106 protein-coding genes, 3 tRNA genes, 2 rRNA genes and 1 pseudogene (2 of these 112 only partly in view) are annotated in these 114,885 nt (G+C 54.6%); 57 read left to right on the top strand and 55 right to left on the bottom strand.

Translation table 11 applies throughout. The features are described 5' to 3' along the window. From LEPIL_RS22200 to LEPIL_RS13230, 4 genes are all read right to left on the bottom strand, one after another. Positions 1-1,074, bottom strand: the 5' portion of a protein-coding gene (locus LEPIL_RS22200; protein WP_002773061.1) for a diaminopimelate decarboxylase family protein. The gene continues 468 nt to the left of window position 1, outside the view; 1,074 of the gene's 1,542 nt are visible here — the first part of the coding sequence; the start codon lies at positions 1,072-1,074; its stop codon lies off the left edge, out of view. Positions 1,075-1,190: 116 nt separating this feature from the next. After that, entirely contained in the window at positions 1,191-2,333 is a 1,143-nt protein-coding gene (locus LEPIL_RS22205; RefSeq protein WP_002773062.1) for a helix-turn-helix domain-containing protein, read from the bottom strand. A 63-nt stretch (positions 2,334-2,396) separates the two neighbouring features. After that, on the bottom strand, positions 2,397-2,690 hold the full coding sequence (locus tag LEPIL_RS13225; RefSeq protein ID WP_002773063.1) for a helix-turn-helix transcriptional regulator: 294 nt from the start codon (positions 2,688-2,690) through the stop codon (positions 2,397-2,399). Positions 2,691-2,822: 132 nt separating this feature from the next. Beyond that, complete coding sequence (locus LEPIL_RS13230; RefSeq protein ID WP_002773064.1) at positions 2,823-3,677, bottom strand: enoyl-ACP reductase FabI; 855 nt, start codon at positions 3,675-3,677, stop codon at positions 2,823-2,825. Positions 3,678-3,770: 93 nt separating this feature from the next. Here LEPIL_RS13230 and LEPIL_RS22210 point away from each other — a divergent pair, with 93 nt between their 5' ends. From LEPIL_RS22210 to LEPIL_RS24050, 3 genes are read left to right on the top strand one after another with little or no spacing between them, the layout of a single operon-like run. Continuing rightward, complete coding sequence (locus LEPIL_RS22210) at positions 3,771-5,261, top strand: proton-conducting transporter transmembrane domain-containing protein (RefSeq protein WP_169314818.1); 1,491 nt, start codon at positions 3,771-3,773, stop codon at positions 5,259-5,261. After that, on the top strand, positions 5,258-7,243 hold the full coding sequence (locus LEPIL_RS13240) for a putative inorganic carbon transporter subunit DabA (RefSeq protein ID WP_040918811.1): 1,986 nt from the start codon (positions 5,258-5,260) through the stop codon (positions 7,241-7,243). The genes LEPIL_RS22210 and LEPIL_RS13240 overlap by 4 nt, the downstream gene beginning before the upstream one ends. A gap of 10 nt (positions 7,244-7,253) precedes the next feature. Then, complete coding sequence (locus tag LEPIL_RS24050; protein ID WP_281492486.1) at positions 7,254-7,787, top strand: putative inorganic carbon transporter subunit DabA; 534 nt, start codon at positions 7,254-7,256, stop codon at positions 7,785-7,787. Here the strand turns inward: LEPIL_RS24050 and LEPIL_RS13250 are convergent. Together LEPIL_RS13250 and LEPIL_RS13255 are read right to left on the bottom strand one after the other, a co-directional pair. Beyond that, complete coding sequence (locus LEPIL_RS13250) at positions 7,741-8,721, bottom strand: hypothetical protein (RefSeq protein WP_002773067.1); 981 nt, start codon at positions 8,719-8,721, stop codon at positions 7,741-7,743. The genes LEPIL_RS24050 and LEPIL_RS13250 overlap by 47 nt on opposite strands. Before the next feature lie 108 nt (positions 8,722-8,829). After that, positions 8,830-8,902: transfer RNA gene (locus tag LEPIL_RS13255), tRNA-Asn, on the bottom strand. A 178-nt stretch (positions 8,903-9,080) separates the two neighbouring features. Here LEPIL_RS13255 and LEPIL_RS13260 point away from each other — a divergent pair. The 3 genes from LEPIL_RS13260 (at position 9,081) to LEPIL_RS13270 (ending at position 11,718) form a co-directional block, all read left to right on the top strand. Continuing rightward, entirely contained in the window at positions 9,081-9,845 is a 765-nt protein-coding gene (locus LEPIL_RS13260) for a hypothetical protein (protein WP_002773068.1), read from the top strand. Continuing rightward, positions 9,833-10,474, top strand: coding sequence for a TetR family transcriptional regulator (locus LEPIL_RS13265; protein WP_002773069.1), 642 nt, complete (start codon positions 9,833-9,835; stop codon positions 10,472-10,474). Before LEPIL_RS13260 ends, LEPIL_RS13265 begins: the two co-directional genes overlap by 13 nt. Positions 10,475-10,575: 101 nt before the next feature. After that, positions 10,576-11,718 (top strand): ATP-binding protein, encoded by a 1,143-nt coding sequence (locus tag LEPIL_RS13270; RefSeq protein ID WP_002773070.1) that lies wholly within the window; start codon positions 10,576-10,578, stop codon positions 11,716-11,718. Positions 11,719-11,749: 31 nt separating this feature from the next. Here the strand turns inward: LEPIL_RS13270 and hemB are convergent, their stop codons facing one another. After that, positions 11,750-12,745 (bottom strand): porphobilinogen synthase, encoded by a 996-nt coding sequence (hemB, locus tag LEPIL_RS13275; protein ID WP_002773072.1) that lies wholly within the window; start codon positions 12,743-12,745, stop codon positions 11,750-11,752. A 113-nt stretch (positions 12,746-12,858) separates the two neighbouring features. On the opposite strand from hemB, the gene LEPIL_RS13280 reads away from it, so the two are divergent. Beyond that, on the top strand, positions 12,859-13,467 hold the full coding sequence (locus tag LEPIL_RS13280; RefSeq protein ID WP_002773074.1) for a carbonic anhydrase: 609 nt from the start codon (positions 12,859-12,861) through the stop codon (positions 13,465-13,467). On the opposite strand, the gene LEPIL_RS13285 is transcribed toward LEPIL_RS13280, so the two are convergent. The 7 genes from LEPIL_RS13285 to LEPIL_RS13315 form a co-directional block, all read right to left on the bottom strand. Continuing rightward, positions 13,456-15,099 carry a bifunctional aminoglycoside phosphotransferase/ATP-binding protein gene (locus LEPIL_RS13285; RefSeq protein WP_040918820.1) on the bottom strand — a complete coding sequence of 548 codons (1,644 nt, stop codon included), beginning with the start codon at positions 15,097-15,099 and terminating at the stop codon, positions 13,456-13,458. The two genes, LEPIL_RS13280 and LEPIL_RS13285, sit on opposite strands and share 12 nt — an antisense overlap. Then, on the bottom strand, positions 15,056-15,856 hold the full coding sequence (locus LEPIL_RS13290; RefSeq protein ID WP_002773078.1) for an ABC transporter ATP-binding protein: 801 nt from the start codon (positions 15,854-15,856) through the stop codon (positions 15,056-15,058). Before LEPIL_RS13290 ends, LEPIL_RS13285 begins: the two co-directional genes overlap by 44 nt. Next, complete coding sequence (locus LEPIL_RS13295; RefSeq protein WP_002773080.1) at positions 15,856-16,668, bottom strand: MlaD family protein; 813 nt, start codon at positions 16,666-16,668, stop codon at positions 15,856-15,858. Before LEPIL_RS13295 ends, LEPIL_RS13290 begins: the two co-directional genes overlap by 1 nt. 4 nt (positions 16,669-16,672) lie before the next feature. After that, positions 16,673-17,458, bottom strand: coding sequence for an MlaE family ABC transporter permease (locus tag LEPIL_RS13300; protein WP_040920331.1), 786 nt, complete (start codon positions 17,456-17,458; stop codon positions 16,673-16,675). A gap of 84 nt (positions 17,459-17,542) precedes the next feature. After that, positions 17,543-18,025, bottom strand: a complete 483-nt coding sequence (locus LEPIL_RS13305; RefSeq protein ID WP_002773084.1) for a DUF1564 family protein — start codon at positions 18,023-18,025, stop codon at positions 17,543-17,545. A gap of 84 nt (positions 18,026-18,109) precedes the next feature. Further along, positions 18,110-19,081, bottom strand: coding sequence for an aldose 1-epimerase (locus LEPIL_RS13310; RefSeq protein WP_157135076.1), 972 nt, complete (start codon positions 19,079-19,081; stop codon positions 18,110-18,112). Between the two features lie 72 nt (positions 19,082-19,153). After that, positions 19,154-19,894: an SDR family NAD(P)-dependent oxidoreductase gene (locus LEPIL_RS13315; RefSeq protein WP_040920332.1), complete on the bottom strand. Its 741-nt coding sequence runs from the start codon at positions 19,892-19,894 to the stop codon at positions 19,154-19,156. Between the two features lie 228 nt (positions 19,895-20,122). Between LEPIL_RS13315 and rrf (LEPIL_RS13325) the strand changes: the two genes are divergently transcribed. The 4 genes from rrf (LEPIL_RS13325) to LEPIL_RS13340 all read left to right on the top strand — a co-directional run bounded on the left by rrf (LEPIL_RS13325) (position 20,123) and on the right by LEPIL_RS13340 (position 23,427). Further along, positions 20,123-20,239, top strand: a 5S ribosomal RNA gene (gene rrf, locus LEPIL_RS13325). Between the two features lie 188 nt (positions 20,240-20,427). Further along, on the top strand, positions 20,428-21,447 hold the full coding sequence (locus LEPIL_RS13330; RefSeq protein WP_002773090.1) for a hypothetical protein: 1,020 nt from the start codon (positions 20,428-20,430) through the stop codon (positions 21,445-21,447). Between the two features lie 177 nt (positions 21,448-21,624). Then, a 5S ribosomal RNA gene (gene rrf / locus LEPIL_RS13335) occupies positions 21,625-21,741 on the top strand. An 81-nt stretch (positions 21,742-21,822) separates the two neighbouring features. Next, positions 21,823-23,427, top strand: a complete 1,605-nt coding sequence (locus tag LEPIL_RS13340; protein ID WP_002773092.1) for an LA_3751/LA_3752 family putative glycosyltransferase — start codon at positions 21,823-21,825, stop codon at positions 23,425-23,427. Positions 23,428-23,489: 62 nt separating this feature from the next. On the opposite strand, the gene LEPIL_RS13345 is transcribed toward LEPIL_RS13340, so the two are convergent. Beyond that, the gene (locus LEPIL_RS13345; RefSeq protein ID WP_143464705.1) at positions 23,490-24,998 is read right to left on the bottom strand and encodes a hypothetical protein; all 1,509 of its coding nucleotides are present in this window, start codon (positions 24,996-24,998) and stop codon (positions 23,490-23,492) included. Between the two features lie 118 nt (positions 24,999-25,116). On the opposite strand from LEPIL_RS13345, the gene LEPIL_RS13350 reads away from it, so the two are divergent. Further along, on the top strand, positions 25,117-26,322 hold the full coding sequence (locus tag LEPIL_RS13350) for an acyltransferase family protein (protein WP_002773095.1): 1,206 nt from the start codon (positions 25,117-25,119) through the stop codon (positions 26,320-26,322). A gap of 195 nt (positions 26,323-26,517) precedes the next feature. Here LEPIL_RS13350 and LEPIL_RS23010 read toward each other — a convergent pair whose 3' ends face one another. Next, complete coding sequence (locus LEPIL_RS23010) at positions 26,518-27,150, bottom strand: LysM peptidoglycan-binding domain-containing protein (RefSeq protein WP_078123390.1); 633 nt, start codon at positions 27,148-27,150, stop codon at positions 26,518-26,520. Between the two features lie 204 nt (positions 27,151-27,354). Here LEPIL_RS23010 and LEPIL_RS13365 point away from each other — a divergent pair, with 204 nt between their 5' ends. The 5 genes and pseudogenes from LEPIL_RS13365 (at position 27,355) to LEPIL_RS13380 (ending at position 32,602) form a co-directional block, all read left to right on the top strand. After that, positions 27,355-27,810, top strand: coding sequence for a cytochrome c maturation protein CcmE domain-containing protein (locus LEPIL_RS13365; protein WP_052608328.1), 456 nt, complete (start codon positions 27,355-27,357; stop codon positions 27,808-27,810). An 11-nt stretch (positions 27,811-27,821) separates the two neighbouring features. Next, positions 27,822-29,591, top strand: a pseudogene (locus LEPIL_RS13370) (heme lyase CcmF/NrfE family subunit); the annotation flags it as partial. An 809-nt stretch (positions 29,592-30,400) separates the two neighbouring features. Further along, a complete protein-coding gene (locus LEPIL_RS23505; RefSeq protein WP_002773104.1) occupies positions 30,401-30,550 on the top strand; it encodes a hypothetical protein in 150 nt (49 codons plus the stop codon). Then, positions 30,547-31,878 (top strand): c-type cytochrome biogenesis protein CcmI, encoded by a 1,332-nt coding sequence (gene ccmI, locus LEPIL_RS13375; protein WP_002773105.1) that lies wholly within the window; start codon positions 30,547-30,549, stop codon positions 31,876-31,878. The genes LEPIL_RS23505 and ccmI overlap by 4 nt, the downstream gene beginning before the upstream one ends. 1 nt (position 31,879) lies before the next feature. After that, positions 31,880-32,602: an ABC transporter ATP-binding protein gene (locus tag LEPIL_RS13380; protein ID WP_002773107.1), complete on the top strand. Its 723-nt coding sequence runs from the start codon at positions 31,880-31,882 to the stop codon at positions 32,600-32,602. On the opposite strand, the gene LEPIL_RS13385 is transcribed toward LEPIL_RS13380, so the two are convergent. The 4 genes from LEPIL_RS13385 to LEPIL_RS22215 all read right to left on the bottom strand — a co-directional run bounded on the left by LEPIL_RS13385 (position 32,574) and on the right by LEPIL_RS22215 (position 36,851). After that, positions 32,574-33,788, bottom strand: a complete 1,215-nt coding sequence (locus LEPIL_RS13385) for a 6-phosphofructokinase (protein ID WP_002773109.1) — start codon at positions 33,786-33,788, stop codon at positions 32,574-32,576. The two genes, LEPIL_RS13380 and LEPIL_RS13385, sit on opposite strands and share 29 nt — an antisense overlap. Before the next feature lie 94 nt (positions 33,789-33,882). Beyond that, positions 33,883-33,967 (bottom strand) — tRNA-Tyr (locus LEPIL_RS13390). A 7-nt stretch (positions 33,968-33,974) separates the two neighbouring features. Next, positions 33,975-34,047: transfer RNA gene (locus LEPIL_RS13395), tRNA-Thr, on the bottom strand. A 65-nt stretch (positions 34,048-34,112) separates the two neighbouring features. Continuing rightward, the gene (locus LEPIL_RS22215; protein ID WP_002773111.1) at positions 34,113-36,851 is read right to left on the bottom strand and encodes a SpoIIE family protein phosphatase; all 2,739 of its coding nucleotides are present in this window, start codon (positions 36,849-36,851) and stop codon (positions 34,113-34,115) included. Positions 36,852-37,081: 230 nt separating this feature from the next. On the opposite strand from LEPIL_RS22215, the gene LEPIL_RS13405 reads away from it, so the two are divergent. After that, positions 37,082-37,876, top strand: a complete 795-nt coding sequence (locus LEPIL_RS13405; RefSeq protein WP_002773114.1) for an HAD family hydrolase — start codon at positions 37,082-37,084, stop codon at positions 37,874-37,876. Positions 37,877-37,928: 52 nt separating this feature from the next. After that, entirely contained in the window at positions 37,929-40,391 is a 2,463-nt protein-coding gene (locus LEPIL_RS13410) for a penicillin acylase family protein (RefSeq protein WP_002773116.1), read from the top strand. A gap of 7 nt (positions 40,392-40,398) precedes the next feature. On the opposite strand, the gene LEPIL_RS13415 is transcribed toward LEPIL_RS13410, so the two are convergent. Then, positions 40,399-41,691 carry a DUF1501 domain-containing protein gene (locus LEPIL_RS13415; protein ID WP_040918827.1) on the bottom strand — a complete coding sequence of 431 codons (1,293 nt, stop codon included), beginning with the start codon at positions 41,689-41,691 and terminating at the stop codon, positions 40,399-40,401. Between the two features lie 19 nt (positions 41,692-41,710). Next, complete coding sequence (locus tag LEPIL_RS13420; RefSeq protein WP_002773121.1) at positions 41,711-43,486, bottom strand: DUF1553 domain-containing protein; 1,776 nt, start codon at positions 43,484-43,486, stop codon at positions 41,711-41,713. Positions 43,487-43,688: 202 nt separating this feature from the next. On the opposite strand from LEPIL_RS13420, the gene LEPIL_RS13425 reads away from it, so the two are divergent. Then, on the top strand, positions 43,689-44,561 hold the full coding sequence (locus tag LEPIL_RS13425) for a hypothetical protein (protein ID WP_002773129.1): 873 nt from the start codon (positions 43,689-43,691) through the stop codon (positions 44,559-44,561). A gap of 81 nt (positions 44,562-44,642) precedes the next feature. Here the strand turns inward: LEPIL_RS13425 and LEPIL_RS13430 are convergent, their stop codons facing one another. Then, a complete protein-coding gene (locus LEPIL_RS13430; protein WP_002773130.1) occupies positions 44,643-45,479 on the bottom strand; it encodes an SDR family NAD(P)-dependent oxidoreductase in 837 nt (278 codons plus the stop codon). Positions 45,480-45,590: 111 nt separating this feature from the next. Here LEPIL_RS13430 and LEPIL_RS13435 point away from each other — a divergent pair, with 111 nt between their 5' ends. From LEPIL_RS13435 to LEPIL_RS13445, 3 genes are all read left to right on the top strand, one after another. Further along, positions 45,591-46,298: a TetR-like C-terminal domain-containing protein gene (locus LEPIL_RS13435; RefSeq protein ID WP_002773132.1), complete on the top strand. Its 708-nt coding sequence runs from the start codon at positions 45,591-45,593 to the stop codon at positions 46,296-46,298. Continuing rightward, entirely contained in the window at positions 46,295-47,554 is a 1,260-nt protein-coding gene (locus tag LEPIL_RS13440) for a glucan 1,4-alpha-maltotetraohydrolase domain-containing protein (RefSeq protein WP_002773133.1), read from the top strand. Before LEPIL_RS13435 ends, LEPIL_RS13440 begins: the two co-directional genes overlap by 4 nt. Before the next feature lie 137 nt (positions 47,555-47,691). Then, positions 47,692-48,093: a DoxX family membrane protein gene (locus tag LEPIL_RS13445; protein ID WP_002773135.1), complete on the top strand. Its 402-nt coding sequence runs from the start codon at positions 47,692-47,694 to the stop codon at positions 48,091-48,093. A gap of 39 nt (positions 48,094-48,132) precedes the next feature. Here the strand turns inward: LEPIL_RS13445 and LEPIL_RS13450 are convergent, their stop codons facing one another. Continuing rightward, complete coding sequence (locus LEPIL_RS13450) at positions 48,133-49,557, bottom strand: class I SAM-dependent methyltransferase (protein WP_002773137.1); 1,425 nt, start codon at positions 49,555-49,557, stop codon at positions 48,133-48,135. A 311-nt stretch (positions 49,558-49,868) separates the two neighbouring features. Between LEPIL_RS13450 and LEPIL_RS13455 the strand changes: the two genes are divergently transcribed. The 4 genes from LEPIL_RS13455 to LEPIL_RS13470 all read left to right on the top strand — a co-directional run bounded on the left by LEPIL_RS13455 (position 49,869) and on the right by LEPIL_RS13470 (position 52,792). Further along, positions 49,869-51,431 (top strand): methyl-accepting chemotaxis protein, encoded by a 1,563-nt coding sequence (locus LEPIL_RS13455; RefSeq protein WP_002773138.1) that lies wholly within the window; start codon positions 49,869-49,871, stop codon positions 51,429-51,431. A gap of 43 nt (positions 51,432-51,474) precedes the next feature. After that, entirely contained in the window at positions 51,475-51,687 is a 213-nt protein-coding gene (locus LEPIL_RS13460; RefSeq protein ID WP_002773140.1) for an FmdB family zinc ribbon protein, read from the top strand. Between the two features lie 68 nt (positions 51,688-51,755). Continuing rightward, positions 51,756-51,953 (top strand): YgaP-like transmembrane domain, encoded by a 198-nt coding sequence (locus LEPIL_RS23015; RefSeq protein WP_002773141.1) that lies wholly within the window; start codon positions 51,756-51,758, stop codon positions 51,951-51,953. After that, positions 51,950-52,792 (top strand): inositol monophosphatase family protein, encoded by an 843-nt coding sequence (locus tag LEPIL_RS13470; protein WP_002773142.1) that lies wholly within the window; start codon positions 51,950-51,952, stop codon positions 52,790-52,792. Before LEPIL_RS23015 ends, LEPIL_RS13470 begins: the two co-directional genes overlap by 4 nt. Here LEPIL_RS13470 and LEPIL_RS22220 read toward each other — a convergent pair. The 3 genes from LEPIL_RS22220 to LEPIL_RS13485 form a co-directional block, all read right to left on the bottom strand. Further along, the gene (locus LEPIL_RS22220; RefSeq protein WP_143464702.1) at positions 52,772-53,452 is read right to left on the bottom strand and encodes a hypothetical protein; all 681 of its coding nucleotides are present in this window, start codon (positions 53,450-53,452) and stop codon (positions 52,772-52,774) included. The genes LEPIL_RS13470 and LEPIL_RS22220 overlap by 21 nt on opposite strands. An 86-nt stretch (positions 53,453-53,538) precedes the next feature. Continuing rightward, positions 53,539-55,068: a FecR family protein gene (locus LEPIL_RS13480; protein WP_002773144.1), complete on the bottom strand. Its 1,530-nt coding sequence runs from the start codon at positions 55,066-55,068 to the stop codon at positions 53,539-53,541. Next, a complete protein-coding gene (locus LEPIL_RS13485) occupies positions 55,058-57,370 on the bottom strand; it encodes an adenylate/guanylate cyclase domain-containing protein (RefSeq protein ID WP_002773146.1) in 2,313 nt (770 codons plus the stop codon). The genes LEPIL_RS13480 and LEPIL_RS13485 overlap by 11 nt, the downstream gene beginning before the upstream one ends. Before the next feature lie 238 nt (positions 57,371-57,608). Between LEPIL_RS13485 and LEPIL_RS13490 the strand changes: the two genes are divergently transcribed. From LEPIL_RS13490 to LEPIL_RS13500, 3 genes are all read left to right on the top strand, one after another. Further along, positions 57,609-58,880 (top strand): LruC domain-containing protein, encoded by a 1,272-nt coding sequence (locus tag LEPIL_RS13490; protein WP_002773148.1) that lies wholly within the window; start codon positions 57,609-57,611, stop codon positions 58,878-58,880. A 95-nt stretch (positions 58,881-58,975) separates the two neighbouring features. Further along, entirely contained in the window at positions 58,976-59,959 is a 984-nt protein-coding gene (locus LEPIL_RS13495; RefSeq protein ID WP_052608331.1) for a sensor histidine kinase, read from the top strand. Beyond that, positions 59,956-60,603 (top strand): response regulator, encoded by a 648-nt coding sequence (locus LEPIL_RS13500; protein ID WP_002773153.1) that lies wholly within the window; start codon positions 59,956-59,958, stop codon positions 60,601-60,603. The genes LEPIL_RS13495 and LEPIL_RS13500 overlap by 4 nt, the downstream gene beginning before the upstream one ends. A 32-nt stretch (positions 60,604-60,635) precedes the next feature. Here LEPIL_RS13500 and LEPIL_RS22225 read toward each other — a convergent pair whose 3' ends face one another. The 5 genes from LEPIL_RS22225 to LEPIL_RS22230 all read right to left on the bottom strand — a co-directional run bounded on the left by LEPIL_RS22225 (position 60,636) and on the right by LEPIL_RS22230 (position 66,925). Then, on the bottom strand, positions 60,636-61,259 hold the full coding sequence (locus tag LEPIL_RS22225) for a DUF1554 domain-containing protein (RefSeq protein ID WP_157135079.1): 624 nt from the start codon (positions 61,257-61,259) through the stop codon (positions 60,636-60,638). A gap of 138 nt (positions 61,260-61,397) precedes the next feature. Further along, positions 61,398-63,485 carry an adenylate/guanylate cyclase domain-containing protein gene (locus LEPIL_RS13510; protein ID WP_002773157.1) on the bottom strand — a complete coding sequence of 696 codons (2,088 nt, stop codon included), beginning with the start codon at positions 63,483-63,485 and terminating at the stop codon, positions 61,398-61,400. Between the two features lie 66 nt (positions 63,486-63,551). Further along, positions 63,552-63,788, bottom strand: a complete 237-nt coding sequence (locus LEPIL_RS13515) for a hypothetical protein (protein ID WP_002773160.1) — start codon at positions 63,786-63,788, stop codon at positions 63,552-63,554. 90 nt (positions 63,789-63,878) lie between these two features. Continuing rightward, positions 63,879-65,231, bottom strand: coding sequence for a lysophospholipid acyltransferase family protein (locus tag LEPIL_RS13520; protein ID WP_143464701.1), 1,353 nt, complete (start codon positions 65,229-65,231; stop codon positions 63,879-63,881). Beyond that, positions 65,228-66,925, bottom strand: coding sequence for a sigma-54 interaction domain-containing protein (locus tag LEPIL_RS22230; RefSeq protein WP_002773163.1), 1,698 nt, complete (start codon positions 66,923-66,925; stop codon positions 65,228-65,230). Before LEPIL_RS22230 ends, LEPIL_RS13520 begins: the two co-directional genes overlap by 4 nt. A 231-nt stretch (positions 66,926-67,156) precedes the next feature. Here LEPIL_RS22230 and LEPIL_RS13530 point away from each other — a divergent pair, with 231 nt between their 5' ends. From LEPIL_RS13530 to LEPIL_RS13550, 5 genes are all read left to right on the top strand, one after another. After that, the gene (locus LEPIL_RS13530) at positions 67,157-67,900 is read left to right on the top strand and encodes a sulfite exporter TauE/SafE family protein (protein ID WP_078123386.1); all 744 of its coding nucleotides are present in this window, start codon (positions 67,157-67,159) and stop codon (positions 67,898-67,900) included. Between the two features lie 114 nt (positions 67,901-68,014). Beyond that, positions 68,015-69,775 carry a thiamine pyrophosphate-binding protein gene (locus LEPIL_RS13535; RefSeq protein ID WP_002773166.1) on the top strand — a complete coding sequence of 587 codons (1,761 nt, stop codon included), beginning with the start codon at positions 68,015-68,017 and terminating at the stop codon, positions 69,773-69,775. A gap of 1 nt (position 69,776) precedes the next feature. Then, positions 69,777-70,685, top strand: coding sequence for a bile acid:sodium symporter family protein (locus tag LEPIL_RS13540; protein WP_002773168.1), 909 nt, complete (start codon positions 69,777-69,779; stop codon positions 70,683-70,685). Continuing rightward, positions 70,682-71,713, top strand: a complete 1,032-nt coding sequence (locus tag LEPIL_RS13545; RefSeq protein ID WP_002773169.1) for an SDR family oxidoreductase — start codon at positions 70,682-70,684, stop codon at positions 71,711-71,713. Before LEPIL_RS13540 ends, LEPIL_RS13545 begins: the two co-directional genes overlap by 4 nt. 43 nt (positions 71,714-71,756) lie before the next feature. Beyond that, a complete protein-coding gene (locus tag LEPIL_RS13550) occupies positions 71,757-72,527 on the top strand; it encodes an SDR family NAD(P)-dependent oxidoreductase (RefSeq protein ID WP_002773176.1) in 771 nt (256 codons plus the stop codon). Here the strand turns inward: LEPIL_RS13550 and LEPIL_RS23510 are convergent. The 7 genes from LEPIL_RS23510 to LEPIL_RS13580 all read right to left on the bottom strand — a co-directional run bounded on the left by LEPIL_RS23510 (position 72,507) and on the right by LEPIL_RS13580 (position 78,814). Next, positions 72,507-72,809: an alpha/beta hydrolase family protein gene (locus LEPIL_RS23510; RefSeq protein WP_143464700.1), complete on the bottom strand. Its 303-nt coding sequence runs from the start codon at positions 72,807-72,809 to the stop codon at positions 72,507-72,509. The genes LEPIL_RS13550 and LEPIL_RS23510 overlap by 21 nt on opposite strands. 63 nt (positions 72,810-72,872) lie before the next feature. Then, positions 72,873-73,334, bottom strand: coding sequence for a hypothetical protein (locus tag LEPIL_RS23815; protein WP_040918831.1), 462 nt, complete (start codon positions 73,332-73,334; stop codon positions 72,873-72,875). Beyond that, a complete protein-coding gene (locus LEPIL_RS13560) occupies positions 73,331-73,756 on the bottom strand; it encodes a hypothetical protein (RefSeq protein WP_002773178.1) in 426 nt (141 codons plus the stop codon). The genes LEPIL_RS23815 and LEPIL_RS13560 overlap by 4 nt, the downstream gene beginning before the upstream one ends. 16 nt (positions 73,757-73,772) lie before the next feature. Beyond that, positions 73,773-74,603 carry an LIC_13076 family protein gene (locus tag LEPIL_RS13565; RefSeq protein ID WP_002773180.1) on the bottom strand — a complete coding sequence of 277 codons (831 nt, stop codon included), beginning with the start codon at positions 74,601-74,603 and terminating at the stop codon, positions 73,773-73,775. 159 nt (positions 74,604-74,762) lie between these two features. Beyond that, positions 74,763-76,145, bottom strand: a complete 1,383-nt coding sequence (locus LEPIL_RS13570; protein WP_040918836.1) for a sensor histidine kinase — start codon at positions 76,143-76,145, stop codon at positions 74,763-74,765. A 47-nt stretch (positions 76,146-76,192) separates the two neighbouring features. Beyond that, positions 76,193-76,981 carry a prohibitin family protein gene (locus LEPIL_RS13575; RefSeq protein ID WP_002773184.1) on the bottom strand — a complete coding sequence of 263 codons (789 nt, stop codon included), beginning with the start codon at positions 76,979-76,981 and terminating at the stop codon, positions 76,193-76,195. Between the two features lie 69 nt (positions 76,982-77,050). After that, positions 77,051-78,814 (bottom strand): sigma-54-dependent Fis family transcriptional regulator, encoded by a 1,764-nt coding sequence (locus tag LEPIL_RS13580; RefSeq protein ID WP_002773185.1) that lies wholly within the window; start codon positions 78,812-78,814, stop codon positions 77,051-77,053. 227 nt (positions 78,815-79,041) lie between these two features. Between LEPIL_RS13580 and adh the strand changes: the two genes are divergently transcribed. Together adh and LEPIL_RS13590 are read left to right on the top strand one after the other, a co-directional pair. Next, on the top strand, positions 79,042-80,562 hold the full coding sequence (gene adh, locus LEPIL_RS13585) for an aldehyde dehydrogenase (RefSeq protein ID WP_002773199.1): 1,521 nt from the start codon (positions 79,042-79,044) through the stop codon (positions 80,560-80,562). A 48-nt stretch (positions 80,563-80,610) separates the two neighbouring features. Next, on the top strand, positions 80,611-80,946 hold the full coding sequence (locus LEPIL_RS13590; protein WP_002773201.1) for a DUF779 domain-containing protein: 336 nt from the start codon (positions 80,611-80,613) through the stop codon (positions 80,944-80,946). A gap of 34 nt (positions 80,947-80,980) precedes the next feature. On the opposite strand, the gene LEPIL_RS13595 is transcribed toward LEPIL_RS13590, so the two are convergent. Then, complete coding sequence (locus LEPIL_RS13595; RefSeq protein WP_211208647.1) at positions 80,981-81,667, bottom strand: fumarylacetoacetate hydrolase family protein; 687 nt, start codon at positions 81,665-81,667, stop codon at positions 80,981-80,983. A gap of 126 nt (positions 81,668-81,793) precedes the next feature. On the opposite strand from LEPIL_RS13595, the gene LEPIL_RS13600 reads away from it, so the two are divergent. Then, on the top strand, positions 81,794-82,969 hold the full coding sequence (locus tag LEPIL_RS13600) for a 7TM-DISM domain-containing protein (RefSeq protein WP_040918840.1): 1,176 nt from the start codon (positions 81,794-81,796) through the stop codon (positions 82,967-82,969). Then, a complete protein-coding gene (locus LEPIL_RS13605) occupies positions 82,965-84,128 on the top strand; it encodes an ATP-binding protein (RefSeq protein WP_281492487.1) in 1,164 nt (387 codons plus the stop codon). The genes LEPIL_RS13600 and LEPIL_RS13605 overlap by 5 nt, the downstream gene beginning before the upstream one ends. 1 nt (position 84,129) lies before the next feature. Here the strand turns inward: LEPIL_RS13605 and LEPIL_RS13610 are convergent, their stop codons facing one another. Beyond that, positions 84,130-85,131: an aspartate-semialdehyde dehydrogenase gene (locus LEPIL_RS13610; RefSeq protein WP_002773206.1), complete on the bottom strand. Its 1,002-nt coding sequence runs from the start codon at positions 85,129-85,131 to the stop codon at positions 84,130-84,132. A gap of 256 nt (positions 85,132-85,387) precedes the next feature. On the opposite strand from LEPIL_RS13610, the gene LEPIL_RS13615 reads away from it, so the two are divergent. After that, positions 85,388-86,152, top strand: a complete 765-nt coding sequence (locus LEPIL_RS13615) for a CPBP family intramembrane glutamic endopeptidase (RefSeq protein WP_157135080.1) — start codon at positions 85,388-85,390, stop codon at positions 86,150-86,152. A 56-nt stretch (positions 86,153-86,208) separates the two neighbouring features. Here the strand turns inward: LEPIL_RS13615 and LEPIL_RS13620 are convergent, their stop codons facing one another. Next, positions 86,209-86,943: a hypothetical protein gene (locus tag LEPIL_RS13620; RefSeq protein ID WP_002773215.1), complete on the bottom strand. Its 735-nt coding sequence runs from the start codon at positions 86,941-86,943 to the stop codon at positions 86,209-86,211. Positions 86,944-87,127: 184 nt separating this feature from the next. Between LEPIL_RS13620 and LEPIL_RS13625 the strand changes: the two genes are divergently transcribed. Next, the gene (locus LEPIL_RS13625; protein WP_002773217.1) at positions 87,128-88,783 is read left to right on the top strand and encodes a GMC oxidoreductase; all 1,656 of its coding nucleotides are present in this window, start codon (positions 87,128-87,130) and stop codon (positions 88,781-88,783) included. A 100-nt stretch (positions 88,784-88,883) separates the two neighbouring features. Here the strand turns inward: LEPIL_RS13625 and LEPIL_RS22235 are convergent, their stop codons facing one another. Beyond that, the gene (locus LEPIL_RS22235; protein ID WP_052608338.1) at positions 88,884-89,606 is read right to left on the bottom strand and encodes an LA_3696 family protein; all 723 of its coding nucleotides are present in this window, start codon (positions 89,604-89,606) and stop codon (positions 88,884-88,886) included. Between LEPIL_RS22235 and ygiD the strand changes: the two genes are divergently transcribed. Then, positions 89,605-90,363: a 4,5-DOPA-extradiol-dioxygenase gene (gene ygiD / locus LEPIL_RS13635; RefSeq protein ID WP_002773228.1), complete on the top strand. Its 759-nt coding sequence runs from the start codon at positions 89,605-89,607 to the stop codon at positions 90,361-90,363. The two genes, LEPIL_RS22235 and ygiD, sit on opposite strands and share 2 nt — an antisense overlap. Here the strand turns inward: ygiD and LEPIL_RS13640 are convergent. Both LEPIL_RS13640 and LEPIL_RS13645 read right to left on the bottom strand, forming a co-directional pair. Next, positions 90,360-91,385 carry an endonuclease/exonuclease/phosphatase family protein gene (locus tag LEPIL_RS13640; protein ID WP_002773230.1) on the bottom strand — a complete coding sequence of 342 codons (1,026 nt, stop codon included), beginning with the start codon at positions 91,383-91,385 and terminating at the stop codon, positions 90,360-90,362. The two genes, ygiD and LEPIL_RS13640, sit on opposite strands and share 4 nt — an antisense overlap. A gap of 30 nt (positions 91,386-91,415) precedes the next feature. Continuing rightward, entirely contained in the window at positions 91,416-91,889 is a 474-nt protein-coding gene (locus tag LEPIL_RS13645) for a CsgG/HfaB family protein (protein ID WP_342742372.1), read from the bottom strand. A gap of 116 nt (positions 91,890-92,005) precedes the next feature. On the opposite strand from LEPIL_RS13645, the gene LEPIL_RS13650 reads away from it, so the two are divergent. Both LEPIL_RS13650 and LEPIL_RS13655 read left to right on the top strand, forming a co-directional pair. Next, on the top strand, positions 92,006-92,398 hold the full coding sequence (locus tag LEPIL_RS13650) for a DoxX family membrane protein (RefSeq protein WP_002773234.1): 393 nt from the start codon (positions 92,006-92,008) through the stop codon (positions 92,396-92,398). Then, positions 92,395-92,721, top strand: a complete 327-nt coding sequence (locus LEPIL_RS13655; RefSeq protein WP_002773235.1) for a c-type cytochrome — start codon at positions 92,395-92,397, stop codon at positions 92,719-92,721. The genes LEPIL_RS13650 and LEPIL_RS13655 overlap by 4 nt, the downstream gene beginning before the upstream one ends. A 38-nt stretch (positions 92,722-92,759) precedes the next feature. On the opposite strand, the gene LEPIL_RS13660 is transcribed toward LEPIL_RS13655, so the two are convergent. Further along, the gene (locus tag LEPIL_RS13660) at positions 92,760-93,233 is read right to left on the bottom strand and encodes a DUF327 family protein (RefSeq protein WP_002773237.1); all 474 of its coding nucleotides are present in this window, start codon (positions 93,231-93,233) and stop codon (positions 92,760-92,762) included. A 125-nt stretch (positions 93,234-93,358) separates the two neighbouring features. On the opposite strand from LEPIL_RS13660, the gene LEPIL_RS13665 reads away from it, so the two are divergent. Further along, positions 93,359-95,545, top strand: coding sequence for a penicillin acylase family protein (locus LEPIL_RS13665; protein ID WP_002773239.1), 2,187 nt, complete (start codon positions 93,359-93,361; stop codon positions 95,543-95,545). Between the two features lie 71 nt (positions 95,546-95,616). Here the strand turns inward: LEPIL_RS13665 and LEPIL_RS13670 are convergent, their stop codons facing one another. The 4 genes from LEPIL_RS13670 to LEPIL_RS13685 form a co-directional block, all read right to left on the bottom strand. Continuing rightward, entirely contained in the window at positions 95,617-96,963 is a 1,347-nt protein-coding gene (locus tag LEPIL_RS13670; protein WP_002773240.1) for a hypothetical protein, read from the bottom strand. A gap of 38 nt (positions 96,964-97,001) precedes the next feature. Continuing rightward, positions 97,002-97,601, bottom strand: a complete 600-nt coding sequence (locus tag LEPIL_RS13675; RefSeq protein WP_002773241.1) for an SDR family NAD(P)-dependent oxidoreductase — start codon at positions 97,599-97,601, stop codon at positions 97,002-97,004. A gap of 364 nt (positions 97,602-97,965) precedes the next feature. Beyond that, on the bottom strand, positions 97,966-98,529 hold the full coding sequence (locus LEPIL_RS13680; RefSeq protein ID WP_002773242.1) for an OmpA family protein: 564 nt from the start codon (positions 98,527-98,529) through the stop codon (positions 97,966-97,968). A gap of 28 nt (positions 98,530-98,557) precedes the next feature. Continuing rightward, positions 98,558-99,415, bottom strand: a complete 858-nt coding sequence (locus tag LEPIL_RS13685; protein WP_040918848.1) for a TatD family hydrolase — start codon at positions 99,413-99,415, stop codon at positions 98,558-98,560. Between the two features lie 115 nt (positions 99,416-99,530). On the opposite strand from LEPIL_RS13685, the gene lpxA reads away from it, so the two are divergent. The 6 genes from lpxA (at position 99,531) to LEPIL_RS22240 (ending at position 104,141) form a co-directional block, all read left to right on the top strand. Then, entirely contained in the window at positions 99,531-100,310 is a 780-nt protein-coding gene (gene lpxA / locus LEPIL_RS13690; RefSeq protein WP_002773244.1) for an acyl-ACP--UDP-N-acetylglucosamine O-acyltransferase, read from the top strand. Positions 100,311-100,481: 171 nt separating this feature from the next. Beyond that, complete coding sequence (locus LEPIL_RS13695; RefSeq protein WP_002773245.1) at positions 100,482-100,736, top strand: hypothetical protein; 255 nt, start codon at positions 100,482-100,484, stop codon at positions 100,734-100,736. Positions 100,737-100,739: 3 nt separating this feature from the next. After that, positions 100,740-101,114: a hypothetical protein gene (locus LEPIL_RS13700; RefSeq protein ID WP_002773246.1), complete on the top strand. Its 375-nt coding sequence runs from the start codon at positions 100,740-100,742 to the stop codon at positions 101,112-101,114. Between the two features lie 56 nt (positions 101,115-101,170). Then, positions 101,171-101,803 (top strand): J domain-containing protein, encoded by a 633-nt coding sequence (locus LEPIL_RS13705; protein WP_002773247.1) that lies wholly within the window; start codon positions 101,171-101,173, stop codon positions 101,801-101,803. Between the two features lie 40 nt (positions 101,804-101,843). Next, positions 101,844-102,776, top strand: coding sequence for a cation diffusion facilitator family transporter (locus LEPIL_RS13710; protein ID WP_002773248.1), 933 nt, complete (start codon positions 101,844-101,846; stop codon positions 102,774-102,776). A gap of 258 nt (positions 102,777-103,034) precedes the next feature. Then, positions 103,035-104,141, top strand: a complete 1,107-nt coding sequence (locus LEPIL_RS22240) for a GGDEF domain-containing protein (RefSeq protein WP_002773249.1) — start codon at positions 103,035-103,037, stop codon at positions 104,139-104,141. 64 nt (positions 104,142-104,205) lie between these two features. On the opposite strand, the gene LEPIL_RS13720 is transcribed toward LEPIL_RS22240, so the two are convergent. From LEPIL_RS13720 to LEPIL_RS13730, 3 genes are read right to left on the bottom strand one after another with little or no spacing between them, the layout of a single operon-like run. Further along, positions 104,206-104,643, bottom strand: coding sequence for a thioredoxin family protein (locus tag LEPIL_RS13720; protein ID WP_002773250.1), 438 nt, complete (start codon positions 104,641-104,643; stop codon positions 104,206-104,208). A 26-nt stretch (positions 104,644-104,669) separates the two neighbouring features. After that, positions 104,670-105,941 carry an adenylate/guanylate cyclase domain-containing protein gene (locus LEPIL_RS13725; protein ID WP_002773251.1) on the bottom strand — a complete coding sequence of 424 codons (1,272 nt, stop codon included), beginning with the start codon at positions 105,939-105,941 and terminating at the stop codon, positions 104,670-104,672. Beyond that, a complete protein-coding gene (locus LEPIL_RS13730; RefSeq protein ID WP_002773253.1) occupies positions 105,938-106,321 on the bottom strand; it encodes a DoxX family membrane protein in 384 nt (127 codons plus the stop codon). The genes LEPIL_RS13725 and LEPIL_RS13730 overlap by 4 nt, the downstream gene beginning before the upstream one ends. 204 nt (positions 106,322-106,525) lie before the next feature. Here LEPIL_RS13730 and LEPIL_RS13735 point away from each other — a divergent pair, with 204 nt between their 5' ends. The 4 genes from LEPIL_RS13735 to LEPIL_RS13750 are packed head-to-tail and all read left to right on the top strand — an operon-like array spanning position 106,526 to position 110,153. Beyond that, the gene (locus LEPIL_RS13735; RefSeq protein ID WP_157135081.1) at positions 106,526-107,038 is read left to right on the top strand and encodes a DinB family protein; all 513 of its coding nucleotides are present in this window, start codon (positions 106,526-106,528) and stop codon (positions 107,036-107,038) included. A 9-nt stretch (positions 107,039-107,047) separates the two neighbouring features. After that, positions 107,048-107,776 (top strand): NRDE family protein, encoded by a 729-nt coding sequence (locus tag LEPIL_RS13740; RefSeq protein WP_002773257.1) that lies wholly within the window; start codon positions 107,048-107,050, stop codon positions 107,774-107,776. Next, the gene (locus LEPIL_RS22245; protein WP_002773260.1) at positions 107,766-109,352 is read left to right on the top strand and encodes a DedA family protein; all 1,587 of its coding nucleotides are present in this window, start codon (positions 107,766-107,768) and stop codon (positions 109,350-109,352) included. Before LEPIL_RS13740 ends, LEPIL_RS22245 begins: the two co-directional genes overlap by 11 nt. Positions 109,353-109,406: 54 nt before the next feature. After that, positions 109,407-110,153: a GNAT family N-acetyltransferase gene (locus LEPIL_RS13750; protein WP_002773262.1), complete on the top strand. Its 747-nt coding sequence runs from the start codon at positions 109,407-109,409 to the stop codon at positions 110,151-110,153. A gap of 7 nt (positions 110,154-110,160) precedes the next feature. On the opposite strand, the gene LEPIL_RS13755 is transcribed toward LEPIL_RS13750, so the two are convergent. Next, positions 110,161-111,471, bottom strand: coding sequence for an adenylate/guanylate cyclase domain-containing protein (locus tag LEPIL_RS13755; protein ID WP_002773264.1), 1,311 nt, complete (start codon positions 111,469-111,471; stop codon positions 110,161-110,163). A 224-nt stretch (positions 111,472-111,695) separates the two neighbouring features. Between LEPIL_RS13755 and LEPIL_RS13760 the strand changes: the two genes are divergently transcribed. After that, entirely contained in the window at positions 111,696-113,504 is a 1,809-nt protein-coding gene (locus tag LEPIL_RS13760; RefSeq protein ID WP_002773266.1) for a methyl-accepting chemotaxis protein, read from the top strand. Positions 113,505-113,533: 29 nt separating this feature from the next. Further along, complete coding sequence (gene purT, locus LEPIL_RS13765; RefSeq protein WP_002773268.1) at positions 113,534-114,715, top strand: formate-dependent phosphoribosylglycinamide formyltransferase; 1,182 nt, start codon at positions 113,534-113,536, stop codon at positions 114,713-114,715. A 71-nt stretch (positions 114,716-114,786) separates the two neighbouring features. Here purT and LEPIL_RS13770 read toward each other — a convergent pair whose 3' ends face one another. Continuing rightward, a protein-coding gene (locus tag LEPIL_RS13770; RefSeq protein WP_002773270.1) for an MBL fold metallo-hydrolase crosses the window boundary here: on the bottom strand, positions 114,787-114,885 show its final stretch. 540 nt of this gene lie beyond the right edge of the window; only the last 99 of its 639 coding nucleotides appear in the window; its start codon lies beyond the right edge, outside the window; the stop codon is at positions 114,787-114,789.

Below are 114,885 nucleotides of genomic sequence, written 5' to 3' on the forward strand. Positions count from 1 at the left end.
TCGGCGGCCGGGTTCGAGCTGCAATGTGACGTCGCTCAGATCGAGACGCTTTTCAAGCACCGATCGCAGGGCCGTTAACGACGCCTCGGCGTACTCTTCCGTCGTCGGAGCATATCCGCGATACGGAATGCGAGCCATCGTCTTTACGATGAGATCGAACAATCTGTAGCGCAGACCGGCGTTCATCAGCCGCATGAGCTGGACGAAGGGCCATGTGAGCCAAGTGAAGATGATCTCGGCGGAATACTCGAGCTTGTTATGAGGATCACGATGGCTGGCAAAGCCGCCGCCGATATCGATCTGCTGAAGCTTGAAGGGCCGACCGGGCTCGCCCCAGTACTCGCAGAGATCGACGATAAGAAGTCCGAAGCGCTTCATCATGCCTTTCCAGTACCAGAGGCTCTGATGATGACGTCCTCCGTGAAAATGGAGTCCTGTTAACTCCACGTTTTTCATCGTAAGAACCTTGCGCCCCAGTTCGCGCAGATACTGCGCCGGTATTCCCGATTTATATACCTGAATGCCGAGGTCGATACTCGCATACTCCTGCGCAAAGTCCGTGCGCTTATGCAGATTCGGGAAATCGGGTTTCACGCGAAAGCGGATCTTCGCCTTCTTCCCGAGTTCGCCGGCGATGCGATCGATAAGCTCGGGCTCATCGAGATCTTCGACGGTAATCAATACTCCGGTTTCGATACAGCGACGAATCGTCTCTTCGCTTTTTCCGCCGCCGTTCACCGAGATGCGCTGTGGCGCCGTGCCGCCCATCAAAGCGCCTTCAAGTTCGCCGCGCGAATAGATGTCGGCGCCGGCTCCCTCTTCACTGAGAATCTTACGAGTGGCAAGATTCCAGTTCGCCTTGAAAGCAGGAAGCACCTCCACCCGGCCATGCGGCCAGTGCTTCTGAAAGGCCCTCTGAAACTCGCGCACGTTCTCGCGCAGCTGCTTCTCTGACATAACAAAAAGCGGCGATCCGAATTTCTTCGCAAGATCGACCGTATCACACTCTTCTATATAAAGACGTCCGCCTCTTGATGAGAGACAATCCGTCCACTGGCGTTTTTTCTCTGACATGAACTCCTCCTTTTTCTAACTCCGGTTTGTAACTCCGGGATGCCTGCCACAGAAACTGCAATCAGACATATGCCGACGATCTGAGGAAAATAGCACAGAGAGAAAGAGAGGGCCTCTCAGGTCGTGACCTGAGAATCGTTTTCTTCACGAAAAGTGAGCGGATTCGTCCGCTCTTCCTTTTTGAAGACTCTATAGAACGATGCAAGAGAGTTGAACCCGGATTCAAAGGCGATGCGCGTCACGTTCAGATCGGGCCTTGTTTTTAGAAGATGCTTTGCGTGAGACAGACGGTATCCCTGAACGTACGCCTGAAAGGATTGCCGTTTGCTCGTATTCAAATACTCGGATAGCTGGCGGTAGCTGACGCCCGCATGCACAGCAAGCGAACGCAGACTCAGATCTTCGTCGCAGTAGAGACGGCGCCTTTCCATCAGGTCGGTCAGCACGCTCTCCAGCCTTTCCGTATCGACGTTCTGTAGCCGATCACGAATATAACTGCGGCGGGCCGCCTCGGGCGAGATCTCATAAACGGCAAAACGATGTGCAAGCAGACGGGGCAGGAACTGAAGCAGAACCATGCCTGCCGTAAAGGCCGTCATTTCGAGAACAAGCATCAGGCTGGCAAAAAGCCTGTACCCGCCTTCCTGACTGATCTGCAATCCGGCGAAGATCAGCGCATAAAGCAGCACGAGCAAGAAGGCCGCCGAGGCGATGTCGCGCACGGCTCCCTTTTGAAAAACCTCTTTCATGATGAGCAGCCACTTCAAACGACGGGAGGCCAGATAGAGAAGCGCCAGCAGGGTTATGCCCACGTAGACGATGAAGGCAAGGCGCACCCATCCGTCTTCATAATAATCGGGAACAAACCGGTCCAGGCTGTGCTGCATTACAAGACGCCTGAAATCCGAGGACTGCAGCTGATAGGCCATAAAAGGAACGGTAAAAAAGAAAGGAAGATGAACGAGCAGACTGCGCCGTGGAAAGCTATCGTCGGGATAAAGCAGATAGCGAATCATATAATAGCTCGAGAAAATATTTGCGAATTGCATCATCAACGATGTACCCGATAGGATCTCGAAGTCAGGTAGGAATCCGGCGTAGAACAATCCGTAGTAAAAATAGATGTAACAGTTCCCGAGCTGCATCAGCGAAAAAAAAAACGAAAGCCGCCGTCGCGTTTTCCAGAACAGCCAGCCCTGGATCAAAGCGTTCCCGAGATAGAGCACCGAGAAGTAAAGGTATAGCGAGGCCGGGTTCATACTCTTATACAGCCAGCCTCGTTATCGACCGTTATGGCAAGATCTTTTTGGGGAAGCCAGCCCTCACTCCAGCAGTCGCAGAAGATCGCCGACGCGTCGGTGATTCTCAAGAGCATGTCGCAGCTGAGCCTCATGACGGATTCGATAGGCGTTGCGCCGACCGAGTTTCTCGACCTCAATAATCTCTTCCTGGACGAGTTCCTGCACGATGGCCTGCACGGCGCGTTCCGTGATGCCCACCTGATCGGCCACGTCGCGCAGGCGGATCTCGGGATCACGGTGCAAACAGAGCAGCACGTGAGAATGATTCGTCAGGAATGTCCAGCGACTGCGATTACTGTCGTTCTTTAAGGCCATAGCTCTCAGACGTGAAAGATACGATTCACTTCGTTCACCGTCAACTGATTTGATTCAATGCTCTCTCAAAAACCGACTGCCATGTTGGTTTTTGAGAGGCCACGCCCAGATAAGCCATTTTCCCCTTACTTCTCATCCGCGAATGGAATACCCTCCATCGACGTGCAGAATCTGTCCGGTAATGCCGTGACCGGCGGCAAACAGAAAAGCGCATAGCTCCGCAAGATCAGAGGCCTTCGCGTTCCCCAGCGGGCTTTCGCGTTCGCATCGCTCGACGGCCTCCTGTAGACCTGGAATGGCTCCTCCGGCCTTGCTGCCGGTGTAAGGGGAAAAGCGCACGGCGTTTACGCGAATGTTATCCGAAACGCCGAGCTCCTGGGCGAGTTCGCGCGCCATGCGTTCGAGAGCGGCCTTGGCCACTCCGATGTTTCTGTACGGATGATGCATCACCCTTTCTGCTCCGAGGTAGCTGAGCGCAATGATGCTCGCCCCTTTATTCAAAAGGCCGGCAGAAAGCATGCTGCGCGTTAAGGCCAGCAGCGAGTAGGCCGACACGTCCATAGCGCTCAGGAATTCTTCGCGCGTCGTCTCAAGCAGCGGAACGGCCGTGCCGCCGCGAATCGTCTTATCCATCGCAACCGAATGCAAAACGCCGTCGAATCGAACGCCGCTGTGAGCAAGGGCCTTGCACATATCGTCGATCGACGCATCCAGACTGAGATCGACCGCGTAAGAAGTCACATCAGAAGAAAGTCCGGCCTGCACGGCCTCCTGCATGCCCTGAAAGGTGCGATCAAGAAAGGCCGTCGATTTTTCGCTGAGATTTCGATGATGTTCCGTGCGACCGAGTCCGGCAACGACAAGACGGGCTCCGGCGATTTCGAGCGTCTGCGCCACCGACATGGCAAGCGATGCCTGATCGGCGATCCCTGTTATCAAAAACGTGCGACCGGCCATATTCAGGACCGGGGATTCTTTTTGCATCATAAGTGATAAAAAACAATAGACGCTCTACATTGCACGAAAAATTTTTCCTAAATTGTTATGGCCGAATATTTTTTCATGTTTTTAACTGCGCATATGGCACTCTCTTTCTCTCTGCGTTTTCTCTGGGTGGCTCTGAGCGGCATTGCCGTCGGGGCCACCGCCCTTCTTTTTATCACGATCGCAGAGGGAGGCAGTATATGGCGCATGCCAGAAACGCCCCTTCTCAGTCAGGCAATGACGCCGTCGCTCCGGTTCGACGGATTATCGGCCATGCTCTTTGCGATGATCTCCATTCTCGGAGCGGCCATTGCACGCTACGCGCGACGTTACCTCGACGGAGATTCACGCCAGCTGCGTTTTTACGGATGGTTGCTTTTCACGCTCTTCGCCATTTCGATTTTTGTTCTTTCTAATAACCTCGCTCAACTCTTTCTTGCCTGGCTGATGAGCAGCGCCGGGCTCCACCGGTTGCTCCTTCACTTTCCAGACAGGCCGGCGGCCGTCCTTGCCGCGCAGAAGAAGTTCTGGATCAGCCGGATCGGCGACGTCTTGCTTTTTGCAGCGATTCTGTGGATCTACTTTTTATTCCAGACGCTGCAACTGGATGAACTCTTTTCTGCGTTACAGGCGCCATTGACGCGCGATCAGGAAAGCGGATTGATCGGCATCGGCCTGCTTCTCGTTACAGGGGCGTTGATCAAGTCAGCGCTGATCCCCTTTCACTTCTGGTTACCCGAAACGATGGAAGCGCCGACTCCCGTTTCGGCGCTGATGCATGCCGGCATTATCAACGCCGGCGGATTTCTTTTGATTCGCATGAGCCCGCTTCTTGTTGAAACGCCCGATGCCCTTGCGACGGCCGCTCTTGCCGGGGCCCTGACCGCCGTTGCCGGAGCCATCGTCATGTCGGTACAGAACGACATTAAAGGCAAGCTTGCATGGTCGACGATCTCGCAGATGGGCATGATGATCCTTGCTTGCGGGCTCGGTCTTTTCAGCGTCGCTCTTTTTCATATCTTCGCTCATAGCTTCTATAAAGCTCATGCGTTTATGAGCACCGGTGAGCTGATCCACGAATCGAAGAAGACCGGTTTCAAGCTGCTTCCGCCCTCCTCGAATATGGTTCTCGTCTCCACTGTCGGAACGCTCTTATTGCTGGGAATCGGATTCTTCAACACTCCTTATCTAATGATAGCGGCCTATCTCTCGCCTCTCTTTGTGGGCTTTGTTCAGAGCCGGCCGAAATCGAAGGAGCCTTTAAGTATGCAGGTCCACTTCCGCATTCTTGCCATACTTACGGCGGGAATCGCTCTGTATTCTGCAATTGAGTTCGTCGTCTGGCATTCATTGAAAGGTGATGTTACTACGACGTCCATGATCCAGTTCCAGACGTCTAACTACGTCGCGGCTATCGTTGCTGGACTTCTCTTTCCTCTCGGATACTGGACCACCGGACAGTTGATCCGCACACCGAACGACTTCTGGCATCGCATCTACGTGCATGCAAAAAACGGAGGTTATCTCGGATACTGGAGCACGGCACTTCTCACAAAAAGAATCCCGGTCCGGAGGGCACAGGCATGATTGATGATGCATTGCACGATGAAGTCGAAGAGGCGCTTAAGTGCGTCGCCCCGTCATGGCCGCTACAGAACACGGTCGCCGTGAATCCTTTCTGGTTTATGAAAGACCGGTCATTCATTGAAGCGCTATCGTCCCTGGAATCGGCGACGCACGCCTCGCTTGTATGGCCGCTTGATCATTATCTTAAAGATCTGGAAGGCGGTCGCATTTCGGAAGCAGCGCTCGAACGGGCCCTTGCCGATGAATCAAAGGTTAGCAGTGCCCCTATTCCTGAAACGATAGACGAACTGATCGAAGCAAGCCGTAACGAAATCCACGCAGAAGCAGGCCATCCGACAACTCTTATACTCAGTTGCGCAGAGGCCTTTCTGCCCGAGAGTCGATGGAATGTAACCATCATCAACGAATGCGGTAAGCATGCAGCGGCTTACTTTGACCGGCGTCAGGCGATCGCAGGCCTTCCTTCTGCCCGGAATAAAGAAGGCTTTTTTGAATCATGGAAGCAGGAAATCAGGTTTGATCGCTCTATGGACTTTTTCGGCCTTAAGGGCCTTCGTGATTGCGCCAGAGAGTTTGCAGAAGCCAGTTCGCGTGAGGCCATAGCTGTCATGCTGCATGAGCTCGCAATTCACAGTCACACCGAGCGTGTTCTATACATGCAAAGGCTCATCACCACCGTAATCGGATGGGCGACACATTTTCGATTTCATGAATGGCAGGCAGAGCTGACGAATACGGCGACCCACATTCAGACCGAAGACCTTCTCGCCGTGCGCATGATCTATGACCTCGCCTGCTTTCGTGCCGCAAATGAGATGAAACAGAGAAGGCCTGAGATTGACATGGCGATTGCCCACTGGAAGAAGAGTCTCCAGGCTGAACTGCATACATTATCATTGCGTCGCATCTGGCTGCGGGCCGCCGAATACAGCTTTCAGGACACGGCAGCCGTACTTTTGCAGGGATTTACGTCATCTCAGGCATCATTACCGGCATCAGGCTCGCCTTCATTCCCGGAGTTAACCACGAACGCATCTGGAGAGGAAAATCCCTGGATGCATGTCGTCTTCTGTATTGACGTGCGCTCCGAGCTGCTGCGCCGGCATCTGGAGTTGAGCGATTCCGGCATCGAGACGTCGGGATTCGCCGGATTCTTCGGTATGCCCGTCGCCTACCAGAAGTCAACGGAGGCCCGGGAGACATCACGGCTACCCGCACTGCTTGCGCCTGCCTTTCATCTTGAAGAGTCCGCTGCCTGCAGGCAAAACTATGACCTGCGGGCTCGCACATTTACAGAAAGCTATTTTCGCAACTTGCGAAAGGCTCCGATTTCGTCGTTTCTCTTTGTCGAGCTTTTCGGCATCCTCGCCCTCGGAAGAGTACTGCGCCGCAACCTTACAAACCTGCGGCGCCTGTTCGGAATCCGTGTCTTACCGCAGCGCTTCCGGGACCGGGGATTTGATCATACAGATCCCTATCAGAGAGCCGGCATCTCTCATGCTGACCGCGTGCAGCTTGCTGAGAACGCCCTGCGCCGCATGGGAATGCGTCGTTTCGCGCCGCTGATCGTGCTTGCCGGGCATGGCAGCGTCACAGCAAACAACGCATTCGGTTCCTCTCTCGACTGCGGAGCCTGTGGAGGCCATTCCGGCGACATAAACGCAAGGCTTCTGGCCTCTCTTTTAAACGATAGAGATATACGGGCCTCATTAGCCGAACGCGGTGTATCGATTCCCGATGAAACCGTATTCGTCGCCGCCGTACATGAAACGGTCACCGACGAGATCTACCTGCTCGATAGCAGAAGCAGCTCCGCGCGAGAACGAAATCTTTTGAAGCGGGCACAAGATGTCTTTGCGAAAGCATCGCTGGCAGCTCGAAAAGAACGTCAGGCGTCGCGAACCAGAAGGCCGACGGCTCTGCCCCATAGAAGGGCGCACGACTGGTCAGAGGTGCGCCCTTCTATGGGGCCTTGCCGGTAATGCAGGGTTTATTGCCGCTCCACGATCAAGGACGCGAGGCGTCAATCTGAACGGCCGCTTCTTTCTTCATGATTATGACTGGCGGCATGACACAGATTTTCAAACGCTGCGATTGATTCTGACCGCACCGATGGTCGTCGCAAGCTGGATCAACTTACAGTATTATGCCTCCACCGTCGCGCCTCAGGTATACGGAGCCGGCAATAAAACGCTTCATAATCCCGTCGGCGAATTTGGAGTCGTCGAGGGGAACGGTGGCGATCTGCGTGTCGGGCTTCCCTTTCAATCGGTGCATGACGGAGAACGCTTCGTGCATGAACCGCTCCGCCTGAGCGTCTTTATAGAGGCCCCGCTCGAAGAGATCGAACGCATCGTTAACCAGAATGAAGCGGTCAGGCAGCTCGTAGACGGCGAGTGGCTGCATCTGCTTGTGATCGACGAATCGGGAGCAATTAAAAGACGCGAGGCGCACATCTTCGAACCCGTGCAGGGCCAGGTTAATCACCGGCCTCTTGCAGCCCGCCGACGGGCCGACCACGTCTGAATGTCTGATCGTAAGAGCGACTCCTGCAGCGAATACGAATGGAAGTCAGGTCGGCCGTCTGCCTGGCTTCTATATCTCCATTGCATTGCGTCTCAGCAGGCAGAAGTATCGCTCTTTCTTCTGAGCCGCCTTTCTCATTCCACATCGCATAAAAGTAGCGAAACCGCTGATGGTTCAGGGAGGTGTCCACCTCAGACCAGACGATTAAGGCCTCGCCTTCATAAAAAGACGCTACCATTCGGTGAGCGTTATACCACCCATCCTGACGTGAGATCATGTTCGTAAACTCAGCCGTCGTCTGCGTGCCGACGTCATAACTCACTCCGCGCAGCTGCCAGCCTCCGGAATAAGGATCGTCGGGCGGTTGCACAAAGAAGAGGAACAGTCGATCGTTAACCATCCGAACATCCATGATGCGACCCGGTTCACCGATCTGCTCTTGCTCCGTATAAAAATGCCGGCGACGAATCAGCGGATTTCCATCGGCGTCAAAAGTGCCCATATAAAAAGAGCGATCGATACGGTACACGACCAGAAAACCGTCCCGATAGGCAAAGATGCCGTAACCGTCGCCCGTCAGGCCCGATTCCGCTCGCGCAAAATCATCAATCCTTCGCTGGCGTCCCTCAAGCGACTGCCTCTTTGCATCGGTGACGGCAAGATAGAGCATCCGTCTATCATCGACGATAGCTCCGGGAGGAGGAAAAGAAACGCTGATATAATCCTGCACATAAAACAGAACGGCACACCGCTCGGCGTTACAGGCCGTGTGCAATCCGCTTGTTTTCGCCGACGGATAGACGATATGCAGCTCACCCAACTGATCACGCTCAAGTCGAGCCGTCGGATAAAAAGCCACGCAGCTCGAAAAGACGGTCAGAAGCATGACGATGCCGTAACGGAGAATGGCGTTGTAGAGCTGCGGTCGAGGCATGGGAATTGACATCGCCCGATACATACGGCGTGGCAAGTTTTTCTCGTAAGAGCCCCACGCCTCTTGCGCCAACACTGGTTACGGAAGATAAAGGGAAAAAGGAAGCTGCTCCCCCGGTAGGATTCGAACCTACGACCAATTGATTAACAGTCAACTGCTCTACCGACTGAGCTACAGGGGAGTGTTCGGAGGACAGAGTCTTTGCGCCGGTGCCTCTGTCAAACCAATTGAATCTGCCAGATTCGCCGCGCGATAAAAAAGTTGACAGAACTGCCCAGCCCTCGATTTTTAAATCAAACGATTGATTAAATTGCCCGTTTGAGTACCATAAGATCCCCGGATAAGAGGTTCCCCTGAAAATGAAGCGACGCCAGCTATTTGAATTCCTCGACCTTCCGTCTATTCCAGCTTTATTCAAGGCCTTTGAGACGGACTACCTGCTCTTTGTTTCGCAGAAGCTGCGCCTGCATCGCCCGATCGTGCCTTACGTAAAGCGCCTCCTCGAAAAGTCGCACGCCGCTCGTCCCTGCCTCATCGACCTCGGTTCCGGCAGTGGCGGACCGGCCTTCGACCTGCAGAAAGAGCTGGCACAGGACGGCACACACTTCCATCTCTTTTTCACCGATCTGCAACCGGTGCCAGCGCATATGCGATCCGCAACCGGCAAAGATGCGACCTACTTCGACGAGTCCGTTGCCGCCGATCGCGTGCCCGCTCATCTTAAAGGTCCGCGCACGATGCTGAACGTATTCCATCATCTACGCCCCGAAGAGGCCCGTCGTGTGCTTGAGGCGGCGATGCGTGACGGGCAGCCCATCGGTATCTTCGAGGCGAACGAGCGTAGCGTGAAATCCCTTCTTGCGATGATTCTGATCGTGCCGCTGCTTGTGGTTTTTATGACGCCGCTGATCCGGCCGTTTTCGGTGCGACGGCTCTTGTTCACGTATATCGTGCCCGTCATGCCTCTGATGATTGCGTGGGATGGCTTCGTCTCCTGTCTGCGCACCTACATGCCCGAAGACCTCAACGCTCTGACCGATGGCCTGCCCGGCCGATGGGAAAAGGGCTTTGCCTCAGACGAGCGAGGCGTTCGCTGGGTCTACTGTCTCGGATGGCCCGCCTGAAAGAACAACAATCGGAACTCGACGCCGCCGCAAGACTGAAGCGCGCGGCCACGGAGCTTTTCTCGCAAAAGGGCTATGATGCGACGTCGACGCGTGAGATTGCCGAGCGTGCCGGCGTCAATCTATCGCTGATCCGGTATTATTTCAAAGGCAAAGAAGGGTTATACAGGCGACTGTTATCCGACTATGCCGAGATCAGCGCCGCCGGTGCCGGACCGCTGCTTGCGCACCTGGAAACGATCGAACCGACGCTGGAGCAGCTGCATGCTCTTTTTAAAGGCCTGTTGCTTGCATTGATCGAGCAGCGCATGGCCTTTCCCGAGCTCTCGCGTATTCTACAGAGAGAGTGGATTGCCGGATTGCCGCATGCACAGCATAGCTACGACGAGACGTTCAGCAGGGTGGCCGACCGCCTTGCCATGCTTCTGGAACAGGCCGCCTCTGCCGGAGTCCTGCGTCCGGTGAACGCCTATTCCGTAATCCTCATGCTTCTGAATTGCGTCGAGATGCACTTCGCCGCTAAGGAATCGGGAATATCCTGGACGAAGAAGATCATGCAGCTACCCGAGCAGTCCGAGCTTTTTGCCGAAGAAACGGCGACGATGCTGCTTGCGGGAATTAAGAGGTAGCAAGGGGAATATCTCAGCTATCCACAGTTAAAGCACCTACGCGAACATATTTTATGTAAAAATGTATCGACACTGGCCATTTTTTATGCAATTTTGACCACATGGTGAGCAGAATTTTAGAGAAGTCCCTTGCTCAGAGCCCAAAAAGTGTCTTGCTCATTGGCCCCCGGCAGGTTGGGAAATCGACTCTTCTTAAGAATCTCAAGCCCGACCTCGCTATCAACTTGAGCTCCGAGGCAGAGTTCTATCGGTTTTCCTCCAACCCCGATCTGCTCTCTTCTCTCATCCGCGGTTCTGATCCAACCACCGTTCTCATCGACGAAGTCCAGCGCCTCCCTTCGATCTTGAATACCGTGCAGGCTATTCTCGATGACTGGCCCTCTCCGCCCAGGTTCTTCCTCTCCGGATCGAGTGCGCGCAAGCTCCGGCGAGGCGGGGCAAACCTTCTGCCAGGGCGGATTCTCACGTATCAGATGGGAGGGCTGTCATCTGCTGAGCTGGACTATGCCCTGGACATACAGAAGGGGATGAGCGTCGGATTCCTCCCTCAGCCGTATCTGGAAACCGATCATGCTCTTGCCGAAAATCTCATGCTGGACTATGCGACGACATACCTTGTGGAAGAGATCCAGGCCGAGGCACTGACGAGAGATATCCAGGGCTTCAGCCGTTTTTTGAGGATTATCGCCCCTGCATCAGGGCTCATCCTGGATACATCCAAACTGGCAAAAAAAGCTCATGTATCTCGGTCGACATTGAATCGCTACCTGGATATTCTTGAGGATACCCTGATTGCCCGACGGGTCTTTTCTTTCACAGATACGGACGCAGACGTTATACGACATCCCAGGCTTTTCTTTTTTGATCCGGGGGTTTATAACGGATTATTGGAGAATTTTACCGCTTCCCTCGATCGTGTGGGCACTCTGTTCGAGCACGCCGTCTACGCCCAGATTTTGAATTCAGCAAAGGCAGCTCATACTCCGGTCAACATCTCTTACTTTCGCACGAGAGGAGGGACGGAGGTTGACTTCATTGTAGAGCTTCGCGGAAAAATCTATGCCATAGAGGCGAAGTACGGGCATGTAAACGCCGCAGACATCAGGGGGTTAAACAGATTTCGCGAATATTACCCCGATGTTTTCAAATCAATAATCGTCTCTACAGAACCAAGCCGTCTTGTACTCGCAGATGGAACCGTCGCCTGCGACATCAATCTTCTGATGAAAGAGCTGGCGCTTTAGGGGATCAGGTCACACTCGCCCCATTCGCAATTCATTCGTTCATCCATTCCGCCGCTTCAAGCGCATGATACGTGAGGATGATGTCGGCGCCCGCACGACGGAAGGCGGTGAGCACCTCAAGCACGCAGCGACGGTAATCCAGCCAGTTGCGCTCGGCCGAGGCGCGAAGCATGGCATACTCGCCCGATACGTTATACACGGCGACGGGAACGGGGCTGCGCTCAGCAAGAGCTCGCACGACATCGAGATACGGCAGGCCCGGTTTGACCATAACCATGTCGGCGCCTTCTTCTACGTCGAGATCAAGCTCGATCTCGGCCTCGCGCACATTCGCCGGATCCATCTGATACGTCTTTTTATCGCCGAACTTCGGAGCGCTGGATAACGCATCGCGAAAGGGCCCGTAGAAGGCCGAGGCGTACTTCGCCGTATAAGAGAGGATGCCGACGTCGGTGAATCCGTTTTCGTCAAGGGCGGCTCGAATATAACCCACTCGACCGTCCATCATATCGCTCGGAGCGACGAAATCGGCGCCGGCACGGGCCTGTGTGAGCGCCATCTGACGCAGGATCTCAAGCGATTCGTCGTTCAGGATGCGACCGTCCTCGGCGACAAGGCCGTCATGTCCGTCTGAGCTGTATGGGTCCATAGCGACATCGGTGAAGATCTGAAGCTCGGGCACGGCTTCTTTCAGGGCGCGGATGGCCTCGGGGTAAAGTCCGTCAGGATTGGCCGACTCTGTTGCGAGACGATCCTTCTTTGAGTCGGGGATCACGGGAAAAAGCGCAATGCCCGGAATGCCGAGAGAGAAGGCGCGCTTTGCATCGACGATCATCTCGTCGATGCTCAGTCTGTAGACTCCAGGCATGGAGGGGATGGGCTCGCGCACCGCACGTCCGTCTTTCACAAAAAGCGGCAGGATCAGGTCGGAGGGATCGATCCTCGTTTCACGAACCATGCGCCGTATCGATTCATTCTTGCGATTCCGTCGCGGACGGCGTGTTTGATCATAATAAGAAGATTCCATGCCTCCGGTTTTCTGCGGCAAAGCGAGCCGTCAACGTAGATCAGAATTGCGCCCTGCTCCCTTTTCAGAAAGCTGTCGTAAAGCGATGAACTGATACAGGAGCCACATAGTCTATGGAAGAGATTCAGAAACTGCTGGAAGGCAACAGAGAATGGGTTGAGAAGATCAAGGCAGAGCATCCGGATTTTTTCTCTCAGCTATCACAGGGGCAGTCGCCGAAGTTCCTCTGGATCGGATGCTCTGACAGCCGCGTTCCGGCCACCGAGATCACCAACCAGCTGCCCGGCTCGATCTTCGTTCACCGTAATATCGCCAACCTTGTTCTGAATTCGGACTTCAACCTGCTCAGCGTGCTTTATTATTCGCTCTATGTTCTGAACATCCGGGACATCATCGTCGTCGGCCACCATCACTGCGGCGGCGTAACGGCCGCTCTGAATCCGAAGAACCTCGGCTTCATGGAAGGATGGATCGGCCACATCCGCAACATCAGCCGCATCCACGCCGCGGAGCTACTCAAGTTGCCCACCGAAGAGGATCGCATCGATCGCCTCTGCGAGATCAACGTGCAGGAACAGGTGAAGAATCTTGAAAGCGTGTATTTTGTCGGAGAGCTTGTCGACGCCGGTGAAGAGATTCGACTTCACGGATGGCTCTATGATGTACGTGATGGATTGATTCGCGAGCTCACGCGAAAGACGCTTTCACCGTCAAAACAGTAAGTCCATGAGCTGCTTCATGGCGGCGACTCCCGTCTCTTCTTTCGTGCCTTTAGACGAGTCGATGCGCACGATGCGGTTCGACGGCAGCTCGTCGGGCGCCGAATACTTCGCGTCAAGGAAAGACAGATCCTCGGTCCGCGCATCGCTCTGATTCGGACGAAAGCGTCGACGCTCCAGGCGCTCCCTCCTGACGCGATCCGGCGCCGAAACCTCGACGAAGAGAAGCTCTATGCCACCAGCTGAAAAACGTCGGATCGCTTCTGCGCGACGTTGCGTCGACGAGAAGGTGGCATCGAGTATGGCGATACCCTTCGTTTGAGCGTCATGCAGAGCCAGTTCCATCATCGTATTGTAGGTCTTTTCGCTGGTCGCCTCATCATAGACGAGCGGCTTCATCACGTCGGGAGTGGGTTGAAGCACCGGCAGGCCGGATAACTCTTTACGAATACGATCCGAGGACTGCGCTTCCACGCCAAGACAGGAGGCGGCAAATCTCGCAAAGGCCGATTTGCCGCTGCCGACCTTGCCGACGACGGCGATGGCCTTCTTTTCTGTGCCGGCCAGGGCATACCGCAGCGCAAGATTCACGTAACGGCGAGCCGTGTTAACGCAAGCAGATCTTTCTTCAGGCGAAAGCTCTTCGTTAGTCGATGTAAGCACGTTCACTTTCGCACGCACGCAGGCCCTGTAAGCACGCAGAAGCGGCTGTAGAGCGATCAGGCCATTATCATTAAGGGCATCGGCAACGGCCTTGCAAAATGCCTCGGATTGCTTTCGGTATCCCCGGTAATCGAGATCCATGCACAGGAAGGCGATATCGGCGGCACGATCGATCTGCCTGAAGGCGTCGTTGAATTCGATGCAGTCGAATATGCAGAGAGACGGATGCTCCTGTGAAGGTAGAACGATATGCTGCAGATGCAGGTCGCCGTGAAAATCGCCGACACAACCGTCCTGCATGCGCTGCATCAATAAACGGCGATGCTTCTCCAGCGACGTTTCGAAGAAATATCGCAACAGATCGAGCATTTCAACCGCCACCTCAATCGGATAGCTCTGATACGGCGGCAAATTTTCCAGCATCGGCTGGCGTACATTCTGATAGTAGGTATCGGGATCGAAATGAAGCGATGACGCTTCTTTATAGAAAGGAGCGAGTCGATCAACAAGCTGAGTCAGAGGGAAATCGGCATCGTCGATGTGACCGCCATCGAGCATGCGGTTCCCGAGAAATCGATCGGAGTCGATCTCATGCATGGCCACGCAATACTCGACGATCTCTCCTTCTTCAAAATTAAGGCGACCATCTTTTTCAAAGAGCGGCACGGCAGAGTCGGTCATGTATATTTCGGGGCACAGACGACTGTTCAGCTCAATCTCCCGGTTACAATCATCTTTGCGTTTTTCCAGGGTGGAGAAATCCACCCATCCGAAATTAACCGGCTTGCGAAATTTATAGACAGACGGCGTTGCAAGGGCGACGATTGATATATGCGTTTCGATGATGCGAACCGATTGCGGTCCGTGTTTATAAGAAGCGGGATTCTTCAAGAAGTCGAGCAATCTCTGTCTTTCCATAGCGGCCCTGTTAACGACGTCTTTTTCGCGTCGGATCGCCTGCGTCGATTTCAAGCGGTCCTTCCGTACGTCCGTGAATGAATTGCTGCACGAGCTGATTCTCTGAATTCCGAAGCTCTTCGGGCGTTCCGACGAATTCAACGCGGCCCTGATAGAGGAACGTAATACGATCAGCGATATAATAGGCGGAGTTCATATCGTGCGTTACGACAAGCTGTGTTACTCCGAGCTCTTTCTGCAAGCGGCGCACGAGTTCGTTGATGACCTGGCTCATGACGGGATCAAGGCCCGACGTCGGCTCGTCGTACATCAGGATTTCGGGATTCGTTGTCAGAGCTCTTGCGATACCGACACGCTTCTTCATACCACCGGAGATGTTCGACGGAAGTAGATGCATGGCAGGAAGAAGCCCGAGCCATTCGAGCTTTTCACGTACGATGCGTTCGATCTCTTCTTCTGATGCAAGGCGATGCTCTCGTAGCGGCAGGGCGACGTTATCGTAAACGCTTAACCAGTTGATCAACGCTCCGCTCTGGAAGAGCACTCCCATACGCGAACGAGTCCTTTCAAGCGTGCGGCGCGGTCCGTGAAGAATAGACTGTCCGAAAACGCGTACGTCGCCTTTATCGGGCTTGAGAAGTCCGGTAATATGCCGAATGCTCACCGATTTGCCGGTACCCGATCCGCCGAGCAGCACCATGACCTCGCCGCGACGCACGTTCAGGCTGACACCGCGCAGGATGTGCCGCGTCCCGAACGATTTTTCGACGTCTATCATTTCAATGACCTTTTCTGTCGATCCTGCTGACATCAAGGAGCTCCTGCAGCGACTGATATGACCGGAATAAGATATCCCTCCATCAGATCAATAGAGGCGCGACTCTCGCGCAGGCTCTCATAGAGGTCGCGACCGTCACGAACGAGACCGTCGGTTTCAAGCAGGGTCTCTTCAAGCCCCAGCATCAGTCTGTCGTCGTTGATCAGAGCTGCAATCGTCCCGTGTCCGTTGTTGATCTTGTCGGTGATCTCTCTCGTATTACGGATGACATGACGCAGAGCAATCCTGTTCTCGGCCAGTACGTCGGCGACGGCCGTCAGAGGATCATCATAATTCTGGGCCTCGGGAATCGTTTTCCCGGCGAGCGAGATGCGCCCGTGCTTCATCAGATAAAACACCTCGTTCGGGCTTAGATAGCTGACTGGCATGATATCGGCGACCGGTCCATTGCCCGGATGTATATCGACGACCTTATCTGAAATGACGGTCGTATAACGTGTGCTTATGCGATAATCAGGCCGCAGCTCGACGGGATCATTCATATGAAGAATGGCCAGCACCTTCTGCCCCTGTTGTCTGCCGCTCCCAATATCTTCTTCGGTGATGATGCGTCCGATACGATCGACGGGTAAATAGGTTAGATGAAGAACAGTCCCTTTATCAACGCCAAGCACCGTTACCCGGCTGCCTTCGCGAAGCCCCTGAGCGCTTTTGAGAATGACCGGCATGTAGATGCGCGCAAGACGATCCTTCTCGGCAGGAAGAACGATCGTCTGCACGAAAAGCAGGATCATCGCCACCCAGAAAAACATACCAAACGCCGCTTCTTTCCAGTTCTCTCGCATGCCCTCACCTGTAAAAGATTGCCGAAAGGAAATACCCGAAAATGATTACAAAGAGAAAAGACTGTACGACCGCCTGCCTTACGGCGATACCGACTCCGATCGCTCCGCCTTTTGCTGAGAGTCCCTGATGACACGAAATGGCCGATATGGTCAGTCCGAAAATATAGGCCTTGAAGTTGCCGACCCAGATGTCTTTCAAACCGTTCTTGCTTTTCAGGATCTCAAGAACAAGCGTATAATACGTATCGAATTCCACTCCGAGTTGTGTGTTGGCGACCAGACTGCCGCCGACGATGCCGAGTGTCGAGGCGTAGTTCGCAAGAACGGGGATCATGATCGTAAAGCCGATGACGCGCGGAAGAACGAGATATTTTATCGGATCAATCGACATCACCTCAAGGGCGTCGATCTCTTCAGAAACCTTCATGGTGCCGATCTCGGCCGCCATCGCCGAGCCCACAGAGGCGCTGAGAATGAGCGCCGTCATGAAAGGAGACATCTCACGCGTCAGTGTGACGACGATGACCTGTCCGATCAGATCCTGCTGACCGAAGTCCAGCAGAGCGAGCCCGGTTTGCAGGCTGATAATCATGCCGGTAAAGGTGGCGACGATACTCACGACAAACAGGGATTTGAATCCGGCGAGATACATCTGCGTCAGCGTCTCCTGACGTTTGAAGAAAAGGTGTGGCAGCACAAGAGCGGTGCGCAGCAGGAGGAACAGGGTTTCGCCTGCTCCAATGAAAGGATCGACCAGATAAACAAGAACGAGCTTTTTCAAATGATTCATGGAGGGCGAGACAACGATATACACGACTGCCCCTCCAGGCAATCCGAAAACGGGTATTTCTTTTATAAGCCGGAGGATGCGAGGCTATGTTTGCAATACTCTCGCGAGCTTTCTGGTGACTGCATCGACAGAAATGAAACAAATCACAACCGGATTCCAGTGGCCCTTCTCACAGACTGGTTGAGTTCCTCCATTCTCCAGACAGATTACCCCCATTGCAACGAGCATCAGGTAAACGAAGATGTAACAACGGGAGAAACCAGTAGAATTCGAAATCGCAGCCAGCCGCCCCCAGTCCCGATCGTCCGGATAAAAATTCACGCGCACAAGCCCCTGCCCTTCTTCCTGATACTGCTTCTTCCATTTGCCGGTCTTCTCAAGGAACCTGAGCTTATAATCCAGCAGCGGATCGTCCATAAGCATGCCCAGATAGGCCCCAAGGGCCCAATGCTCCACCTTCACATAGGGGCTCCGCCAGAAGAACCGCTTGAAATATTCTTCTGGAATTAGCAGCGTTGAGCGGGAGCGATAATAGGGCTCCCGATCCACGCGATTCTGTTCGTCCATACACTCAGTAGGTCGAAAGAAGGCCAGATTGATGGAAAATTTCGGCCGAAATGGAAAATCTCTATCGTGTGAGCGGTATGAGACCTATGCCCGAGGGCGTTCAGAAACCTCAAGAGCAAAGCCCAGGCGACACTGCTCCCCGGGTTCAAGCCAGCGCAGCTTCCACCCTCCGACGTGTGCCCGGTGCCAGCCGTTCGTCGGCGCCGTCATCGGTTCGATACAGATAAAGTCAGGCCCGGGCGCGTAGAGAACGGCCACAGGAAACTCCAATCCCCAGCGCAGGCGAAGCGAACCGACCGGCCCCTTAAGAGCGAGAAAATGCTCCGGTTCGTTGACCAGCAAAAAGCCATCATCCAGCGCACGCCAGCGACGAGGCTTTCCGGGCCAGAACTGCTCTGCATCGACAAGCTGCCCTGTCGGGATCAGCCGCTCATCGGTTTCTATATGAGCTGCAAGAGGAAGCTCAAGGCGCAATTCATCCGTAGAATGACAGAGCGCATCCAGCCTGAAATACGGATGAAAGCCGGCCGCCAGCGGAAGCGGCCGCTCACCGTTTTCAATAATGAGAGCGACTTCAAGCGTCGTGGCAGATGCCGTTTCGCTGAGCGTCACCTCCAGCTGTAGATGGTATTCCAGCGGAAAAACCCGTAGATCCAGGTCGTCGGGCTGAAAGCACAGGATTGCCTGATCCGATCCATTGCCGGGTCGACGCCCATGCAGCGTATCGGCGCGTTCTGCGCGCTGCATCTCAAAAGGCTGCCAGGCGCGCTTCAGCATGGTGCCATGCAGAGGCAGTCCGTTGCCGTCCGTCCAGATACGACGTCGCGCCTCCATCGGTATCTCATGCGCGCCTGATGATGTTATCGTATGCCAGGACTGCAGGCGGTTCGCCCAGGGGAAAAGAAGCGGAATGCCTCCAAGAGACCGGCTGCTACGGTAGATATCAGGCGACTCATCGCACCACAGCCATTCGCGGCCATCGACCCGAAACGAGAGGACGGTTCCCGTCTCTGGCTGTAGCAACGCCCGGCTGCGATTTGTTTGAAGCGTAATCATTTTTGAAGCGTGATCATGGTCCATTGCATCTGTGGCGGCCGCCTATCGGGCCTGGCCCTCCGGTCTTTTCTCCTACATGGCCGTCATGCCGCCATCGACAACGATACACTGCCCGGTCATGTAGGCCGAGGCATCAGAGGCAAGCAACATCGCCGGACCGACCAGATCTTCGGGGCGTCCGATACGCTTGAGCGGGATGGTATCGATCATGCGGCCCATCAGACCTTCGCGCGACTGAATATGCGACGTCATGTCGGTCTCGATAAATCCCGGGCAGAGCGCATTGACGCGAAAGCCGGCTCCGGCCCATTCAACGGCAAGCGCCTTTGTAAGCTGTATCAGAGCGCCCTTCGTTCCGCAGTAGACCGAGGCAAGAACGGTAGCAACGATGCCCATGACCGACGATACGTTGATGATCACCCCGCCATGTCGACGCTGTGCCTTGTAGTAGGCCTGGCAGAGACGCATCGCTCCTTTGAAATTCGTTTCGAGCATCTGTTGCATCTCTTCCTCTTTATAATGAGATGCCGGAGTCGTCGAAGAAATACCGGCATTGTTGATGAGGCAGTGCAGTCGCCCATGTCTCTCGACGATTTCCTTGATAAGAGGAGCGGCCTGATCATGCGAGGCAACGTCAAGCAGCCGACCGTTTACGCCGTTGTCCTGCATCCATGCGATGGAGTCTTCGCGGGTGCCCGTTCCATAGACGATGGCGCCTGCATCACGAAAGCCTTCGGCCATGGCCCGTCCGATACCGCGGCTGGCGCCGGTAATGAGGATCACGCGATCCTGAAAAGAGAACGCATCTTTCATATTCATTGCCCGGATTCTAAAGAGGCCTTCGTATACGGCAACTGTTTTCGTACGTAAAGGTTGCCCGCGTCCATCCGGAGAAAAGCAGCACGCCGCCGTGGCATTTTTCTCTTTTTCCGGATTTTCCCATTTTCTATTTTTTCTATTTTTTCAATTTTTCCCATTTTTTCTATGCCCTTGATATAAATTGTGTTTGACCGGAAGAACCGCTCACCATACATGGTTCTTGCTGGCGCCAATAGAGAGGGTGATACACCTGTTCCCATCCCGAACACAGAAGTTAAGCCCCTCATCGCCGATGGTACTGCAGAGTTCGCTCTGTGGGAGAGCAGGACGGTGCCACACAGCACTCATACAGCAATCAAAAGACCCTCGCTTCGGCTGGGTTTTTTTATGCCCTGACACGGCCGCCCTGACCGCCCTCGAACGGAGAATGCTATCGACATCTGCTCAGCAGGTTCGAAAGCGGGGCACGAACCGAATTGTAAAAAAAGTTCTCCTTATTTTGGTTTTTTCCGTCAGACGGATTAGTCATGAAAAAAATACTGTTAACGGCGTCGCTTGCCGTCCTGCTTCCCACCACTTCGCTTCTTGCAGAGGACTCCGGTCTGGTGCGCCTGCTTGAAGTGGCCGCCACCTACGGAAACACATCGAAACAGGGGCCTGAAACGATCGGTTCCATTCTCAGCTCCGTCCGTCTTGCAAACAGTCTCACGTCCAATACGCAAGAGTTCTTCAGCGAGACGAATAAATCGGGGGGCTCTGGTTATACTCCGCGCATCCGCTACAGTCATCAGTTCACAGATAGCTTTTTTGTCGGTTTGTCGTATACTCGCGGAGCGGACGTCTTTTACGACCGCACATCGGTGGGAAACCAGGGAGCTTACATCAAGGATAAGACGAAAACGCGTCAGTATCAGGCAGGCATCCGTTTTGGTGCCGGTCCGCTGGATTACCTGGCATCGGAATCTACGGAATTTTCAATCGGCTATGAACAGAACAGACAGGAAGGCCCTTATATGACTACGGGCTTTCGCCTGCCCAGGTACGATTCCAATACGAGCAGTTTTACCGACCTGTCTCTGCTTTTTGGTAACGGAACGATCGATTTTCATCATAGAGCCTTCTCGCTAAACTTCGGAGCCAGCTCCACAGGCGATATCTTCGGATTCTACGTGCTCGGCGACTTTCAGTTTATCGGCGGTAGCCTGACTCTAACCTCGCATACGCTCGACACATCCATTCCAGCTTCGGCCGTCCCGAGTTTTGTCATTTCGGAGCAACCGCAGCTCACCTACATCAACTTCCCGACCCTTCAGGGTATGCTGATGAGCATGGAGCTGGGAATGATCATCAAATTCACGGATTCTTTCGGCATCAGGGGCGGCGGTTATTATCAACTGGCCTATATCGATTACGGCGTTCCAAAAGGATTCTACTATGCCAATGGAACATGGAGCGAAGTGAGCTCATCCGCCGAACTGACTTCTGCGGAAAAACGAAGACAGCTGGGTTTCTGGGGTTTCAACTTCGGCGTTGTAACAAAACTCTAAGTCCGGCGCGCCCCCAATCTCACCCGTGCGGGTGGCGCTTTGTTAATCCGAGGAGATTGAAGCCGCGGCTTCTGGTGCCCGCGGCAGGGCTTTCTAATTGAGAATTTTCCCATTTTTTCTGCACCCTTGATATAAATTGTGTTTGACCGGAAGAACCGCTCACCATACATGGTTCTTGCTGGCGCCAATAGAGAGGGTGATACACCTGTTCCCATCCCGAACACAGAAGTTAAGCCCCTCATCGCCGATGGTACTGCAGAGTTCGCTCTGTGGGAGAGCAGGACGGTGCCACACAGCACTCATACAGCAAACCGATAGACTTAGAAAAACTCCTTTACGGGAGTTTTTCTTTTTTATAACCTGCTGGTTGCTTCCATGAACCGACCCGGCATCCTTCGATACAGCATCTTCGCTCTTTCCGTTATTATCATTGTCTTCGCCTGGATCGGTTCACAAAGACAGTTCAGCTTCAACTTTGACTCACAGAATAAGATCTACCAGGCGCACTCTCTTGTTCAGAACGGATTCCAATCCGAGGCGCTTGTATATGCCGGGCAGGACATCGACTCCGAAGGGCTTTTTGATCCCATCCCCCATTCGGTAGTTCTGAAGGATGGCCGGAAGGTGGGCGCCTTTCCGCTTGCCTTTTCGTTTCTTGCCACTCCGTTTATATTGATCGACAATCAGTTCGGGTATGGCCTTGAACTATCGGCTCTGCTGAGCTTGCTCCCGCTTCTCGGAATATGGGCGCTGCTTCTGTACTGGAGATTGCCTCCCCTTCTCCTGATCATGGCCTTCTGGGGGAATTTTCTCTGGCTGCAATCCTTTGAATTCTCAGAATACCTGCTTGCCACTTTTCTTTCTTTCCTCGGCTATACCCTTTCTCTGCATGAAAGATACCGGCAGAAGGGAGACTTCCATCATCTGCTTGCGGGGATGATTTTCGGGCTTGCCGTCTTCTTCAGGCATGAGGCCATCGTTGCCAGCGCCTCGGTCATCGGAGCCCTTCTGTTTCTTCAACTGAGCGGTCAGAAGCCCCCGGCCAATCAGATGAGGCGCGCTCGATTCTTTGTGGCCGGCTCAATATCGGTTCTCTTCCTCTGGCTAACCTCGAATCAGCTCGACTACGGGCATTTTCTGGGCCCTCGCTTCCTTGCAAATCAGGCCACTCAGTTTCAGGGGATTGCCGAAACTCTGCGTCGCTACATGGTGCTGTATTTCGGCGGAGGACTGAAATTCGGCCTCTTTGTCTTTATGCCGCTTCTTCTGATCCCTCTCTTCTTGCCTGTTCTACGTTTCTTCCAGAGGCGGGGCGAAGAAGAAGGTCGCTCCTTCTCTGAACGGATTACGCTCGTTGCCACGGTTCTTTATCTGGCCGTCATTCCTCTTATTGTTCCAAACGATGGTGCCGGAGGATTCGGCCCGCGTTATCTGATCTTTGCCGTTCTTCCTGGATTCATCCTGATCAAAAACTGGATGGAGCGGCGACCATCTTCGAAGACGAAGTATCTCGTTCTCTTCTTTACGGTCATTTCCATTCCCCTGCCTGTGTTACTGCATCAAGTGCAGGAGCAGGGCACCGCTCAACAGAAGGCGGTTTATTCGGATTACGCGAAAATTAGGGCCGATATCTGGATCTTTCCAAACCAGTCTCTCTATTATTACGCCGGTCTCGACACGGTGCGATATGAAAGCTATATCGCATCGACCGATGCGGGCTTACTCGATCTCACGAAACGACTGCACAGTGCGCGTGACGGGAAGAGCATCGCCATCGTTACTCTGAACGAACAGGTCGCCCGAAGCGCCGAGGCCAACCTTGCAGGAAAGGATTCGGAACTTGCACGGGCCACTCTCATGATCATTCGATCGGCGCAGCGCGATGTCGCTTTGATCCGCAAGCGTTACCCAGACGCAGTCCATATTCAGGGAAAACAGGCCGACGTTATCCTGCTCGCACCGGCGACGAAGCGCCAGTAGCGGAAGGCATATCAAACACCGGTACGGATGTTCTTTCGATAGTCTGCAGAGAAGTCGTGCGATTAAAACCGCATCCAGAATAGATGCAGGTATCGCCGATCTTCGGCCGTTTCAGGCCGGCCCTGATTATAGAGTCCTGGATAGAAACGCAGAGGAGTGCCGTCTACAAGCTGAGTCTCTCGCGAGTAGCCGATTAAGCCGCCGAGAAATCCGACCTCGAAGAGATAGGGGGAGTTCGTATAATGGAAGCCGGCGAAGAAATACCGGCTGGAATCCTCCCCCAGATACACAGAAAAGAATCGAAACAATAGCGAGAAGTAAACGTCGTCGTTTGATTCACGACGCCACTCGGCCAGCGAATAGAGCGGCCCCCATGTTCGCTCAAGATAGTCGTCGGGAAGCGGCCACAGTGCCAGTACACGCCACCCGTTCGCTCCGTCGGACTGTCGGTAGCCGCTTGCAAGAGGCCAGAGTTTCCACTGCCATACCTCTTCTCTCTCCTGTGGATAATAGCGATGATGGCGATAATAGAACGGAATAAAGAAATCGTAAGATGATTCTACGATGGCGGATTTCGTGCGTAGATTCCCGAGAAGAATGAGGTAAAAGTTCATCTCATTATAATATTTTTCCTCTTTATCGCCGAAACGGTAATGCGCATAAAACGGAAATATGACAAGCTTGCGAATATGCGGATCGCCGCTTTTCATATTCTGGAAGAGAAACCAGAGCGCTCTGTATTCCGTGGTGTTACGCCGCTCATCGAATCCCCAGGCGAAAAGCGTAAAAGGCCATAGAATACTGTAAGACTGCATTGTACCCGATTCTGATCGCTTCTGAGCATAAAACGGGAAGAAAAAATAGAAATGACGGGGATCCTTTTTGTCGAGATCATCAGCCCCCCATTGAAAGAAGGGCCAGAGTACGGTCTTGTGATTGTACTTACCGGAATGCACTTTACTGGAATAGAACGGGAAGATCCTGAGATCGCTTCGCTTCTTAAAGCCATTCTCATCTTCGGGCGTGCCGCCCCACATAATCAGAGGCCACAGTAGCGAGCGGGCCTTATAGTCCTTGTAAGACCATGACGAATACAGCGGGAACATGACGAAGCTGATCTCAGACCAGGCCAGCTTGTCTTTGATCGTTCCATAGAACGGGAAGATGCTGAAGTACTGTTCTTTTTCTGTGTCGCCGCTGCCCCAGTAGAAAAGCGGAGCGAGCAGATACTCATCGTCCCGCTTTTCATCTTCGTGGTATTTGTTCTCAAACGTGAAGAGATAAAGAAACGTGCGATAGTTCCAGTAGTTCGTCCCGGCGCTGTAATAAACGGGATACAGAACGCCCGAGTGCTTGTAAGCACGCTCGTCGTTACGATATCGCCCGTAAAGCGGATGAATCATGAACTCTTTCTGTCCCGGCGTATATGTCGATTCGTAAAGGAACAGAAACTGAAAGTAGTCTCGCGGCGCCTCTCCTGAAACGGCGTCGGGCATACGCGCGAAAAGCGGAGCGCTGAAAAACAGCAAAAAAAGAACGCCTGCCTGGCGACTGAGACTGAAACGGAACACCGGACTCAATCGAAAACAAAACGTCAGAGCAGGCAAGCACTTCGCGCTCCGTTCATACTCCCCTTTTTTCATTGACACCTGATTCCGTATCGCTGTGCTTTACCGTCCAGGAAAACCCATGACCGTTCGCGAATACTTGAACTCCGTCTTTATACGCTCGCCGGGCGAGATTCCGGCGTTGACCGGCTTTCGCGGCGTGGCGATCTTTATGCTCTATTATGTGCATCTGTTTCGCAATTATGAGGCGCAGATTATCGAGAAGAACTTTTTCCTCAGCACTTTCCTGCATAACGGTTCGGCCTCTATCGACATGTTTTTCGTTCTGAGCGGCTTTCTCATTGCCGGTCCGCTTTTAAAAGAGCTGCGTAAATCGGGAACGATCAACCTGAAGGCCTTCTATATAAAAAGGTCTTTACGTATATTTCCGCCCTATTACATCTTTCTTGCGCTTCAGTTCTTCCTGATCATTCCCTTTTTCGCCAGAGGCGGAGGGGAGTTCGGCGAGATGCTCATGTCGACTCGCTGGCGAATCGTTTTCGACCTTACCTATATCAGCAACTACTATCCAGGAACTCTGTTTCACGGCTGGTCCCTTTCCCTCGAAGAACAGTTTTACATGATCTTCCCGCTCTTCCTGATGCTCGTATTCCACCGCATTCCAGAGCGTTTCCAGCTTCCGTCACTCTGGGTGCTTGTACTGTTGCCGATGGCTTACAGATTGTACATTCTGCCTGCCATAGCGGCGCAACCGCACCCTTCCGGTCCGTATCAGGCCTGGATCTATTTTCCATTTCACGGGCACATCGACTCCGTCATCATCGGAATCATCACAGCTTACATTTATCAATTCCGCAGGCACTGGGTTGACTATGTCTACGACAGACCGGCTCTGAAGTCCGCATTGCTGGGTGCGTCCGTCATCCTCTTTTTTGCCTACTCGATCTTCGTTTTCGAGTATCTGCCGACAATTGAAGGCATGGTCGTTCGGTTTCCGGTGTTCTCGATTCTTTCGGCCTTAATTATGATCCTTTCCATTCCCGAAGGCGGATGGGTGAACCGTGTCCTTTCATGGAAATGGTTTATTCCCGCGGCCAAACTCTCTTACTGCGCCTATATCATTCATATCGTAGTGATGATCCCGCTCTCTCGTAAGATCTTTGGCGGCGGCGAGCTTCACTACTACCACATCTTCCTCTGGTTCATTCCAATCGGGCTGGTGATCTTCTTCTTCGCCTATCTCTTCCATCTTGTAGCCGAACGACCGTTTATGATCTGGAAGGATCGGTATACCGATATGTTGAAGGCCCGTAGAGCGGCTGCTTGAACCAGCCTGAACGCTCGTAACCGTCTTAGCGCAATGAGACCGAGAACGGACAGGCGGATCGCCCGCAGCTGTCCGTTGCGCCCGACGACAAAGCCAGCCCCCTGATCACCCTGACCTCAAGGCTGGCCTCTGGACAAAAGAAAAGGCCGGCTTTTGAGGCCGACCTTCTCAGTCTGTTTTAACAGTTCCTTTGAATTACTTCGCAGGAATCTTAAGAACATCACCCGGACGGATTTTATTCCACTGAACCTTCGGGTTTGCCTTCTGGATATCAGCAGCCGGTACTCCGGTTTTCTGAGCGATTTTGCTGAGCAAATCCCCTGCGACAACGGTGTAGGTCGTCTCAGCGGAAGCAGGCTTTTCCTGTTCTGGCTTAGCTTGCTCGGGTTTGGCGGGTTCCTGCTCTGGCTTTGCCTGCTCGGGTTTCGCAGGTTCTTGCTGCGGCTTTGCAGGCTCGCTGATAGCCGGCTTCGTCGGAGCCTTATCTTTACCACACTGTCCCTTGATCAGGTAGAACCCGACGATCAGAACGATGGCAAGGACGGCAATGCCGATCATGCGGAAGCGAGAAGATTCTCCACCCTGCTCTTCCGATGCAGAAGATGCATAGGATACGTTGTCGTCGCGCATCGATGAGCTGTAGATGTCGCTGTCTTCGTATCTATTTGAAACTTCAGAGTCAAATACGGATGTTTGCAGGGCCTCAAGGCTACGGGTCGACGAGCTGGTCTTCTTCGCAGCCTTTTTAGTCGACTTTTTGACTGCCTTTTTAGCAGTCTTCTTTGCAGCTTTCTTGGCTGACTTTTTGGCGGATTTCTTGGTGGCCATGTTGCCCATTCTGTAAACGATTCGCCGGATTCAAGAATTTTTCCCTCTGTTTTGATAAGAATGCGCTCCGGAAGAAATTTTTTTTCATAACGCCGGCCTGGAAAGGGGGAATGCTTCCTGTATGTGATTCTCAGAGTGAACCGGTGCCTTGATTGCGCGGCGATTATCAGTTGCCCTGCGCCGTTTCTACATTTTTATGGGATTGTGAATCGGAAGCTTGCTCTGACCCTGGTCCTCATCCTTGCCGGACTCGGCGGTCTTTACCTCTTCTCGGGCTCGCTCATTCAGGAATCCGTCGTCATCGCCGATGCCGACATGATTGCGAGCGATCCGCAACGTTATCAGGACCGTGAGCTTCGTGTTCGCGGTTTTGTGAAGCCCGGCTCCATCGTTCGCACGGCCAACCAGGCCAGCTTTGTCATCGAACATAACGGCAAAGAGCTGCCTGTCTTCTTTACCGGTCGCACTCAGCTGCCCGATACGTTCGCCGATGCCGCTCCCGTGCGCGCCGACGGACATCTGGAGAACGGCCAGCTTGTATCGACCCGCGTCGAGGCGAAGTGCGCCTCAAAATACGATGCCGAATATGCCGAAGGCAAGGCGCATCCGGCGTCTATTTCTCTTGAGTATAACGACTACAAAAAAAATAAAAGCCCCTGAGTGGAGAGAGCATGAACCTCAACGAGCTGGGTGCGATCACCCTTGTCCTTTCCGGCGCCACGATCATCTTCTCGATCATCATGGCCACCGTCGGGTTACCGCTGCGCAGCGTCCGCAATCTGATTCGCTCCATGGTGCTCGAAGTGATCGATCTGCGCATGGGCAATACGGGACGCCGGGCCATTTCGGTGCGCTATTACCGCTTCCTGCTCTCTATCTGGGTGCCTTTACGCCGCTTCTTTCTTTCACTTACCGGTATTCGTAACGGAGGCCTGGCCCTTGAGCTATCCCGTCAATCCCTCTATGTGAATACGGGCCTTGCCAGCCTTGCCATGCTGCTTCTTGTCAGCGCTCTGATGCTGAACGATATGACGAACCAGTACGTCGTCATGCATTCGTCGTCGACGCTGTCGATCTTCTATCGCATGACGTCGGCCTGGGCCGGCGCAAGCGGTTCGCTGCTTTTCTGGTATTTTCTTCTGACGCTTTTCACTGCCATCATCCTTTACCAGACGAGATTCCGGCTGTATAACCGTCTGCCCCTGCTCTTCCTTATTCTGGGCGTGTTGCAGCTGCTTTTTATCATGCTGCTTGTCTTCTTCGATGACGCTCAGCCGTTCCGCACGTTTGCCATGCCGATGACAAGCGGACGCGGACTCAATCCGCTTCTGCTTCACTGGGCGATGATCATTCATCCGCCCATCCTCTATGTCGGCTACGTTTCCTTTGCCATTCCCTTTGCCGTCTTTGCCGCCGCCGTGATGTCGGGCAACATGAAGGACGATCTGCTTGCGATCTTCCGTCGCTGGGGCCTGTTCTCCTGGTTCTTCCTCGGTTTCGGCATCCTGCTCGGCAGTAAGTGGGCCTATGAAGAGCTGGGATGGGGCGGCTACTGGGCCTGGGACCCGGTCGAGAACGCCTCGCTGATGCCGTTCCTGCTGGCTACGGCATTCCTGCATTCGCTCATCGTGCAGCATCACCGGGGCATGCTGCGCTTCTGGAACCTCTTCCTGATCACGTCTACCTATCACTTCTGCCTGCTCGGCACGTGGATAACGCGCTCGGGCGTGCTGCAGGGCCCGCACTCCTTTGCCGAATCGGCCATCGGACCGCCGATGATTATTTTCATCGGCGCCAGCTATGTCTACTTCTTGCGCTTCCTTTTCTTCAAGCGCAAGGTGCTGCGCCCCGACGATCAGCTGCAATCCGTAACTTCCAAAGAAGGAAGCATGCTGCTCAACAACTTCTTGATGCTGATCTCGGTGGTCATCATCCTTGTGGGAGTTTTCTCTCCGCTTGTGCCGCTGGATTGTTCGTTCAACGGCGGCCTGCAATGCTTCAAGGCCGAATGGAAGCCGACGACTTACAACAAGCTGATGGTTCCGATCGGTCTGATCGTTCTCTTTCTGATGGGAGCCTCTCCGCTGCTTGCATGGCGTAAATCGGCCGACGTCATCTACGCCCGCACGCTGCGCATTCCGCTTCTGGCCGGCATCGCTGCGACGATCCTCTACGGATCACTTTACGGTCTGTTCTTTACGTCTTTTGACGGAGAAAACAACAGCCCCTGGGGGCCGCAGATCCTCGCCGAGATCTTCTCGGTGCTGACCGTCGGCTGCGGCGTCTTCTTAATCGTCGGCATCATGCAGGAATACCATCGCGGCATCAAGTCGCGACGGGCAAGGCTGGGCGAATCTTTCGGCCGCGCCTTCGTGCAGCTCCTACTGCTGAACAAGAGGCGCTACGGCGGGTATCTGATTCACCTCTCCGTCGTCTTTCTCTTCATCGGTTATTCGGGCGGCGCCTTCAAGACGACCGGACGCCTGCAATTCCACTACTATCGCATGGATGTGCCCGAAGGCGCTCCTTACGTGTACTATTATTCGGGCGACAAGGCCTATCTCGATAATTACATCATCGAGGCCCGCGAGCTCTTTCTGCGACCTCATTTCGAGCCACATGGCAATCCCGAGAATCCGGGCGATATGACCGTATCGCAGGAGGCGCATTACCGCATCAATCCGCGCGATCTTTTGCCCGTATATCCTTCTGACGGAAGCGATCCTTTCGCCTTCGCCAACAAGCCGGCGCCGCTCGGCGACCGTCTGATCAAGTTCACCTCGGGCTTTATTCCCGACGGGCGCATGACGACGGAGCGGCGCTTCTATCCGCAGATTTATCCGTACACGGGTGAGGTACAGAAAGACCAGAACGGCATCAGCGCTCGCATGGCCACATCGGAGCCCGATATGAAGTCGAGCTGGTCTGAAGACCTCTATATTCAGCTCGGCGCCATCTACGATCCGATGCGCAACCGGAACCCCGATCTGGCCGCGATGTATGAGTTCTACCTGTATGAACTCAAGCGCGATCCGCGCGGCTACGAGATGCTCTTCCCTCCGTCTATCGTCGCCGACCTCGAATACTGGGTGAATCCTCTTGTGAAATTCATCTGGCTGGGCACGACGCTTTTCTTCTTTGCCGGCCTTCTCATTCTTCTTCCGTTCGGTGAAAAACGCGAAGAGGATGTGATTGAAGAGGCCGCTGAGAAGGCTACGGCAGGAAAGCCCGTGACGGGAGAGCGGTATTGATGGTCCTCTGGATCGTCATCTTCCTGTTTATTCTGACCGGCGTTCTCGCCGGTCTTCGATTCCTAAAAAAGAAAGATCCTTTCGGCGGCCTTGATTCAGAGACACAATCGAAGAACGATTCTGCCGGAGATTCCGGAAACCATACATGACTCAACTGATCGGTATTCTCAGCGTTATTGCCATCCTTATTCTTATCGCCTTTCTCTTCTGGCCCGTTCTTCGAGATAGCTCGGGTAACGACTTCTATCGCACAGGCATCACGAAGAAGAAAGAACGCCAGACGCGCGAAGAGTTTCTGCTGCGCCGCATCGCCGACCTCGATCTCGATCGCGATAGCGGCAAGCTCAGCGCCGAGGAACATGCAGAATTGATCCGCCCGCTTCGCGAAGAGCTTGATGCCGTCGTCGGCGCCGCTCGTGCCGATGCCGAAAGTGCGGATGCTGGCAAAACCGATGGACGCACTCGAACGCCCGTAGCATTGCTCTTTCTCTTCGCCGGCATGGCACTGGCACCGGCGCTTCATGCAGCTCCAGTCGCCGTCGAAGGCCGCATCATCAACGGAACAACCGGACAGCCGGCTCGCGTAGAGCAGCTTGAGCTTCTGAAGATCCAGGAAGGCATGCAGGTCGTCGAAACGCTAAAAGCGGCCGGGCCGAATTTTCGCTTCACACCGATCGAACAGGCCGGAGCGCCGCTGCTTGTGCGGGCGACCTATGCGGGCGATAGCTTCATATCGGTGATCCCACCCGTTGAAAGGCCCGGACAGGAAGCGCTGCAAACGGACCTCACCGTCTACGAACGCGGAGCTCGCATCGACGATATCGAGTTCCATTCCGGATTGCAGATCTCCAGGCTGCGAGAAGGCCTCGACGTCACTCTTGTATATGCCATCAACAACAACTCAAAGCCGGGGCGCTCTTTCGACATATCTGATCTGACCTTTCCCGTGCCCGCCGACGCAAAAGAGCTGCGCGTCAGCGTCGCCCATCAGTCGGGCGGTATGCCCGTCACTCTCGAACCCGAGACCGTAACTGGCGGCATCCGGCTCAAGCGGGCGCTACGTCCCGGTATGTCTGAGCTGTCCATACGTTTCGTCACCGATACGCATATCTTCAAAGACCGCGTCGATTTCACGAAGGATCTGCTCGTGAACCGCGGCGACGGCCGGCCCTTCTTTCGCGTGCTGATCTGGCGACCGGCCGATGCCATCCCCGCAATCACGGGAGGCAATGGAACGGAGCTTGACATCCCGAATCTTGGCAAGGCCATGCAGGTCGTATACGACGAAGATGAAGTGATCTACGAATTCAAGGCCGGCGGCATCTGGTTTGAGAATCCGATGGCATCGGACGAAAATCCGATCTTCGATCACCCCTGGAAAAGCGGCATCGGAGTGCTTCTCGGTCTGACCATTCTGCTGCTCTTTCTCTCCATTCTCACGGGATCGAAGTTCCGACTGACGCGCGACGAGAAATAAGATGCTGCGGCTCGAAAAGCTCAGTCGGGCCTACGGGCATCATACGGTCCTTCATGAGATCGACATCGAGCTGAAAGACGGCGAGATCGTCTGTGTGATGGGACCGAACGGAGCCGGTAAAACGTCGCTTGTCGAGGCTATCCTTTCACATAACCGTCCGGCCGGCGCCCGGCTTTTCTTTCACGGCGAAGAGATTCGCGGCATCGAGGCGCATAATCGCTTCCTCTCTCGCTGCGCGTATCTGGGCCACGAACCCGGACTGATGTATGATCTGAGCGCCCTTGAGAATCTAAAATTCTTCGCCGACTTCCACTGCACGGTCCGCCCGACAGAAGAGAGGCTGCGTGCGTTGCTTGCCGCCGTCGGACTGGAACGTCGAGCCAATGATGCGGCTCGTATCTTCTCACGCGGAATGCGACAGAGGCTGGGGCTTGCGCGCTGCCTGCTGCATGATCCCGATATGCTCTTTCTTGACGAGCCGTTAACGGGACTTGATCAGGAAGGCATCAAAAGATTGATCGAACTTCTGCGCCCGGTTCGCGAACGCCGCGCATCCGCCCTTATCATCACGCATGACGACGCTCCCTTTCTCGACGTCGCCGACCGCTATCTTTTCATCAAAGACGGTCGGCTTGTCGCCGACATCGAACGGAACCGATACACAGATGCCGCACGACGGCATCTGCGTTCGCTTCTCAGTACGGACGATGCGGTCGTCCGCTGATCTTCTCGCCTTTCATCGCCACGTGCGCATCCATCGGACGGCCGAAGCAGAGGCCAAGCGATTCATAGACCTTCACGTCGCCTTCGTCGATGAAGCGCTGCTGGATGGCGTCTTTGATATCCATATACTGCACCATGCCGTTGCGCGAACCGGCGACGGTTACGCCAAAGGTGCCTTCAAGGGCAAGGTGCACGGCGCCGGCGCCGACTTCGAGGCCGAAGCAGGCATCGACGGGCGTGGTGAAGCCGCAGCGCACAAGGTGGCCTGGACGAAGCTCACGCACCTCGGGAATCTCGTACACACCGTCGACGAACTGGCCCGTGCGCTTCATGAATTCACGAATCTCGGGATCTTTCTTGATGCGATCTTCGATCTGTTTTACGACGTAACGGCCCGCTCCCATCAGCTTCTTATGGCCGAACGAATCAAGCGGCGCATTCGGGTCGACCAGCTCGTTACCCGAAGCGTCGCGCAGGCCTTCTGCGACGACGATCATAACCGTGCCGGCATGCACGTCGCTTTTACCGATGCGATCAAAAAGACGGTCACGAACGAACTTATAGAGAAAATCAAAATCAACGGGAATCTCGGGAACGAGCACCGCATCGGCGCCGGCCGCGACGCCGCCGCGGAAGGCCGTATGGCCTGCATAGCGACCGAAGACTTCCATGACGATGACGCGGTTATGCGTTCTGCCTGTGGTCCGCAGATCACGTGCAAACTCGGCGATACGCTGAATGGTGCTATCACCGCCGACCGAGTAGGTCATCAGGTCGAGATCCATCGTTTTGGGAATATGAATGCACTTGATTCCCTGTTCGCTCAGATCGGCAACGACAGAGCCTGTATCGTCGCCGCCGGCGATGAGCAGGGCGTCGATGTTGAATTTCTTGAGTCCGTCACGAATGCGCTCGTATTTATGCTCGTCTTGAATCTTTGAAACTTTCACGCGAGAGTTCCCGGCCTCTGAGCCTGCCGCGCAGATGTCGATCTGCTCGATGCGATCCTGCGTGAGCTCGGTGATGCGATCGAAGGTGACGAGATTATAAAGCCCCGCATAACCATTGGGGATGATAAAAGACTTCAGGCCTCTATTCTGTGCCGTAAGGGCGATGCCGCGAATCACGGCGTTCAGACCGCCGCAGTCGCCGCCCGATGTGATGATACCGATGTTCTTGATTGCCATAGCGGGATGATGCTATGAGCATCGCCGTGCTTACAAGCAGAAAAAGAAAAGGCCCCTCACGGAGCCTTTCAATTCTTAAACAATTTGAGAGATGTGGGCAGGGGAGGATTCGAACCTCCGTAACCCTCTCGAGTGCCAGATTTACAGTCTGGTGCCATTAGCCGCTCGGCCACCTACCCATTCGCTTGCTGCCTGTAGGCCTCGAACCCACGACCTGCTGATTACAAATCAGCTGCTCTACCGACTGAGCTAAGGCAGCTACTACTGTGCCCCTTGTACGCAGGCCCTCTCTGGCGTCAACCGTTTTCGGTATGCACAATCGGACTACTGCGGCTTCGACAGCAGTTCGACAAGGCGCTGCGCCGATTGATTCTGCGGATCAAGGGCGAAGACCTTTTCGATGAAATACTCAGCTCTCGCCATGTTACCGGCCCTGGAATGACAGTAGGCCAGGTTGAGCAGATTCTTCAACTGACCGGGCTCACGCAGATACACACGTTCTCCGAGGTCGATGGCTCGACTGTACTGACGCTTCTTGCGATACGCGTAAGCAAGCAAATAGAGGATCTCAAGGTTGGCCGGATTCGCTTCAATATATGACTCGCCGTATTTCAGGACCATATCGTATTCTTCGCGCTTCAGATGATAATTGATCAGCTCTGAAAGCGCCTTGCGATGCGTCGGCTCGATCTGCAAGACCGACAGGTAACTGTCGAGCATTCCCTGTGTATCGTCGGCCTCTTGAGCCTTTCGTGCAGAATCGAGAAGAGAGACGATGCGATGTCGCGACTCCTGATCGACGGCAGGTCGGTAGGTAATACGAAGAAGCGAGAGGTCATCGGTGAGCTCTCCCATTCCGTTTACCTCTTCGTAAATGGCATCGAGGTCGCCCTTGCACTTCTCGACGGTTCTAAGGAAAAGCGTCTCGTCTTCATTCATGGCAAGCGAATCCGCCGCATCGAAGCGGATATCGTCCTTCCCATCGGAGCCGAAGAAGAGCATATCGCCCGCTCGCATCTGCATCGTTTGAATGGCAAGCACGTCGTCGGGATCATCGACGCCCAGCCGTTTCAGCCTGGTCTCGGTTTCGATGAAGCTTGCCTTTCCTTTGCGATAGAGAACGCCAAACGGATGCTCGGCGTTGATGTAGTACACCATACCCGTCGCATCTTCAACAAGACCGATAACGATCGAGGCTCCCATCGCTCCGTTGAACGACTCAAAGATCTTGCGCAGCTCCATAAACGTGTTCTTCAGCCAGCGCTCCGGATAATAATCCTTGAACACGAAGGCCGACACCGTTCGTTCGAGAATCGAACCGAATACCGATCCGATGACCAGGGCGCCACCGGCTCCCTGGATCGACTTGCCCATTGCATCGGCGTTCATAAAGACGGTGTAATCCCGCTCTTTCAGTCGGATGGACCGGGCGATGCAGAGGTCTCCGCCGATTTCGCCCTCCCATTTACGAAAGACGAACTGCTTCTTCTGTTTGATTAAGAAATCGATGTCGACGGTTTCGCTTTCGGTGTGATTGGCGCCGAGCGGCTTGAGCAGCAGAGAGGTGAGGTAATAGTCGCCGTCCTGTCTTGTTTTCAGATCCTGAACCGTCGCAAGGGTATTTTCCAGTTCCTGTGTGCGCTCGCTCACTCGCTGCTCAAGGTTCGCCGCATATTCCTGTAGCTTCAGATTACTGCGCCGGATGTTGCGCAACATCTTGTTAAAGCTCTTTGCGATATAGCCGATCTCATCGTTGAACGATCGCCTGATATGCGTATCGAGCTTACCTGCATTCACCTCGGTGATCGCCTCATGCAGCGACTCCAGCGGATCCATGATGTTCATACGCAAAAATACGATAACCGTCGCCGCCATGATAAGCGATACGGCGCCGGCAATGATGTAAATATTCACGCGAAGACGCTCCACCTGAGCAAGAGCATCGTCTTCGTAAGCTCCGCAGGCGACGACCCAGGTGGCCGGCAATGACGGATGCTCGAAGGTCTTCATATAGACGACTTTGTAGCGCGGTTTCTTTTCTCCCGGGTTCTTCCATGCGTAGCGATAATGCCCCTCTTTACGTAATATTATGTTACGAACGACTCGTATACCGTCGTACTCGGAGTTGTCGAGGTCCTGATCTTCCTGATACGGGTGCACGTCGGCGATCAATCCGCGCGGAGGTTTGTGTTCTTCCGTTACGTCAGCCGTGATGAGTTTCAGATTCGCTTCGCCGTTTCGTCCGTATTTTTCAGTGTACCGTTCCAGCGCCTCGCCCTTCAGGCTTGTGCCGGCAAAGTGCGTATCATAGCGGTGCATGATGGATTCGCGCGTATAATCGTCGGGGTATTTGGTTCCGGGGATCAACCAGCCGGGCGTGTACATTCGGAGCGCATATACATAGCCGTCGGTGCCGATCTTGATGGAGCTTCCCGATAAATCCCGTATGATGCGAATCTGAAAGACGTCGCGAAACAAATTCTTGCGTTCCGGAGAAAGGTCGTAGTAGCCTGCGTACAGCTTTCGTACGAGCTCAGCGTCTTTAACGCGAAACCGGATGGCCTCCCCTTCTTCTTCTACTACTGCAATGATCCGTCGCCCCTTTCCTTCGCCCGTAAAGAATTCAAGTGGAGTCCCTTCTTTCTGCCGCCCCGATCGCAGATCTATGCCGTTCAGCGCTTTCGCGTCCAGAAGGCCGATCATCTTTCGAAACTGCGCTTCATTGTCTCCACCGCTGCGCGTACGCAACACGATTTCAGAGAGCGGACCCGCAATACGGTTGCGGATCTCATCAAGGGCTTTTTCGGTCGTGATTTCCTTGCGGTCGACGCGCTCGAAGGAGGCCGTGATCTCGTTATAGGCGTTCGTTGTCGTCATCTGCACCATGTATTCAAGTCGCTGCACGGCGGAGTCGCGCGTCGCCATGTACATGTATTCGACCAGGATTACGGTAAGGGTAAAAAAACCGATGCTGAAGGTGGCCATCGCCTTGCGGCGAATGGAGATCCCCTGAACTAACGCCACCCCCTTGATCGTCCATCGCTTCAATTTCGTCAGGAACATGAATTTTTCCGTTTTTCGCAGACAATATAAACTACGTAGTTTTTATCAATCTTTTTTATTTTCGGACCATCATACCTACCGTCGCATTCAAAAAAATCATAAAAGCGCTTTACGGAAGGGGCTACGAAACGGTCAAAACGTGTCTTTCACGATCTGGCCGACTGTATGCGCATCTGAACCTCGCTCAGATTTTGATCTTGACCCGAAAAACGCCGCCGCGAGCCTCGAATATGCCCTCAAAGCGCTATGCCCTTTTCGATCTCGACTACACGCTCATCCCGCAAGACACCTTGCTTCTTTTCTGCAATTACATCCTGCGCCGACACCGCGCCCGCATCCTGTTCATTTTCGTCTTCGCTCCGATCCTGCCGCTTGTCGCCCTGAAGCTGGTCGGATCAAAAGGCCTCAAACGCTTCTTCCTCAGCTTCCTCTTCGGATTGCGTCGCGAATACATAGAGTCGGCCGCTCAGGATTTTGTGCGACGAAGCGTATTGCCGCGCATCTATCCTGAGATCCGCGCCGAGGTCGATCGTCACCGCAAAGAGGGACGCATCACCGTACTCAACACTGCCTCTCCATTTTTCTACGCGAAGTATATCGGTGAAGAACTGGGCTTCGATCATGTATACGGAACTCCCGTCGTTCTGCCCGATCGTTTTCCGCTTATCGGCCGCATCGACGGCAAGAACAATAAGCGCTACGCGAAGATCGAGCAGATGATGGATATTCTGCCGTCGGCCGTTCAGATTCTTCTGCGCACTACGCCGCCCCATAAACCCTCACGCCCGAACTATCCCGACGCAGCCGTGCTTGTGGACTCATGGTCGTACTCTGACAGCGATGCCGACCTGCCCATGCTTCGACTGACGGAACATGCGCGCCTTGTACATCCCGAGAAGCAATCGCTGATCGACGAAGGTCGCGCGAAAGGATGGACGGTCTTTCATCCGATCCGGCCGTATCACAGCCGCTCAGGTAAGATCTATCATTCGATAAAGCAACTGCTCGGTCTTTATCCGGATTGATTGCATTCAAAAAAAATAACGATCTGCATGGCCGCAGATTCAGGAAGAGTGTATGAGAAAGATCCGTAAGATTGCAGCCGTCATCGCGACGGCGCTCATCCTTGCCGTCGCATCGGGCTGGTGGCTTGCAAGTAGCCGCCTGCCTGAAATCGACGGAGCTATCCAGGCGCCTTTGAAATCGGAGGTCGTTATCCGACGTGATCGCTACGGCGTTCCTCATATCGAGGCGCGCACGGCGGAAGACGCCTACTTCGCCCTCGGCTTTACCGTCGCCCAGGATCGTCTGTTTCAGATGGAGCTACAGCGCCGCCTTGCACAGGGTGAGCTGGCCGAGATCCTCGGTCCATCTCTCGTGAAGATCGATCGCCAGTTCCGGACGTTCGGCTATAAGCGCATCGCCGAGAAGCAGTTGCTTGCCGAAGAACAATCGCCGGCCTCGCAGCGGGCGCTCGCGCTGCTTGACGCCTATTTAGCCGGCGTAAATCATTTCATCGCCACACAGAAGTTACCCGTAGAATACACGTTGATCGGAGCCAATGCCCGGCCTTTCACGCGCATCGACGTCATGTCCATGATGGCCTATATGTCGTTCTCGTTCGCTCACGGGCATACGACCGACTCGCTATTCAGTCTGCTGAAAGAGAAGTATCCTGACCGTAATCTGCGCGAGCTCTTCCCCGGCTACACGGGCGAACGACCGGTGACCATTATCGAGAATCAGGTGACGTATAACCCGGGTGGCAAAGCCCGTCCAGAAAGCCCTGTTCTTGCATCGCCGCTCACATCTAAGTTATCGATACCGGACTCTCTATCGCTCGCCTCGCTTCTCTTCTCTGAAGATTCGCTCGATGCCCTGATTCCTTCGTTCCACGGAAGCAACTCCTGGGTGATCGCCCCGTCCAGATCGGCATCGGGGGCGGCTCTGCTTGCCAACGATCCGCATATCAGCCTTTCCAATCCCGCCGTCTGGTATGAGGCTCATATTAAATATGACGGCTTTGAGAACTACGGATATTATATTCCCATCTTTCCTTTTCCGCTGCTCGGTCATAATCGAGAGCGCGCCTGGGGATTAACGATGTTTGAGAACGACGACATCGATCTCTACCGTGAGACGTTTCACGCCGATGATCCGTCGCTTGTGATGTATCGCGGTCAGTATGTACCTGTGACGACGATTAATGAAAAGATCAGAGTCAAAGGAGCGGCCGATGAAGAGTTAACCATACGCATAACGGCGCACGGTCCGATTATCAGCGATTACCTGAAAGGCTACGAAGGGCCTCCACTGGCTATGTGGTGGATCATCGATCAACAGCCGAATCCGATCATTCGCTTCACGCATGCCATGTTGCATGCCCGTTCGATGCAGGAATTCGAATCCAGCCTTGCCCTGCTTGCCGCACCCGGGCTCAACATCTCCTATGCCGACAACGCCGGCAACATCGCCTGGTGGGCCGTCGGACGATTACCAATCCGCCCGCCGCACATCCACAGCCGTGAGGTGCTTGACGGAGCTTCAGGGCGCGACGAGATTACGGCCTTCTTACCCTTTGCCCTGAATCCTAAACTGATCAATCCGCCGTCGGGTATTATCGTCACGGCGAACAACAAGTCGACCTCTGCACCGGTCGGGCCGATTCGTGATCTTGAAGGATACTGGGCTCCGACCGATCGTGCGGCACGGTTAACGGAACTGCTTTCGGCTCGCGAGAAATGGGATCTTGAGTCGCTGAAAGCGGTGCAGACGGACGTACATGCACAGGCAGGCGCCGCATTTCAAGAGCAGATCAAGGCTCTTATCGACAGAGCGACGCTTGACGAAAAGCAGAGTCGTGCACTCGATGAGCTGCTGAATTGGGATCGCAACGCCCGTATCGACTCTATCGGTGCGACGATCTATCACGTAACGCTCTATCACATACTGAAAGGCCTCGTCATGGACGAGCTGGGGCCGGAGCGATTCGAGGTCTATGCCGACTCGATGGACTACTGGTCGTTCTTGAAAAATGTCATCAGCAACGACGGCTCGGCTTATTGGGACGACGTGACGACGGAAAAGAAAGAAACGCGCAAAGAGATCGTACAGACCGCCTTTATCGCCGCCGTCGATGAACTCACGGATCGCATGGGCGGCATCGACTCCTGGCGATGGGGCGAGCTGCATCAGATCGTCTACAAACATCCGCTCGGGTCAAAGAAGCCGTTGAACCTGATCTTTAATATCGGTCCTCATCCGGCGCCGGCCGAGGCTCATTTTGTGAACCGAATGAAATCGAGTTTCGGCAAGCATGATTACGTCGTCAGCTCCACGCCATCGACGCGAAGGCTGATCGATTTTTCGAATCCCGAAGAGGCCGTTTCCATTCTGCCTTCGGGAAACTCGGGTAACTTCATGAGCCCGTACTTCGACGATCAGGTACAGGACTTCTTGCGAGGCGACTATCGTCCAATGATCCTGAACGTAGAGAAGGCAAAAGAAGAGATGCGCCATACGCTGACGCTTCGCCCCTGATCGTACCTCAGAACAGTGCCTGAACGGGCTTTGCCTTCGACACGAGTTGAAACGGCCGTCCAAACGATGTCGTAAGGACGGCGTCGCCTTTCAGACCGGCCGCAGCATAGATCGTCGCCATCTGCTCGGGAACGGAGACGGCGTCCTTGACCGGACGCTCGCCTTTTTCATCGGTCTGTCCGATCACGCGTCCGCGCCCCAGCGATCCGCCGCCGATCAGCGTCGTCCACACTTTCGGATAATGATCGCGTCCATCCCCGTTAGACGAAACATCGGGTGTGCGACCGAATTCGCTCGATAAAACGAAAAGCGTCTGCTTCAGAAGGCCCGACGAATCCATATCGGCGAGAAACGTTGCAAGTGCGGGATCAAGCTCCGAGGCGATCTTAGCGATGCGATCGCGGTTATTATCATGCGTATCCCATCCGCCGATGCTGATTTCGATGAAGGGGACTTCGACGGCAGCAAGTCGACGGGCGAGCAGAAGCGCCTTGCCGGTCATCGTTTCACCGTAACGCTTGCGCACCGCTTCGGGCTCGCTCTGCAGCTCAAACACCGACAGACGATCGGAATTCATAAAATCAAGGGCCGATTTCTGTAGCTGCTCGTAGACCGCAACATTGGCTCCCTGGACTCGTGCAGAAAAATCCCCGTTGATCAGATCAAGCAGCATCTCGCGACGCATCATGCGGGCCGAATCGACCGATCCCCATGCCGGTTTCAGATTCGACACCGGCCGATCAAGGTTCGAAACGTGAAAGGAAGCGAAGCGGTTGCCGAGAAATCCGCCCTCGCCGACCAATCCGCCTTTGCCGCCGATCGTAATATGCTCGGGAAAGTAAGTTCCCTTACTCTGCTTCGCGAAGGCGATCACGGCGCCAAACGAAGGGATGTCGTTGAAACCGGCGATGCGCTTGTGCGACGTATGCAGAAGATGCTGGGCCCCGTCATGGTCGCCGACATCAGAGTTAACCGTTCGGATTAGATTAACGCGATGCAGCTCCCTTGCCGTTCGTGCGAAGGGCTCGCCGACGCTGACGCCCGGAATGCTTGACGGAACCGAACGAAACATCGACGTCTTTTTCGGATCAAAGGTATCGACGTGACTCATGCCTCCCATCATGTTCAGAAAGACGACGGATTTGACGCCGCCCGGCAGCGTTAGCTGATCGGCACTGTTTCCTTCGGCCTGCAGAGGATGGATCTTCGTCCCGAAGAGGGCGGCCATAGCGGCCCCTCCCCTTACAAGGAAGTCTCTTCGTGATAACCCTTTATGTGATGAATCGTTGCTGCGTTTCATAATGATACCTTTACGAGAATCAATAGATGTGGATGAATTCACGGCTCTGCAAGATGCTCCAGACAAGATCCTGTACCTGATCTCGCTGGAAGCCTCCCTGCGCCTCGAAGCGGCTCGAAAAAACGCGCTGCAAGCCCGCCTTCTCTTTCTCGGACGGATGCCGCGAGAGCAGACTGACATAGATCGTGTCAAAGAGATCATCCATGCGTTTCGTGCGCTCGAATTCCTGTAAGATGAAGGAATTCTTATTCGGGTCGCCGTATTCCCGCCAGATGCGCGACGTCAGCTGCCCGTTCATGAGCGCCAGCACCTGATCGATGTCGGGACGTATCTCGTCATCGTCGACGTCTTCGCGTCGTCCCGCTCCGAAGATCGAAAGAAACGTCGAGCTATGCACAGGCTTCGGCACCTCGCAGGCGTTTGTGAATCCGGCTTTATTGTCTTTTACCGCCTGTTTCAGAGCGCCCTGTCCCGTCAGATCAAGCGAGGTCGTAGCGCTGCGCTCCCAGACGTGCGGCACCGAGGCGTTATTCGTGCCGCGCAGCATCGAATTGAAAAGCTGGGCATAGTCCATGCGCGAAGGCGGAAAGCTCGCAAGGGCGCTTTCATCGCCGTTAACCGATTCTCCGGGAGCCGGGGCACGGCGCCTGTAGGCGTCCGATGTGACGATATACAGGATCAGGTCCTTGATACGATAGTCCTTCTCGACGAACACGGCATCCAGATGATCGAGAATCTCAGGAGACCGTATCTTCGTTTCAGGTCCCCAGTCGTCCAGCGGGGTAAAGAAGCTCCATCCCATCAGACGCGTCCGGATACGATTGATGATGACCTTGCGAAAGCGGTCGTTCGTTTTCGCCGTCAGCCACTTTGCAAGCACCTCGCGACGATCCGCTCCCGCTTCTATGATGGCCGGCTTTCCGTCAGGATAGACGGGCTTCACAAGGTCGCCGCCCGGGCTGTCGTCGGTGTGTGGAAAGCGCAGGCCGAGCTCGGGCAGAACGTCGATCTGTGCGAAAGGCAGCTCGTTCTGTTCGCGCAGCTTTTTGCGCTGCGCGTCGCTCAGCTTATCCCAGTTCATCAGCGCACGCAGACGACGCATCTCGTCTTCGTATTTCTTGCGCGCGTCGACGGGCAGGTCTTCGCGACGATTCCAGGGAATCTCATCGAGCTTGTTTTTGCGCACGAAGGTCTGGCTGAAAAACGACGCCAGTCCGTAAAAATCGCGACGCTTGTAATTCGGATCTGTCGGATGGTCATGGCAACGAGCACACGATAGGCGGCGACCGTAAAAGACGCGCGAAACGTATTCGGCGGCCTCAAGCGGATCGGCGTTATCCCTGAGATAAAAAAGCCCGGCCGCGTTCTGATCGACAGGGCCTTTTGCTGTAATCAGATCACGCACCATCTGTCGATACGAACGATTTTCGTGAAGGGACTTTGCAAGCCATGCCTGATAGGCGTCATACGGAGCGTCACGCTGATCGCTTCGCGCACGCAGCATGCTGCCCAGTACGCCCGACCAGTAATGGGCGTAGTCGGCGTCGCGTAAAAAGCGAGCTGCAAACAGTTCGTTTCTTGTATCGGGATTGGCGGATTCGAAGGCGCGCACCTCTTCAGCGGTCGGAATCACGCCGCGAATCTGCAACGACATGCGCCGCAGAAGAACGCCCGGCGGCGCGTTCTCGGCAAAGTTAGAGTGCTTTCTGTAAACGTCATCAAGCGGATGCGCCGACAGAGACGGCGGTAGTAACGCTATCGTTATGAGCAGACAGGCCAGGGCACGATGTTTCATAGCTATTCAGATAGACGGAGCAAAGGCCGGTCCGTCGTGCTTTTTTTTGCGGATACGGCCGGCCTTTTCAGAAGCAAGCGAAGCGTTATTTTTCAGCTCATAGGGGACCACCGCAAAGGCGCGACCATTTCAAGCAATACTCCCATAAATTTCAATATTCATACTTGACAGAAGCCATCCCCGGCTCTAATCCAGATTGATCATGAGGCGCTTGCATGAAAGCAGTCGTATCCACTTCTCACTGAGAACCGCTCGCCTTTGCTCAAGGCTTGTCCTTTTACCGATCGTCAGCCTGTGCCTGCTCTCATCCTGCCTCACGTTCGTTCTCAACAGCGTGGTCAGTCCAGGTGCTGAATCTCGGCTCGACCAACCCGAGCGTATTGTCGACGTAGAGGCGGGCGATGCGGGCTGGTTACGACTGGTCTTCGAGGGATTGCATGAAGATGCAATCTATGAACGGTGTGTGAGTTATTCGGGTAATCGACTGACCGGATGTCCGAACGAGTTCGGGCCCGCCGAACGCCTGCCCGATATTCTTGCTGGTGGGAACGAGAAAGCCATCTACTACATGGACGGTAACCTTGTCTTCAAAAGCCCTTACCTGAACAAAGTCTTTCTAAAAAGTGAACCGCAATTCGGATTTCCAAGCGCGATCAGAATCTCAACGGACGGAACTGAGATGATGATAACGCACTACAATCGCCTGATAGGCAGAACGATCTGTTATCATCAGAGGATTGAATATGAAAGAAACGATTTTTTCTTCCTCAACGATTGTGAGCGAGCGATTTCGACAAAGACGTTCGTCACGGCGCGCAGAGAAAGAGTGACCGATACGGTCGTATTCCTTTACAATCCAGGCGCAGCCCATCAGGCCGGATCCGATGATATTCAGATCTATGCCGTTCGGCAGCAGGGGCCGAATCGCATCATTCCCATTCACAATGTCTCAGGCGTTCGACATAGAACCGATCGCTACTATCTCTACCCTCTGTATCCGGTCGCCTTTTTGCTCGATGTCGTTACCTTTCCGATTCAGTATTTATTCTGGCGGCCTCCCAATCCGCTGGGATAGCTCCACCCGGATAACTTTACCTACCAGAACACAGCTTCGCCCGTGCCCGAACAGGATGGCGAAGACTGCGCTGAGGCTCTGTTAACTATTTCGTGAGCGCCCCTGAGCGGCGTTTGAAACCGACTCCCATTCTTCCCAGACTTTCAGACGATCTGCGTAAACAGAGCGCACCCACGGCAGGGCATGACTGCCCAGGAAAAGACGCAGCGGAGGATTCTCTGCATCAACGAGCTTGAGGACCGCCTCTGCCGTCGCCTCCGGATCGCCTTTTTCAAGCGTTGCGATACCACCCATAATCTCGTCACGAAGTCCATTGTAAATATCGAGGCCTGCGGCTAACTTCAGAGACTGAGCGCTTCCAAACTCCGTAGCATAGGCGCCCGGTTCGATAATCGATACGTTGATGCCCCAGCCCTTCACCTCAAGGGCCAGGCTTTCATGAATCGCCTCAAACGCCCATTTTGACGAGCAGTAATAGCCGATCAGCGGCATCGTCACATGGCCGAGCGTGCTGGAGACGCCGACGATGTGCCCTCCGCCTTGAGAACGCAGAAGCGGCAGAGCTGCCTTGATGACGGAGAGCGTGCCAAATATGTTCGTCTCGTACATGGCACGCACCTCATCGGCCTCGGCCTCTTCAATCATGCCGACAAGAGAGTAGCCGGCATTGTTCAAAACGACGTCAAGCCGGCCAAAATGTGCATGTGCCTGCTGGACGGCGCTTTTTGCCTGCTCTGCATTCGTAACATCCAGCTCAAGCGTGAGCACGTTCTCGCCATATCTCTTCTTGAAATCGGCGATGCTTTCGAGCGATCGAGCCGTCGCAGCCACTCTGTCGCCGCGCTTCAGCGCAGCCTCGGTCCAAACCCGTCCGAAGCCGCGGGAGGCGCCCGTGATAAACCAAATTTTATTAGACATGCAATTCTCCTGTATGTATCTGATGCTGATCCTATCCGAATCAGCAATTACGATACTCAAGAGTATCGGAACTGTCCGGTTCCGGCCACAAGAAATTACGCGAAGAGCCAGATGACTCAAAAAAAAACAGACCCGGACTCAAGAAGCTCCACACAGGATTCTGAGCCCTGCCAGCCGGCAGCGGTCGGGCGAAAAAGGGATCCCGGGCTTGATGAGAAGATCCTACAGGCGACGGTGGACGCCCTGGCCGATCTGGGCTTTGATGGCATGACCATGGATATGGTGGCCGCTCGCGGTAAAGCAGGAAAGGCAGCCCTGTACCGACGCTGGCCTTCTAAGACAATGCTTGTCAAAGACGCTCTGATCTGGATGAGTCGCAAGCATCTGCTTCCGGGTAGCCTGCCCGACACTGGCAACCTGCGTAACGATCTGCTCGCCCTGATAAAGCCGCAATCGATTCAAGAAGGACAGCGTAAGCTCCAGGTACTGGCCGGCCTCGGTTCCTTCTGGAAACAGGAAGAGATCGCCGAGACCGGTGTTACAGAGATCTTCGAGCCATGGGCCGAGGCCAACCGTCAGTTGATCCAGAGGGCCATCAAACGGGGGGAGATCTCGGATCGGGCCGAGGTCGATCAGGCATGCAAGGTCATCTCGGCCATGACGTCCTATCGAAGCCTCATAGAACGCAAAACAGCCGATCGCGATTTTTTCGTATCACTGATCGATTGCGTTATCCTGCCTTCTCTGTTGAATCCACCTGTAGATACGGCCGCTAAAAAGAAGAAAAACTCAGAACCGAAAAGGAAGGGATCTTCGTGAATACGGAAAAGGCATCGGTCATCACGCGCGGCAACGGACGCGACATTATCCTGCAGGCCTTCCACTGGAATCTTGTAAAAACAAAGGGGACGGGTACCGTCGACGGAAGCGGCAGCAGCTGGTATAAGACGCTTGCGGCCCGGGCCGACGACATTGCCGCCGCCGGATTCACCGTCGTCTATTTACCGCCGCCGTGGATCGACGACTCTCTCTGGGAGAAGGACGGCCGGCACGGCGGAGGCGAAGGCTATTTCTGGAGAGACTTCGATCTTAATTCGCGTTATGGAAGCAAGGAAGAGCTGAAGACCCTCGTTTATGAGCTGCATGCCCGCAATATCAAGGTCATCGTCGATATCGTTCTGAATCACCGCGATCGCTTTCGCATGCAAAAAGATCTCTGGCCGTACCCAGGACCGCAGTGGCGCTCGCTTGCAGGTAGAGATACGGGAGGCGCCTTTCTTGACGGATCAAGCGATCTGAAGCTCGATCATCCCGATGTGTATAATGCCTTTCACAGAGCCCTGACGGAGCTTCTTGATGAAGTCCATGTGGATGGCTGGCGCTGGGATTTCGTCTGGGGTTATCATCCGCGCGATGTGCTCTCGCTGATTCGTGATACCGAGAAGACCGAGTATCTTTCCGTGGGCGAATACTGGCAGGCCGGCTCGATTCCCGATGATCCGATGTTCATGCGTTACGGCGGTTGCGAGCGAAGCCGTCTTATCGGATGGGCGCTCGAAACGGGATCGTGCGTTTTCGACATGGTTCTGAAACGGGAATTGAATACGGGCAATCCCGCTCATTTCAAATACGGCATCAACTGCGATCCATCGCCCGAACTGAGGGCGGCTTCCGTGACGCTTGTGGATAACCATGATACAGGCGCCTCGCCGTATTCGCCGGCGAATGGCTGGGGTCAGAAGGTCTGGGAGTGTGCTCCTCATCTGAAGTCGCGGGCCTACGCCTTTATTCTCATGATGCCGGGTACGCCCTGTATCTACTGGCCCGATCTTTTCGACTGGCAGCTGCATGAGATCCGTGACCTCATACAGATTCGCAAGCAGGCCGGCATAGTAGCCTCTTCAGACTGGACCGATCTGACGGACAGGCACTCAGGCTTCGCCGCCTTCGTGCACGATGAATCGGGCGACCCACGCCTCGCCCTCTCAATAGGGTCGGATTTCGCCGATCCCGGTGCAGGGTTCACCCTTGCATTTGAAAAACCCGGCGAATACCGCATCTGGCTGAAAAAATAAGGGGCGGTGCGTTACCCGGCGCTTCCGCTGTGTGCCCGATCTGCACTGTCGCATGTTTTTCGTTGTCGTTCGCAAAAACCTGCATACTTTAATCTCAGCGCTCTTCGCGTGAATCAACTCTCCAACGGAGTCACTACATGCACAACGTAACCCTTGCGGCCCGCATACTGCTTGGCCTGCTTTTCACGGCAGCCGGGCTGTTCGGCCTGCTTGCCAATCCCGAGCCCCCGCCCGATCTTCCCGAGAAGCTGATCGCTTTTAACAAAGGACTGGCAGCCACGGGCTATTTCTTTCAGTTTCTGAAGCTGACCGAAACGATATGCGGACTTCTCATCCTCACAGGCGTGTATGCCCGCATCGGCCTTGTCGTTCTTGCGCCAATCTCGATCAACATCTTTCTTGTGCATGCCTTTCTCACGCCCGGCATCGAAAACATCATTCTGCCCGTCGTGATACTCGTGCTGCACGTCACGGCGGCCAGCGCCTACTGGAGCACATACGCGCGTCTTTTTGAGCGCAACAACTGGCTCGGTCGTTAAGCATCCGGCGAAGGGGCAGGCATTGGGCCCGCCCCTTTTTTATTTCTTTAGTTTGAGAAACATCTGCACGCCCGAATCCTCGTAGCCGATGCTTCGCTCCGTCGTATCGGGAAGTTCTGAAGCGAGGCTGAGCATATCTTCGGGCGATTTATACAGAAGCGGCCAGTCCATCAGATGATCCATGTAGTGCCGATCCGGGCTTTCTGACGTGTAGTTCCCGATCATCAGCTGTGCTCCGGGCGCCGAGAGTTCATGCAGGCGCGTCACCAGGGCCCGTGCAACCGGAATCGTCAGATAATCAAACAATCCCATCGTATACACAAAATCAAAGCGTACATCGTCGAAGAGGGCGGACGCATCGCGACGCAGTAGAGTTCGAACGGACTCTTTAACAAAACGCACGTTTGGCGAGTCGGGATCGCCTCCTCCGAGAATGATGCTCTGCCTGGCCTCGTCCAGAGCCTCCTGATCCTGATCGAGAAGATAAATGCGGATGCGGTCCTTATAGGCGCTGGACGAGAAGAAATCCTTCATCTCCCACGCCGGACCGCAGGCCACAGAGAGCACGTTCACCGTTTCTCCTGGATGCGCCGCTATATACGCCTCCAGCTCGGCGCAGATCAGCCCGCGGCGATTACGGACGGCCTGTGCCGAAGGAATGCGTAGCGGATGACGATGAAGGAATCGCGCAAAGCTTGAATTGCCCTGGTAGCCGTCTTCATAGACCATCTGCATCATCATGGAATCGCCCGGATAGCCGCGCGGCTTTTCGATGACGCGACGCAAGAACGGAGCGCCTTCCAGATACGGCCAGAGGATGCTTCGCAGATACGATGCGGCGCTCTGACGCTCTTCTTCGGGGCGATCGGCGACAATGCGCTCAAGATAGGCGACTTTCGCGTCCATGAACTGCCATAGCTCGGCGCCGATACCGTTCTCCATGACCTGAAAGATGCTTTTCTTCATTGAAGAGCTTTCTTTGCGAATCCCTTCATCCAGAGCGTCAAGGCGCTGCTTGAACACGGCAAGACCGGCAGCGAAATCGGCTGCATATTCGCGAACACGCGTATCGAGCTTTTCATAGTCGCTGAGCAGCGAACGGATGCCTTTAATCTCGTCGTCTTGCAGATGAAACTTACGGTTCTGAAGCAGCTTATCGAGGTCGATGAACTGCTCCACAAGCATCAGACCTACGAAATGACTGCCCAGCTCTTTATGCGAACGAGCGATCCTACCATCGCCCAGATGCCGGCTGTCGCCGTAGGCCTGAATACGAATGTCCTGTACCTGCGAACCCCTGCCTGGAAGTGACATCGAAGCCTCCATACACAGACCGAGTCCAAATCGAGAATAATCCCAGAGCGAGCCCTGGTGTTCGCTTCCTTTATGCGTGAACGAAATCAAGATATTCTCCCGATCTCCTACCGGATAGCGGGGGGTGTTGCGTTTTTCCTGTACTTCCATTTTTTTCTCCACAGCCCGGAGTTTCGTGAAACCGCTTCACTACTGGCCATCTCAAAAATGGCCTCTGATAAAAAAACAATTGTCTCGCGAATCCGACAGCGTTTGGTTGCTTGATGATCCTTTTCTACAGAAAGGAAACCGTATATGCCAGACGTCCAGTCCAATCTGAGCTTCGCGCGAAAACTCTGAAGGTTTTTCGTACCGTCTTCGAAAACCTCGGTGAGCAGCGAGCGTGCCGTATTGATAACCCCTCGAACATTAACCGAACCGACCACATATAAAAGGCGAATTTACAACATGCGAGCAACCCGATGAGCGACTTCCGAGTATATCAACGAACACTTATACATAGATGGATTAAGATCCTTCTATTCCTCGGTATTTTCCTGATTCCGCTCTACAGCATTCTCGATTACTTCACCGTTCCCGAGGGGCTTTTCCTTCCGTTCCTGATCGCCCGCCTCACCGCCTCGGCCCTGCTTATAGTGATTACGTTAGTCGTACACTTTTCGCCCGTTTCGGCCATCGATCATCTGTACGGATATCTGTTCACGATCGTCGTCGGCGGCGTCATCGCCTGGATGACCGTAAAACTCGGCGGATTCGATAGCGGATATTACGCCGGTCTGAATCTCGTCGTCATAGCGGTCAACCTCGTCGTTCCCTGGAAGTACGTTCATACGATTGCAAACGCCCTGCTCGTTCTTCTCATGTACATTGCGCTTAACCTTCTTACGCCGCAGCCCTTTCAGTGGACCATTCTCATCAACAATCTGTATTTTCTCACATCTACGGCTCTGATCGTATCGGTGATCAGCTGGCTGCGCTACGACCTCGTCAAGAAAGAGTACGACTCACGTCAGAAGGCCGATGCGTCACAGACTGAAGAGATTGCCGAGCTTGCACGGGCCGCCGAACGTCTTTCTTCGGGAGACTTTACGGTGAATCTCGACCTCGAATTCAGCTCCACGGCGGGTACGCTGCTTTCTGCTTTTCAGAAGATGCGTGAGGATCTAAAGAACGCATTACGCCAGATCTCCCTGGCTTCGCACAACGTCGAAGGCTATGCGCGGCAGATCATGGACCATACGCATCTGATGGCCGAAGGTACCGAGAAACAGTCCGCTCAGGCAGAAGAGTCGGTCGAAACGATCAAGGCGCTTGCCAATCAGATTCGCGAAAATGCCGAAGAAGCGACGCGACTCTTCCATACGGCCGAGGCCGGCGAAAAGCGTGCCCTTGCCGGTCGCGAAGGCGTCGCCGAGGCGGTGCGCGGCATGAAAAGCATCGACACCATCGTGTCGGGCCTTGCAACAAAAGTGCAGAACCTCGAATTATCGAGTCGGCGCATCGGCGATATCATCAAGGCCATCATCGAGATCGCCGATCAGACGAACATGCTTGCTTTGAACGCCTCGATCGAGGCCGCTCGAGCCGGCGAGCAGGGTCGCGGCTTCGCCGTCGTCGCCGAAGAAGTCGGCAAGCTTGCCGATCGCACGACGCATGCGACGCGCGAAACGAACTCCATCATACAGGCCATCCAGAACGATATTCAGGCGGCGATCGGCGCCATGGAAACCGGATCATCTGAGATTCAAAAGACCATCGGCTCGGTAGAGAAGGTTTCTTCGCTTGCTCAAGAAGTGTCGGAATTCACGACCAATCTGATCGGAGCGGTACGCGATATCGCCGAAACCGGGCGTAACCAGGCCCGCTCAAGCGAGGGAATCAACAGCAGCATCGAAGAGATTCGCACGCTGACGACGTCGACTTCAAAATCCATCCACGGCGTCGCCTCGGCAGCCGAAGAACTGCACAAAATCACCGAAGATCTGAAGCAGCTTGTAAGCGGATTCCGGATCAACGGCAACTGAATTTTGCTTGCCCCCGGGGGGTATATTGTGCTTTTCTGTAGCCATGCCGTACTATGACTACAGCTGCCGGGATTGCCACTCCGTTACGTCGATCAAGGCTTCCATCGAAGAGAAGGAAGCCGGTCTTGTTGTCCGCTGTGAGGCCTGCGGTTCTACAGAAACCGAGCAGGCCTTCCTGAATGTAGCCATCACAACAGGCGGACGCGCAGAGGCCGGCCCCTGCGGCCATGCCTGCGGATGCTTTCCGGGCAATTAGCAGGTTGCTGAAAACTGCCCGAAGGTCTGCCGTATAGCCCGGAAAAAAACAACTACTTGAGGTTTAGAATGTGTATTGAAAGAGTTCATCGAATTATGATGGCATCGGTTATTTCTATTGGAGCCTACCTGCTTTATACGGGTTCGGTAATCGGGCTTGCCATCCTTGGCTTCGTCGTTTTCATGCTCCTTCTCTGGGCCTTCACGAACTTCTGTCCCTCCGTTTTCATGCTGGGACGTTTCCTGAAGCCCTGCTGGAAGGAATGAGTTTCGATCTACAGAACGAAGTTAACCGTCGACTGGACGCTGTAGAGGGGCTGCTGCCCGAGCTACAGCGTCTTCTGACGACGATGCAGGAAGAGGATCTTCAGATCCGCACCAAATCGACGCGCCGCGATCTCGTTACAAAGGCCGACGTCGCCTCAGAAGAGACGATCCTGCATTTTCTGCGTAGCCTCTTTCCAGGCGACGCCATACTGGCAGAAGAATCGGGCCAGCATCAGGCCCTTTCATCCAGTGTGCCCGTTTCGGGACTGACATGGTGCATCGACCCCGTCGACGGAACCGTGAACTACGCCCACGGGCTGCCGCTTTATGCCGTATCGTTCGGCCTGCTCTTTGAGAACGAACCGGTTGGAGGCCTTGTTTTTCTGCCTGCATTGAACGACACCTATAGAGGAGCGGTGCAGAGCGGAGCGACAAAAAACGGGCGCCCGATTCGCGTCTCACCGAACACGGATCTTGAATCGGCCCTGATCGTTACGGGATTCCCCTACAGACGTCAGGAGATGATCGACATCCTCACCGGATCGCTTCGCGGAGTGTTGCTGAACGCTCGCGGAATTCGCCGCACGGGTTCGGCCGCTCTTGACCTGTGCTGGGTGGCCGAAGGACGTTTTGACGGCCACTACGAATGGAATCTTTCGCCGTGGGATACGTGCGGAGCGTTAACCATCCTGCGAGAGGCAGGCGGCACGGCGACGAATCTCAAAGGCGAACATTTTCGCCTTGAAGAAAAGATGCTTGTAGCGACGAACGGCTTTGTTCATGAACAGCTGCGCACGACGCTGATTGAGGCAGGCGCCTCAGAACCGCATGCGGAATGATATCGTCCCATCCTGTACGATAACGGCCGACCGATCATCCTCAAAGAAAGATATATCGATCCAGTGAAGGGCTACGACGCCGATGGCGGCCATTCCGGCCAGCCGCTGATTGCGCTGATGCGCATCATAAAGCTCTCTCTGCTGTGAACGCCTGATCCACAGAGCATTACCAAGCGCAGCATACGAAGAGATACTGAGCGGCATGATAAGATCGGGATCGTTCAGAGCATCGGATGCGATGAGATCTCCGCGTCGCTTCTGATCCCAGGCATACACGGCCAGCAGACCGAGCGCCGATGGATAGGCCCATCCGCGCCACTGCTGACGCTCGATCTGCACCCATCCGGGAACGGAGCGCTTCCATAGCGGCGGAGCAGTCGTTTGCGATACGGTCTCTTTCTTTGCCGGCTCTTCGGGCCGATTCAAATCGAGCGATTGTTTTTGAGCGGCGTCTTCGACGCGAAACGTCTTCCAATCCGACCAGCCAGCAGGTTTACCGAAACGATTCAGAGCCGATACGCGAATGCGATACTCGCCCGCCTCGAGACTCAGTTCCACAACGCTTGTGGCCGACTTTTGCTGCACGACGCGACCATCGCTTCCCGTCCATTCGACGGCATAACCGCTTGCTCCCGGTACGCCCGACCAGCGGATCGACATGGATCTTTTTTCCGTCTTCTCGGCAAACATGACGGAAGACAGGAACAGAAGGAGCGCAGAGCAGATTACTCGCCGTCGTCGGTGCATCATCGTATCTCCAGTTCGGGCGGCGCGAGGTTCTCATGCAGCACGATCGTGAACTTTGCCTGAGCGTTGTCTTTCGCCGATTCAAGCGTCCATCTGAAGACGCCCGTATCAAGCACGGAAAGATCGGTTAACGTAAATGCATTGCCGGTCACCCTCGTCTGAAAGACGACCGTTCCTGTGGCGTCGCGAAGCATGAGCGTTCGCTCTGCCGGGACGCCCTTCCATCGAAAAAGCAGGAAATTCTTTCCCGTCATGTCGACGACGCCGGTCGGATAAAGAAGCGTGAGCGGCTCGGCCGCGGGCCCGGGCGCTTTCTCTGATGCCGGTGCGTCGGTATCGAGCTGCCCGTCTTTTCCCGAAGGTTTCTCGGCCTCGCCTGAAGGCGATGGGGCGGCGGCCACGACCTCAAAGCTGGAGATCGAGCTTTCAGAGTCGGCGCCTGGAACGCTTCCCCTTGCGAGTACTCGCCAGTAATACCGGCCAGGAGAGAGCTGTATCGACAAACCCGTTCGACGCACATCCTGATAGGCGACGCGATCGGTAAAGCTGCGGTCTCTTGCCAGCTCGATAAAATACGACGAGGCCGATTCTTCCTCTTTCCAGCGAAAAGACACGTAACCAGGATCGGATGCGATGCGAATCTTCGCCTCGGGACGCGGCATCAATAGTTGAGGGCTGCTTTTGCGACGCAGACGCAGCCGTCGCAGCGGACCGACCTCGTCGCCCTGTCGCACTCTCCAGAAATAGTTAGCCGCCTTCAGTTCAAGCACAAGCCTTGAATCGTTCTGGACGTCATAAATTTGTAGATTCTTTTCAAGCGGAGCGCCTGCATAGAGTTCGACGGTCGTCGTTCCGGCCGCCCCCTGCCAGCGGAACTCAACCTCCATGGAATCGCCCGTATAAAAAAAGCGAGCGTTATCCTCGGGGCTGATAGCGGCGATCCCTCTTCGTATTCTGCGGTCTTTGCCATCTTTCGTCTGCAACGATTCGCCGGGGCGCAGAATTACGGTCACATCGTCAGCAAGCACAGAGGCAGTGCCGTCCGTTTCGATCTCGCCGTCTTTATCGTTCAGTGGATCGACGAAAAAGCGTGTCGGGCCGGCCTCGGTCGTAAAACGTCTTCCGGACCGCTCGACAACGACGCCCTGACTGCCTGGCCTGATAATCGCCGACCCTTTTACGAGTGTGACCGTCATCTTCTCGCGCAGATGAAGAACGATGAGGCTTTCAGGATCAAGCTCGATCTTAGACCCGTCTTTCAGGTCGATGACGGCCTCTGCCGTTTCGTCGGTACGAACGGAATCACCGTCAAAGACCGTGTCTCCTGGATTCAGGCGCTGCCACACGACCTGAGCAGGATCTCGCCGCTGTACGATGCGATTGCGATAGCTGACATCACCGACCGGACGTCCAGTCCCTTCGCCATAGCTCAGCGTCATCTCCAGATAGAGAAGAACGGCGCTCATGACGAGTATGGCAGAGCATATAATGAGAACGACGATATCTGTCCGGCTCAGCTTACGGTTCATTGGAGCCCTCCGGCATGCCCGGACGATAGGCGATTCGCAACTGTTCTCTGAGCTGTTCCAGCGATCGGGGCGCTTCGGAGTCGTTCTTTCGCCCCAGAACGGCGTAGGTTAACTGTGGTTCTGCCTTACCGCGAATGGGTACGGGAGGCATGGCGACGAGATGATAATCGTCACCGAGTATGCGTCGCGTGCTTTCAGAGATGAGGATGTCGGTACCGAATTCTTTATTCAAATATTCGATACGGGATGCAAGGTTAACGGCGTCGCCGATGACGGTAAATTCAAGGCGCTTCTCTGATCCGACCTGGCCGGCGATCACCGGCCCCGTATTAATGCCAAGGCCGAAATTTATATGCGGGATGCCTTCGAGCGCGAAAGAATGATTGAGATCTATCAGAGACTGTCGCATGAGCAGAGCCGAATTGACGGCGCGCTTCGCCTCATCCTTCTGCGGAAGAAGGGCTCCCCAGTGAGCCATGATCGCGTCGCCGATGAACTTATCGACGACGCCGTCCGTAACCGTCACGCTATCGACCATCGCCGTGAAATAGCGGTTCAGAAAATCCACGACCTCTTCGGGTTGACGGGACTCTGAGAACTGGGTGAACCCTCTGATATCGGTGAAAAGAACCGTACAGTGCTTTTTCTCGCCACCGAGACGCAGACTACCCTGAATGGCGCGCTCGGCGATTTCAGGATTCACGAACTTACCGAACTCTTCTTTGATCTTCTGACGTTCGCGCAGTCCATGCACCATCTGTATAAAGGCCACGGTTAACGAACCGATCTCGTCACGCGTGCTCGGCTTGATCTGAACGGCATAGTCGCCCTGCTCGATTCGGCGCGCCGCATGAAGAAGTTCGACGATGGGCAGTGTCAACGTTCGCGAGAAGAGATAGACGATGATGAAGGCGACCGTGAGAATCATCACGACGATGAGGATGTTCTGTCGCTGCACGCGAAAGACGGCCTCAAAGGCCCGATCGGCCGGGACAAGAGAGATCACGCCGAATCCGTTTTTCAAGATGCGAAACGAGCCGAGATATTCATGGCCTTCTGATTCAAAGAGCTGAGAGCCGTTGTCGACGGGACTGCGCAGCATTGACTGTACGATAGGCAGGTCCTCGATTTTCTGAATGGCGCCATCGGTGGCCGAAATCAGCCGGCCCTGCCCGTCGACGAGTAGAAGCCTGAATATCTCGGTCTGCCTGGCGCTGCGGTAGCGCGCGAATAACCGCTCGGGTGAGAGAACGATCAACTGAACGGTATCTTCGGAGTCAAGCCAGAGCGAAAGTATAAGGAGCAGAGAACCATCCGCTCGCACAAACGGGCTGAAAACAGGTACATCGGGCGAAGCATTGAAAAACTCGTCCGATTTATCGGACTGAAGAAGCGAAATCATTTCGGCTTCGGTAACTCCGTAGTCTTTGCTTAACGCCTCGTTTAGATGAATGGACTCGGCCTTTACGGTATCGGTCTTGCCATCACGCTTGAGTAAGGCCACCGACACGGCCGAAGCGTTCTTAGCAAAAAAGCTCTGCGGGCTTTCCTGACCCGAACCGAGCAGGCGCCCCCATGCATATACGTTATCCAGATCGGAATCGAGTGCATCGCCGATCATACGCGAAAGGCTCAGGTTATAATCCTGTATAAGAACCGTGCTGAGTTTTTTGAAAAGATCGCCCGTCAGCGTGATGATCACGACGCTGGAAAGCACGACGATACCCGTAATAATCGAAAGCAGCTTACGACGAATCGAGAACCGTCCGCCCGGCTTGCCGATCATAGTCTTCGCCGTTTGTGGAAGATACGGATGGATGCTTCGCGCATATTCGGCGACGATTTTGCGCACCTCTTCGGGAGCTTCAGGGCCGTCTACGACTTCGGCGGCGCGATCGGGCGAGATTTCAACCGGATGAATGAGCAGCGTGGGCAGGAATCCTCTTACAGCGGCCGAGGCCTCCTGCGAGTGAAGAAACAGAACATGCCCCTTCCATAGATGAGTGCGCAGCTCTTGATTGAGGCGACGGAAATAAGAGAAGTCAGGACGCGTAAGCGAAGCGACCGATGCAAGAAGAATCGGCATGCCCTCTTCGCGACAGATGCGGTGCCATTCGGACAGCTCGTCAGATCCCATCCACTTCAGATCGGGAGCAAGCACGAGAAGAGAAACCTGATTCCTCTTCCAGCGACGAACGCGACGCGCAATACCATCCGCTCCTTCTGACGAGAACTTATCGTCAAGCGAAGGATCGTGATACAGAGCGAAGCCGCTTCGAAATCGAATTCTACCTTTCTCCATTCTGATCCATCCAGAAAATCAGCGGCCCCGTCAGAGCACACTACAAATCAAATCGACCCATCTACCAGGGAAAATCCATCACGGCTATGCTACAACCATAAGATCAAGCGTTCAGCCTGCACCGGATTGGTATGCGACGAAAACTAATCCTTTTTCCTTATCAAATTACACCATCCGGTGTATTGACCGACGGTAATAAAAATGCAATCCTCTGATGTAGAAAGATAGGAGGATCATCATGAAACGCATCGTAACAAACCTCAGCCTGCAGATCCTCGTCGCATTCCTGGGAATGCTCATGGTCTCAGCCTGTACGCGCGAGGATGAAAATCTTGCATGGCTTCTTGCCGTCACCGACCCTCTGGCCGACATTGAACCGACGACGGAGGCCGAAACCATCCCCTTTCATATGGATGTCGAAGACGTGAACGGCCCCACGGATTTTATCTTCGAGAATACGACGACCTACCCGGTCAGGGTAACCGTGATCGACGGCGTGAACCCGGTAGACAGCACCCTTGTTCAGATTATGGAATATACGTCGGGCGGTCCGCGCGTTTCCTTCCGCGCGGTCACCGATGCCGAGGGCAATGTCAGCGGTAGCTTCACGATAGAGAATCGTGCCGAACCGCGGGTTACGGTGGAACTCACATATCTCGGTAAAGAGTATCGCTTCGAAATCGACCTGACAAATGTCCGCGAAATCAAGCGCTACATCTACGTTGACGGCTACCTCGAGCAGATCGAGATCAGCGATCGCGACGGCGACGGTATTGCCGACGAGCTGGACGATTATCCCGATGATGCCGGTCGCGCCACGCTTGTTAAGATTCCGGCCGACAACTATTTCACCATCGCCTTCGAAGATCTCTTCCCCACTCCGGGCGACGCCGACTTTAATGACTATGTTGTGCGAGTGAAAAGCGAGCAGGACCTCGATGCGCAAGGTAAGGTCGTACGCATGCGCAGCGAGTTCACACACGTGGCGAAAGGAGCCGGCTACAACCATACCTTCCATATGAAGTTACCAGGAACGGGACAATATACGCTGAAGAGAACAGCGGCAGATGGAACCGTCGCCTTTGATACGACCCTTCCGCTTACCGATGCCGGAGTCGAGATCTTGCCCTCCAGCGAAACGACGCTTGCTCAATCCAACACTGCGACGGGACAGATCTTCGTTACGGGCATGACGGCGCAATTCGAAGCCGTATTCGAGACGCCGCTGACCGGACTGGCCTTTCCCTATGACATGTATCTCTATGTGAAGAATACGAAGAAGGAGATTCACTTCCCCGGCAAATACACAAATAGCGACGGAAGCGATCCCTATATGGATGCGAACGGATTCCCGTGGGCCCTGTTGATTCCAGGAGACTGGAGCTGGCCTCTCGAACGTAACAACATCCATCAGGCGTATCCGCTCTTTCAGAGCTGGTACGAAACGGCGGGACAGCAAGCTGCGGAATGGTATAAAACAGCAGACTTCAATCTCGTCTTCAACAAGTGAACTTCCAACATCCGCTGGAAGGCTGAGGGGGCCGGTGCGAAATGCGCCGGCTTTTTTTTGTTTACCGGCAACCCCGTGTCGCATTCTTCACTGGAGTGAAGCTTGATCCGGCCTATGCAGAACAGATCCTATCAGGCATCTCGCCGCTTTTCACGATCAATCAAAGGCAGGAGTTGCGCTTTGTAAACCGGCCGTTCGAAGAAGAATTCGGAATAAAAGCGGCGACCGTACTCGGCCGACGCATCTTCGACATACTGCCGCTTCCCGTACTCGATCGCGAGGCGATGCTCGACGCTCTGCAGCGCAAGGGCGGACGCAAAAGCGTGAACCATCAATTTCGCTTTCGACGCCGTATCTATGGTTATACAGTATTCCCGGTCGGAGCGGATCAGGGCATCATACTCAAAAATATTACCGACATACGCCGCCTGGAGCGCAAGGTACAGAATCTGCATTCGCGTCTTCTCAGCGCCCAGGAAGAAGAACGACAGCGCCTTGCCGCCGAACTGCATGACGGAGTCGGGCAGACCATCGTCGCCGCAAAGATCAACCTGATGGCGTATAACGCCGACCGTGCCCGGAACGAATCCCGATTTACGATGGCCGTCGAACTGATCGATCGATCAAGCGACGAACTGCGCGAAATCTATTCGAATCTGTATCCTTCCGTGTTACGGGAGCTCGGTCTGACCTCGGCGATTCGAGCCGCTCTGAAGGCCCTTGAAGGCGCCTCGATTCATGTGGATGCCGATATAGATATTAAACGCGCCTTACCCGAAGACCTTGAGGTCCAGGTTTACAGGCTTCTGCAAGAGCTGATCGCCAATACTTTGAAGCATTCGTCGGCGACGGCGGTTTCCGTTCATATCTTTCAAAACCGCAACCTGCTTCATCTGCAATTCGACGATAACGGAACAGGCTTCGACACGGGACGAAGCGCCGAGAGCGGATTCGGGCTTCAGAATATGCGTCGCCGCGTCGCCGACTGGCAGGGATGGTTGCAGCTGATTTCATTTCCTGGGGGCGGAAGCAGCGTGCAGATACGCCTGCCTGTTCGCCGGAGGACGGCTCCTCTATGAAAGAAACCAGACTCTATCTTGCCGACGATCATGCCATCGTCCGAGAAGGCCTTCGCTTCATCCTGAGCTCGCAGCCCCATTACAAAATCGTCGGCGAATCAGGAGACGGACCGATCGCCTTGCAGCAGATCGAAGAGATCAAGCCCGATATCGCCATCCTCGACATCTCGCTTCCCGGCATGACGGGTATTGAGATCGCCCGGCAGATTCGCCGATATCATCCCGACATCAGAATCATCATGCTTTCGCGTCACGATAACGAAGAGTATCTGCGTGAGCTTCTTAAATATAAGATCCACGGATATGTTTTGAAAGATGAGGCGGGCAGCGACTTAATAAGGGCTATCGATGCCGTTATGAGCGGCGAAACCTATCTGAGTCCGCGCATGGTTTCAATGCTCGTGCGCGAAAAAGAGGCCGGAACGGACGCCGATACGGGCCTTTTTTCCCTGCTTTCAAACCGTGAACGAGAGATACTCAAGCTGCTGGCCGAAGGCAAGACGAACGAAGAGATCGGAACGCAGCTGCGTATCTCTCCTCATACGGCGAAGGTTCACAGACAGAATATCATGAAGAAGCTCAACCTTCATAAAACGGCCGATCTTGTGCGCTATGCGGTGCGTACAGGGTTAATCGAAGGCTGAGCGGCTATCGTTGCGCGAACGGCTTGCTGCGCTTAACGCACGCAGAGAAGGGAAAGAGGTATTGAGCAGTCCCCACCAAAACCGCCATCAGCAAAAGCCGCCGGCCCCGTCACGGCACCTACGCCAAAAGCGCCATTGCCCACCGTATCCGTCCAGTCGGTACAAGTAGATGGTCCCAATTCCATCCAATCACTATCCATTCCCGTCCACCACTGGCCTGCGGCAGCAAGCGGAGCATTCAAGCCCGCCGTCATTAGAAAGATGCCTGAGGCATTCGTCGTAAAGACGACCGTTCCATCGGGGCGTTTGTAGCTCGTATTCGCGCGCAGCACCCAGTCTACATGCTCGGAGCTGCCGCCTGCACAGTTAATCGACGTGCAGGCGACTCGATTGCCAGAATCGATAAGAAGCGCTCTGTATTCTGATCCTGTTCCAGGAAGCGCCGGCTGCTCACTGTCCTTTGCCTGAGCGCAGAGACTATCGGCCCCTTCAATGCCGGTCGCCCCCCCACCGGCCATAAGTAGATTGCCGTTGTAGGTGGCCGAAGTCGCAAAGATGTAATGATCAAAGGTACTGGCAAGACTGAGCAGGCTAACCGCTCCGCCTTCGGGAAAAGGTTTCGAGCATTGCAGGAACAATCCAGAAAAGACGCTCATCGTCGCGATAAAAACACGGCTCGATAACATAGGATTCAATGAGCGCCCCATACGTTTAAGATATGATGACGTCGTAAGAATACAACACATTTCGAGGTTCGGTAAGCACAATAATGTTGCTCTATTGCCTATACCATCTCAGGCTGAACGTCCTTCATTTCGCGGCACAAGCTTATCGAGCTTGCGAATATAGAGAGCGGCCGCTTCATCCTCGGGATTGGCCCTGAGAATGCCCTCGAAAAGCTTGCGAGCCTCGTCATATTCGCCTCTATGCAGGGCCATGATGCCCTTCTCGAATTCCGTACGCGTCACCTGCTTCACGATTCGCATCTCTGTCGGATCAAGGTCAAAAACCTCGAAGACAGAGACGGGCTCCGTCTTACCTTTCACGCGCACCTTGCCCAGGAAGCGATAACAGAACTTGTTCGGATCTTCAAGACGTACCAGACTTTCTTCGCTGATGACGATCGATGATCCGTAGCTTCTCGTCAGACCTTCGATACGAGAGGCAAGGTTAACTGCATCAGAAATGACGGTGCCGTCCATGCGCTCCTGTTCGCCTACGGTTCCGAGCATCAGCCGGCCCGTATGAATGCCCGCCCCAACGCGGATGGCGGGGCGTCCCCACTGTGTCAGCTCTTCGTTGAATACATTGATGGCCTTTTGAATCTCAAGAGCGGCCTGAAGCGCGTCTTCGGCGCCTTCGGGAAACAGAGCCATGAGACCGTCGCCGAGGTATTTGTCGATAAAGCCGTTGTTCTTTCGAATCAGAGGTCCGATACGACCGAGATAATCGTTCAGAAAATCAAAATTCTCTTTCGGCGTCATATGCTCTGAAATCGTCGTGAACGATCGAATGTCGACGAAAAGCACCGTCATCTCGGTCTGCACCTGATCGCCGAGATGAATATCAAGAATGCTCTCTTTCTGTAAAAAACGAAGAAACTCGCGCGGCACAAAACGACTGTAGGCCCGGTTGTACCTCTGTAGATTTTCAGAGAGCGCCTCAATCGTCGAGAAGGCCCTTGAGAACTTCAACGACAGGATAAACGATTGTGAGAAAATGAATATAAAAAGACCGAATCCGACCATCTGAAACGTGAAGATGACCTGCTGGTTATACAGGATGTCGTTGAGTACGGTCAGGATAAAGATAAACGACGTAAGCGAGACGACGACGGCCCCGTCTCTGCGTCGCACGACGGATTTCAGAAGCCCGTATGTGCACAGAAGCACGCCGACGACGATAACAAGCTGATGAAAATCGACGGAATGCGAATAGATGCGCGCCGGCGTAACAAGCACAAGCAACACAAGGGCAAGATCGATGCCGATTAAGATCTGCGTCATGCGCAGAGGAATCTCGCTCGGATAAAGCGAGCGCAGGAAGAGCAGGAAAAGCGGTAAGCCGACGTTCATCGAGATGTACTCGACTTTGAGCAGGGCCTCCCAGTATTCGAAGGGCACGACGCCGTGCAGAATGCGCTCGCCGGTTACCATGGTGCGAAGGGCGATATCAAGACAGAAAAGACCGAACCAGAGCGTGGAGCGATCCTTCTTGCGCAGCAGGAACAGGCCTATATGATAGAAGCCCATGATCACAAGGCTTCCGGCAAGAAAGCCCTCGAAAATCAGCATGTATTCTCGATAAGAATGGATGGCATCGTAGCTGCCGAACTTGATCGGCTCCCATATACCGCCTTTGCGATGATGAAAGTTAGCCACCTGTATAACGAGTTCGACGGATTCGCCGGGAGCGATCAGATCATACAGCGCCGTTCGATACGAAGGCATAGCCTCGTCTGGATTCGATGAAACGACGCCCGCTCCGCCATAGTACTGTCCGTTCACCCAGAAGCGATAGCTTGAACCGGAATCCAGAAGCTTCAATGAAAGCGGAGGCGAATTTTCGGGAAGCAAGATGCGCAGACGGTAGGTAGCATAGCCTGTGCCACCGAGTTCATGACCGGCGATGCGTGCAGCATTCCATGCATCAGGCTCATCAAGAAAGATATCGGGGGCGGGCGCTTTTTGAAAATCCCCGGGAGTCAGGAGACGCTTCCAGTAGAATTCCCAGGCGCCATCGAGATTGAGAATGAAGGACGAATCCACCTGCGCCGATCTCAGGTCAAGTACGCCATCCTGCACTTTGTACGAGGTACGCTCAGGCGAGCATCCGAGAAACAACAGAGGGGCAACAAACAGCATCCAGATAGGTCGACGCATGCGGCACGATCTATCAGAGCTTCGATGCTGCCGACTCAAATTTCAAGCGCGGCTTTGCGAGCTCTTCTATGAGCCGCCATAGATGGACCGTTCGCCGGCCGGCGTCAGCGTCGGTCCTTCCGGATGACCTTCCTGTATCAATCCATGCCCGACAAGTGTGTGCCAGGCATCGCGCACCATCATCTTTTCATCGGCGGGCCATGCCTTGATCTCATCCATCATGAGCTTCTTTGATAGAACGCCGCCCGCTCGAATACCGTGCGCCTGAAAAATCTGAAGAATCTTGTGAACTATCTTTTCCATAATATGAGCTGCCGCAATAAGAACTATAACACTGAGTCGAGTCTTTTGCTTCGGCCTCTCTCGTCACACGTTTTCTTGCGGGCTCTGGCGTTACTTCAGAGTCAGATGCCTTATATTATTCGCGTTCCATGCGATATCATCAACGGTACGCTCCGACTCAGCGAACTTGCTGATCGATTTTTCGCAGAGATAATAGCGATGCCCTTCTCGACGCAGCCACCTCTTTCCTTTGCGCCTCAAAAAACTGCCCAGCTGATGATGCCGGAAGGTCTCGTCACGCAGGCGCTCGTCGATGGCAAAGCCCGATTCAACCGCGGCCAGACAGTAATCCTCGTAGCGCTTCTTGAAATCCACAAGATCAAAGCTTGTCTGCTCCGTTAAACGAATATGCTGAAGCGCTGAGGCGATCAGATGGCTGGCCGTGATGATGCTGCTTTTCTGTAGCGTATGGCGCAGATGCGCCAGATAATCGGGCAGCTGTCTTTTATCGGTCGGATGCGGGATGGGTTCGCTCACTTTAAGCCAGGCCGTGATGCGACCGAAGCGGTCGGTGCAGAGCTCGTCATAGGTAAGAGATACGGGAACAAGGGCTCGCTCCTTTCTCAGAGCGACGATGCCCGCAAGATCCTGCATCTCGGCAATACCGCCGTCATGACAGTACTTGCCCTCAGGAAAAATCACAAACGATCGATTGAGCTCGATCAGCTCTTTCTGCACGGCGACGACAGAAGACATCGTCGTGCGGCCCGCATGCCTCAGAAACTCTGAGTAGTCCATCTTCATCACGTGCGGGCCGGCGAAGATGTGATCGTAGTAGATGTCTTCAGGCGGAAGATCGACGCCTTCTCTGAAAACAGGATTGGCATGAAAGGAGCGCGCAAAGCGATTCGTCAGCCGACCGGCCAGTCGTGAGAAGGCAGCCAGAGGACGCACAAGCGGGCCACGCTTCAGAAGCTCGGGAACGAGGTCGCGATACGTATAGATGCCATAGAATAGCCCCGCCTGCGCTACAAGCGTGATGTCATGAGAACGTTCAAGAGGTCGGCCGGCCATGAAGGCAAGAGCCGAGAAAACGTCATGCAGCTTCTTGTGGGCGATGGCGACAATAGGAGCCGATTCTTTACGCTGCGGAAAGTTCTCATACCCCTGCACATATACGTCGTACATCGCTCCCGGGAAATAGGCCATACGATGCAGCCTCTCGGCCCAGCGTACGATATGCTCGTCAAGGCATTCGATCATTTCAGGACGACGACTGAGGTTAGCACGAAAGGTCTGCTTTGCAGAGATGAAACCGGGCGGTAACCCCTTCCCGTTTGACGACGATCCGCCTGTCGGCGATTCTTTCAACGACATGTAACACTCCGGAGCTCTATCTTTATCGGGCCGGGCTGAACCGGCCGTCGGCTCTTCCATTTGCGGAATGAGAACGTTATCTGTCAATCAAACATCTCATCGTTCAATCCCAGCTGGCGAATCTGATAATTCAATCTACCCCTTGATATGCCGAGCATCTCAGCCGCCCGACTTCGGTTCCCGCGACTTCGCTGGATGGCTTCGGCCAGTAACCGCTTTGCGTAGGCGTTCATCATACCCTCAAAATCAAGCGTTACCCCCGAAGCAAGACCGAGGCTCTCCTGAGCGTCTCGCTCGGCCTGGAGATCATCTTCCAAACCGACACCAACATTGCCTGTCCCATCCGACATCAGAACCGACGCAGCGACGGCCCTTCCGGGATACTCAAGGGCGATTCGAGCCGATAGATTCTCAAGTTCCCGAACGTTACCGGGCCAGTCGTAGCGTCGCATTCGTTCAAGCAGCTCAGTCTGTGGTCGAGCCGGCTCAAGCTGCCACTCCTCCGCATAACGATGTAAGAAGTGCTCGAAAAGAACGGGAATATCGGCAGGCCTCTCTCGCAGAGGCAGCAACCTCTGCTCGAAAACGCAGATGCGATAATAGAGATCCTGTCTGAATCGCCCCTCGCGTACAAGCCGGCTCAGGTCTCTGTGCGTGGCAAAAACCATGCGACAGAGAGCCGGCCGCTCTTTCCGTGCTCCGACCGGAATGAAGTTCTTCTCCTGAAGAAGGCGCAAAATCTTCGGCTGAATCTCAAGCGGCATCTCGCCGATCTCATCAAAGAAAAGCGTACCGCCGGCAGCGATATCGACAAGGCCGGGACGATTCTCTTTCGCATCGGTAAAGGCGCCCTTCGCATAACCAAAGAGCTCGCTTTCCCACAGAGAGGCGGGAATGGAGGCGCAGTTAACCGGAACAAACGGTCCGTTGCTTCGCGAATGCAGGTGAATCCAGCGAGCCAGAAGCTCCTTACCTGTTCCCGTTTCGCCTACGATGAGCACCGGAAGATCTGGTCCCGCAATACGTGCGGAACGCTCCACCGTTTCGCGCATCCGATCATCCGAAAAAACAAGCAGCCGATTCTCAAGAGGTATCTCCGTGCGAATCGAACGGTCGGCCTCCGGACTCTCATTTCTGTGTGAATCGGCGTCAGAGGACGCCTGATCGGTCGTGACTTCGGATAACCCTGCAAGGCGCAGACGGCTGTTTTCGATACGAATACCCGCATTGCGCACGGCAAGAGCAAAAGCGACGCTGCCGAATTCAAGAAAGAACCGATCGGCATCGGTATACGAGCGCCAGCCGCGCTTCGGACCGAGAAACAGATAGGCAAACAGCTCACGTTGAAAGAAAACAGGAAAAAAGAAGACAAAGCCTTCGCCTCGTAGATCGGCAAGTAAGCGATGCCATAGATCGATGGCCGGATCGGCAAACGCCGGACCGCCGCCTTTGCTCATCTGTTCAAAGAGGTCTTTCAGCGCTCTGTAACGCTCTCCTGGCAATCGATATCTTGTCGTTAACGTCCGTCCCTCGCCGGGCAGCTCCGTCAGGTCACCGACGATAATAGGCGGATGGTTCGCCTCGGTCAGAACGATCCCACCCTTTTCAAAATCAAAACGACGGCGCAGCAGTTCAAGAACCCGACGCAAGAAGCTCTCGGGATCTTCATAGGCGTGCCCGATGACCTGCATAGCCTGAAGCAGCTGCTGTAGATCGTCTTCGATAAGCCGATCCGGGCCGAGGATCAATCGTTCCATCCAGTTGCGCAATCGTCTTTTCATTCGATGAATTCCAGAGCGGGCTCATGGTGGGGACTGATCAAAATTCGTCAAAGAGATTTTTGATCGATCAAAATTGATCAGCTGCGCTACTGGGATTGGTTCAGAGGGTGCAAATGAGCGCTCTATTCTCAATTTGGGGGCTGTTCTGGGCTGAAAATCTCAAATCAGCGCATTTCTCGTTACGCTCATGGCTGGCACAACCTTTGCTATAATAATCCCGTGCTCTCTTACGTGGATCTACTGCTGCTTGGCTCGCTTGTGTTCTTCTCTTACACGGCACAGGCCATGACAGGCTTTGGCAGCATCGTTGTGGCGCTCACAGTTGGCTCGCTCTTTTTCCCGATTCGCACGATACTGCCCGTGCTTGTTGCCCTGAACATCCCGCTCTGTCTGTGGATTCTTTATAAAAGGCACTCCGAGATCGACGTGCGCTTCTTACTTCTGCGCATCCTGCCGCTGATGGGCATGGGCGTGATCGTCGGGGTGTTGCTCGACGAACAGCTTGAAGGTCCGATACTGCGTCGCGTCTTCGGCGTTCTTATTCTTGGCTTCTCGCTGCGAGAACTGTATCTGCTTTTCTTTAAAAAGGAGCAGATGAAGGCCGACGAAACGCAAACACATGCAAGCAGCGTCATCGGCTCATTCTGGATTCTTATCGCCGGAGTCATCCATGGCATCTATGCATCGGGAGGCCCACCGCTTGTGCATGCCCTGAGCCGCATGGCGATGACACGGCAGGCCTTTCGCGCGACATTAACGGCGGTCTGGCTGATTCTGAACGGAGCGCTGCTCGGCCTGTATTTCGCGAACGGAAGATTCGCCGGCGAAGAGAGCCGGCAGTTTCTTCTATTGCTGCCCGCCATCCCGCTTGCCCTTCGCGCCGGAGAGTGGCTGCATGGCCGCGTATCGGAACGCTCGTTTCGCATAACGCTGCAGGGCCTTCTTGCCCTCTCTGCCGGAGCGCTTCTTGTGTAAATCTGACGCTGCAATATTCTATAGAATCCCTGATTTTCAAGTGGATTCTATGTTCGCTGTGTGCAAAGCCATTGTTGAAATGATCCGTAACGAAAAGAAAAGAGGAGAGAAACGATGAGTGCAGAAGAGTGGAGCGGAGGAGCCGTCGTCGCACGGATCCTCAAACAGGAAGGAGTAGAAAAGGTTTTCGGTATTATCGACGGAACCTATTTCGGCTTCTATTCATCCGTGGTGAAAGAGAAGATGGAGCTCATTACTCCTCGCCACGAAACAAGCGCCGCGCATATGGCGGCCTCGTACGCACGGTTAACCGGCAAGCTCGGCGTCTGTATGGCGTCGAACGGTCCGGGCGTGGCGAACATTCTACCCGGCCTTGTCGTCGAGCAGGCCGAAGGCAATCGAGTGCTGCTCATCACAAGCGCGCGACGGACGGGCATCATGTATCCAGATCGCGGAGGTACGTATCAGTGCTTCGATCAGGTCGGCGTCATCGGCAAGATCGCCAAGCACAGCGTCGCCGTTCCGTCCTTTGATCGCATTCCAGAGATACTGCGCATGGCTCTGCGTCATTGCTATGAGGGCCGACCGGGCATCGTTCATGTCGATATTCCCGAGAACATCATGAACGGTAAGGTGAAGGCCTCACCCGACTTCAGACAGCCGCATCGCTATCGACGCACGACTCCGATCATGCCATCTGACGAGCAGATCAAACAGGCCGCCGAGATGCTTATCTCTGCCGAGCTGCCCATCATTCATGCAGGCAGCGGTATCTATCATGCACAGGCCTTTGAGGAACTGGAGACCGTCGCCGCGCTGCTGCACGCTCCGGTTACGACAAGCTGGGCGGCCCGCGGCGCCTTTCGCGATACGTCCGAGCTGGCCATCCCCATGGTGGACGTACAGCTTAACCATCGCATCCGCAACGCCGCCGACGTCGTGCTGACGCTTGGCTCACGCATCGGCGAAACGGACTGGTGGGGAAAGGCCCCTTACTGGAAGCATCCTTCGCAGCAGAAGATGATCCAGGTCGATCAGGATGGCATGATTCTCGGCGCCAACAAGCCGGCCGATCTGGCTATTCTGGGCGATGTGAAGCAGTTTCTACTTCTGCTTGCCGATGAGCTGCGTCAGAACGTCGCCCGCATCGATGTGGCGCGACGCAAGCGATCTCTCGAACAGTTCGCGAAATACCGCGAGAAGTATCGGGCGAAACTCGACGCCGCCCTTGCAAAAGAGAGCCAGTTTGTGCATCCGGCGCGAGCCGTTGCCGCCGTACGTGATGCCGTCGGTGATGACGCCGTTCTCGTAGCCGACGGCGGCAACACGGCCATCTGGGCGAATTTCTACTGGCCGGTACGCAAGGCGGGCACGATCCTTTCAACCTTCAAATTCGGCATGCTCGGCGCCGGCGTGGCTCAGGCGTTAGGCGCCGCCGTCGCACGTCCCGATAAGAAAATATGCTGCCTTATCGGCGACGGGGCGATGGGATTTCATCCGCAAGAGATCGAAACGGCCGTCAGGCATAACCTGCCCGTTCTCTATGTCGTATTCTGCGATCGGCAGTGGGGCATGGTCAAGATGAACCAGTCCTTCACGCTGCGTCCGTGGAAGATGCTTCTTTATAAGAAGCTTGACCCGAGCGAGAATATCTCGGCAGATTTAGGCGAGATTCGCTTCGATCGCCTTGCCGAAGCGATGGGCGCTCACGGCGAGCACGTTCAGCGAAACGAGGATCTTGCAGCCGCCATCGATCGTGCGCTCCGTAGTGGACGCCCGGCCGTCATCCATGTGGATGTCGATCCTGTCGCACACATGTGGGCTCCGGGATTACGTTACTTCAAAGATATGCATCTCGAACCGAAGGGGAAATGAGATGCTGCCCATCGATCAGATTCAGCTGAACTTCAACCCGGGTTCGCTGATGCTCCTGAACGTGATCCTCGGCCTTGTGATGTTCGGTGTGGCGCTTGATATGCGCCTCACCGACTTCAGGCACGTGCTTGTGACTCCGAAGCCTGTGATCATCGGAATTGTCGCTCAGTTCGTCTTTCTACCCGCGCTGACATGGGTAATGACGATGATCTTCAGGCCTGCGCCGAGCATCGCACTCGGTATGATGCTTGTAGCGGCTTGCCCGGGCGGAAACATATCGAACTTCATAACGCACTACAGCAGGGGCAATACGGCGTTAAGCGTCAGCATGACGGCCATCTCGACGGCCGTGGCGATCTTTATGACGCCCTTCAACCTGACGTTCTGGGGCTCGATGAATCCCGATACGGATCGGCTTCTTACCGAAATCGCCCTTGATCCGCTTGAGATGCTGCTTTCCGTTTTTCTGTTGCTCGGCGTTCCGCTGATACTCGGGCTTCTGATCTCGCATAAGGCGACGGGCGTGGCCCGAAAGCTTCGAAAACCGATGCGCATCTTTTCGATGGCCGTTTTCGGTCTGTTCGTTCTCGGAGCGCTGGCCGCCAACTGGACGCATTTCCTGAACTACGTCGGCTACGTCGTTCTTTATGTGCTCGCGCAAAACGCCATCGCCCTTTCAACGGGATACTTCTCGGCCTTTGCTGCCGGGCTTCGCGAAACGGACAGGCGCGCCGTCGCCGTCGAGGTCGGCATACAGAATTCAGGGCTCGGGCTAACCCTCATCTTCACGTTCTTTCATGGCCTTGGCGGAATGGCTCTGATCGCCGCATGGTGGGGCATCTGGCATATCATCTCGGGCATGGCGCTCGGCACCTTCTGGTCACGGCGCCCGCCGGAGGAGCATACATGAAGGTGCTCGTAACGGGAGCCGGTGGTTATACAGGATCAAACCTGATCGCCGGCCTCACCGACTGTGACGTTCTTGCAACAGACGTTCGCTTTGCGCATCCTGAGTCGCCAGCGGCAGAGGACGCCGTGACGGTGGCGGGTAAAGACGCTTCTCACGCCGGACGCAGACAGATGCGATGCGATGTGCGCGATCGTGACGCCCTGATGCGTATGTTTCTGGATTTCAGGCCTGATGTCGTCGTTCACCTCGCTTCGATCGTCACTCCGGGCAAAAAGAGCAGCAGGGATTTCGAATATGAAGTCGACGTTACCGGAACGCAAAACGTGCTCGATGCCTGCGTCGCCGCCGCAGTACGACGACTGATCGTTACGTCAAGCGGAGCGGCATATGGCTACCATGCCGACAATCCCGTGCCGCTGAAAGAAAGCGATCCCGTGCGCGGGAACTATGAATTCGCCTATTCCTATCACAAGCGACTCGTCGAAGAGATGCTTGCGCGGCATACGGCGACGAAGCGGCTACCCGAGATCGTGATCTTTCGCGTCGGCACAATACTCGGTCAGATGACGAACAACCAGATCACGGCGCTTTTCAAGAAGAAGGCGCTGCCCGGCGTAAAAGGTTCGAATAGCCCGTTTGTTTTCATCTGGGATCAAGACGTCATCGGAGCGATCCGCCGTGCCCTGACAGTCGACCCGGCCGGTCGGTTTATCGCGCCGGCCGGCATCTTCAATCTTGCCGGTGATGGCTGGATGACCATCGACGAGATAGCGGCCCGACTGAAAAAACCAGTGCGCCGATGGTCGCCGCTTCTTCTTAAAATCCTCTTCGGTATCCTGAAACCCATCGGTGTCAGCCGTTACGGCCCCGAACAAGTGCGATTCTTACAGTACAGGCCCGTACTGGATAACGCAAGACTTAAAGGCGTATTCGGATATGTGCCGCAGAAAACAAGCGCTGAGGCCTTTGACTTTTTCTGCAAGGCGCAGATTGACGGGACGAACGGGACAAGCGGCACAAACGGCTAACGATAGCTTTAGAATCCGGTCCCATTCCAGAGGAATTCATCGAATGAAGACGAAAAAACGAACGCTGCACGGGGCCCGCTTCGTGATCACCGGAGCGGCCGGCGGGCTCGGGCTGGCTCTATGTGCCGAGCTCGGCCGCATGGGCGCTCGCATCATCGGCTTTGACGCCGATCCCGAGGCGTTGAAAGCGGCCTCGGCGGCCTTACAGCAAGAGGGCATAGACCATCACCTGCAGCTTCTCGACATCACCGATGCAAATGCAGTCAGACAGGCGCTGCAAGGCCTCGACGTGCAGCCGATCGACGGTTTGATCTTGAACGCCGGTATTACGCGCATCCTGCCTTTTCGCGAAATGCCCTTCGAACAGTTCGTTAAAGTGTTCGAGGTGAACGTTTTCGGCGCTGTCATCTTCGCAAAAGAGCTGATCGAGTCCCTGCGTTCTACTGAAGGGGTCATCGTCGGCATATCAAGCGTCAGCGGATTCGCTCCTCTGATGAATCGCACGGCCTACTCCGCCTCGAAACATGCACTCGCAGGATTTCTCGAAACCCTGCGCAGCGAAGAGCCCGACCTGAACGTGCTTGTCGTGTATCCGTCGTTTTTGCAAACAGGTATTCGCAGTCGGGCTGTTAACGATACGGCCGCTCATCATAAGGCCGGCGAGCTTTCCGCGAATGCGGCCGCTGCCCGTATCGTCGATGCCATCATCGATCGCAGGCGTCGGCTCTATATGCCTTTTCAGGCACGTCTTGCGCGCCTTGTATGGAATATCTTTCCCAATCTATATATCAAGCTAATGAAGAAAAGAGCGTGAGGCTACGAACTGTTGCTTCGAGATTCGTCCGATCAGACCGGCTCCCAGATACTGCACTCCTCCTGGCCAGGTATGGCCTCCGCCATGAACTTCATAGAGTTGAAGCTTCGACCTGGGGCATTGCCAGTCATGACGGATTACACGCGTCGGATCGTCTCCAACTCTGACAGACAGGACTGTGGAAAGGGGCGCATTGCATCCGAATCTGCTCGCGAAGAAGCCGCCATTCGAAATACCCGTTACATAGACACGACTGCGATCGATTCCATAGCGGGTGGCCATCGTCTCGATCAGTTTACGGACAAAGCCCGTATCATCACGATCCTCCTGATAACCGTAGCCTGCCTATTTCACCTGAGCCCATTCGCCTTCACATGAGCCCGATCGCGCTGCAACGGCAAGATGCGCAGGCTCCGGCTGGGGACCGTTGATAGGGATGTACCGGTTCTGCTCCGAACCCTGCAAGGCAAAGACACCAATAAGCGAGCTGTTCTGTGCAGTCATTTGCTGTTCAGACGAACCATATGCTGCATACAGAGTTGCCGCAGGAACCGGATCTATGTAAACAGAGAGCATATAGTGATTCACATCTCCGCCCGCAGCATAAGTGTGTACAGTCGGCGGCGGCAACTCGGGACAGGTTACCGGCGTTAAGGCAGGCAGAAGCAGCTCAAACGGTGGGCCCGCTTCTGATCCTGATTGTTCGTCCATATAGTTATACAGAGGGATGCAGGAGCCGAGGTACACAACTGCAAGAATCCACGCACTGAGTCTGATTGACTGGAATACCGTCATTCTTCGCTTCATCCCTGCGGTGAGAAGGTATTTGAATCCGGTCCAATGCATCCATTCGAAGCGGCGCGAATCATATAATCATCCAGCCCGGGATTAGGTGTGGGGATTGTTCCCTCGTTTGAGTCAAAGTCCGCGGCCGAAATCGTATAGAAGAGAATCCAGTTCGTTGCTTGCAGTGTCTTTCCGAAAAAGAGATAATGGGTAGCCGATGGAACAGTTCCCGATATCTGAAACAGGAGGTCTCCCTGCTGCGGCATGATGTCCTCAATAAACACGCTTTCGGTGGGAGCCGTGCAGGCAACTCCTGACATCACCGCCAGAGCAAGAGCCTTACTGGATTCAGAAGATGTCATCTTTTTTTCCGTGGCCTCATTCCATAAAAGCAAACAGGAATTCAAGCCGAACAAAAGGGATAATAACACGATGCGTTTCATTTGCTCTGCTCCTGCTTTAGTTTGCAGTTTCGGACTTTTTATCCTGGCTTGATGGGGTGGCGGCAGCTGCGGGCTCACGCAATACGATCCTGCGTATGTCGTTACGGGCTATCGTAACTCTCTCAATCGCCTCTTCATCCTCTTTCTTCTCATCAGCAGATGCCTTTTTCTTATAATAAAGGATCGTCTGAATGTCCTTTTTATTGAGATGCTTGAGGCCCGATGACGTGCGCACGACGACGACATCTTTGCTCTGACGCAATACAGTGCCGAGTACGGTCTGTCCTCCGCGAAGCACGATCCTATCGACGGGTTCGACCTCTACGGGCTTCATCTTTGTTAGAAGGACGATACTGCGCTCATCAAGGGATTCGATACGTCCGATCTTTGTTTCACCGGACTTGAGAATCAAAACGGTCTCACCGCCATCGTTTGACGACAGCTTCATATAAAGATCAAGGCCGGCCTGAACGATCTGCTCTTCTTCTTTCTCGATCTCTGCGGGCGTGCGGATCACAAAGCGTTGATCGCATTCCTCTACGTCAATGGTCTTAACATTCAACGACATCACTGCACCGCCAAGAATACTCAGCGTTGCATCCTGCCATGAATAACTTTCTTTAATACGGTAGGAGCGATCGGGAGACAGCACAGAGTCGTCGAGCACGGCCTTTTTAAAGGGATATACGCCAAAAAGCAATCCCCACTGCTTCTGCGATTTCTTGAGCGTGCAATTGCTCTGCTGGCCGCCCAGTGCAACAGGTGTCGTACCCGAAGGGCTTTGTATCACTGTTGAAGAGCAGGATGCCAGCATCAGTGCGGCGGCAAAGGGGATTATCCTGTGCATGTAAGACTCCGATTTCGACCTGAGTCGGCATTTTAGGGCTTGAGAGCGCCGTTATGTATTGAGAGCAGACGCTTCTTCGAACTATATTCGAAAGAAACAGGATTTGTAGAAATACGTCAAGCCATTTTAGCAAATTCATGTGCAGAGATATAACGATGCTCACGCCGGACGGCTTCGCAAGCGAACCATACATTCGACGCCGTCGGTAACGTTCTGAATCTCAAGTACGGCACGGTTGCCTTTAATATGTTCGTAGGCGAGCAAAAGTCCCATTCCGCTTCCCGATTCTCCCGTCGCCGACCTCATGGGGACGACCTTCATGCCCGTACGAATCTGCTCGATCGTTTCGCGACGAATCGTCGAACCACTGTTAAAAATTCGGATAACGATCCAGTTCTCCCATTCATAAACGCGGACCGATATACTTCCTCCGTTCTGCGTGAATCTTACGGCATTGCTGATGAGACTGCGAAGTACGACCCGCATACTGTTCACGTCACAGTGAATGGAAGAAAAGCCGGCCGGCATATCGAGATTGAACTGGATGCTCCTTTCGAGCATTTCCTTCCTAAAGAACTCAACTACAGGCGAAAGCAGTGACGCAACGTCGGCAGATTCAATACTGTAACGAGTCTGCTTGCGCTGCATCCGGTACAATTCGATAAGGCCCTGCTGCAGAGAAAGGACTCGCTCGATGGAGCTTTTCAACATGGAAAGAACGTCGCGAAGCTCTGCGTCGCTCATTCGTTTATGCCCTATCTCAAGCTCTTCGTTCACGACGTGCAGTCCCATCTGAACGGCGGCAAGAGGTCCGCCGATGTCATGAGATACGATGCTTACGAAACGATCTCGAGCCTTCTCAGTTTCTTCCAGTTCGGTCACCAATGACTGCCGATCTTCAATCAGACGCTCTAAAATCAAAAGAAGATAACCGCCAAGCAAAAGCATGGGAAGAGACAGCATACTGACGACCGATATGCCAAACAATCCACTAACGGTGAAAAAATCCTTCTCTGTTACGGGGCCCGCGAGGGATGGGATGATGCGAATCCAGGAGAATACGATGAATAGCAAAGCACCGATTCCCATTAATACCCTGGACGCCCGATAATCCAGCCGTGTGCGCATGACGATAACGAGGAAGGGAATCCAGAGCATGCCATGCAGCAGGGCAAACGCTATGATCCTGTCCTTTAAATCACCGGCAAGGGCGACGACTGCAAAGATCAACCCACTGAAAGCGCCGGCGATCAGAATGGCGTATTTTCCGCGCTCCTTTCCCGAAAAACGCTTCATGCTTACAGTGAGGCATGCCGGAGCCATCAACAATAGAGCGTTAGCAAGAAATATCGAAAAGGCGTCAGGAATGAAGCCGCGAAGCGCCATCAACAGAACTCCCGACCCATACAACAGATAGCCAAGCATCCATTCAAGAGCGCCGGGGAATACGCGAAGCTTCCGGAAGGCCATCAACAAAACGAAAATGCCCCAGATCGTTATACAGGTAAAGGCGATAAAGATCGGCCGGACGTCCATTTCCATCGAATCCAATCCGTCCAACCGAGACGTCAGATGCAAGCAAAAAGCCTCTAACGCTGCTGAAAGGGGATCTGAATCAGAGGAGCCCCCGTTCCCTGCACCTGGGGAAGCTTACCGTCCCACTTTTTTATCCATTCCATGTCTCGCAGTAAAGGATTGAGTGCCGTCGTTTTCAGACGATAGGACTCAGCTTCAGCTCTGGCCGTTGCAATCTGCTGCTCCGCTTCCGTTCGGATTCGTTCCAGATCACGCTGTGCCTTCAGAGCAAGTTGCTCGGCCTCCTGCTTCGCTTCAATAGCTGCCTTGAACTTTTCGGAAAAGTCAAAGTCCTTGGTGGAAACCTGATCGACGGTTATATAATACGGTTCAAGCCTTTCCCGCAACGTCTTTTCAATTTCATCGGTAACGACATGCCTGTTTGTAATAAGATCGACGGCAGTATACCGCGCCGTTACTGCCTTCACCGTTTCCTGTACTGCCGGTTCGATGATGCGCTCGCTGTAGTCCTCGCCGATGTTTTGATAAATCAGATTGACCTGCTCCGGATTTACGTGATAGTTCAGGGCGATGACCGTGCTGATTTCCTGCAAATCTCGTGATGCGGCGCTTGCTACGACCTCATGCTTCTGAATGCGCACATCGACTCTGACGATCGATTGCATGATGGGCACACGAAAGTTCAGCCCCTCAGATAAAATGCGGTCGCTGACGGCGCCAAGATTCAGGAGAACTCCGCGATGACCGGCGGGAATCAGCACGATCGGATTCAAGAACATGAGAAACACAAGTATACCGACGGCGATAAGTATCGGCCTGCGAAAACGATTAAAAAGTTCCATAGAGAGTCCTCCGGTTCTGGTTCAAGAACGGGAAAATGTAACGCTCGTCCCGTGGCCGACAAGTCTTTTTTACGAGACTGCGCCGTCGGCCGACTCGCCCTGAAGGTTGTAAAGCTTCATCTTGCGATAGAGAGTCGTTCGGCCTATGCCCAGGATTTGAGCGGCCTTCTTTATATTGCCGTCTGCAAGCTGAATGGCCCTGATGATTGCCCGGGCATCGGATTGTTGCAGGGAAAGAGCTTCAGCGGACTCTTCGCGGCATTCGATACAAAGATGCTCCGTGCAGATAGGTCCGCCTTCTGCCAGAAAGGCCGCCTGCGAAAGCACGTTATGCAGCTCACGAAGATTACCTGGCCAGCTATATGCATGCAGGGCCCTGAGCACTTCGGCAGAAAGATCCGTTTCAGGATATTCCATCCGTATCAACATCATTCGGGCGATCACTTCAAGGTCCGACCTTTCTCGCAGCGGAGGAAGCTCGATCGAGATGACCTTCAATCGGTAGTAGAGGTCGGATCGGAACCTGCCTGCTTCGATCTCGGCGGGAAGGTTTCGATGGGTCGCCGCTATGATGCGTACGTCGACCGGAATAGGTTTAACCGCTCCGACCGGATAAACACATTTCTCCTGTAACACACGCAGAAGAGCCGCTTGAGCTCGGAGCGGCATATCGCCGATCTCATCGAGAAAAAGCGTGCCCTGATGCGCGGCGACGAACTTCCCGCGTGAACCCTGCTTCGATGCACCCGTAAAGGCATGCGGTACATAGCCGAACAGCTCCGATTCGATCAGGGATTCCGGGATGGCGCTACAGTTCACTGCGACAAAGGGCCCACGGCTCCCGTAAGAGTGAATCGATTGCGCAAGCAGCTCTTTGCCCGTTCCGCTTTCTCCATGCAGCAATACGGGCAGATCAACCGCGGCGGCGCGACGCCCGAGAGCGACGGCTCTCTCGATACTCCGGCAGCTTCCATATATATCTTTGAATTCGAACAGACTTTCGGATAACGCTCTGCCGCGATCGTTTTTCGAGTTTGAGCCGACGAAGGACCATTGTTTTGCCGTATTATCATATACCGACTCCAATCGGAAAAGATCCGGCCTTGACAGCGGCTGCCCCAGACAATGACGCCCCAGCAGCCGCTGCGCCTGCCCGTTGGCTCGCACGATCCGGCGATCCGCATCAAGTGAGATCAACGCTACTCCGTGCATTCTGCCCGCATGTTCCAGCTCCTCCACCATAAGCAGATTCTTGCGACGCGCATCTTCATATAGAATGCGATTCTGTACGGCCTCTACCGTCATCATAACAAGCTGCAAAGCCATGCCCGGCATCATGTCCCGCGGCGCACTGATGTCGATGACCCCCATGAACTCACCCTCAGGGGAGAAAAGCGGAGCGGCCACACAGGAAAGAAAACCGTTGACGGCAAGGTAGTGCTGCCGTCCGAACACAGAGACGGGTTTCTTCTCTATGAGCGCTGTACCTATGGCGTTTGTTCCGCGCTGCTGCTCGCTCCAGTTCGCCCCGTTTTGTAGCTGGACCTGAGCGGCTCGCCTTTCAAAGTCCCGGTGCCCAACCGATTCGATTATCGTACCGTCAACATCGACTAAAAAGGCGTGGGCGTTCCACTGACGCAGAGCCGACGACAGGCCGTCAAAGGCGAACAGAGTATGGTGAATCAACGACTTCCTTTCGGCAACCTTCTGTTTCAAGGCCCTCCCTGTTAAGATATTCCCCTCAGGATGATCGGCCTTCTGAAAACCGTAGTTGCGACTGCGTATCCACGATTGCCGCAGTATGTTCATCTGCTTTACAGCAAGCATTCTCATGTAACGACTCCCCCTAACAGGGCTCGCATCGGCACGCGGAATTGTAAAGAAATTTTCATATCTCGTGATCACGGGATAAGCAACGAACGAAAACTTTAATGCGGTAGCGTGTTTCATTTTGAAACACAGTATCGTTACCCTCCACTGCGATGAAACAAATTGAAACAGATCTTGCGGGCACGTCCATTGCATTCTCTCGACCACTGAAACCATCAGGGAGAGTGAATATGATCTATGCAAGACCGAACGAAGCGAACGCAAAGATACGCTTCAAAAGCCGCTATGACAACTTCATCGGAGGAGAATGGAAGAAGCCGATCAAGGGAGCCTACTTCGAGAATATCAGTCCCGTGACCGGACAACCTTTCTGCGAGGTTCCCCGATCGACGCACGAAGACGTCGACATGGCCCTTGACGCCGCTCATCAAGCGGCCGATGCCTGGGGCAAGGCGTCCGTTGCCGAGCGCTCCAACATTCTTTTGAAAATCGCCGATCGCATGGAAGCGAACCTGGAGCTGCTGGCAGTGGCCGAAACGTGGGATAACGGAAAGCCGATCAGAGAAACGCTGGCCGCCGACCTTCCGCTGGCCATCGATCACTTCCGTTACTTTGCCGGCGCCATCAGGGCGCAGGAAGGAACGTTATCTGTACTGGATAACGATACGGTCGCCTATCATTTCAAAGAGCCGCTGGGCGTCGTCGGTCAGATTATTCCGTGGAATTTTCCGTTGCTGATGGCCGCCTGGAAAATGGCTCCGGCTCTTGCGGCGGGCAATTGCGTTGTCTTGAAGCCGGCCGAGCAGACGCCGGCAAGCATTCTTGTGTGGATGGAGCTCGTCGCCGATTTACTTCCACCGGGCGTATTGAATATCGTTAACGGTTACGGCCTGGAGGCCGGCAAGCCGCTGGCCTCCAGCAACCGCATCGCAAAAGTCGCCTTCACCGGAGAAACGACGACCGGTCGTCTGATCATGCAGTATGCCTCGGCTAACATCATTCCGGTCACGCTGGAACTGGGTGGTAAGTCGCCGAACATCTTCTTCGCCGACATCATGGAATCGAAGGACGACTTCTTCGACAAAGCGCTTGAAGGCTTCGCAATGTTTGCCCTGAACCAGGGAGAGGTCTGTACGTGCCCGTCGCGAGCCCTGATCCATGAATCGATCTATGAAGAGTTCATGCATCATGCCGTCGACCGCGTCGCTAAGATAACGCAGGGTAACCCGCTCGATACGACTACGATGATCGGAGCACAGTGTTCGAGCGAACAGGTAGAGAAGATTCTATCTTACATCGATATCGGAAGACAGGAAGGAGCCGAATGCCTTATCGGCGGCGAAAGGGCGAAGCTCTCAGAAGATCTGCGCGAAGGATATTACATCAAGCCGACGGTCTTTAAAGGAAACAATCGCATGCGCATCTTTCAGGAAGAGATTTTCGGTCCTGTCGTTTCCGTTACGACGTTCAAGGATATGGACGATGCGCTGAGCATTGCAAACGATACGCTGTACGGTCTGGGTTCCGGAGTCTGGACTCGCGACATGAATACGGCCTATCGCATGGGACGCGGAATCCAGGCCGGCCGCGTCTGGACGAATTGCTACCATGCCTATCCGGCCCATGCGGCGTTCGGAGGGTACAAGCAATCAGGCATCGGCCGGGAAACGCATCATATGATGCTCTCTCATTACCAGCAGGTGAAAAATCTGCTCGTCAGTTACAGCCCGAAAGCACTGGGCTTTTTTTGATCCCCTTTTGTACGGGCGCTCCGGCGCCCTTTTTTTCAGGAGGATAGCATGGCAGAGGCTAAACAACGCGTTGATGTTACACCCGAGGCGGCAGCCGTCATTCGGAAGCTGCACTCCCTGCACGGCAATCTCATCTTTCATCAATCAGGAGGATGCTGTGACGGCTCGGCACCGATGTGCTACAGAGCGGACGAATTTCTTATCTCGGAACACGACGTTCTGCTCGGTACTATCGAAGAGACGCCGTTTTATATGAGTGCCGGGCAGTTCGAATACTGGCAGCATACCTTCCTGACCGTCGATATCGTGCCGGGAAAAGGCGGATTCTCTCTTGAGGCCTCGGAAGGGGTGCGATTCCATATCAGGAGTCGGTTGCTCGAATAATCCGGCACATCGTGCATTATTCCAACCTGGCCCTCTACTCCGCCACCCACGAGGCCGAAGCAATGACTCCACCTTTATAGAGAATACGCCCATCAAAGCGATCGCCTGCCTTAAAACCCGCAGCTCCAGCCGGAGTGCCCGTCAGAATCACATCGTTGTCTTCAAGCCCGAACTCCCGGTCGATCTCTTTGATCAGCCGATCGGGCGGAAACAGCATATCGGTCACACCGCCCTTCTGCCTCAGCTCTTCATTGATGAAAAGCTCAAGTGAAAGATGCTCCATCCCATCGGGTAACGCCACAAAAGGACCGAGAAGAGCCGATTCTCTGAAGGCCTTAGATCTTTCCCAGGGAAGGCCCTTCTCTTTCAACGAATTCTGAAGATCTTGCAGCGTCAGATCCAGGGCAACGGCGACAGGGCGGACTCCCCGGATCAAAAGAGCAATCTCGCCCTCAAAACGGATTCCGATACGGTCGGTTGCGAGAAGCCTGTTTGAAAGGGCGCTTCCGGGCTTGATAAATAGGACCGGCTCATCGGGCACGGAGTTCCCGAGTTCCTGTGCGTGGGCGGCGTAGTTCCGACCAACACAGACCAGTTTCTGTGGACGAAAGTTGATCCCCCATATTCCCATTGAGCGAAAGCCATGGCTCGCTTTCTCATGCACCGGGCTCGAGTCATGCGGATTTTTGTTGCTGAGATAATAAAGAAAATTGAGAATCACAATCAAGCAGCCCTCTGACTGCCAGGCATCGGTTCAGGAATTCCGCCTCCTATGAAACTTTTTCAGAAAAATTCCGGACATTATTCGGCTATTTAACGTCGATTTCGTCCTATATCCGGTCGGTATATGCGCGCTCAGATCCTCATCGTTCCAATGCTTCTCTCCTTGCTGGCCTGCAAGGCGGAGCCGGCGCGCCTTGAGCTGCTGCTCGACGACCATCGCACCATCGAATTCCATCATCTCAGCGGATCAAATCCCGTGACGGATCCCGACTTTCCATCGCACACCCTGCTCTGGCAGGCCGTCGATTCAAACAGCGAGCTGCATCAGGGGTTTTACAGCGGTCGCCTTTATATCAGACTAACCCTCTCCGACAGCCAGAACGGAAAATACCGCATCCGCTTTCGCAACTCCAACCTCGAGAATGTGGATTTCCTCGATCCGGCGACCGGCGCCGTTATACATGAAGGCGTGCGCAGCCGTTCACGGGCCGTCTTTCCATCGTTTGAGCTCGACACAGACGGCGGGCGGTCGCTTCTGATCCGCGTCGATTCGCGAACGCCGTACAGGCTTCCGCTTGAGATCATTCCCGAATCGGAATGGACCAATACGGAGCGACTGAGCGGCATCGTACCGGCCTTCGTTGGCGGGGCGACTCTGACGCTGCTTGTTTATTATTTTCTGCTCTGGCGCCGGACGGGCGATCGTTCATCGCTGTATTTTTTGCCGTATCTGCTTTTCGTTTCGCTCCATCGACTCACGTATCACGGTGTGCTGACGCCGCTTCTCAAGCCCGATAACGGGCATCTGCAACTGCCTCTTGCTCTTTTCTTCTCTCTCGGAGCGACGATTATCCTGCTGCTCTGGACGAACCACTTCTTGAGGCCGCTCATATTCGGTCCGGCGATGCGGTACCTCACTCAGCTTTCGGTCATCATAACCGCCGCGCTGCTCGTGGCCGTTCCATTCACGCCGTATCTTGCGAATCAGCTTACGTATCTCATGGCCCTGCCCTATTCCGTTTATCTGATTCTTCTCGGCTTTACGGCCGCCCGGATGGGCTACGGACCGGCGCTGTATTTTGGGTTATCCGTTCTAACGTTTCCCGTCAGCATCATTACGACCTTTCTTCTTACCGTGGGCATGTCATCCATTCCCCCCTACGTTGATTTTGCCGTAGACGCCTCTTTCCTTCTTCAGATACTGCTTCGACGGGCTTCGCAGCGAGGTCCAGGAGGCGCACGACAAACTGGAATCCGAGGTCAGGCTGCGCACCGCAGAGCTCCGGGAAGAGGTAATTGAACGAACGCGAGCGCAGAAAAGCGCCGAAGAGGCGAACCGGGCGAAGACGCAATTCCTTGCCAATATCTCGCATGAGATACGCACTCCGATGAACGTTATCCTTGGCACGAACGAATTACTCAGAGAACAGCCCGATCTGAAAGAAGATCAGCGCCAGCTGTTAGGGGCCATGCATCAGGCCGGCGTCTCGCTGTTACAGATACTCGACGACGTTCTTCAGACTTCCAGGCTCGAACTCGGACAGGTTAACGTTAACCAGCAGGACTTTCTACTTCGCGAGTGGCTCGATCACCTCTGCGCTCCGTTCGCTCTGCGTATGAAGTCGGTGGGTCTTTCCTTTCAAACACAGATCGATGACGTGCCCGATCGGTTGATCGGCGACGCCACAAGCGCTTCACAGATTCTGGGTAACCTGCTCTCGAATGCCGTGAAGTTCACGTCACAGGGGTCGGTACAGCTGATCGTCAGCAAAGCGGAGGAGCGAGACGGCAAGGTGGGTATTCGTTTTTCGGTTATCGACACAGGCATCGGAATACCCGAAGAGGATCATGCTTACATTTTCTCGCCGTTTTCGCCCGCCAGCTCGCGTACGGCGGCACGCTACGGGGGTACGGGTCTGGGGTTATCCATCGCTCGTTCGCTGACGAAGCTGCTTGGCGGAACGCTGACGTTCGAGAGCCGCATCGGATCGGGTTCGCAGTTTACGCTGACTCTGCCCTTTCGAACGGTGCAGGAAAAGCCGGTCACGGCGCCGGCTGCTGAACGTTTCATAAACGCTCGAATCCTTCTGGCAGAGGATCAGCCCGAAAACCGTTTCCTTTTCGACAGATACTTAAGAAAGCATGTACGTGAGCTTATCTTCGCCGAAGACGGCGAACAGGCTGTAACGACCTATTCGTCCACAGCCTTTGATCTTATTTTAATGGATATCCGCATGCCGGTCATGGACGGCTATGAGGCCTATGTTCGCATTCGTGAATTCGAAAGCGCCAGCGGCCGACATCATACCCCTGTACTGGCGCTCACCGCTCATGCCATGGATGCCGATCAGGACCGTCTGCGTCAGACGGGATTTGATGAGATCCTCACCAAACCCGTTCGTAAGACTGACCTGCTCGACGCCATCCAGCGTCATGTCGATGTCGTTCGTCCTTTTTAGATCAAAGCAGCTCGGCGATCTGCACGGCGTTCAGGGCGGCGCCTTTCAGAAGCTGGTCACCGACGACGAATAGCTGTACGTTTGTTCCGCTCTGATCGTCATAGTCCATACGAACGCGGCCGACATAGACGTCGTCTTTGCCCGAAACCTCAAGCGGCATGGGAAAGCGATTGGCCTGACGGTTATCCAGCACCTTTACTCCGGGGAAGGCTGCGAGCGCCTCGCGCATCTTTTCAACATCGCCCTTCTCGCGAAGCTCAAGATGAATGGACTCGGCGTGAGCACGAAACGTACTCACACGCACGCAGGTGGGAGCGATGGCGATATTCGCATCACCGAGGATCTTATGCGTTTCCTTGACCATTTTCACCTCTTCCTGGTTATACCCCGACTCGGGGTCCATCGAAGAGTTATGGCTGAAGACGTTGAAGGCCAGCTGATGCGGCAGAATATTCGTCGGAACCTCGGTTCCGGCCAGATGCGCCTTCGCCTGATCTTCAAGCTCCTGCATCGCGGCGGCGCCTGCGCCCGAAGCGGCCTGATAGGTCGATACGATGATCTTTTTCACGCCGTATAACTTGTAGATCGGATAAACGGCCATCAGCAGAATGATCGTCGAGCAGTTCGGATTGGCGATGATGCCTTTATGCAGTTTTACGGCCTCGGGGTTGATCTCGGGCACGACAAGCGGCACCTCGGGATCCATACGAAAGGCGCTTGAGTTATCCACGACCACACAACCCGACGATACGGCCACGGGACCGTACTGCTTGCTAATCGACCCGCCGGCGCTGAAAAGCGCCACCTGAACGTCATGAAAGGAATCCTCTGAAAGAGCCTCAACCGTATATTCTTTGCCGCGAAACGTCATCGTCTTACCGGCCGAGCGCGGTGAAGCAAGCAGCTTCAGCTGACCGACATCAACGTTACGGTTTTCAAGAACCTTGAGGATCTCGACGCCAACGGCGCCGGTCGCCCCAACGACGGCATAATTCTTCGACATGGGAGACTCCTGCTTCCGAAATAGAATGTCACAACAAGTTTACTCAAAAAACCAACGTCCGTGTTGTTTTTTGAGGGGCGACTTCTGAAGCTCTGGCTCCGATTTTCTGCTTCCGGCTACAGGGCAAAGCGCTTTTTCTGTATGAAGTATGGCCGCAGTTCCCGAGAACACACCGCCTCGTACAGCAAACGGGAGCACGCGAACAGGAATGACGCACGACTCCCCGAAGGTTTCCCGAAAAACCGGCGCGGGCCCGATGAAGGCCGGGTTGCTCTGGCTTCTGCTTGGCGCTGAACGGCGAACGATTGCGACGCGGCTATCGTCCGACGAGCTGCTCGAACTGGCAGAAGGCGGCAGGGCCTATAAAGCGGCCTCTTCGCGCGATAAGGCAAAGGCGCTGCATACGGTACGAAGGGTTCTCGCGAACGAACGTGAGCACTCCTGGCCGGCCGCGCTCAGTGCCGGCCTGTTCGTTCTGGCGGCCGCCCTTTTCGTCGCACATGCCGCCCTGCGCCCCGAACAACCTTTTCTTTATCTGCTTTCGCTTTTCGGACCGCTTCTGATCGGATGCATCTCACCGCTCATGCTCTATCTGCTTCCGGCCTACCGTCGCGTCGGCCTCTTCTCGCCGTCGGGCTTCCTTTACGCTCCGCCGGCCTTTGTTGCGCTTCTCTGGCTGCTCTTCTTGATCAATACCTCCTCTGACATCCCGATTGCCCGACTTCCGTTTTTTGAACTGAGCATTTTGAGCCTCGGCGCACTTCTTGCTCCGCTGCTTGAAGAGATATTTTTTCGCGAGCTCCTGCCGGGCTCGGTCGGGCGGTCGCCGCATTTCGCCGGCCATCTGGGATCGGCCGTTCTCTTTGCGGTGCTTCACCTGCCCGTCGATGGATGGCAGTTTGTTTATTATCTGATGGCAGCGGCTACGTTATCGCTGCTTCGCATCCTGAGCGGCAATCTGCTCTGGCCCATCGCCGTTCACAGCGCGGCCAATATCGCCTCGCTCTGGATCATGCGATAGAGCCGGCGCCTGCTTCAGTCGTAGCAATAGCAAACCGTATGTCGATGCGACATACGTTATCGTACGTATATCTTCGTGAAATCAAAGGGCTCGGGCAGGGCCGTTTTCGCGTCTTTTAGATTCGCCTTCGGCTTCTGCACGGACTCCGTATCGACGGCCTCGGTCATATAACCCGACTCCAGACGCTGCCCGTCTTTCAAGAAAACGATGCGCTTTGCTTCACTGAAATTCTCGAAAAGCGTGAGCGTCAGGCATATCTGATACATGCGCGCAATGCGGATGACGTTCTCCTCGCTTTCTCCGCCTACTGACCGACGATGCCGATGCAGCACCTTATTCAAATACGCCGAGTCGACGTCGATATAGAGATCCCCTTCGCGCATCCAGAAGCGACTGACGGCAAGATCAAGTGACGGAAAGAAATAGCCCGGAGCGGAGGGGCGGGACTTGCCCTGCACAAGAGGGAAGGGAGAACGCACAACGTAGGCAAGATGTCGTGCATCCTGTTCGAGATCGCCCGTCTTTTCCATCTGCTCGTGCAGCTGCAAGATGCTGTGATCATGCCGGGAGAGCGTGAAATACGGAATATCTTCGCGAGAATCAAGAGCGGGAAAGGAATAGCTCAGGCCTGGAACAAGCAGGCGAAACGGATTCGACGAGGTCAGCACGCTGCCCGAAATGAAGATCAGAAAAACGGCCCACGCAAGCAGATAGAGACGGAACTGCGGTTCGGCCTCAAACCGGTCGATCAGGCGGGAGATGCGGCTACGCAGCGGCTGAAGGTATTTCATAGGAGTCCTGAGCTCAGGAAGCGGATTCTTCCGCTCACATGTGGCTTTTCAATTTCATTTTTTTCAACGGAGCCGCCCCGCAAACTTTTTTTCTTGCTCTGGCTGAATCTCTGTTCAGAATTGAAGCAACCCAGAAGTCGCTTCAGGGTCAGAAAAAACAGATCTCTCCGGGAGTTTTCGATTCATGCAAAAAACATACGACTACATTGTCATCGGCTCAGGCTTCGGCGGAAGCGTATCGGCCCTTCGACTGGCTCAGAAAGGCTATTCTGTCGCCGTTCTGGAAGCCGGCAAACGGTATCGCAGCGAAGAATTTCCGCGCACGAACTGGAGCCTGAAAAAATTCCTCTGGATTCCGGGCCTGGCCATGTACGGCATCCAGCGCATCAATCTCTTGAAAAACGTTTTGATCCTTTCCGGGGCGGGCGTCGGCGGAGGCAGCCTCGTCTATGCCAACACGCTTTACGTTCCCCTGCCGGCCTTTTTCGATAATCCTATCGTAAAAAAGATGGGGGGAGATAAAGTGCTTCTGCCGTTTTACGAACTGGCAAAGAAGATGCTCGGCGTCGAGCAGACTCCCCGTATCTTCAAGGCCGACGAGATGCTGCGTGACACGGCCGTTGAGATGGGCTTCGGCGATACCTTTAAATCGACGCCGGCCGGCGTGTATTTCGGCACTCCCGACACGACGCATCCCGATCCCTATTTTGGCGGCGAAGGCCCCGAGCGCGTCGGCTGCAACTACTGCGGCGGCTGCATGGTCGGATGTCGCAACAATTCAAAGAACACGCTCGACAAGAACTACCTCTTCTTCGCCGAACGGCTCGGCGTCGAGATCATTCCCGAAACGAAGGTCGTCGACATCGTTCCACAGAATGAAGATGGTTCTCAGGGTTATACAATTTACACGAAGTCGTCGACAGGCTCCGCTCCGAAGCGCACGTTTCAAACGAAGGGCATCGTGCTCTCGGCCGGCGTGCTTGGAACGATGAAGCTGCTATGGTCGATGAAGCAGAAAGGACGCATGCCGCGCATCTCCGATCGCCTCGGTCATGTGGTGCGGACGAACTCCGAATCGATTATAGGCGTCACCGCACGCAGCTCGAACGTCGATTACAGCCACGGCATCGCCATCACATCGAGCGTCTTTCCCGATCCCGACACGCATATCGAGCCCGTGCGTTATCCAGAAGGATCTGACGCCATGAACGGCCTGGCCGCTCCGGTCATGGTGGACGGCGGAGGCTGGATTCCGCGTCAGATCCGATTTTTATTCGCCATGCTGCTTCATCCGATCCGGGGTCTGCGTCTCACCTGGCCCGTCGGATTCGCGAAACGCTCGATCATCCTGCTCGTCATGCAGAGCGTGGATAACTACATCAGCATCCAGAATAAAAGGACCTTCTTCTGGCCCTGGTCGAAGATTCTCACGACGAAAATGGAAAAAGGCGGCCATCTTCCGTCGTATATTCCGATTGCAAACGAATTCGCACGAGCCCTCGCTCGCCGCATGAAGGGCTATGCACGCAGCTCCATCAACGAGGTGCTGCTCGATATTCCGACGACGGCGCATATTCTCGGCGGTGCCGTCATCGGTGAAACGCCCGAAGAAGGCGTCATCGATTTGCAGAATCGCCTTTTCGGTTACGAGAACTTCATCGTCTGCGACGGCTCGATGGTGCCGGCGAATCTTGGCGTCAATCCGAGCCTGACGATTACGGCGTTATCCGAGCGTGCGATGTCGCTTGTTCCTCCGAAATCGCAGATGCATCATTTTGGTTTCGAGAAAACCTGGAATGTGACGACGTTGCTGGAAGGGGCTTTAAGCAAACAGGCCTGAAAAAAGTGACACGGAGTGGAAGGCCGCGGTGGCCTTCCCGATTTCTCTATCTATGAAGCCTGCTGACTAACCCGACACCAGGCGGAGCCATCAGGGATTATCAGGGCTTTATAAGAAAACGCTCGATCAAAGCCGTTACAGCCGGATACACGACAGCGAAAGCGACGATCGCCGAGAGAATCCACCGCGTCAAACTGCTGATCTCACGATGCACGACGGCGAAATCGGCCTTCATTTCGGCTCGAAGCTCCGACAGGCCACCCTTCAAATCCGCCTGCAGGCGACTGTGGCCGGTCACCATGTCGGCACGAAGCTCGGCTATCCCGCTCTCCATGTCTGCACGTAGCTCGGCTATCCCGGTCTCCATGTCGGCACGTAGCTCGGCCATTTCCGTCTTTAGCTCTGTGCGAAGATTCGCCATATCGGCTTTCAGCTCAGAACGCATCTCATAGAATTCAGAACGCAGGCCCGCCATCTCCGTTTTCAGCTCTGTGCGCATCTCGGCCATGTCGGCCCGCATTCCGGCCATCTCGACGCGTATGAGGGCAGTCTCTTCAGAGAGGCGATGTTCGGAACGGGAATGTGACACGGCAAGCACCTCTTCTTTGAGAGTAAGCAGTACCGAGCCCAGATAGTCAACGAATTTTGACGTTCCCTGCTCTCCGAGCAGGCGTCGCAATTCAGCGGGAAGATTTTCAGGGTTCATGTTATTCCTGGTGGCAATTCGGTCGATCGTGCGCGATTTTTTTTCAGCGAACGAGAGGCCAGGATCGGCCAGAAAAAGGTTCTTCGACGATGCCGTTTCCCCCTTTCTTTGTTCCATGATGCCAGCTCTTTTTGTCGGCCATGGAAGCCCGATGAACGCCCTTTCTGAAAACGATTTTTCAAGAGAATGGAAGCGCCTTGGTGCCACCATCGAGCGCCCTCGCGCCATTCTCGCCGTATCTGCACACTGGCTGCGTCGCGGCACGGCCGTTACAGCCATGACGCAACCTGCGACCATCCACGATTTCTACGGCTTCCCCGAAGAGCTCTTCTCGGTTCAATACCAGGCTCCAGGCAGCCCTGAGTTAGCCAGGCGCGTGGCCGATCTCGTCGGATCAACGGCTCTCGATCAGGAATGGGGGCTCGATCATGGAACCTGGAGCGTGCTCGTTCACATGTATCCAGAGGCGAACATTCCCGTCATCCAGCTCAGCCTTGATATACAGCTCTCGGCTCAAGAGCATTACGATCTCGGGCGCAGACTGCAGCCCCTTCGCGAAGAAGGCGTCCTGATTCTCGGAAGCGGCGATATCGTGCATAACCTCGGCCGCATGGACTGGGGACGCCGACAGGGTTTCGACTGGGCCGAGAGCGTAAACGAGCAGGTGAAGCAATGGATCAAAGCCGAAGACCATAGATCTGTGATCGACTGCGAGAAGCTGGGCGGCGATTTCAAACAGGCCATCCCAACACCCGATCACTTCTGGCCTTTGCTCTACGTACTGGGCGCATCGAAAGTAGGCGAGGCTATGGAATTCTTCAACGACGCCATTCTCTTCGGCGCCATTTCGATGACGGGAGTGAAGATAGGTTAACGCACACTCTGCGGGAGTTGTTCAGAAACTGATTCACTGGCTGCAACTTCAACTAAAACCGCAAGATGATCTGAACCAGAAACTGGAATGGTTCGCGCTTGCACGACGATCGGGCTTTCCGTACGAAGAAGCGTATAATCAATCCGAATGAAGGGGACAGGGAAGGTGTGGTCGGCCGGCCAGGTTCTCTGAAACGGCGGGCATCTTCCTGCATCGATCAATCCGTCGACAAAGGCGCTGTAAGCCGGATTCTGGTCGCTCAGGTTCATATCGCCAAGAAGGACAACGTCTCTATCGAGACGGATAAGATCCTTCATAAATCGCAGATGCAAATCGCGGGAGCGCTGATCGTATAACCCAATAAGGCAATGCAATCCGCGGCAATCCTGGTTTCGAACAAAGGGGATTCCGGCGTGAGCGACAAGGATGGTCCATTTACGATGCCTGATGTCGACCTGTGCCGACAGAATGACCCGCGCATCGGGCGCAGAAAAACCTGGCCCCGGGTCATAGGTTTGCAGTTCAGCCAGAGGATAGCGGCTGAAGATCGCCTGAGTCCAGTAACCTTCCTCTGACTGTAGATAAAATGCAAAGGGCAACTCTCTTTGCAGAGCGGCACCTTCGGTTTTCAGGAATAACGGTGAGGTCTCTTGAAAGACCATGACATCCAGCTCAAGCTCGGCAGCAAGGCGGGCAAAATCGCGACCTCTGTCGACGGAACCGGCCAGATTCGCCGTGTAGGTTCGAAGAACGAGTTCTCCACCCTTCCCGGACAGGCAGTACTCCGGTGCGGATAGCAGCGAAAACGGCGCGTGAGCAAATGCAAAAAGGGCAAGCGGGAAATAAAGCCCTGTCTTACGCCCCAGCAGAATAAGTGCTGAGATTACGGAGGGCAATAAAAGGTAGGCCTGAATATTTGAGAGAAAGAGCAGCCATTGATTCTCAGGCAATAGAGTTCGCCCGATCAGATACCCGGAAGCGATTACTATCTGTAGCTTGCAGAGTAAACGAAGCAGTCCCACGGCGCCTGCTACCGTCGGACAAAGCGAGGTTCAATTAAGCTCATCCAGCTCATCAAACCATGCGCTGATAACGGACCTGATTGCATCTCTTGTGAACTCAGTCGTTGTCGTATGGGATTCTCCAAGCGCAAGAATCTTCCCGGATTCCACTGCAAGCATCTTACCATAAAAGACGATTTCGTAGGATGGCATATCGGCGCCCTGAACATTAACCCGGAGCGACCCGACAAGAACGGCATCGGCTGTTGCAAGCCGACCAATCTGTAGGCTCTTTGAGTTATCATACAAACCGGTATTCATCAAAGAATGCTCTTTGAGCAATAAAACGACAGCACTGCGATCAAGCGGATTGAACCCTCTGGAAAGCAGGTGGCGATTCATAATATTTATCATATCACTCTCAAGTTCGTGCAGACGCCCCTGTGTTCTTTGTACTTTCTCAGCCTGGCGAGTTTGAAAAGAAGGACGCTGAACCCCTTGATTCGTGCTGTCAATTGTTTTCAATGCATTCGCTCTTGAAGGTCTGTTAAGAACAAAAAGAGGAGGTTATCTCATTTTTTTACTTGTCCAGACAATTAAATTTACTTATCTATCAATTATCCGTCTTGGAGGAGCATCCTATGAAATACCTGTTCACCACCTTCCGGCTTATGCTCGGAGCGGTCTTCTTCGCCTTCGGTTGGTCGAAGTTCATTCCCTTTATCCCGACGCCTCCGGTTCCGCCAGAGGCGTCCATGTTCATCGGCGCTCTCGTCGCCACCGGCTATCTCTGGTCACTCATCGGAGTCATCGAAATCACAGCCGGCGCTCTGCTGCTGGCAAATCGGCTCATCCCTCTGGCACTGCTTCTGCTTGCGCCGATCGTGACGAACATCGTGCTGTATCTCGTGCTTCTTGCGCAGAATCCGATGGCTTATGGCATGAGCGTTTTTCTGTTAACGGCGGGCATTACGCTGGCAACACAACACTGGAATCGCTTTGCCCCCATCTTTCAGATGCGGAGAGAGGCGTGAGCATAAAAAGCGGATTGCTGGCCGCATGCCTGCTTCTTGCGTCCTGTGCAGTCGGCCTGTCGGAGTTCCGATCGGCCGGCTGTCAGGCCTGCCATCTGAACACGCCGTCGGGATCAGGCCCTTCGATCCAGGAGATTCAGGAGGCCTATAGCGGCGATGCCGAGGAACTGGCCGCCTTTCTTCGCGGCGAAAGGCGGCCGCGGGTCGATCCGGCGCGGTTTGCGGCGATGCAACCAGCACTGGAAATCGCAAAACGATGGTCTGATGAGGAGCGGATGCGCGTGGCGCAGTTTCTGGCCGGCCAGGAATCAGCGGAGAGATAACCGGCTGTGCAGTCGGCCGGAAGCGGTTCAGAAACGAGTTAGCTGCGAAGATCCATGAGCAGGCCTCGAATCTCGTCGAGGTTGCGCAGGATCTGAAAGCCTGTGTTGGACTTCGATTGCAGGGCCATCATCATGCGATGGAGCCGGTCGTCGATGATCTGCAGGACGTTCAGCTCAACGTCGTTGCCGCGAACCCGCCTTTTCAGTTTCGCGACCTTCATGTTGCTATTGAGGATTTCGCGTGCGATGCCTTTCACAAGCTCGCGATAGCTGCTCAGATTCTCAGGAGACGGATTTTCAATGAGCAGGCGTTCCGCCCCCGGCAGCGACGACCAGAGCTTGTGCAGATCGCGGGTCTCTTCTTCGTGGGCAGGTAGAACCGTGTTCAGGATCTCCTGAAATCCCGAGACCTCGCTCTCGACGGCAGCCGCTGAGACCGCACTGCCGTCCGGGCGCAGTTTGCGATCGCGACGTAATCTTACGTCTCTATCAGTTGTCGTCCGGATCTGCATACTCTCCGTATCGGCAGAATCCGAAACAGGTCAAGCAGTTCTCGGCATGCCCTGTATTGAGAATCACGCGGTTTTTGCAGAACCTTATTGACAGCCTCTTTCCAGAGGATTGTGCTGAAACCTCAATGCAATCCTCCTCTACCTTTTCTCTGAACGGTCGCTACGGGCAGATATCCATCGAACGACAGGAGGACGGCTTTCCGCTGATCCGCGCCGGAGCAAAGGCCGATGCTCTGTTCGGTCTCGGGTTTATACACGCCGTCGATCGTCAGATGCAGATGTGGATGCTGAAAACCGTTTGCATGGGCCGTGCCTCAGAATGGCTGGCCGCCGAGCCCGACCTCATCGCCCTTGATCGCCTTCTGCGCTGGATCGACTTCTACGGCGATGCGGGCAAAGAATACGAAAGGCTCGGCGCGAAAACGAAGGCGCTGCTTGAGGCCTACTGTAGCGGCGTAAATGCCGGCATTCGCCATGCCGGTACTCCGTTTGAGATGCGACTGGTGCGTCATCCGCGTCCGGCATGGGAGCCGCGCGACATCCTCGCACTGATCAAGATGATCGGATTTCTCGGATTGACCCAGACGCAGGGCGATTCCGAGAAATTCATCATTCACCTGCTTCGCGAGGGGATTCCGGTCGACCTGCTTCGCGAACTATTCCCGGCGTTGAAAGATAAGGTGACGCCCGACTATCTTCAGACGCTGCGCTCGCTTCGCTCTTTCGAAGCGCCGGGTGGGTTATCCAGGCTGAGCTCGCTCTTTGCCGTCAGCGCGAGCAATAACTGGGTCGTCGGCCCTTCGCGCACCGAAGCCGAGCAGGCCATCGTATGCGGCGATCCGCATCTTTCGCTTTCTCTGCCGTCTGTCTGGTATCCGGTGAACATGCAATTCGACGACGGCTATTTCATCGGCGCTACGATGGCAGGCGCCCCTCTTCCCGTTTTCGGACGCACGGCCGATCTCTCATGGACGGTCACCTATGGAACGGCCGATACGATCGATTATTCCATCGAAGAAATCCGGCAGGGACGGTATCGTCGCGGCAACCGCTGGCTGCCGCTGAAGCCGCGCGAAGATCTACTCAAGCCGAAGGGCAAAGAGGCGCAGAAGCTGCGCTTCTACGAAACCGACGCCGGTCTGATCGAAGGCGAAGTCGTTGAAGACGGTCATTATCTCTGTTACGCCTGGACGGGACGCAAAGATGTCTCGGCCGAGACCGTCGAATCCTTCCTGAAGCTCTACTCGGTAAAGGATGTGAAGACCGCGCAGAAGACCTTCGCCGCCATGCCGTTCGCGGCCTTCCACTGGGTGTGCGCCGACCGCGAGGGCAACATCGGCTACCAGATGAGCGGAGTCGTTCCGAAGCGGCAGCGTGGCGTCTCGGGTCTATTGCCTTTCGTCATGTGGAATAAAAAGCGCCCCTGGACGGGCATGGTCGCTCCCGAGCATATGCCGCAGTCGTATAACCCTCCGGAGGGATACATCGTTACCGCGAACAACGATCTCGGTCATCTTGCAAAGGCGGACGTCTTCACGCTGCCCATGCCCTCTTACAGGGCGGATCGTATAACGAGAGCGCTCAAGCAGAGCAAACACTGGACGGTCGATGAGATGAAGGAACTGCAGTACGATCGGCTTTCTCTACAGGCCGAGAAGTTCATGCATATCCTGCGCCCTCTGCTTCCCGATACGCGAAAGGGAAAGCTACTCGCTGAATGGAATCTGTGTTACGAAGCGGACAGTATCGGCGCCACGCTTTTCGAGGCCGTCTATCGCGAGCTTCTATTCGAGGTGTTCGGAACCGTTCTCGGCACGAAGCAGATGCAGGCCGTCATCGAACAGAGCTCGCTCTTTGCCATGCTGCACGGATTCTTCGACAGGGTGCTTCTGAAGCGACGCTCGCGGTGGTTCGGCGACAGGGAACGCGAAGAGATCATGCGTATCGCCATCGAACGGGCGCTCAGCATGCCCGAGGCCCGTTACGGCCAGCGCCACTCGTTTTATATCGAAAACCTGTTCTTCGGCGGAAAGCTTCCGCGCTTCCTTGGATTCGATGCCGGTCCTTTGCCGCTCCCTGGCAGCCGGGCGACGATTCCGCAGGCGCAGGTCTTTCGTCTGATGGGCCGACAGGCGTCCTTTGCGCCGAGCATCCGATTTATTACCGACATGGGAACGGATGAGGCCTTTATCAATAATCCAGGCGGCCCCTCAGACCGCCGCTTCTCGGATCTCTATACAAAAGGCCTTGATGACTGGCTAACAGGGCGCTACTATCGTTATGCGGCGCCAGGCCGGCAGGAAGATGGATGATCTCAGGCTTCAGAAGCCTGAGCTTTCAGCGGCTCGAAACTTCAATGGGTTGAAGCTTCTGTGGCCGGAGTTCAATCGATCGAAGTCCCGAGCCTGATGAACGAAAACGGAGCCTTTGCCGCCTTCTTCATATTGACGCATTCCGTTTTTCCGATCGATCGGCGCAGCTGCTTCACATAAAGCTTGATATCAGAAGGCCACTTCTCTGCGTCCATCCCCCAGCCCGCAGGACCTGCATCGGTTACGTAAGCAAGCTCGTTAAAAGAGATAAGAAGCACCTGGTCTTTCTTCACTGAAAAATCCTTCTGCGTGGCGAAGCGTCGTTCGTAAATAACCGAGCCGATTGCCTTACCTTTATCATCGATAATCTTCCATTCGACGATCACGCCCGGAATCGTATGCTTCTCGCCATCGGACAGCTCATCGGTTGTGAAGCTGCCGAGTTTCTTGCAGGCTCCGCGGCGAAGCGTCAGCTTTTCTTCGGCAAAGCGTATCTCATCGCCGGCCGAACAATCGATGAGATACTGCCATCCCTCGGAGTAGTATTTCGTCTGCGACGGAAAGATCGGATCAATAATACGTATTCGGTAAACGCCGGCCTTGATCAGATGATAGAAATCCGTACCGCCTGCAATATACACGACCTCACGCCCGCGCTTCGATTCTTCGCGCAGGGCGGATAACACATCCTTATGCCAGATGCGCCATCCGTTGCCCGAAAGCCTGTACCAGATGTTGGCGTAGAAGAGGCGCGCGACGGGATATTTCTCGGGACTATTCAGGAATTGCTGGAACCGGGCGCCATGCTTCGATCCGAATGCGTATTCGAACATACGGTTCGCCATTCCAAACAGCCGGTCTTCGCTATCCTGTCCGGCCACGTCAAGAGGAACGATCAGAGCCTTACGATAGAGGGCTCCCAGCTTCGAGGCTCCACCGTCTTTTTCGGCGGTGTTGATCTCCTGCGAGCTGAAGCCGCTTTTTTCAAGCCTTGCAACAAAGGCCGGCATATCGTCGCTGAGTTCCTGAACGATCACTTTCATGGCCGCCTTGAAGCGAAGCTCGGCGTCGCTGCGTCGCTTCTGGTCGGCAGCCGAGACGGCAAAATCCTCGGCCTTCAAACCGAGGAAGCCTGCGCGCGACCGCATCTCGGGAGGAAATTCATCTGCAAGGATCTTTAGCGGCTGATCGGCAAAGACGACCTGATCCATTCGCTGGTCTCCATATACATACTGCCAGGCCTTCCACTTCTTAAAGACATCGTCGGCCGACTGGCTTCGCGGCGCCGCATGCAAACGGGCTGCTGAGGGCGTAAGCATGGCTAACGCTATACCGACGATCGGACTGGCTGAAATCAGGGCGGTGAAAAGAGCCGAGAAGGCCCTTCTTGCGATCGATCGTTGCAGATGCAGTTTCATACTTATTTTCCTTTCAGAGAGACTTACAAGAGAGCTTTTTACAAACCTGCGTTCAGTCTGGACGCTATGAGATCCATGATCCCGTCGGCCATCTGCGCAGCGTCGCAGGGTTCGAGAAAGCGAACCCGGGCCGACGGCATTTCACTCTCAAGAGAGCGGGCAAATCCGCGCAGGCCCTCCGTTGATATGGCCGATCCCGGAGAGGCGTGATCCGCAGACGGCGCAAGAACGATCAGGGGCTGAGGTGTGAAGACGGGCAGCATCGCATGCACAAGCGCCGCCGGAGCGAAGAGATTCCTGCGCAACTGCATCTGCAATTGATGATGGGACAGTTTTTTGATAGAAGCTCCGCCTTCAAAATCCGCAATGCTGACGATGCCATCGATATGGCCCCAACGCTCCGCGACCGAACGAGCGATGAGCTTCAACCAGCTGGCCCGCGAAGGATCCATGCGAAAAAAGAGCATCCGTTCTGCATTGTAAGTCGCCGTCTTTTGAATCGTCTTTTCAAGATCACCATATCTTGAAAGAAGAACCAGTCGAACATCGTATGCAAGCAGTCGCTGTACAACAAGATGCCCGGCAGCCGTGCCGGCGCCAGAGATAAGATAGACGGGAGTATCGCTTTTTTCAGACATCCGGGATGAAATCAGAGAAACCCGGGCAACTGCCTCTGCAAGCGTTAAATCACACCCGCACCCACTCTCACCACGCGGGTGGTGCTTTGCTGTCTGGTTGAGCACCAGGCCTGGTTCGAGCGGGTGCGGGTGTGACGGTCAGGGTAAGACAATTGATGCATGCAGGCGTCATCTCGGCGCGCACAGGGGGAGCAGGCGGGATTCGGGCGTCTGCCTGGCGAACAGAAAGGTTGGATGGGAATAACGCTTGCCTAACCTATCCTTCTACGGCTTGAATTCCTGCCGGCTGTAGCACTCTCAGGGCAAAAAAAAGCGCCCCGGAGGACGCCTTCTTTACGCATTCATATTTCGCTGAAAAAACGAATTACTTCGCTTTCGGAACGATTTTGAACGTTACACGACGGTTCAGCTGATCTTTTGCATCAACGCCGCGAGCGGGTTCGTCGTCAGCAACGCCTGCTACGCTCATCTTGTCGGTAGGGATACCGGCATTTTTCAGAGCGGCCAGAACCTGCTGAGCACGTGCCTTTGAGTAGTAAAGGTTACCCAGACGGCCATCAGCCTGACGATCACGCGGACCGATGGAGCAGGTGTGACCTGTTACTTGCAGAACATAGTCGGTATCGATCTTGGAAAGGGCTTCCTCGATCAGAGCTTTGTTTGAAGTGGCCCATTTCTGGAAATCGGCAGCGGGAACGGCAGTGGCTTTGTACTCCCATCCCTGGTTGTTCGGTGAGTAGGACACTTCAGCAAGGCTCTTGTTAATCGTGTCAATTACGAAGTTGCGGCTTGTAGAGCTGTCTCCGGAATTGTCCGTTGAATCGGTCGTCGTCTGACCGCTCTGGCAGGCTGTGAGACCGAAACCAAGCATCATAACTGCAACGGAAAGGAACATTTTTTTAGTCATATCAGTCATTACCTCGATCATAGAGTAAGAACGCCCTCTGGCGTCTCTATCAGGCCGGGGCCCGAGGGATAATATTATCCTTCGATCGCAGGAACGCAAGCGAATTTTCTCGGATTTTCTCGATCACCCGCTCCGGGGACTCGCCAAGCCGTTCTGCTCGCAAATTTGCAAGAAAATGCAGGGTAGAGGCGACGTAAGCCGGCATATTGCCCTTTCCGCGGTGCGGAACGGGGGCCAGATAAGGGGCATCCGTTTCGACCATCAGGCATTCGAGCGGCAGTTTTATGGCCGCCTCGTGCAGCGTGTGCGAATTCTTGAAAGTTAGAATTCCGCTGAAAGAGATCTTCCAGCCCAGCTCGACAAAAGGCATCGCTTCTTCATAACTGTAAGTAAAACAGTGCAGAACCCCTGTTAACCCGGGGCGTTCGCGCACCATACGAAGAGTATCGGTCACGGCCTGACAGCTTCCTTTCACATACTGTCGATCGTCTCTTGTGTGGATGACGACGGGCAGATTCAACTCGACGGCGAGATTGAGATGCTGTCGAAGCGCCTCTTTCTGCTCTTCGACAAACTGCTTTGTATGGAAGTAATCGAGTCCCGTTTCGCCGATTCCCATGAGGTCGCCGCGATCCCTGTTTTCGCGTACGATTTTAAATATTCCGGGCAATAGATCGTGGCGCTCGCCGTTCTCAGGATGTAAACCCGCAGTCCAGTAAAGTCGTAGCTCTGTATCGGCTCTGCCATTCCACGATGCGGCCAGCGACTCATTAAAGCGGCTCGACTCAAGATCGGTTGCTATCTGCACAACGGCCTCAAGTCCGGCCTGCTCCGCTTCAAGCAGGCATTGTTCGGCCGACGGTCCCTCGCGGGCGATCAGGTCAAGATGGCAATGCGTATCAATCACCTGTCCAGAAAAATGAATCCGGACTGCATCGCATCTGAAAAAAAGGCCGCTATGTATTTGGTGCATGCCTTCTGATCGGACTTGCCTGCCTGCCCCCCCGAAAGAAATCCTGCTCATGCATCATCCTACAGCCATCATTCATCCCGGAGCGAAGATCGCCGACGGGGTGAAAATCGGCGCCTACACGATCATTGCCGACGATGTGGAAATCGGCGAAGGTACGGAAATCGGTAATCATGTAAACATCCACAGCGGCGTTCGCCTCGGTAAAGGAAACGTCGTCTGCGCCGGCGCCCATCTCGGCGGAGATCCGCAGGATCTTGGATTCGATCGCTCGGTGCGCACGTTTACGATCATCGGCGATAACAACACGTTTCGCGAGAACACGAACATCCACCGCGGCTCGCTTCCGGAACGTCCCACCCGAATCGGGAACGGGAACTATCTGATGGGAACCGTGCATCTCGGGCATGACTGCGTCGTCGGCGACAACAACATCTTCACGCAGGGATGCGTTCTGGCCGGCCACGTTCACGTCGGCAATAAGGCCTTTATCTCAGGGCTTGTTGCCGTTCATCAGTTCTGCCAGATCGGCGATTACGCCATCCTGGGCGGATGCTCGAAAATCGTGAAAGATATCATCCCCTATTCTATGGCCGATGGCAATCCGTCTGTCATCACAGGCCTGAATGCCGTCGGATTGAAGCGAGCGGGATTTTCAGAAGAGCAGAAACGAGCCATCAAGAACGCTTATAAAACCCTCTTCCTGCGCGGACTCAACATTCAGAGAGGCCTTGAAGAACTGAAGCAGCTGCCTGCTACCGAAGAGGTAACAAACATCATTCAGTTTATTGAGCGAAGCAAGCGCGGTATTCTGACGAACCGCGAAGGCTGATCGCCATTAGAGAGAACGGCGCCTTCTGTTCGATCGAGGGAAGGCGCGTACTTTTGTCTTGACAGCGTCAGGAAACGACGCTAAGCTCAAGAACTACGGCAACCTCACAGGATGCGCAATGGAGCGACTGCTCCACTACGAATTCCCGTCATTTTTTAACAGGAGAACGATATGGCTGAAGATACGATGCAACAGGAAAGCCCCGGTAAACTGAAAGAGAAGGTTCAACAGGCCCGCCAGAAGGCCGGCGAAGAATGGGAGCATGTTCGCGATCGCCTCTCTGTGTATGGCGAAGGAGCCGATGAATTCATCGATTCTGTCGGCCGTTATATTAAAGAGAATCCGCAGCGCTCTGCCATGATTGCAGGTGCCGCAGGTCTTGGCATTGGCCTGATCGCCGGCCTTCTTCTTCGCGGACGCCGTTGATCTATGAGTCGCTCGGTCCGGGCACGCACACATTACGAGCGTAACCGGGAGAAGTACAGGCCGATCCTCGAAAACCTGGCCGCCGTCATCCTTGACCCGGCCGGGTATTTCAAGGCCTTTCGCTCCTTTGTGGGAGAGGAATACCATCGCCGGGCCGGGACGGCCATGTCGGCGTCCCTTCTCTTTGTAACGGCCGTCGTTTTGCTTGTGGCCGTCATTGTGCTGCTTTTCTTTTCTGCCTTTTTATTTCTCGATGACTTTCTACAGAATCCAGCTTTAAGCGCCTTCCTGCTTGCCTGGGTAGCCGTTCTCGTCTTTTTTATCGTCGTCCGGCTCTCTTTGCAGCGCTATCGCGACGTCGTCGGCAAACCGCGCTGAAATCGGGCCCTGCCGGTAAATTTGTCGCATGCCGGGCCCGATGATCATAGCAGAGTATGCAAACCGAGCAGATGGATGACCTTGAAAAATACTGTTCTATTCTCGGAGTGCAGGCCGGAGACTCCGCCGAGATCGTAAAAGAAGCCTTTCGCCTGCGCATCAAAGAGGTGCATCCGGACCGGGAAAGCGGCGATTCTGAAGAGGCCCGGCTTCTTATCGAGGCCTACAGGGAGCTGAAGAACGGCGTTCCCAGGGTAGAGAAGAAAACAGCGATCCCCCGCCCTTACAGACAGGCCGATGATATCGGCCGGCAGACCTATGAATCGCTCTATCGCGACGGCAGCTATGCCGATGCGCGTATCTATGACATCATCTCTAAGACCGTGGCCGCCGCGCCTAAAAGCGTCTTCGATCGGCTGCTGGAGCCGCTTGGCCAGCTTCCGCCTTCACGAGGAGCGGAGTTCTTGGAGCGAGCCGAGCACGCCTTGCAGAGCATCGTCCGCCGCTACAGGGCTTCGGTGCGACCTGGACGCCGTCGCGCCTCTGACCTGATCCGCGATCTGAATCAGGTAAAAGTACTCTATCGAGACGTGGGCAACCGGCATCCGTCGCTGCTGTCGCGCTGCAAATACAGGCTGTCACAGATCGACGAACTGATGCTTCAGGCCCGCTCCGAGCTGCATTCATGACCGCTTGACGCGACTGAACTTTTCTTTTTCATAGAAAGAGATGCACCATCACGGAGAGATATCGGGTCGGCGACTGCTCTGGGTGACGCTGATCAACCTCGTCATTACGATCGCCGAGGTTATCGGCGGAATCGTCACGGGCAGTATTGCCCTGCTGTCAGACTCGGCGCATAATCTCAGCGATACGATCTCCATCGTGCTCAGTTACGTCGCTTTACGTATTGCCCTGCGAACGGCCACTCCCCGGCGTTCATATGGATACAAGAGGGCTGAGATTCTCGCCGCCTTTCTGAACTCTCTCTTTCTGCTTCTGATCTCGGCGTATCTGATCTACGAGGCAATCGCCCGCTTTTATAGACCTGAGCCCATCAAGGGAGATTGGATGCTCATCGTCGCCGTCATCGGACTCGTCGGCAATCTGGTCTGTGTCATGCTTCTTCATCAGCATGCCAATCACAGCCTGAACATTCGCTCGGGCTATCTGCATCTTCTTGCCGATACGCTGTCCTCGGTCGGCGTCGTCATCGGAGCCGTCATTCTCATCTTCTTCCCGACGCTTACCTGGATCGACCCTGTCGTCTCGCTTCTTATCTCGTTCTATATCATCAAAGAATCGAAAGACATTTTTTTGCGTACCGTCGACATTCTCATGCAGTCGTCGGCCGAGCTCGATTACGAAGAGATGAAACGATCCGTTGAAGCCATAGACGGAGTGCAGAACATCCATCACGTTCATACCTGGCTTGCCAATGAAAGAACCATCCACTTCGAAGCCCACATCGAACTGGAAGATATGCTTCTTTCACAGACGGCGGCGATTCGCGAGCGTATTCAACGGCTGCTTGAGGATCAATTCGGTGTGAGCCACATCACGCTGCAGTTTGAGTGCCGCTGCTGCGCGGAACGTACGATCTATGTAAAAGAACCGACTCCTGTTCACCATCACGACCATTCCCGATGCGCGCACGGTTAACACATCACGCACGATACATAGGATCCAAAAACAGACTGATCGGTTTTTATCCTGGCAGGAGCGCATCGCATGCTCAGCCTCACTGATTGTCCACCATTCAAGTACATCACTGCCGCTCTTTCCCAGGCTCTTTAAAGCTTCTTTACAAAATAAAATTGACATCTCCTATCGGCAAAGAAGGGTCGGCCTGTAGTTCGATCGCGTATCATCAAAACATACATAAAAAGAAACCGATCCCGAGCCTACAGGAGTCAAAGCATGAATACTATGTTTCTCGAGCCTGCTCGCGGCCGGGGAGGCAGTTTCTTCGATCCACAGGAAAAGTCGATTCTCAGGAAGATACGCTCCGTTATGGAGGCCTTTGAAACGATCTCATACATCTGCGTGCTCGACAGGCGGGCACGCATCGTTCGTATGAACGATCGCTTTGCCGCCCTTTTTGGCGCAGAAAGCGCCGATTCTACCGGAATGAGCGTCATTCCGTATCTGAAGCGAGCCGGTCTCAGCCGCCTGACCGTTCAGATCTGGAAAACCCTGCACGCTCAAAGCACCCACAGACAGGAGCTCGCCCTTGCAGAGAACGGCGAGGCTCCGAAATGGTTCGATATACATGTAACGCCCCACCACGACGAGAACGGACAGATTGCCGGAGCCGTAGCCGTTCTGCTCGACATCACCGAGCGAAAACACGTCGAAGAGGCGATGGCCTTTCATGCCTATCACGATGCGTTAACCGGCCTTCCCAATCGTCGCCGCCTTGAGGATCGACTGCATCAGACCCGTCTGCGAGCCGACCGTTTACGCGAAAAGTTCGCTCTTCTTTTCGTCGATCTCGATCGTTTCAAGCAGGTGAACGACGTTCACGGCCATCGCATCGGCGACGCCGTTCTGATTGAGGTCGCATCGCGCATCGAAAGCGTTCTGCGAAGAGACGATACGGTATGCCGACAGGGCGGCGACGAGTTCATCATCCTGCTTCCCGGAATACGACATCCGGCGGCGGCCACAGGCGTGGCTCGAAAGCTCATCGACATCCTTTCACGACCCATCTTTGTCGATAACACGATCTGCCGCATAGGAGCGAGCGTCGGCATCGCGCTCTATCCCGATCATGATCCGCGACCGGATCGACTGATTCAGCTTGCCGACCGTGCTATGTACAGGGCCAAGGCATCGGGACGCGGTCGCTTTGCCTTCTTTGAAGATCTGCCCACACAGGTTGCGCTTCCGATTCGCTTTGAAGAGAGATCCGAAGAGAGAACGGAAACGCTGAAGATTCCCGAGGCCTGTCATCAGTGCCTTGTCCGCGTTGCCGCTCATGCCGGTCTACCGTCGACCTCGCTTGCCCTGCTTGCGAAGTCGTAGACGTGACTCGCAGCCGAATCGGTTGGCGGGTAGCAACCTGCTAACATCGAAGTCGCCTCCAGGCCTATCGGTTTACGGCGGCGTCGATCTTCTGTCTGTTTGTCTCAAAGGCCCTCTGAGCATCTTCAGAAAAAAAGGAATCAAAGAAAAACAGATTGGCGCTGCCCGATTCGAGCCGTTGCACGATAGCCCCCGATGCAATGTCGATCAGCAGAGCGTATCCTGTTGCATTCTTCTGATCGTCGAAGGCCTTGAGGACGCCAAGCCGCTCCGCCTGCCGGCGTGCTGTGACAGTCTTTTCATCGTCGGTTAAATCGAAGACGACGACCGTGATTCCTTTTGATTCGGCATAACGCTTCAGATCAGAAAAACCCGGACTGACGTTATCCCAGCGTTTACACGAAGGGCACCAGTCCGCATGGAATTTTGCAAGCACAAGGCCTTCGGCGGCTAACGGTGACGCTGCGAAAAGTAGGGCCAGCCACAAGATGGTTCGTTTCATACGTTTTCTACCTCTCAAAATGATACTTACAGGCCTTTCAGCCTGGCATAAAGAGCTTTGAATTCTGCGTTCGGATGATTCGGTCGATCCTCAAGCTCGGGGCGGATGCCCTTCACAAGATACATGGCCATATCGCCTTTCCCTTTAACGGGCAGCAGTCCTCGATCTTCGCAGATGAAAAAATCCTTTACCCGCTCATACATATCCTTAGAAATATTCACCTCACCGGGAAGCCCCGCCGATTCCATACGACTGGCGGTATTCACCGTGTCTCCCCAGACGTCATAGACGAATTTATCAGTGCCTACGACTCCCGTTATGACCGGACCGCAATGAATGCCGACGCGCAGCCGCCAGTTCCGCGCCGGTTCGCTTGCAGTTGAATGCCGCTTCATCAGCTTCTGAAAGCGAAGAGCGCAGAGAACGGCGTCCACAGAGTGTGTTTGATTCTCATCGGGGATTCCACCGGCTGCCATATAGGCGTCGCCGATCGTCTTGATCTTTTCAAGACCTGTGGCCCGCACGGCATGATCGAACGATGCGAAGAGTTGATCGAGTTCTTTGATAAGTTGCTCGGGATTCAAATCGGCGCTTGCAGCCGTAAATCCCGTCAGATCGGCAAAAAGCACGGTCGCCGATGAGTAACCACGAGGCGTCACACGATCTCGCTTCTTCAGCTCTTCGGCCACGGTGAGCGGTAGAATGTTACGCAACAACCGATCGGATTTCAATCTCTCGAATTCCAGGCTGTTTGTAAGTATAAAGATAAGGATGCCGGTCAGCAGCTGAACGAAAAGATAATTGCCGCCGGCATCCATCAGGCGATCCTCTCGAGAAGGATACATCGTGATCCATTCCGGATACAGATACTCGATAGAGAAGAGAGATCCGACGACGAGCAGCGAGATGCCGTATATCAGATACGGACGGCGCCCATCAAGCAGGATCGTCGCGATGACAAGCGCCGGAATAAAGTAATAATGAGCGCCGCCGACCGATCCGCCATTCCAAAACCAGTTGAAAGATAAAAAAACCAGAATGGTCAGGTTAAAAAGCCAGAAGAGAGAGCGGTGTTGCGACCGGAACCTGGAAATAAAGTAATACAGAAGGAAGAGCGAGCCTGAAATGAAATGCAGAAGAAACAGACGCACAGGATCGGGTAGGGTCAGAGCGGCAAACGATCCGAGCAGATTCAAAACACCGTTCACAATGCTGACAGAATTGAAAAGACGCGCCGAAAGCGGATCAAGACGCGGATCACCGATGAGCCGCACAAGTAAACGCAGAAGCGGCTTCATGAAATGCCCCCCTGCTCCGTTTTGCGCCCGAGGATCAAGAGGGTGGCGCTTCCTGCGAGAACTGAACAGGCAAGGGCAAAAAGAAGCCCTCCGTCGTCATGGACGACGATTCCAAGTACGGTCAGATGCAGAATAATCGCAGGCACAATGATCAGAATGGATAACATTGCCCCCCTGCGATACTGAGACGGCCAGAGAAGAAGAACGGAGGCGATCAATTCAGCGAAGCCTGTAGCATAGCGACCGGCCGGTTCGAGACCGACCGTCTCAAAGATAAAGATAGATTCTGCAGCGCCGGTGAATTTGAAAAATAGAGTCTGCAGAAAGACTCCGGCAACGATCATTCGCAGAACAAGGATAACGATTTTGCGAGGCTGCATCTTACGCAGATTCGCAACATTCGATCTCTGGTTGCATGCAGGACATAGAATAACGATAAAAAATGGCCCTCTCAACTAAAAAATAAACTCCGGTCTTCCTCGTCGCTCTCACCTCGTAAGTATCTTTTTTTTGCATTTTTTACGATTCCCAGAAAAAACACCGTGACGGTGAAACCAATGTCGATGGTGCACGAAACGTGCAGGATGAGCTCTCTTAAAGAAACATCCCCCGTTACTTCTCTGCAAACATTGCTGAGTCAGACACGCGATCTGCTTTCACTTATCACAGACGAGCAATACACGAAATGCACCGCCAGTACTCAGTCGGGAACAGGATCTCATATTCGACACACTCTCGATCATATTCAAGCGTTGCTCGCCGGCCGTAACGGAAATCCGATCGACTACGATACCCGAGAACGCAATACTACAGTAGAACGCTCCCGCATGTCGGCTATCGACGCCATCGACCTTCTCATAAAAGACCTGAACTCACTTTCAGAGCAGGATCTCAATAAAACGGTAGAGCTACACCTTCTTCTCTCGCCGTTTCATCCACGCTACCGGACGACATCGACGATCGGTCGAGAGCTGGCCTTCGTAATGCATCATGCCATCCATCACAATGCCATCATTGCGATGCTTTTGCGTAATCTGGAAGTCGACATTCCCGACTTTTTTGGCTTTGCCCCGGCAACGATTGAAGTGCTTTCCTGAGACGGAACGATGTGTACGCTGACGATACTGCCCGAATCAAAAGACGGAATTCGGTTCTCGGCCATGATGAATCGGGACGAGTTGAATGAACGGAAAAAGGCGCTGCCTCCTCTCTTGCGAGATGGCATACTCGCCCCTTGCGACGCCGATGCAGGCGGGACCTGGACCGCCATTAACGAAAGCGGGCTCATAGGATTCGTGCTTAACCGCACGGAAGAAGGCGATAGATTGAACAGCGGCAGCGTCAGCAGAGGTAGCATTCTGCCGGCGCTGCTTGAGGCCCCTTCGGTTAAAGATGCGTCTGATCAGTGGCATCGTATTCCATTGCATGACATGAGGCCCTTTTACTGTCTGTTACGAGACCGACAGGAACAGCGCCTTTTCTCGTTCAACGGAGAGTCCCTGACACACCGACTTATGGATATAGCCAGCCCTCTGCTACTGACGACCTCGGGACTCGGCGACTCTCTTGTGCATCCCTACCGCGAGTCATTGTTTGCCCGGCTTCTCTCGCATCATCCCGACAGAGAGACACAGAGGCAATTCCATCATCATCATGATCCGCGGCATCCCGCCCAGAGCGTTATGATGATGCGCGACGATGCACGCACGGTCAGCATTACCTCCTATAACGTACAGATTTCGACTGCCTCTATCGACTACTTTGATATCGACGGATCTACCGTTCGGGCTCAGCTGAGATTACGCAATGCAAAGGAGTCGCTGTATGCCTCCTGATCTCTCGTCAGAATGGGCCTTTGCCCTCTCGGTCATTCTTGCGACCTTCATCGCCGAAGACGCTACGTTAATCGCCGTCGGCCTTGCCATCGGCTCGGGCATCGTCTCGCCTGTAACGGGGCTCGTTTCGGCCTTCACCGGCGTCCTTCTTGGCGATACGGGCCTCTGGGTAACGGGGCGCTTTCTACAAAAAACGGGCATGCTTCAACGATGGCAGAGCTTCCGTACGGCATCTGAAAAAGGCGGGGCGATGCTTGCACGTCATTCGGGCAAGATGATTCTCGCCGCACGCTTTGTTCCGGGATTGCGTCTTCCCGTATATCTTGCGGCGGGATTTTTACATGCAAACGACCGGAAGAAAGGCCGCCTTTCATCATTTATCATGTTTGCCGCACTCGCAGTGATGCTCTGGACGCCTCTGCTTGTCGGACTTTCGGCTATGCTTGGTGTGGCTGCGGCCGAAACTTTACAGAGATACTCGTATCTTACGCTTCTTCCGCTTCTATCTGTCGCAATCGTTCCTGTTGTCCGTCTTTCTCGCAAAGGCATCGCCAGCTGGAAGCGATTTGAGTTCTGGCCTGCATGGATCTTCTATGCTCCCGTCGTTCCCTACATCATATATCAGAGCTTACGCTCCGGCGGATTCGGCGCCGTCGCAGCGGCTAACCCTTCTATTCCGGGAGGCGGCATCGTCGGCGAATCTAAATTCCAGATTCTGTCTTTGATTCCCGAACATCGCTCCCTTCGAGCTCATTTCATCGCAGCCGATGCAGATCGAGAGAATTCTATCGATACGGCGATCGCCTCGAAGGCCTTTGATTTTCCCGCGATCATGAAACCCGATGCCTCACAGCGAGGGGCATCCGTACGTATCCTACAGAATCGCGAACAGATGATCGACTATGTGAAGACTACGCCGGGAGACGTTTTGATTCAGGAGTATCATGCCGGCCCCGGAGAGGTGGGTATCTTTTATATCAGAGATCCCGACCACGAATCGGGAAGCATCTTTTCAATCACGGGTAAGATCTTTCCCTCAATCCAGGGAGACGGCCAGAAGACCCTGCGCGAACTCATCGAATCGCACGAGCGCTATCGCTTTCAGAAGTCGGTCTTCTTTGAGCGGTTCAAGGACCGTCTGCATACCGTTCCCGAAAACGGCATAACGGTTTCGCTCGGGCGGGTGGGTAACCATTGTCAGGGCACGCTCTTCTACGATCGCAGCGATCTGATCACGCCCGAGCTAACGATGGCCGTCGATGCTATGGCCCGATCGATGAACGGCTTCTACTTCGGGCGATTTGATATTCGTTTCGAATCGGAACAGGCCCTGAAAGCAGGGCAGGACTTCTACGTCGTCGAAGCAAACGGCGTCACCTCGGAGTCCACGAATCTGTACGATCCTTCGTTCTCTCTCTTGCAGGCATACTCCATATTGTTCAAGCAATGGAAGGCTCTTTTTACGATCGCTCGCAAGAATCGCAGACGAGGCCTTCCCGGAGTCAGCATAATCCGGATCGCCCGGGAAACGCTACATTACTACAGAAACAGAGAATTCACGGCGGCATCGGACTGACGCCCGGGCCCAAAACCCAGGGAGGATTGCAGGACCGGCTCTCAGGAGGAGTGTATGAAAACAGAATTGAAACAGGCATATATTGCGCGAACCGAAGCGGAGCGTTATGCCGCCAGCCGACTGCGTCATGAGGTTTTCGCCGTCGAACAGGGAAGAGGAACAAGCGGGGGCGAAGACGGCCTTGATCGAGACCGATTCGACGACCATTGCGAGCATCTTATCGTGCCACATCCCGATAGAGCCGATACCGTGATCGGCACCTACCGCATCCTTCTTTCAGACGTGGCCGAGGCCGGGCCGGGCTACTACTCCGAGACGGAGTTCGATATGAGCGGCATACGAGCGTTACCCATACGCAAAGCAGAGATCGGACGCAGCTGCGTTCATCCTGATTTTCGCGACGGCAGCGTTATCCGACTTTTGTGGAGCGGCCTTGTTCGATTCATGCAGGAATCCGACGTCGGCTGCTTTATGGGCTGCGGCTCATTAACAGGTCAGGATGTCGAGCTTGCCGAGATCACATACGCCTGCTTTCGTGATGCGGGTCGCGTCATCTCGGGCAATGCGGTTCGTCCGGTTCCCGAGGCGGCGCTGCCCGGATTCCGAACCGATATCAGACCTGACGATGCAAAAGCAGCGATGAGACGTATGCCACCGCTGATGAAAGGCTATCTGCGAGCAGGGGCCTGTATTGCGGGCCCTCCGGCCTGCGATCGGGTATTCGGAAGCATCGATTTCTTTCTGATCTTCTTTCCCGCATCGGGGAATTCAGAATATAAAAAGCATTTCGGACTGACGTAGCGAGCCGTCACACGCGCAATCGAAAGGCGCTTACGGGCTGATCGTTACCCTTCACCTTCATGGGTTCAAGCGCCTCGAATCGTAAACCATGAGCGGCACCGGGATCACCTTCGGCTAACGTCAGAACTTTTTCGTAAGTGGTCTGGTCGCAATAAATCGAATCAGAGGCCTGCATGAGTCGGGCGGCAAGGTTCACGACGTTACCGTGCATCGTGTATTCGCTGCGAATCTCGTTACCCATCGGACCGACAAAGACGACTCCGGTGCCGATGCCGATGACGGCCTTATGCCCCATCTCGCCGAGCTCGGTGAAGATATCGCGAGCCGAAAGCAGGGCGCGCACGGCGTCGTCAGGATGATCGAGAGGCGGTAATCCGAAGGCGGCGAGAATGACCGTACCCTTTTCCTCAATCCCGAAACGATTGATGGCTCCCTCATGACGGTACAGACCGTCCTGCACCTTGCGCATCACGCGATGGACCTCTTCAATCGGCAGCTCGGCCGTATGCCATTCAAGAATCCGAATAAAAAGAACGGTTACCGTGCGCACCTCGAAAGCGGCGGAGCCGCCGCGGCCCTCTTCTATGAGATTGATGATACGTCGCGGAATAAAGCAACGCAACGCCTTCTCACAACCGGGCTGTAAGGCGGGGATGGCAAGAGGACCCGGTGCTTCGGCCTCCGGACGGTGCTCGACAAGAAGTCGATTGCCTTCCCGATGCCCCGCCTTCATTGAGCGGATCATACGCGCCGCCTGGGGCGAGATCACGACCTGGCCTGGCTCGGCCTGCTTTTGCGCCCGGCCCACCTGGTCGACGGCATCGCCACCGATCAGAAACTCCCAGCGGTCGTACAGGCCGCCAACCATCTGGGCAAGCAGCGGTCCGGCGCCGACTCCGATACGCAAAGAAAGCTCCATGCCTGAACCGATCTTCGTTCTGTCGAGCTGGCGCTGTAGCTCCAGGCCGCAATGAGCGGCGCGCAGGGTCATCTGAGCCAGCTCCTTTTCTGAGGTGGCAGGCCAGACGGCGATCAGGGCATCACCGGCAAATTTCAGAATATCACCGCCGAATTCGTCGATGATGTCGATCTGGCGGCTGAGATACAGGTTTACGATATCGGCGAGTTCGATCAGGCCATTGGAGGATAGCTTCATAATCCTCTCAGTCAGAGAGGTAAAGCCGGCCATATCGGCGAAAAGCGCTGCTCCGACGATGCTCTCGGCCACAGGACGCTCGGGAGGGGCCGGATGTTCGACGAGATGTTCGAGAACCAGGCGAGGTGCATATTTGTGTAGCTTATTCAGGAATTCTGACATCCGACCCGCCTGGATTCTGAGACAGGAAATCCGCACTTCGCAGGCTTTGCAACTGTTATCGGCTCTTTGATGGGCAATACTGCAGAGGTCCGATGAAAAATGTTCGCAGAAAAAAGATTGGAAAACAGTCGGCTGAGACCGGAAAAGAAAAACGCCAGTAAAGGGGAAAAACGATCGACCTACCCCTTCGTTTTATTTGAATCTTCCTTCAGGATAAGAGCTATATGGATTTTCCGCAGATAGACTTCCGCAGGCTGACCATCCGTACAGAAATCTACACGCACCTTCTTCCCATCCCGATCTACACCTACTATGCGATGCTTGCATCGGATTTCGATCCGGATTTTCTTATCTCTGTTGGTATTGGAGCGACTATCGGCGCTACCATAGCGGCCACGATTGGTGTGCTCAGCCGATATCTGTACTCGAAGCGCATTAACGCCAGACTGCGCCGGTTTGTCGAAGGTCAGGCAGAGGCCGGCACTGTTCTTTACTCTCTGCTTCGCGTCCCTGCCTTCGAGGCTGGCCTGTTCAGCTTTCGCTGGATTTTTGGCCTTGGATGTGCCGTTCTGAGCATCCATCTACTGCGAGGCCTTACTCCGTTTCAGGCCTGGACCGTGCTCGGCTTTCTTCCCTTTACCCTGCCCATCAACGTGCTCGGTCCCTATCACATTGCCGAAGAGCAGATACGCGAGACTCTTTCCCATCGAGCATTGCTTGATCCGCGGCTGCAGGCCTCTGAGTTTCGAACGAATTCCTTTTTTCTGCGCACGCTTCTCATTGCCGGCGCTGTCGCATTCACGCCGGCCGGCATGCTGGGAATCCTGCTGTATATCGTTGCAAGCGGTCACATATCCATCTCGCATCCGCTGTTGCATCTTGCCGTAATCTTTCCTCTTTACGGAATATCTGTCATTTACATGATTCGCCTGGCAACGGCAGCTTCGCGGCGTGCCCTGCAATCGCTGGGAGACGGCCTTGCGCGCGTCAGCGACGGTAACCTGAGTATCAGATTACCCGTAACGGGCAGAGATGAGATCGGCCTTCTCAGCCATTATGCAGACGGGCTGGCTTCAGAGATGCGTAAGGTGGTCGGCTTCGTGCAGGAACAATCTCGACATCAACTTCACTACGCCACACAGCTACGCAACGAAGGGGAACAGCTTTTACAGGGAACACAGAGATCGACGACCGAGAGCGGCCGTATTCTGAGCGATCTCGCTCGCCTCGAAGAACTCGGACGGAGCATTGACGCCTCTGCGCGATCGCAGGCGGATCGCATACGGGAAACCGACCGCCGCATCGGGCTTTTCAGCGAAGAGATGCAAAAGGCCTCTCAGGAAGCAGAAGAGCGCGAACGAACCAATCGCCTGATGGAGCAGACGGCTCATGATGTAACGGAAAAGGGAGAGCAGCTATTTGAGCAGGCACGTCATGTTATCGACGAAATCGGGCAGAGCACCGATCAAATCAGAAGCATCATAGAGACGATCGGCGAAGTGGCGGATCGCGTTAACCTGCTCTCGCTGAACGCTTCGATTGAAGCGGCCCGCGCCGGAGAACATGGCCGGGGTTTTGCCGTCGTCGCCTCTGAGGTTTCGAAATTAGCCGATCGCACACAGGAGAGCACAAAGGAAATATCGTCGGCCGTCTCGCGATCGGTATCAAGTACGGAGCGAGGGCTTCAGGCGCTTGACGAACTCTCGCTGTCTTTTGACGAAGGCATGTCTCTCATCCGCACCTATGCTACGTTTTCCACTGAGCTGGTGCGTCGACTGCAGAAGCATGCCGCAGAAAACGCCGAGATGCGAAGCGACGTCGCCGAGCTTGTAAGGCTTGCCGAGTCCATCTCGCAGGCCACGCAAGAACAATCACAGAAGCAATCCACCGTGCGCGATGCCGTAAAAGAACTGGGGCAGATCGAAGGCCACGCTGCGGAGCTGGCCGCTCAGCTCAGTCAGATGGCCTCGCTGCTTGGAGAACAGGCCGACGAATTCAATCGAAGGATCGGTCGCTACAGCGCCTCTGATTGACGCAGCGGATCGGCGAAAAAGCTTCGCCTATGATCTCAGTCGGAACTCCGTCCTCATCCACCGCCACCAAGCTGCTGCTGCTCGGTTCGGGCGAACTTGGCCGTGAAGTCGCCATCGAGGCGATTCGCTTTGGAATCCATGTCGTCGCCTGCGACCGCTATGAAGGTGCGCCGGCCATGCAGGTGGCGCAGGAAAGGCGGGTCTTCTCGATGCTCGACGAAGAGGCCCTCAGACGCACGATTGAAGAGGTGCAGCCGGCCCTGATCGTCCCTGAAATCGAGGCCATCGCCACGCACGTTCTGCTTGAATACGAAGAAAAGGGCATGACGGTTATTCCCACGGCAAAGGCCGCACGCCTTACGATGGATCGCGAAGGCATCCGTCGTTTTGCCGCCGAGACGCTCGCTCTGCCCGTTTCGCAATACCGCTTTGCCGGCACACGCGAAGAGTATGCGCAGGCGGTGCGTGAGATCGGCCTGCCCTGCGTCGTGAAGCCGGTGATGAGCTCTTCGGGCAAAGGGCAGAGTATCGTACGCACGGAAGCCGAGATCGATAAGGCCTTTGATTATGCGCAGAGTGGAGGTCGCGCCGGAGCGGGCCGCATGATCGTCGAAGAGTTTATTCCCTTCGATTATGAGATCACTCTGTTAACCGTGCGCCATGAAGGCGGTACGTCCTTCTGTGAGCCGATCGGGCATCTGCAGATCGACGGTGATTACCGTGAGTCGTGGCAGCCGCAGCCGATGAGCGAGGCGGCGCTTGCGAAGGCAAAGCAGATCTCGGCGAAGCTTACGGAGGGACTGGGTGGACGCGGTATCTTCGGAGTGGAGCTTTTTGTAAAAGGCGATGACGTCTATTTCAGCGAGGTCTCACCCCGTCCGCATGATACGGGCATGGTGACTCTGATCTCGCAGGATCTGAGCGAGTTTGCGCTTCATGTGCGGGCCATTCTCGGTCTGCCCATTCCGGGCATTCGCCAGTTCGGACCGGCGGCCTCGGCCGTTATTCTGCCCGAAGGGAATAGCAGCAGCATGGTGTACGAGAATCTTGATGCCGCTCTGCGCGAAGTCGATACGGGGCTGCGCATCTTCGGCAAGCCGGAGATTCAGGGGCATCGCCGACTTGGCGTCGCCTTCGCTCTTGGCGCTACGATCGATGAGGCGCGAGCGAAGGCCCGTAATAGCGCCGCTCAGGTAAACGTGCGCATGTAGGAGATCGCCGACGGCGATGAGAGCCGGTCGGGCCAGAGGTAAGGGATCTGTTTGGTGGCGCAGCAAAAGGGTTATCCGATCTCGCCGACAAACGGATTGGAACGGCGTTCTTCTGCGAAGGTCGACATCGGTCCATGGCCCGGAACGAACTGTATATCGTCGCCGAGCGT

Source organism: Leptonema illini DSM 21528 (genome assembly GCF_000243335.1).
Lineage (GTDB): Bacteria > Spirochaetota > Leptospiria > Leptospirales > Leptonemataceae > Leptonema > Leptonema illini.

Bases quoted from the DNA above. Each gene is read 5' to 3' on its own strand.
- LEPIL_RS13310 (WP_157135076.1), bottom strand. From the start codon at position 19,081: ATGATTACGCTTCAAACAAATCGCAGCCGGGCGTTGCTACAGCCAGAG.
- LEPIL_RS13540 (WP_002773168.1), top strand. From the start codon at position 69,777: ATGCTGCCCATCGATCAGATTCAGCTGAACTTCAACCCGGGTTCGCTG.
- LEPIL_RS13735 (WP_157135081.1), top strand. From the start codon at position 106,526: ATGAGCTCTCTTAAAGAAACATCCCCCGTTACTTCTCTGCAAACATTG.
- LEPIL_RS13545 (WP_002773169.1), top strand. From the start codon at position 70,682: ATGAAGGTGCTCGTAACGGGAGCCGGTGGTTATACAGGATCAAACCTG.
- adh (WP_002773199.1), top strand. From the start codon at position 79,042: ATGATCTATGCAAGACCGAACGAAGCGAACGCAAAGATACGCTTCAAA.
- lpxA (WP_002773244.1), top strand. From the start codon at position 99,531: ATGCATCATCCTACAGCCATCATTCATCCCGGAGCGAAGATCGCCGAC.
- LEPIL_RS13705 (WP_002773247.1), top strand. From the start codon at position 101,171: ATGCAAACCGAGCAGATGGATGACCTTGAAAAATACTGTTCTATTCTC.
- LEPIL_RS22235 (WP_052608338.1), bottom strand. From the start codon at position 89,606: ATGGAACAAAGAAAGGGGGAAACGGCATCGTCGAAGAACCTTTTTCTG.
- LEPIL_RS13575 (WP_002773184.1), bottom strand. From the start codon at position 76,981: ATGGAACTTTTTAATCGTTTTCGCAGGCCGATACTTATCGCCGTCGGT.
- LEPIL_RS13625 (WP_002773217.1), top strand. From the start codon at position 87,128: ATGCAAAAAACATACGACTACATTGTCATCGGCTCAGGCTTCGGCGGA.
- LEPIL_RS13500 (WP_002773153.1), top strand. From the start codon at position 59,956: ATGAAAGAAACCAGACTCTATCTTGCCGACGATCATGCCATCGTCCGA.
- LEPIL_RS13430 (WP_002773130.1), bottom strand. From the start codon at position 45,479: ATGTCTAATAAAATTTGGTTTATCACGGGCGCCTCCCGCGGCTTCGGA.
- LEPIL_RS13305 (WP_002773084.1), bottom strand. From the start codon at position 18,025: ATGGACGAACAGAATCGCGTGGATCGGGAGCCCTATTATCGCTCCCGC.
- LEPIL_RS13660 (WP_002773237.1), bottom strand. From the start codon at position 93,233: ATGCAGATCCGGACGACAACTGATAGAGACGTAAGATTACGTCGCGAT.
- LEPIL_RS13490 (WP_002773148.1), top strand. From the start codon at position 57,609: ATGAAACGCATCGTAACAAACCTCAGCCTGCAGATCCTCGTCGCATTC.
- LEPIL_RS23505 (WP_002773104.1), top strand. From the start codon at position 30,401: ATGGTCCTCTGGATCGTCATCTTCCTGTTTATTCTGACCGGCGTTCTC.
- LEPIL_RS22220 (WP_143464702.1), bottom strand. From the start codon at position 53,452: ATGTCGATCCGCTGGTCGGGCGTACCGGGAGCAAGCGGTTATGCCGTC.
- LEPIL_RS13675 (WP_002773241.1), bottom strand. From the start codon at position 97,601: ATGTCTGAAAAAAGCGATACTCCCGTCTATCTTATCTCTGGCGCCGGC.
- LEPIL_RS13565 (WP_002773180.1), bottom strand. From the start codon at position 74,603: ATGCACAGGATAATCCCCTTTGCCGCCGCACTGATGCTGGCATCCTGC.
- LEPIL_RS13730 (WP_002773253.1), bottom strand. From the start codon at position 106,321: ATGCAGCCTCGCAAAATCGTTATCCTTGTTCTGCGAATGATCGTTGCC.
- LEPIL_RS13225 (WP_002773063.1), bottom strand. From the start codon at position 2,690: ATGGCCTTAAAGAACGACAGTAATCGCAGTCGCTGGACATTCCTGACG.
- LEPIL_RS13315 (WP_040920332.1), bottom strand. From the start codon at position 19,894: ATGAAAGATGCGTTCTCTTTTCAGGATCGCGTGATCCTCATTACCGGC.
- LEPIL_RS13750 (WP_002773262.1), top strand. From the start codon at position 109,407: ATGAAAACAGAATTGAAACAGGCATATATTGCGCGAACCGAAGCGGAG.
- LEPIL_RS13515 (WP_002773160.1), bottom strand. From the start codon at position 63,788: ATGGAAAAGATAGTTCACAAGATTCTTCAGATTTTTCAGGCGCACGGT.
- LEPIL_RS13265 (WP_002773069.1), top strand. From the start codon at position 9,833: ATGGCCCGCCTGAAAGAACAACAATCGGAACTCGACGCCGCCGCAAGA.
- LEPIL_RS13510 (WP_002773157.1), bottom strand. From the start codon at position 63,485: ATGCGTCGACCTATCTGGATGCTGTTTGTTGCCCCTCTGTTGTTTCTC.
- LEPIL_RS13570 (WP_040918836.1), bottom strand. From the start codon at position 76,145: ATGGAAATGGACGTCCGGCCGATCTTTATCGCCTTTACCTGTATAACG.
- LEPIL_RS13480 (WP_002773144.1), bottom strand. From the start codon at position 55,068: ATGAACCGTAAGCTGAGCCGGACAGATATCGTCGTTCTCATTATATGC.
- LEPIL_RS13485 (WP_002773146.1), bottom strand. From the start codon at position 57,370: ATGGAGAAAGGTAGAATTCGATTTCGAAGCGGCTTCGCTCTGTATCAC.
- LEPIL_RS13680 (WP_002773242.1), bottom strand. From the start codon at position 98,529: ATGATCGAGGTAATGACTGATATGACTAAAAAAATGTTCCTTTCCGTT.
- LEPIL_RS13250 (WP_002773067.1), bottom strand. From the start codon at position 8,721: ATGCCTCGACCGCAGCTCTACAACGCCATTCTCCGTTACGGCATCGTC.
- ccmI (WP_002773105.1), top strand. From the start codon at position 30,547: ATGACTCAACTGATCGGTATTCTCAGCGTTATTGCCATCCTTATTCTT.
- LEPIL_RS13665 (WP_002773239.1), top strand. From the start codon at position 93,359: ATGCAATCCTCCTCTACCTTTTCTCTGAACGGTCGCTACGGGCAGATA.
- LEPIL_RS13435 (WP_002773132.1), top strand. From the start codon at position 45,591: ATGACTCAAAAAAAAACAGACCCGGACTCAAGAAGCTCCACACAGGAT.
- LEPIL_RS13240 (WP_040918811.1), top strand. From the start codon at position 5,258: ATGATTGATGATGCATTGCACGATGAAGTCGAAGAGGCGCTTAAGTGC.
- LEPIL_RS13760 (WP_002773266.1), top strand. From the start codon at position 111,696: ATGGATTTTCCGCAGATAGACTTCCGCAGGCTGACCATCCGTACAGAA.
- LEPIL_RS13450 (WP_002773137.1), bottom strand. From the start codon at position 49,557: ATGGAAGTACAGGAAAAACGCAACACCCCCCGCTATCCGGTAGGAGAT.
- LEPIL_RS13610 (WP_002773206.1), bottom strand. From the start codon at position 85,131: ATGTCGAAGAATTATGCCGTCGTTGGGGCGACCGGCGCCGTTGGCGTC.
- LEPIL_RS22225 (WP_157135079.1), bottom strand. From the start codon at position 61,259: ATGAGCGTCTTTTCTGGATTGTTCCTGCAATGCTCGAAACCTTTTCCC.
- LEPIL_RS13410 (WP_002773116.1), top strand. From the start codon at position 37,929: ATGAGAAAGATCCGTAAGATTGCAGCCGTCATCGCGACGGCGCTCATC.
- LEPIL_RS13350 (WP_002773095.1), top strand. From the start codon at position 25,117: ATGACCGTTCGCGAATACTTGAACTCCGTCTTTATACGCTCGCCGGGC.
- LEPIL_RS22205 (WP_002773062.1), bottom strand. From the start codon at position 2,333: ATGAACCCGGCCTCGCTATACCTTTACTTCTCGGTGCTCTATCTCGGG.
- LEPIL_RS13560 (WP_002773178.1), bottom strand. From the start codon at position 73,756: ATGAAACGCATCGTGTTATTATCCCTTTTGTTCGGCTTGAATTCCTGT.
- LEPIL_RS13470 (WP_002773142.1), top strand. From the start codon at position 51,950: ATGAGTTTCGATCTACAGAACGAAGTTAACCGTCGACTGGACGCTGTA.
- ygiD (WP_002773228.1), top strand. From the start codon at position 89,605: ATGATGCCAGCTCTTTTTGTCGGCCATGGAAGCCCGATGAACGCCCTT.
- LEPIL_RS13280 (WP_002773074.1), top strand. From the start codon at position 12,859: ATGGAAGAGATTCAGAAACTGCTGGAAGGCAACAGAGAATGGGTTGAG.
- LEPIL_RS13710 (WP_002773248.1), top strand. From the start codon at position 101,844: ATGCACCATCACGGAGAGATATCGGGTCGGCGACTGCTCTGGGTGACG.
- LEPIL_RS23815 (WP_040918831.1), bottom strand. From the start codon at position 73,334: ATGAAGCGAAGAATGACGGTATTCCAGTCAATCAGACTCAGTGCGTGG.
- LEPIL_RS13230 (WP_002773064.1), bottom strand. From the start codon at position 3,677: ATGATGCAAAAAGAATCCCCGGTCCTGAATATGGCCGGTCGCACGTTT.
- LEPIL_RS22240 (WP_002773249.1), top strand. From the start codon at position 103,035: ATGAATACTATGTTTCTCGAGCCTGCTCGCGGCCGGGGAGGCAGTTTC.
- LEPIL_RS13420 (WP_002773121.1), bottom strand. From the start codon at position 43,486: ATGAAACATCGTGCCCTGGCCTGTCTGCTCATAACGATAGCGTTACTA.
- LEPIL_RS13580 (WP_002773185.1), bottom strand. From the start codon at position 78,814: ATGAGAATGCTTGCTGTAAAGCAGATGAACATACTGCGGCAATCGTGG.
- LEPIL_RS13270 (WP_002773070.1), top strand. From the start codon at position 10,576: ATGGTGAGCAGAATTTTAGAGAAGTCCCTTGCTCAGAGCCCAAAAAGT.
- LEPIL_RS13720 (WP_002773250.1), bottom strand. From the start codon at position 104,643: ATGAAACGAACCATCTTGTGGCTGGCCCTACTTTTCGCAGCGTCACCG.
- LEPIL_RS13300 (WP_040920331.1), bottom strand. From the start codon at position 17,458: ATGAATCATTTGAAAAAGCTCGTTCTTGTTTATCTGGTCGATCCTTTC.
- LEPIL_RS13535 (WP_002773166.1), top strand. From the start codon at position 68,015: ATGAGTGCAGAAGAGTGGAGCGGAGGAGCCGTCGTCGCACGGATCCTC.
- LEPIL_RS13460 (WP_002773140.1), top strand. From the start codon at position 51,475: ATGCCGTACTATGACTACAGCTGCCGGGATTGCCACTCCGTTACGTCG.
- LEPIL_RS13695 (WP_002773245.1), top strand. From the start codon at position 100,482: ATGGCTGAAGATACGATGCAACAGGAAAGCCCCGGTAAACTGAAAGAG.
- LEPIL_RS13290 (WP_002773078.1), bottom strand. From the start codon at position 15,856: ATGTCAGCAGGATCGACAGAAAAGGTCATTGAAATGATAGACGTCGAA.
- LEPIL_RS23010 (WP_078123390.1), bottom strand. From the start codon at position 27,150: ATGGCCACCAAGAAATCCGCCAAAAAGTCAGCCAAGAAAGCTGCAAAG.
- LEPIL_RS13330 (WP_002773090.1), top strand. From the start codon at position 20,428: ATGAAAAAAATACTGTTAACGGCGTCGCTTGCCGTCCTGCTTCCCACC.
- LEPIL_RS13415 (WP_040918827.1), bottom strand. From the start codon at position 41,691: ATGAAACGCAGCAACGATTCATCACATAAAGGGTTATCACGAAGAGAC.
- LEPIL_RS22245 (WP_002773260.1), top strand. From the start codon at position 107,766: ATGCCTCCTGATCTCTCGTCAGAATGGGCCTTTGCCCTCTCGGTCATT.
- LEPIL_RS13740 (WP_002773257.1), top strand. From the start codon at position 107,048: ATGTGTACGCTGACGATACTGCCCGAATCAAAAGACGGAATTCGGTTC.
- LEPIL_RS13590 (WP_002773201.1), top strand. From the start codon at position 80,611: ATGGCAGAGGCTAAACAACGCGTTGATGTTACACCCGAGGCGGCAGCC.
- LEPIL_RS13615 (WP_157135080.1), top strand. From the start codon at position 85,388: ATGAAGGCCGGGTTGCTCTGGCTTCTGCTTGGCGCTGAACGGCGAACG.
- LEPIL_RS13550 (WP_002773176.1), top strand. From the start codon at position 71,757: ATGAAGACGAAAAAACGAACGCTGCACGGGGCCCGCTTCGTGATCACC.
- LEPIL_RS13295 (WP_002773080.1), bottom strand. From the start codon at position 16,668: ATGCGAGAGAACTGGAAAGAAGCGGCGTTTGGTATGTTTTTCTGGGTG.
- purT (WP_002773268.1), top strand. From the start codon at position 113,534: ATGATCTCAGTCGGAACTCCGTCCTCATCCACCGCCACCAAGCTGCTG.
- hemB (WP_002773072.1), bottom strand. From the start codon at position 12,745: ATGGAATCTTCTTATTATGATCAAACACGCCGTCCGCGACGGAATCGC.
- LEPIL_RS22230 (WP_002773163.1), bottom strand. From the start codon at position 66,925: ATGAAAAGACGATTGCGCAACTGGATGGAACGATTGATCCTCGGCCCG.
- LEPIL_RS13620 (WP_002773215.1), bottom strand. From the start codon at position 86,943: ATGAAATACCTTCAGCCGCTGCGTAGCCGCATCTCCCGCCTGATCGAC.
- LEPIL_RS13380 (WP_002773107.1), top strand. From the start codon at position 31,880: ATGCTGCGGCTCGAAAAGCTCAGTCGGGCCTACGGGCATCATACGGTC.
- LEPIL_RS13340 (WP_002773092.1), top strand. From the start codon at position 21,823: ATGAACCGACCCGGCATCCTTCGATACAGCATCTTCGCTCTTTCCGTT.
- LEPIL_RS22215 (WP_002773111.1), bottom strand. From the start codon at position 36,851: ATGTTCCTGACGAAATTGAAGCGATGGACGATCAAGGGGGTGGCGTTA.
- LEPIL_RS23510 (WP_143464700.1), bottom strand. From the start codon at position 72,809: ATGGCCACCCGCTATGGAATCGATCGCAGTCGTGTCTATGTAACGGGT.
- LEPIL_RS13725 (WP_002773251.1), bottom strand. From the start codon at position 105,941: ATGAAGCCGCTTCTGCGTTTACTTGTGCGGCTCATCGGTGATCCGCGT.
- LEPIL_RS13260 (WP_002773068.1), top strand. From the start codon at position 9,081: ATGAAGCGACGCCAGCTATTTGAATTCCTCGACCTTCCGTCTATTCCA.
- LEPIL_RS23015 (WP_002773141.1), top strand. From the start codon at position 51,756: ATGTGTATTGAAAGAGTTCATCGAATTATGATGGCATCGGTTATTTCT.
- LEPIL_RS13445 (WP_002773135.1), top strand. From the start codon at position 47,692: ATGCACAACGTAACCCTTGCGGCCCGCATACTGCTTGGCCTGCTTTTC.
- LEPIL_RS13670 (WP_002773240.1), bottom strand. From the start codon at position 96,963: ATGAAACTGCATCTGCAACGATCGATCGCAAGAAGGGCCTTCTCGGCT.
- LEPIL_RS13700 (WP_002773246.1), top strand. From the start codon at position 100,740: ATGAGTCGCTCGGTCCGGGCACGCACACATTACGAGCGTAACCGGGAG.
- LEPIL_RS13600 (WP_040918840.1), top strand. From the start codon at position 81,794: ATGCGCGCTCAGATCCTCATCGTTCCAATGCTTCTCTCCTTGCTGGCC.
- LEPIL_RS13755 (WP_002773264.1), bottom strand. From the start codon at position 111,471: ATGTCAGAATTCCTGAATAAGCTACACAAATATGCACCTCGCCTGGTT.
- LEPIL_RS13385 (WP_002773109.1), bottom strand. From the start codon at position 33,788: ATGGCAATCAAGAACATCGGTATCATCACATCGGGCGGCGACTGCGGC.
- LEPIL_RS13650 (WP_002773234.1), top strand. From the start codon at position 92,006: ATGAAATACCTGTTCACCACCTTCCGGCTTATGCTCGGAGCGGTCTTC.
- LEPIL_RS13425 (WP_002773129.1), top strand. From the start codon at position 43,689: ATGAGGCGCTTGCATGAAAGCAGTCGTATCCACTTCTCACTGAGAACC.
- LEPIL_RS13405 (WP_002773114.1), top strand. From the start codon at position 37,082: ATGCCCTCAAAGCGCTATGCCCTTTTCGATCTCGACTACACGCTCATC.
- LEPIL_RS13455 (WP_002773138.1), top strand. From the start codon at position 49,869: ATGAGCGACTTCCGAGTATATCAACGAACACTTATACATAGATGGATT.
- LEPIL_RS22210 (WP_169314818.1), top strand. From the start codon at position 3,771: ATGGCACTCTCTTTCTCTCTGCGTTTTCTCTGGGTGGCTCTGAGCGGC.